The 115343-nt window shown below is 38.5% G+C and carries 118 protein-coding genes, 1 tRNA gene, 1 other RNA gene and 1 pseudogene (2 of these 121 cut by a window edge); 61 read left to right on the top strand and 60 right to left on the bottom strand.

The features are described from left to right. Nucleotides 1-521, bottom strand: partial view of an excinuclease ABC subunit UvrA gene (gene uvrA / locus QMN06_RS11235; RefSeq protein ID WP_281970207.1) — the 5' portion only. It extends 2335 nt beyond the left edge of the window; 521 of the gene's 2856 nt are visible here — the first part of the coding sequence; the start codon lies at nucleotides 519-521; its stop codon lies off the left edge, out of view. Between the two features lie 36 nt (nucleotides 522-557). Here uvrA and QMN06_RS11230 point away from each other — a divergent pair, with 36 nt between their 5' ends. Next, nucleotides 558-1757 carry an MFS transporter gene (locus QMN06_RS11230; protein ID WP_281970206.1) on the top strand — a complete coding sequence of 400 codons (1200 nt, stop codon included), beginning with the start codon at nucleotides 558-560 and terminating at the stop codon, nucleotides 1755-1757. Between the two features lie 92 nt (nucleotides 1758-1849). Next, nucleotides 1850-2296, top strand: coding sequence for a single-stranded DNA-binding protein (gene ssb, locus QMN06_RS11225; RefSeq protein WP_281970205.1), 447 nt, complete (start codon nucleotides 1850-1852; stop codon nucleotides 2294-2296). A gap of 28 nt (nucleotides 2297-2324) precedes the next feature. Here ssb and queF read toward each other — a convergent pair whose 3' ends face one another. The 3 genes from queF to ilvA are packed head-to-tail and all read right to left on the bottom strand — an operon-like array spanning nucleotide 2325 to nucleotide 5611. Beyond that, the gene (queF, locus tag QMN06_RS11220; protein WP_281970204.1) at nucleotides 2325-3176 is read right to left on the bottom strand and encodes an NADPH-dependent 7-cyano-7-deazaguanine reductase QueF; all 852 of its coding nucleotides are present in this window, start codon (nucleotides 3174-3176) and stop codon (nucleotides 2325-2327) included. Next, the gene (locus QMN06_RS11215; RefSeq protein WP_281970203.1) at nucleotides 3173-4087 is read right to left on the bottom strand and encodes a 5'-nucleotidase; all 915 of its coding nucleotides are present in this window, start codon (nucleotides 4085-4087) and stop codon (nucleotides 3173-3175) included. Before QMN06_RS11215 ends, queF begins: the two co-directional genes overlap by 4 nt. Nucleotides 4088-4090: 3 nt before the next feature. Beyond that, a complete protein-coding gene (gene ilvA, locus QMN06_RS11210; RefSeq protein WP_281970202.1) occupies nucleotides 4091-5611 on the bottom strand; it encodes a threonine ammonia-lyase, biosynthetic in 1521 nt (506 codons plus the stop codon). A 36-nt stretch (nucleotides 5612-5647) separates the two neighbouring features. Between ilvA and QMN06_RS11205 the strand changes: the two genes are divergently transcribed. From QMN06_RS11205 to rnpB, 13 genes are all read left to right on the top strand, one after another. Next, nucleotides 5648-6142: a YqaA family protein gene (locus tag QMN06_RS11205; RefSeq protein ID WP_281970201.1), complete on the top strand. Its 495-nt coding sequence runs from the start codon at nucleotides 5648-5650 to the stop codon at nucleotides 6140-6142. A gap of 80 nt (nucleotides 6143-6222) precedes the next feature. Beyond that, complete coding sequence (locus QMN06_RS11200) at nucleotides 6223-10062, top strand: FAD/FMN-binding oxidoreductase (protein WP_281970200.1); 3840 nt, start codon at nucleotides 6223-6225, stop codon at nucleotides 10060-10062. Beyond that, nucleotides 10062-10433 (top strand): DUF971 domain-containing protein, encoded by a 372-nt coding sequence (locus QMN06_RS11195; RefSeq protein ID WP_281971779.1) that lies wholly within the window; start codon nucleotides 10062-10064, stop codon nucleotides 10431-10433. Before QMN06_RS11200 ends, QMN06_RS11195 begins: the two co-directional genes overlap by 1 nt. A 15-nt stretch (nucleotides 10434-10448) precedes the next feature. Further along, entirely contained in the window at nucleotides 10449-11180 is a 732-nt protein-coding gene (gene ubiE / locus QMN06_RS11190; RefSeq protein ID WP_281970199.1) for a bifunctional demethylmenaquinone methyltransferase/2-methoxy-6-polyprenyl-1,4-benzoquinol methylase UbiE, read from the top strand. Nucleotides 11181-11182: 2 nt separating this feature from the next. Further along, complete coding sequence (locus tag QMN06_RS11185; protein WP_281970198.1) at nucleotides 11183-11797, top strand: hypothetical protein; 615 nt, start codon at nucleotides 11183-11185, stop codon at nucleotides 11795-11797. Continuing rightward, nucleotides 11797-13386: a ubiquinone biosynthesis regulatory protein kinase UbiB gene (gene ubiB / locus QMN06_RS11180; RefSeq protein WP_281970197.1), complete on the top strand. Its 1590-nt coding sequence runs from the start codon at nucleotides 11797-11799 to the stop codon at nucleotides 13384-13386. The genes QMN06_RS11185 and ubiB overlap by 1 nt, the downstream gene beginning before the upstream one ends. Nucleotides 13387-13390: 4 nt before the next feature. After that, on the top strand, nucleotides 13391-14830 hold the full coding sequence (locus QMN06_RS11175) for a sodium:solute symporter family protein (RefSeq protein WP_281970196.1): 1440 nt from the start codon (nucleotides 13391-13393) through the stop codon (nucleotides 14828-14830). A gap of 54 nt (nucleotides 14831-14884) precedes the next feature. Next, entirely contained in the window at nucleotides 14885-15514 is a 630-nt protein-coding gene (locus QMN06_RS11170; protein WP_281970195.1) for a DUF502 domain-containing protein, read from the top strand. 16 nt (nucleotides 15515-15530) lie between these two features. Further along, nucleotides 15531-17330, top strand: coding sequence for an aspartate--tRNA ligase (aspS, locus tag QMN06_RS11165; RefSeq protein ID WP_281970194.1), 1800 nt, complete (start codon nucleotides 15531-15533; stop codon nucleotides 17328-17330). 58 nt (nucleotides 17331-17388) lie between these two features. Then, nucleotides 17389-19215, top strand: coding sequence for an ABC transporter ATP-binding protein/permease (locus tag QMN06_RS11160; protein WP_281970193.1), 1827 nt, complete (start codon nucleotides 17389-17391; stop codon nucleotides 19213-19215). A gap of 30 nt (nucleotides 19216-19245) precedes the next feature. Beyond that, entirely contained in the window at nucleotides 19246-20580 is a 1335-nt protein-coding gene (locus tag QMN06_RS11155; RefSeq protein WP_281970192.1) for a glycerate kinase, read from the top strand. Further along, nucleotides 20573-21622 (top strand): dihydroorotase, encoded by a 1050-nt coding sequence (pyrC, locus tag QMN06_RS11150; RefSeq protein WP_281970191.1) that lies wholly within the window; start codon nucleotides 20573-20575, stop codon nucleotides 21620-21622. Before QMN06_RS11155 ends, pyrC begins: the two co-directional genes overlap by 8 nt. 11 nt (nucleotides 21623-21633) lie before the next feature. Beyond that, an RNA gene (gene rnpB / locus QMN06_RS11145) (RNase P RNA component class A) lies at nucleotides 21634-21937 on the top strand. Between the two features lie 3 nt (nucleotides 21938-21940). Here rnpB and QMN06_RS11140 read toward each other — a convergent pair. Next, entirely contained in the window at nucleotides 21941-22363 is a 423-nt protein-coding gene (locus QMN06_RS11140; protein ID WP_281970190.1) for an OsmC family protein, read from the bottom strand. Nucleotides 22364-22674: 311 nt separating this feature from the next. Between QMN06_RS11140 and rplM the strand changes: the two genes are divergently transcribed. The 4 genes from rplM to erpA all read left to right on the top strand — a co-directional run bounded on the left by rplM (nucleotide 22675) and on the right by erpA (nucleotide 25121). Continuing rightward, nucleotides 22675-23103 (top strand): 50S ribosomal protein L13, encoded by a 429-nt coding sequence (gene rplM / locus QMN06_RS11135; protein ID WP_281970189.1) that lies wholly within the window; start codon nucleotides 22675-22677, stop codon nucleotides 23101-23103. A gap of 9 nt (nucleotides 23104-23112) precedes the next feature. After that, nucleotides 23113-23505, top strand: coding sequence for a 30S ribosomal protein S9 (gene rpsI / locus QMN06_RS11130; RefSeq protein ID WP_281970188.1), 393 nt, complete (start codon nucleotides 23113-23115; stop codon nucleotides 23503-23505). 118 nt (nucleotides 23506-23623) lie between these two features. After that, complete coding sequence (gene argC / locus QMN06_RS11125) at nucleotides 23624-24682, top strand: N-acetyl-gamma-glutamyl-phosphate reductase (protein WP_281970187.1); 1059 nt, start codon at nucleotides 23624-23626, stop codon at nucleotides 24680-24682. Between the two features lie 67 nt (nucleotides 24683-24749). After that, nucleotides 24750-25121, top strand: coding sequence for an iron-sulfur cluster insertion protein ErpA (erpA, locus tag QMN06_RS11120; RefSeq protein WP_281970186.1), 372 nt, complete (start codon nucleotides 24750-24752; stop codon nucleotides 25119-25121). Nucleotides 25122-25123: 2 nt separating this feature from the next. Here erpA and QMN06_RS11115 read toward each other — a convergent pair whose 3' ends face one another. Next, on the bottom strand, nucleotides 25124-26272 hold the full coding sequence (locus QMN06_RS11115; protein ID WP_281970185.1) for an anhydro-N-acetylmuramic acid kinase: 1149 nt from the start codon (nucleotides 26270-26272) through the stop codon (nucleotides 25124-25126). A 107-nt stretch (nucleotides 26273-26379) separates the two neighbouring features. Between QMN06_RS11115 and tyrS the strand changes: the two genes are divergently transcribed. Next, on the top strand, nucleotides 26380-27618 hold the full coding sequence (gene tyrS / locus QMN06_RS11110; protein ID WP_281970184.1) for a tyrosine--tRNA ligase: 1239 nt from the start codon (nucleotides 26380-26382) through the stop codon (nucleotides 27616-27618). 4 nt (nucleotides 27619-27622) lie between these two features. Beyond that, nucleotides 27623-28288, top strand: coding sequence for a histidine phosphatase family protein (locus tag QMN06_RS11105; RefSeq protein WP_281970183.1), 666 nt, complete (start codon nucleotides 27623-27625; stop codon nucleotides 28286-28288). On the opposite strand, the gene ruvB is transcribed toward QMN06_RS11105, so the two are convergent. The 10 genes from ruvB to QMN06_RS11055 all read right to left on the bottom strand — a co-directional run bounded on the left by ruvB (nucleotide 28285) and on the right by QMN06_RS11055 (nucleotide 37739). Next, nucleotides 28285-29295, bottom strand: coding sequence for a Holliday junction branch migration DNA helicase RuvB (ruvB, locus tag QMN06_RS11100; RefSeq protein ID WP_281971778.1), 1011 nt, complete (start codon nucleotides 29293-29295; stop codon nucleotides 28285-28287). The genes QMN06_RS11105 and ruvB overlap by 4 nt on opposite strands. An 83-nt stretch (nucleotides 29296-29378) precedes the next feature. Continuing rightward, the gene (gene ruvA / locus QMN06_RS11095; RefSeq protein WP_281970182.1) at nucleotides 29379-29960 is read right to left on the bottom strand and encodes a Holliday junction branch migration protein RuvA; all 582 of its coding nucleotides are present in this window, start codon (nucleotides 29958-29960) and stop codon (nucleotides 29379-29381) included. Beyond that, nucleotides 29957-30475: a crossover junction endodeoxyribonuclease RuvC gene (gene ruvC, locus QMN06_RS11090; RefSeq protein WP_281970181.1), complete on the bottom strand. Its 519-nt coding sequence runs from the start codon at nucleotides 30473-30475 to the stop codon at nucleotides 29957-29959. The genes ruvA and ruvC overlap by 4 nt, the downstream gene beginning before the upstream one ends. A gap of 3 nt (nucleotides 30476-30478) precedes the next feature. Next, on the bottom strand, nucleotides 30479-32062 hold the full coding sequence (gene purH / locus QMN06_RS11085; protein WP_281970180.1) for a bifunctional phosphoribosylaminoimidazolecarboxamide formyltransferase/IMP cyclohydrolase: 1584 nt from the start codon (nucleotides 32060-32062) through the stop codon (nucleotides 30479-30481). 28 nt (nucleotides 32063-32090) lie between these two features. Further along, on the bottom strand, nucleotides 32091-32342 hold the full coding sequence (locus tag QMN06_RS11080) for a helix-turn-helix domain-containing protein (protein ID WP_281970178.1): 252 nt from the start codon (nucleotides 32340-32342) through the stop codon (nucleotides 32091-32093). Between the two features lie 3 nt (nucleotides 32343-32345). Beyond that, on the bottom strand, nucleotides 32346-33365 hold the full coding sequence (gene dusB / locus QMN06_RS11075) for a tRNA dihydrouridine synthase DusB (RefSeq protein ID WP_281971777.1): 1020 nt from the start codon (nucleotides 33363-33365) through the stop codon (nucleotides 32346-32348). Between the two features lie 74 nt (nucleotides 33366-33439). Then, complete coding sequence (locus tag QMN06_RS11070) at nucleotides 33440-34606, bottom strand: FAD-dependent monooxygenase (protein ID WP_281970177.1); 1167 nt, start codon at nucleotides 34604-34606, stop codon at nucleotides 33440-33442. Next, nucleotides 34603-35961 carry an aminopeptidase P N-terminal domain-containing protein gene (locus QMN06_RS11065; protein WP_281970176.1) on the bottom strand — a complete coding sequence of 453 codons (1359 nt, stop codon included), beginning with the start codon at nucleotides 35959-35961 and terminating at the stop codon, nucleotides 34603-34605. The genes QMN06_RS11070 and QMN06_RS11065 overlap by 4 nt, the downstream gene beginning before the upstream one ends. 9 nt (nucleotides 35962-35970) lie before the next feature. Next, nucleotides 35971-36711: an N-acetylmuramate alpha-1-phosphate uridylyltransferase MurU gene (gene murU / locus QMN06_RS11060; protein ID WP_281970174.1), complete on the bottom strand. Its 741-nt coding sequence runs from the start codon at nucleotides 36709-36711 to the stop codon at nucleotides 35971-35973. An 8-nt stretch (nucleotides 36712-36719) separates the two neighbouring features. Continuing rightward, nucleotides 36720-37739: a phosphotransferase gene (locus QMN06_RS11055; protein WP_281970173.1), complete on the bottom strand. Its 1020-nt coding sequence runs from the start codon at nucleotides 37737-37739 to the stop codon at nucleotides 36720-36722. A gap of 34 nt (nucleotides 37740-37773) precedes the next feature. On the opposite strand from QMN06_RS11055, the gene QMN06_RS11050 reads away from it, so the two are divergent. The 4 genes from QMN06_RS11050 to rsmA are packed head-to-tail and all read left to right on the top strand — an operon-like array spanning nucleotide 37774 to nucleotide 43436. Then, nucleotides 37774-40140 (top strand): LPS-assembly protein LptD, encoded by a 2367-nt coding sequence (locus QMN06_RS11050; protein ID WP_281970172.1) that lies wholly within the window; start codon nucleotides 37774-37776, stop codon nucleotides 40138-40140. Further along, nucleotides 40133-41653 (top strand): peptidylprolyl isomerase, encoded by a 1521-nt coding sequence (locus tag QMN06_RS11045; RefSeq protein ID WP_281970171.1) that lies wholly within the window; start codon nucleotides 40133-40135, stop codon nucleotides 41651-41653. The genes QMN06_RS11050 and QMN06_RS11045 overlap by 8 nt, the downstream gene beginning before the upstream one ends. Nucleotides 41654-41656: 3 nt before the next feature. Next, a complete protein-coding gene (pdxA, locus tag QMN06_RS11040) occupies nucleotides 41657-42646 on the top strand; it encodes a 4-hydroxythreonine-4-phosphate dehydrogenase PdxA (RefSeq protein WP_281970170.1) in 990 nt (329 codons plus the stop codon). Next, entirely contained in the window at nucleotides 42627-43436 is an 810-nt protein-coding gene (gene rsmA / locus QMN06_RS11035) for a 16S rRNA (adenine(1518)-N(6)/adenine(1519)-N(6))-dimethyltransferase RsmA (protein ID WP_281970169.1), read from the top strand. Before pdxA ends, rsmA begins: the two co-directional genes overlap by 20 nt. On the opposite strand, the gene QMN06_RS11030 is transcribed toward rsmA, so the two are convergent. From QMN06_RS11030 to QMN06_RS10990, 9 genes are all read right to left on the bottom strand, one after another. Then, nucleotides 43427-44161, bottom strand: coding sequence for a lysophospholipid acyltransferase family protein (locus tag QMN06_RS11030; RefSeq protein ID WP_281970168.1), 735 nt, complete (start codon nucleotides 44159-44161; stop codon nucleotides 43427-43429). The genes rsmA and QMN06_RS11030 overlap by 10 nt on opposite strands. Continuing rightward, complete coding sequence (gmhB, locus tag QMN06_RS11025; RefSeq protein WP_281970167.1) at nucleotides 44158-44721, bottom strand: D-glycero-beta-D-manno-heptose 1,7-bisphosphate 7-phosphatase; 564 nt, start codon at nucleotides 44719-44721, stop codon at nucleotides 44158-44160. Before gmhB ends, QMN06_RS11030 begins: the two co-directional genes overlap by 4 nt. Next, the gene (gene glyS / locus QMN06_RS11020) at nucleotides 44718-46868 is read right to left on the bottom strand and encodes a glycine--tRNA ligase subunit beta (protein ID WP_281970166.1); all 2151 of its coding nucleotides are present in this window, start codon (nucleotides 46866-46868) and stop codon (nucleotides 44718-44720) included. The genes gmhB and glyS overlap by 4 nt, the downstream gene beginning before the upstream one ends. Continuing rightward, the gene (gene glyQ / locus QMN06_RS11015; protein ID WP_281970165.1) at nucleotides 46865-47764 is read right to left on the bottom strand and encodes a glycine--tRNA ligase subunit alpha; all 900 of its coding nucleotides are present in this window, start codon (nucleotides 47762-47764) and stop codon (nucleotides 46865-46867) included. Before glyQ ends, glyS begins: the two co-directional genes overlap by 4 nt. Before the next feature lie 9 nt (nucleotides 47765-47773). Continuing rightward, nucleotides 47774-49297: an apolipoprotein N-acyltransferase gene (gene lnt / locus QMN06_RS11010; protein ID WP_281970164.1), complete on the bottom strand. Its 1524-nt coding sequence runs from the start codon at nucleotides 49295-49297 to the stop codon at nucleotides 47774-47776. Nucleotide 49298: 1 nt separating this feature from the next. Beyond that, nucleotides 49299-50141 (bottom strand): transporter associated domain-containing protein, encoded by an 843-nt coding sequence (locus QMN06_RS11005; RefSeq protein WP_348649139.1) that lies wholly within the window; start codon nucleotides 50139-50141, stop codon nucleotides 49299-49301. A gap of 27 nt (nucleotides 50142-50168) precedes the next feature. After that, nucleotides 50169-50651, bottom strand: a complete 483-nt coding sequence (gene ybeY, locus QMN06_RS11000) for an rRNA maturation RNase YbeY (RefSeq protein WP_281970163.1) — start codon at nucleotides 50649-50651, stop codon at nucleotides 50169-50171. Beyond that, the gene (gene miaB, locus QMN06_RS10995; RefSeq protein WP_281970162.1) at nucleotides 50635-51996 is read right to left on the bottom strand and encodes a tRNA (N6-isopentenyl adenosine(37)-C2)-methylthiotransferase MiaB; all 1362 of its coding nucleotides are present in this window, start codon (nucleotides 51994-51996) and stop codon (nucleotides 50635-50637) included. The genes ybeY and miaB overlap by 17 nt, the downstream gene beginning before the upstream one ends. 75 nt (nucleotides 51997-52071) lie before the next feature. After that, nucleotides 52072-53334, bottom strand: a complete 1263-nt coding sequence (locus QMN06_RS10990; RefSeq protein ID WP_281970161.1) for a putative Na+/H+ antiporter — start codon at nucleotides 53332-53334, stop codon at nucleotides 52072-52074. A 108-nt stretch (nucleotides 53335-53442) separates the two neighbouring features. Here QMN06_RS10990 and QMN06_RS10985 point away from each other — a divergent pair, with 108 nt between their 5' ends. Together QMN06_RS10985 and QMN06_RS10980 are read left to right on the top strand one after the other, a co-directional pair. Further along, nucleotides 53443-54876: a glycosyltransferase family 39 protein gene (locus tag QMN06_RS10985; protein WP_281970160.1), complete on the top strand. Its 1434-nt coding sequence runs from the start codon at nucleotides 53443-53445 to the stop codon at nucleotides 54874-54876. 22 nt (nucleotides 54877-54898) lie between these two features. Beyond that, on the top strand, nucleotides 54899-55384 hold the full coding sequence (locus QMN06_RS10980) for an MgtC/SapB family protein (protein WP_281970159.1): 486 nt from the start codon (nucleotides 54899-54901) through the stop codon (nucleotides 55382-55384). A 10-nt stretch (nucleotides 55385-55394) separates the two neighbouring features. Here QMN06_RS10980 and QMN06_RS10975 read toward each other — a convergent pair whose 3' ends face one another. Beyond that, the gene (locus QMN06_RS10975) at nucleotides 55395-55925 is read right to left on the bottom strand and encodes a superoxide dismutase family protein (RefSeq protein WP_281970158.1); all 531 of its coding nucleotides are present in this window, start codon (nucleotides 55923-55925) and stop codon (nucleotides 55395-55397) included. 352 nt (nucleotides 55926-56277) lie between these two features. On the opposite strand from QMN06_RS10975, the gene QMN06_RS10970 reads away from it, so the two are divergent. Further along, the gene (locus QMN06_RS10970) at nucleotides 56278-57591 is read left to right on the top strand and encodes a hypothetical protein (protein ID WP_281970157.1); all 1314 of its coding nucleotides are present in this window, start codon (nucleotides 56278-56280) and stop codon (nucleotides 57589-57591) included. 90 nt (nucleotides 57592-57681) lie between these two features. Then, nucleotides 57682-58104 (top strand): hypothetical protein, encoded by a 423-nt coding sequence (locus QMN06_RS10965; RefSeq protein ID WP_281970156.1) that lies wholly within the window; start codon nucleotides 57682-57684, stop codon nucleotides 58102-58104. A gap of 2 nt (nucleotides 58105-58106) precedes the next feature. Here QMN06_RS10965 and QMN06_RS10960 read toward each other — a convergent pair whose 3' ends face one another. Next, nucleotides 58107-58724, bottom strand: coding sequence for a hypothetical protein (locus tag QMN06_RS10960; protein WP_281970155.1), 618 nt, complete (start codon nucleotides 58722-58724; stop codon nucleotides 58107-58109). A 785-nt stretch (nucleotides 58725-59509) separates the two neighbouring features. Here QMN06_RS10960 and QMN06_RS10955 point away from each other — a divergent pair. The 3 genes from QMN06_RS10955 (at nucleotide 59510) to QMN06_RS10945 (ending at nucleotide 60905) form a co-directional block, all read left to right on the top strand. Then, nucleotides 59510-60190, top strand: coding sequence for a hypothetical protein (locus QMN06_RS10955; RefSeq protein ID WP_281970154.1), 681 nt, complete (start codon nucleotides 59510-59512; stop codon nucleotides 60188-60190). A 350-nt stretch (nucleotides 60191-60540) separates the two neighbouring features. Next, complete coding sequence (locus QMN06_RS10950) at nucleotides 60541-60744, top strand: hypothetical protein (RefSeq protein WP_281970153.1); 204 nt, start codon at nucleotides 60541-60543, stop codon at nucleotides 60742-60744. Continuing rightward, a complete protein-coding gene (locus tag QMN06_RS10945) occupies nucleotides 60741-60905 on the top strand; it encodes a hypothetical protein (RefSeq protein WP_281970152.1) in 165 nt (54 codons plus the stop codon). Before QMN06_RS10950 ends, QMN06_RS10945 begins: the two co-directional genes overlap by 4 nt. On the opposite strand, the gene QMN06_RS10940 is transcribed toward QMN06_RS10945, so the two are convergent. The 3 genes from QMN06_RS10940 to QMN06_RS10930 all read right to left on the bottom strand — a co-directional run bounded on the left by QMN06_RS10940 (nucleotide 60902) and on the right by QMN06_RS10930 (nucleotide 62945). Then, nucleotides 60902-61384, bottom strand: a complete 483-nt coding sequence (locus QMN06_RS10940; protein ID WP_281970151.1) for a hypothetical protein — start codon at nucleotides 61382-61384, stop codon at nucleotides 60902-60904. The genes QMN06_RS10945 and QMN06_RS10940 overlap by 4 nt on opposite strands. 559 nt (nucleotides 61385-61943) lie before the next feature. Further along, nucleotides 61944-62342: a hypothetical protein gene (locus tag QMN06_RS10935; protein WP_281970150.1), complete on the bottom strand. Its 399-nt coding sequence runs from the start codon at nucleotides 62340-62342 to the stop codon at nucleotides 61944-61946. Nucleotides 62343-62345: 3 nt separating this feature from the next. Next, nucleotides 62346-62945 (bottom strand): recombinase family protein, encoded by a 600-nt coding sequence (locus QMN06_RS10930; RefSeq protein ID WP_281970149.1) that lies wholly within the window; start codon nucleotides 62943-62945, stop codon nucleotides 62346-62348. Between the two features lie 103 nt (nucleotides 62946-63048). Here QMN06_RS10930 and QMN06_RS10925 point away from each other — a divergent pair, with 103 nt between their 5' ends. Beyond that, nucleotides 63049-63462 (top strand): hypothetical protein, encoded by a 414-nt coding sequence (locus tag QMN06_RS10925; RefSeq protein WP_281970148.1) that lies wholly within the window; start codon nucleotides 63049-63051, stop codon nucleotides 63460-63462. Between the two features lie 19 nt (nucleotides 63463-63481). Here QMN06_RS10925 and QMN06_RS10920 read toward each other — a convergent pair whose 3' ends face one another. The 7 genes from QMN06_RS10920 to QMN06_RS10890 all read right to left on the bottom strand — a co-directional run bounded on the left by QMN06_RS10920 (nucleotide 63482) and on the right by QMN06_RS10890 (nucleotide 67096). Continuing rightward, nucleotides 63482-63733 carry a hypothetical protein gene (locus QMN06_RS10920; RefSeq protein ID WP_281970147.1) on the bottom strand — a complete coding sequence of 84 codons (252 nt, stop codon included), beginning with the start codon at nucleotides 63731-63733 and terminating at the stop codon, nucleotides 63482-63484. Between the two features lie 44 nt (nucleotides 63734-63777). Then, on the bottom strand, nucleotides 63778-64224 hold the full coding sequence (locus tag QMN06_RS10915; protein WP_281970146.1) for a hypothetical protein: 447 nt from the start codon (nucleotides 64222-64224) through the stop codon (nucleotides 63778-63780). Then, entirely contained in the window at nucleotides 64221-64436 is a 216-nt protein-coding gene (locus QMN06_RS10910; RefSeq protein ID WP_281970145.1) for a hypothetical protein, read from the bottom strand. Before QMN06_RS10910 ends, QMN06_RS10915 begins: the two co-directional genes overlap by 4 nt. Continuing rightward, complete coding sequence (locus QMN06_RS10905) at nucleotides 64433-64750, bottom strand: hypothetical protein (RefSeq protein ID WP_281970144.1); 318 nt, start codon at nucleotides 64748-64750, stop codon at nucleotides 64433-64435. Before QMN06_RS10905 ends, QMN06_RS10910 begins: the two co-directional genes overlap by 4 nt. A 237-nt stretch (nucleotides 64751-64987) precedes the next feature. After that, nucleotides 64988-65064, bottom strand: a tRNA-Met gene (locus QMN06_RS10900). A 119-nt stretch (nucleotides 65065-65183) separates the two neighbouring features. Beyond that, nucleotides 65184-66152 (bottom strand): sodium-dependent bicarbonate transport family permease, encoded by a 969-nt coding sequence (locus QMN06_RS10895; protein ID WP_281970143.1) that lies wholly within the window; start codon nucleotides 66150-66152, stop codon nucleotides 65184-65186. 65 nt (nucleotides 66153-66217) lie between these two features. Further along, complete coding sequence (locus QMN06_RS10890; protein ID WP_281970142.1) at nucleotides 66218-67096, bottom strand: LysR family transcriptional regulator; 879 nt, start codon at nucleotides 67094-67096, stop codon at nucleotides 66218-66220. Nucleotides 67097-67221: 125 nt separating this feature from the next. Between QMN06_RS10890 and QMN06_RS10885 the strand changes: the two are divergent. From QMN06_RS10885 to QMN06_RS10870, 4 genes and pseudogenes are all read left to right on the top strand, one after another. Then, nucleotides 67222-67875: pseudogene (locus tag QMN06_RS10885) on the top strand (TerC family protein); the annotation flags it as partial. A 105-nt stretch (nucleotides 67876-67980) separates the two neighbouring features. Then, nucleotides 67981-68490, top strand: coding sequence for a universal stress protein (locus QMN06_RS10880; RefSeq protein WP_281971776.1), 510 nt, complete (start codon nucleotides 67981-67983; stop codon nucleotides 68488-68490). Nucleotides 68491-68837: 347 nt separating this feature from the next. Next, nucleotides 68838-70574, top strand: a complete 1737-nt coding sequence (gene ggt, locus QMN06_RS10875; protein ID WP_281970141.1) for a gamma-glutamyltransferase — start codon at nucleotides 68838-68840, stop codon at nucleotides 70572-70574. 475 nt (nucleotides 70575-71049) lie between these two features. Continuing rightward, entirely contained in the window at nucleotides 71050-71661 is a 612-nt protein-coding gene (locus QMN06_RS10870; protein WP_281970140.1) for a DUF1080 domain-containing protein, read from the top strand. 82 nt (nucleotides 71662-71743) lie between these two features. On the opposite strand, the gene QMN06_RS10865 is transcribed toward QMN06_RS10870, so the two are convergent. Next, nucleotides 71744-72349: a hypothetical protein gene (locus QMN06_RS10865; RefSeq protein ID WP_281970139.1), complete on the bottom strand. Its 606-nt coding sequence runs from the start codon at nucleotides 72347-72349 to the stop codon at nucleotides 71744-71746. 12 nt (nucleotides 72350-72361) lie between these two features. After that, nucleotides 72362-73462 carry an HD domain-containing phosphohydrolase gene (locus QMN06_RS10860; protein ID WP_281970138.1) on the bottom strand — a complete coding sequence of 367 codons (1101 nt, stop codon included), beginning with the start codon at nucleotides 73460-73462 and terminating at the stop codon, nucleotides 72362-72364. Between the two features lie 128 nt (nucleotides 73463-73590). Here QMN06_RS10860 and QMN06_RS10855 point away from each other — a divergent pair, with 128 nt between their 5' ends. Beyond that, nucleotides 73591-74574: an NADPH:quinone reductase gene (locus QMN06_RS10855; RefSeq protein WP_281970137.1), complete on the top strand. Its 984-nt coding sequence runs from the start codon at nucleotides 73591-73593 to the stop codon at nucleotides 74572-74574. On the opposite strand, the gene QMN06_RS10850 is transcribed toward QMN06_RS10855, so the two are convergent. The 4 genes from QMN06_RS10850 to QMN06_RS10835 all read right to left on the bottom strand — a co-directional run bounded on the left by QMN06_RS10850 (nucleotide 74571) and on the right by QMN06_RS10835 (nucleotide 78319). Then, the gene (locus tag QMN06_RS10850; protein WP_281970136.1) at nucleotides 74571-75167 is read right to left on the bottom strand and encodes a hypothetical protein; all 597 of its coding nucleotides are present in this window, start codon (nucleotides 75165-75167) and stop codon (nucleotides 74571-74573) included. The genes QMN06_RS10855 and QMN06_RS10850 overlap by 4 nt on opposite strands. 321 nt (nucleotides 75168-75488) lie before the next feature. Further along, a complete protein-coding gene (locus QMN06_RS10845) occupies nucleotides 75489-76037 on the bottom strand; it encodes a hypothetical protein (protein WP_281970135.1) in 549 nt (182 codons plus the stop codon). 83 nt (nucleotides 76038-76120) lie between these two features. Continuing rightward, the gene (locus tag QMN06_RS10840) at nucleotides 76121-76303 is read right to left on the bottom strand and encodes a hypothetical protein (protein ID WP_281970134.1); all 183 of its coding nucleotides are present in this window, start codon (nucleotides 76301-76303) and stop codon (nucleotides 76121-76123) included. Between the two features lie 54 nt (nucleotides 76304-76357). Continuing rightward, entirely contained in the window at nucleotides 76358-78319 is a 1962-nt protein-coding gene (locus QMN06_RS10835) for an ATP-binding cassette domain-containing protein (RefSeq protein ID WP_281970133.1), read from the bottom strand. Between the two features lie 211 nt (nucleotides 78320-78530). Here QMN06_RS10835 and QMN06_RS10830 point away from each other — a divergent pair, with 211 nt between their 5' ends. The 3 genes from QMN06_RS10830 (at nucleotide 78531) to QMN06_RS10820 (ending at nucleotide 81353) form a co-directional block, all read left to right on the top strand. Then, complete coding sequence (locus QMN06_RS10830; RefSeq protein WP_281970132.1) at nucleotides 78531-79151, top strand: MOSC domain-containing protein; 621 nt, start codon at nucleotides 78531-78533, stop codon at nucleotides 79149-79151. A gap of 68 nt (nucleotides 79152-79219) precedes the next feature. Beyond that, the gene (locus tag QMN06_RS10825; protein WP_281970131.1) at nucleotides 79220-79468 is read left to right on the top strand and encodes a FeoA family protein; all 249 of its coding nucleotides are present in this window, start codon (nucleotides 79220-79222) and stop codon (nucleotides 79466-79468) included. Continuing rightward, nucleotides 79461-81353, top strand: coding sequence for a ferrous iron transporter B (locus QMN06_RS10820; RefSeq protein WP_281970130.1), 1893 nt, complete (start codon nucleotides 79461-79463; stop codon nucleotides 81351-81353). The genes QMN06_RS10825 and QMN06_RS10820 overlap by 8 nt, the downstream gene beginning before the upstream one ends. A gap of 4 nt (nucleotides 81354-81357) precedes the next feature. Here QMN06_RS10820 and QMN06_RS10815 read toward each other — a convergent pair whose 3' ends face one another. Beyond that, entirely contained in the window at nucleotides 81358-82212 is an 855-nt protein-coding gene (locus QMN06_RS10815; RefSeq protein ID WP_281970129.1) for a sulfurtransferase, read from the bottom strand. A gap of 83 nt (nucleotides 82213-82295) precedes the next feature. On the opposite strand from QMN06_RS10815, the gene QMN06_RS10810 reads away from it, so the two are divergent. Beyond that, nucleotides 82296-82913, top strand: a complete 618-nt coding sequence (locus tag QMN06_RS10810) for a heme-binding protein (RefSeq protein ID WP_281970128.1) — start codon at nucleotides 82296-82298, stop codon at nucleotides 82911-82913. 2 nt (nucleotides 82914-82915) lie between these two features. Here QMN06_RS10810 and QMN06_RS10805 read toward each other — a convergent pair whose 3' ends face one another. Further along, complete coding sequence (locus tag QMN06_RS10805) at nucleotides 82916-83806, bottom strand: oxygenase MpaB family protein (RefSeq protein WP_281970127.1); 891 nt, start codon at nucleotides 83804-83806, stop codon at nucleotides 82916-82918. A gap of 104 nt (nucleotides 83807-83910) precedes the next feature. Next, nucleotides 83911-85593, bottom strand: coding sequence for an MFS transporter (locus tag QMN06_RS10800; RefSeq protein WP_281970126.1), 1683 nt, complete (start codon nucleotides 85591-85593; stop codon nucleotides 83911-83913). A gap of 440 nt (nucleotides 85594-86033) precedes the next feature. Between QMN06_RS10800 and recA the strand changes: the two genes are divergently transcribed. The 8 genes from recA to QMN06_RS10760 all read left to right on the top strand — a co-directional run bounded on the left by recA (nucleotide 86034) and on the right by QMN06_RS10760 (nucleotide 92554). Then, on the top strand, nucleotides 86034-87083 hold the full coding sequence (gene recA, locus QMN06_RS10795; RefSeq protein ID WP_281971775.1) for a recombinase RecA: 1050 nt from the start codon (nucleotides 86034-86036) through the stop codon (nucleotides 87081-87083). Next, nucleotides 87055-87573, top strand: coding sequence for a recombination regulator RecX (gene recX, locus QMN06_RS10790; protein WP_281970125.1), 519 nt, complete (start codon nucleotides 87055-87057; stop codon nucleotides 87571-87573). The genes recA and recX overlap by 29 nt, the downstream gene beginning before the upstream one ends. A gap of 17 nt (nucleotides 87574-87590) precedes the next feature. Continuing rightward, nucleotides 87591-88196: a DUF2889 domain-containing protein gene (locus QMN06_RS10785; RefSeq protein WP_281970124.1), complete on the top strand. Its 606-nt coding sequence runs from the start codon at nucleotides 87591-87593 to the stop codon at nucleotides 88194-88196. 74 nt (nucleotides 88197-88270) lie between these two features. Beyond that, nucleotides 88271-89431, top strand: a complete 1161-nt coding sequence (sucC, locus tag QMN06_RS10780; protein ID WP_281970123.1) for an ADP-forming succinate--CoA ligase subunit beta — start codon at nucleotides 88271-88273, stop codon at nucleotides 89429-89431. 16 nt (nucleotides 89432-89447) lie between these two features. Then, nucleotides 89448-90341 carry a succinate--CoA ligase subunit alpha gene (gene sucD, locus QMN06_RS10775; RefSeq protein ID WP_281970122.1) on the top strand — a complete coding sequence of 298 codons (894 nt, stop codon included), beginning with the start codon at nucleotides 89448-89450 and terminating at the stop codon, nucleotides 90339-90341. A 109-nt stretch (nucleotides 90342-90450) separates the two neighbouring features. After that, entirely contained in the window at nucleotides 90451-91155 is a 705-nt protein-coding gene (locus QMN06_RS10770) for a TerC family protein (RefSeq protein WP_281970121.1), read from the top strand. A 19-nt stretch (nucleotides 91156-91174) separates the two neighbouring features. Then, the gene (locus tag QMN06_RS10765) at nucleotides 91175-91882 is read left to right on the top strand and encodes a hypothetical protein (protein ID WP_281970120.1); all 708 of its coding nucleotides are present in this window, start codon (nucleotides 91175-91177) and stop codon (nucleotides 91880-91882) included. Between the two features lie 42 nt (nucleotides 91883-91924). Further along, on the top strand, nucleotides 91925-92554 hold the full coding sequence (locus QMN06_RS10760) for a YiiX/YebB-like N1pC/P60 family cysteine hydrolase (protein WP_281970119.1): 630 nt from the start codon (nucleotides 91925-91927) through the stop codon (nucleotides 92552-92554). On the opposite strand, the gene QMN06_RS10755 is transcribed toward QMN06_RS10760, so the two are convergent. Genes QMN06_RS10755 through QMN06_RS10745 form a run of 3 tightly spaced genes read right to left on the bottom strand, consistent with a single transcriptional unit; the run spans nucleotide 92516 to nucleotide 95803 of the window. Then, nucleotides 92516-93958, bottom strand: a complete 1443-nt coding sequence (locus tag QMN06_RS10755; protein ID WP_281970118.1) for a hypothetical protein — start codon at nucleotides 93956-93958, stop codon at nucleotides 92516-92518. The two genes, QMN06_RS10760 and QMN06_RS10755, sit on opposite strands and share 39 nt — an antisense overlap. Before the next feature lie 4 nt (nucleotides 93959-93962). Continuing rightward, nucleotides 93963-94325: a hypothetical protein gene (locus tag QMN06_RS10750; protein WP_281970117.1), complete on the bottom strand. Its 363-nt coding sequence runs from the start codon at nucleotides 94323-94325 to the stop codon at nucleotides 93963-93965. After that, complete coding sequence (locus QMN06_RS10745) at nucleotides 94322-95803, bottom strand: hypothetical protein (RefSeq protein ID WP_281970116.1); 1482 nt, start codon at nucleotides 95801-95803, stop codon at nucleotides 94322-94324. Before QMN06_RS10745 ends, QMN06_RS10750 begins: the two co-directional genes overlap by 4 nt. A gap of 100 nt (nucleotides 95804-95903) precedes the next feature. Between QMN06_RS10745 and QMN06_RS10740 the strand changes: the two genes are divergently transcribed. Continuing rightward, nucleotides 95904-96245 (top strand): hypothetical protein, encoded by a 342-nt coding sequence (locus tag QMN06_RS10740; protein WP_281970115.1) that lies wholly within the window; start codon nucleotides 95904-95906, stop codon nucleotides 96243-96245. Nucleotides 96246-96340: 95 nt separating this feature from the next. On the opposite strand, the gene moaC is transcribed toward QMN06_RS10740, so the two are convergent. Beyond that, nucleotides 96341-96808 (bottom strand): cyclic pyranopterin monophosphate synthase MoaC, encoded by a 468-nt coding sequence (gene moaC / locus QMN06_RS10735; protein WP_281970114.1) that lies wholly within the window; start codon nucleotides 96806-96808, stop codon nucleotides 96341-96343. A 33-nt stretch (nucleotides 96809-96841) separates the two neighbouring features. Here moaC and QMN06_RS10730 point away from each other — a divergent pair, with 33 nt between their 5' ends. After that, nucleotides 96842-98464, top strand: a complete 1623-nt coding sequence (locus tag QMN06_RS10730; RefSeq protein WP_281970113.1) for a M48 family metalloprotease — start codon at nucleotides 96842-96844, stop codon at nucleotides 98462-98464. On the opposite strand, the gene QMN06_RS10725 is transcribed toward QMN06_RS10730, so the two are convergent. From QMN06_RS10725 to QMN06_RS10705, 5 genes are read right to left on the bottom strand one after another with little or no spacing between them, the layout of a single operon-like run. Further along, the gene (locus QMN06_RS10725) at nucleotides 98461-99069 is read right to left on the bottom strand and encodes a DUF2946 family protein (protein WP_281970112.1); all 609 of its coding nucleotides are present in this window, start codon (nucleotides 99067-99069) and stop codon (nucleotides 98461-98463) included. The genes QMN06_RS10730 and QMN06_RS10725 overlap by 4 nt on opposite strands. 12 nt (nucleotides 99070-99081) lie before the next feature. Next, complete coding sequence (locus QMN06_RS10720) at nucleotides 99082-99519, bottom strand: nuclear transport factor 2 family protein (RefSeq protein WP_281970111.1); 438 nt, start codon at nucleotides 99517-99519, stop codon at nucleotides 99082-99084. After that, on the bottom strand, nucleotides 99519-100565 hold the full coding sequence (waaF, locus tag QMN06_RS10715; protein WP_281970110.1) for a lipopolysaccharide heptosyltransferase II: 1047 nt from the start codon (nucleotides 100563-100565) through the stop codon (nucleotides 99519-99521). Before waaF ends, QMN06_RS10720 begins: the two co-directional genes overlap by 1 nt. A 5-nt stretch (nucleotides 100566-100570) precedes the next feature. Continuing rightward, on the bottom strand, nucleotides 100571-100759 hold the full coding sequence (locus tag QMN06_RS10710) for a zinc-finger domain-containing protein (RefSeq protein ID WP_281970109.1): 189 nt from the start codon (nucleotides 100757-100759) through the stop codon (nucleotides 100571-100573). Nucleotides 100760-100761: 2 nt separating this feature from the next. Continuing rightward, nucleotides 100762-101685, bottom strand: coding sequence for a branched-chain amino acid transaminase (locus tag QMN06_RS10705; protein WP_281970108.1), 924 nt, complete (start codon nucleotides 101683-101685; stop codon nucleotides 100762-100764). Between the two features lie 167 nt (nucleotides 101686-101852). Between QMN06_RS10705 and QMN06_RS10700 the strand changes: the two genes are divergently transcribed. From QMN06_RS10700 to QMN06_RS10670, 7 genes are read left to right on the top strand one after another with little or no spacing between them, the layout of a single operon-like run. After that, nucleotides 101853-103067 carry a phosphoglycerate kinase gene (locus QMN06_RS10700; protein WP_281970107.1) on the top strand — a complete coding sequence of 405 codons (1215 nt, stop codon included), beginning with the start codon at nucleotides 101853-101855 and terminating at the stop codon, nucleotides 103065-103067. 2 nt (nucleotides 103068-103069) lie between these two features. Continuing rightward, the gene (pyk, locus tag QMN06_RS10695) at nucleotides 103070-104503 is read left to right on the top strand and encodes a pyruvate kinase (protein WP_281971774.1); all 1434 of its coding nucleotides are present in this window, start codon (nucleotides 103070-103072) and stop codon (nucleotides 104501-104503) included. Nucleotides 104504-104519: 16 nt separating this feature from the next. After that, a complete protein-coding gene (fba, locus tag QMN06_RS10690) occupies nucleotides 104520-105584 on the top strand; it encodes a class II fructose-bisphosphate aldolase (protein WP_281970106.1) in 1065 nt (354 codons plus the stop codon). 2 nt (nucleotides 105585-105586) lie between these two features. After that, nucleotides 105587-106483, top strand: a complete 897-nt coding sequence (locus QMN06_RS10685; RefSeq protein ID WP_281970105.1) for a phosphoribosylaminoimidazolesuccinocarboxamide synthase — start codon at nucleotides 105587-105589, stop codon at nucleotides 106481-106483. Nucleotides 106484-106503: 20 nt separating this feature from the next. Further along, nucleotides 106504-107013, top strand: a complete 510-nt coding sequence (purE, locus tag QMN06_RS10680) for a 5-(carboxyamino)imidazole ribonucleotide mutase (RefSeq protein WP_281970104.1) — start codon at nucleotides 106504-106506, stop codon at nucleotides 107011-107013. A 5-nt stretch (nucleotides 107014-107018) separates the two neighbouring features. Continuing rightward, a complete protein-coding gene (locus QMN06_RS10675; RefSeq protein ID WP_281970103.1) occupies nucleotides 107019-108212 on the top strand; it encodes a 5-(carboxyamino)imidazole ribonucleotide synthase in 1194 nt (397 codons plus the stop codon). A gap of 3 nt (nucleotides 108213-108215) precedes the next feature. Next, on the top strand, nucleotides 108216-109262 hold the full coding sequence (locus tag QMN06_RS10670) for an L-threonylcarbamoyladenylate synthase (protein WP_281970102.1): 1047 nt from the start codon (nucleotides 108216-108218) through the stop codon (nucleotides 109260-109262). Here QMN06_RS10670 and dacB read toward each other — a convergent pair. Next, entirely contained in the window at nucleotides 109259-110797 is a 1539-nt protein-coding gene (dacB, locus tag QMN06_RS10665) for a D-alanyl-D-alanine carboxypeptidase/D-alanyl-D-alanine-endopeptidase (RefSeq protein WP_281970101.1), read from the bottom strand. The two genes, QMN06_RS10670 and dacB, sit on opposite strands and share 4 nt — an antisense overlap. 146 nt (nucleotides 110798-110943) lie before the next feature. Here dacB and QMN06_RS10660 point away from each other — a divergent pair, with 146 nt between their 5' ends. Beyond that, complete coding sequence (locus QMN06_RS10660; protein WP_281970100.1) at nucleotides 110944-111231, top strand: HU family DNA-binding protein; 288 nt, start codon at nucleotides 110944-110946, stop codon at nucleotides 111229-111231. A gap of 50 nt (nucleotides 111232-111281) precedes the next feature. Further along, nucleotides 111282-112427 (top strand): alpha-hydroxy acid oxidase, encoded by a 1146-nt coding sequence (locus QMN06_RS10655; RefSeq protein WP_281970099.1) that lies wholly within the window; start codon nucleotides 111282-111284, stop codon nucleotides 112425-112427. On the opposite strand, the gene QMN06_RS10650 is transcribed toward QMN06_RS10655, so the two are convergent. The 4 genes in view from QMN06_RS10650 to QMN06_RS10635 are tightly spaced (at most 34 nt apart) and all read right to left on the bottom strand, a layout consistent with a single transcriptional unit that may run on beyond the window. Next, nucleotides 112424-113170: an SDR family oxidoreductase gene (locus QMN06_RS10650; RefSeq protein ID WP_281970098.1), complete on the bottom strand. Its 747-nt coding sequence runs from the start codon at nucleotides 113168-113170 to the stop codon at nucleotides 112424-112426. The two genes, QMN06_RS10655 and QMN06_RS10650, sit on opposite strands and share 4 nt — an antisense overlap. 34 nt (nucleotides 113171-113204) lie before the next feature. After that, nucleotides 113205-113894, bottom strand: a complete 690-nt coding sequence (locus tag QMN06_RS10645; protein ID WP_281970097.1) for a response regulator — start codon at nucleotides 113892-113894, stop codon at nucleotides 113205-113207. Further along, nucleotides 113887-114906: an ATP-binding protein gene (locus tag QMN06_RS10640; protein ID WP_281970096.1), complete on the bottom strand. Its 1020-nt coding sequence runs from the start codon at nucleotides 114904-114906 to the stop codon at nucleotides 113887-113889. Before QMN06_RS10640 ends, QMN06_RS10645 begins: the two co-directional genes overlap by 8 nt. 12 nt (nucleotides 114907-114918) lie before the next feature. Beyond that, nucleotides 114919-115343, bottom strand: partial view of a response regulator transcription factor gene (locus QMN06_RS10635; RefSeq protein ID WP_281970095.1) — the 3' portion only. 196 nt of this gene lie beyond the right edge of the window; the window shows 425 of its 621 coding nt (coding positions 197-621); its start codon lies beyond the right edge, outside the window — the gene reads right to left on this strand; the stop codon is at nucleotides 114919-114921.

The raw sequence follows: 115343 nt of genomic DNA, 5'->3' as shown, positions 1-115343 counted from the left end.
CCTTGTGATTGTAAATCTTCAAATAAGTCCGCAAACTCCCCTTTGCGATTACTTATAACGGGAGCAAGGATCATTAATTTTGTATCTTCCGGCATCGCTAAAATATGGTCTACCATTTGAGAGATGCTTTGTGCCTCCAAAGCCAAATGATGTTCTGGACAATGAGGTGTTCCAGCTCGTGCAAATAATAATCTTAAATAATCATGTATTTCAGTAACAGTTCCAACTGTGGATCTTGGGTTGTGACTGGTGGCCTTTTGCTCGATAGAAATTGCTGGAGATAAGCCCTCGATGGAATCAACATCAGGCTTGTCCATGAGTTGCAGAAACTGCCTTGCATATGCTGAAAGTGATTCAACATATCGACGCTGACCCTCAGCGTATAGGGTGTCAAACGCTAAAGAACTCTTTCCAGATCCAGATAAACCAGTAATGACAACTAATTGGTTTCTAGGGATGTCTAGATTGATGTTTTTTAAATTGTGGGTGCGAGCACCTCGGATTTGTATAGTATCGTTCATAATTATCAGCTCAACTCATTAATATAGTCTTTTCTTATGAATTCGTCAGAACTACGCGCATCTTTATCTTTATCAGGCATTTTTGCCTTGAGAATGCTGGGTTTATTCTTAATCTTACCGATTTTTAGTTTACACGCCCATGGCCTACCTCACGGGGATAATGCCCTTTTAGTGGGTACAACTATCGGTATTTATGGCATGGTACAAGCATTTTTCCATATTCCCCTGGGTATCCTTTCAGACCGAGTAGGGCGCAGAATTGTAGTTATTGGGGGTTTAGGCTTATTCGTATTGGGCGCAATGATTGCAGCTTCACATGATGATTTATATTGGATTTTGGCTGGACGCGCTATTCAGGGGGCAGGAGCAATTTCTGCTGCAATTACAGCTTGGGTTGCTGATTTAACTAGAGAAGAAATCAGAACTCGTGCGATGGCCCTAATTGGAGGGAGTATTGCAATCAGTTTTGCAATCTCTATCGTAATTGCGGCACCGCTTTACAAGTCTTTGGGGATGCCGGGTATTTTTGGGATGATGGCTCTATTGGGTGTTTTGGCGATTTTGGTGGCCTGGAAAGTAGTACCTAGTGCCCCCATCTCATTTGCACCTCAACCCGCAGGTACAACGTCCAATGTAAGTCGATTTATGAAAGTTCTTAAAGATCCAGAACTTTTTCGATTAAATATTGGAGTTTTAATTTTGCATGCCTCACAAGTTGCGTTATTTTTGGTCATTCCTAGTATGTTAGTAAGTAATGATCTGGCTTCAAGTGACCATTGGAAAGTTTATCTATCCGTTTTAATAGCCTCTATAGTGGTCATGGCACCGATGTTAATGCGCGCGGAAAAACAGAATCGGTTAGCGTATCTTTTAAAAGTTTCCGTTGTATTTATGTTGGTAGCTCAAACTTATTTTGGTGTCATCATTTTCGGAAATTACCAAAATATTTGGACAATTAGTTTTGGATTATTTTTATTTTTTATTGGATTTAACTTATTAGAGTCGCTACAGCCTTCCTTGGTCTCACGATTTGCTGGGGATAATCGTGGCGCTGGGCTCGGTGTTTATAACACCACCATGTCCATTGGATTGTTCTTAGGGGGCATTATAGGTGGCGCTGTTTATGGGGGTTTCGGAAGTTTAGCCATCTTTGAAATGGACGCTGTTTTATTAATTGTGTGGCTTATAATTGCAGCGAAGATGTCAGAGCTTCCTCCCAAAGTGAAAATGAAATAAAAATGGGTATGAAGGGGTCTTTGTTCTATTTCTAGTTCGAGATACAATGTTTTGATTCGTAAGTTCGGTATCAATTAATTCGGGAGAGTGTTATGGCATCAGTAAATAAAGTAATCATCGTAGGAAATATTGGAAGAGATCCAGAAACTCGTGTTTTACCAAGTGGTGATGCGCTGACGAACATATCTGTAGCAACCTCCGACCGTTATAAGGATAAAGCCACAGGTGAAATGAAAGAAACGACCGAGTGGCATCGTATTACCTTTTTTGGAAAACTAGCAGAAATTGCTGGTCAATATTTAAAAAAAGGTTCCCAAGTATATGTAGAGGGTAAGCTTCGCACAAGAAAATACACTGATCAGGCTGGGGTTGAAAAATATTCTACAGAAATTGTGGCAGATTCAATGCAAATGTTAGGTGGAAAAATGGGCGATACTGGTGGAGGCTCTTCTGCACCAAGCTATGCAAAAGAAAGACCTGAAATCTCTAACTCCGCTAGTTCAAGTCTTGGTCAAATGGATGATGATATTCCATTCTGAGAGGCGTAAATATCAAACTAAAGGCTTGCTATTGCCTAGCAAGCCTTTTATTTTTTGGCCAAGAGGTGTTGAAATCTGTTCTAAAAGGATTGATATCTAGACCGCCACGGCGGGTATATCTAGCGTAAACATACAGTCTTGCCGTTTTACATTTTGCTTTGATGTCACAAAATATTTTTTCTACACAATGCTCATGAAATTCTTGATGATTGCGATAAGAAATAATGTAACGTAATAAATTTTCTTGATTGATTGCGGGACCTGCATAGTGAATAATGATACTTGCCCAATCTGGTTGACCGGTTACTGGACAATTGCTTCTTAATAGATGAGAAAAAAGTGTTTCTTCAACTGGCGCTGAGCTTGTCTCAGACGTTAACCATTCTGGGTTTGGCAAATCTTGAGGCTCGATTTGAATGTCAAGTCGGTCTAGCAAAGTTCCTTCAGGTTCGCCAAAGGAGAGCTTAGACCACTCTAAAGGACTCAAAAGAGTAACGGTGACATTACTTTGACTACTTGCAGATAAATCCTTAGAAATTTGTAATTTAACTTCTTCCGCACTTGAAAATCGTTCGTAATTTAGGCTATTTAGATACAGCTTCAGAGATTTAGATTCAACTATGTAAGGTGAATCAAAAGGGATTTCAATTTGAGCTATTGCCACTTCTGGCTTACCTCTGGGACCTAACCAAGATAATTCATAGGCATTCCAAATATCAACCCCCATAAAGGGCAAGGTATTTCCGTATTGTAAAAGCGCGCGATGCGTACTTCGAGATATTGGGAATAGTAGTTCGGGACTATATTTATCAGGATTGGAGCTGGTTTTCCCTAGAGGCGCATCTGACAGATGACCCAAGTGGTTTAATTGATCTGTCATACCTGATTACCTGGCTTATTGGTGATGCCTGAAATAACTTGGCCTGTGGGCGCAACCTCTGCAGCAGCTTCACAATGGCCCGTTTGATCATCAAAGAAAAAATCAGGCGCAAACTCTCTTAAAAAATCAGACTTATTTAAACCACCAAGAAACATGGCTTCATCAATGTCGACTCCCCAACTCATCAGTGTTCGAATTGCTCTTTCATGAGCTGGCGCAGATCTTGCAGTCACAAGGGCTGTTCGTATACGCATAGCTGATTTTGGGCTGGAGTTTTGTAATTGATGAAGAGCCTCTAACAGAGGTTTAAAAGGACCTGGTGGCAGAGGTGTTTGTGCCAAATGGGTTTCATGCTTAACAAACGCGTCTAAACCTTTCGCTTGAAATATTCTTTCTGACTCATCAGAAAATAAAACAGCGTCACCATCGAATGCAATACGTATTTCTTGCGGATTAGATTCTGCAATTTTTACCGATTGTGGATATACCAATGCTGCAGGAAAACCGGCTAGTATTGTTTCTCTTACATCATTTTCATTAGCCGATAAAAATAAATTAGCATGTAGAGATCTTAGGTAATGATACGGTGGCCTGCCCCTTGTAAAAACACCGCGCTCTAATTTAAGACCGGCATACTCAGCAGAGCGGAAAACGCGCAGCCCACTGACAGGGTCATTTCTTGAAAGAATGACTACTTCGACACGAGCCTCATGCTCAGTATTAAATTGCAATAATTTTTGTACTAAAGGAAATGCCACTCCAGCTTTAGCAGGAATGGCTAGGCGTTCTTGTTGAACACGCATGTAAGCGCCATCATTAGTAGCCTCAAAAACTCGGTTTTCTTCCTCAAAGTCGAATAAGGCCCTTGAGGAAATGGCTACGACGAGTTTGCCTGATAGTGAAAAACTCATAAATTATTTTAAAAAGAGTTGATAGGCAGGGTGCTCACTTTCATCCCAATAGCGATAACCAGTCCCCTTAAGAAAATCCTTAAACTCTTTATTATTTTTTTTCGGAACTTGAAGCCCTACCAAAATTTTCCCATAATCGGCCCCATGGTTACGGTAATGAAACAGGCTGATGTTCCAGTGAGGGGACATTGCATTTAAAAAATTCATCAGTGCACCAGGTCGTTCTGGAAATTCAAAGCGGTAGAGTAATTCATCATCTGCTAGTGTAGATCTCCCGCCAACCATATGTCTGAGATGAGACTTGGCTAATTCATCCGTTGTTAGGTCAATCGTGTCAAAACCTGATTTGATAAATTCTTTTGCAATATGGGCACTATCACCTTGTTTTTGAGTAGAGATCCCAATAAAAATATAGGCATGTTTTGCATCAGAAATTCGGTAGTTAAATTCGGTGACATTTCTAGTTCCAATCAAGGAACAAAAACGTTTAAAAGAGCCCCGTTCTTCTGGGATAGTGATTGCAAATACGGCCTCCTTAGATTCGCCAACGTCAGCCCTTTCGGCCACGAATCGTAGACGACTAAAATTCATATTAGCACCACAGGCGATGCTAATAAATGTTTTACCCGTGCATTTGTTTTTTGCCACATAAGCTTTTAAACCTGCAATGGATAATGCTCCAGCTGGCTCTAAGATACTTCGTGTGTCTGTAAATACATCATTAATTGCTGCACAGATGGCATCTGTATCGACGGTGATAATTTCATCTACTACTTCTTGGCAAATTTTAAAAGTTTCTTTACCAACTAATTTCACTGCAGTGCCGTCGGAAAAGAGCCCTACATCTTTCAGGGTAATACGTTTACCCGCTTCAATGGAGCGTTTCATGGCATCGGAATCGACTGTTTGAACACCGATAATTTTTATTTCAGGACGAATCGCTTTGATGTACGAACCAATACCTGCAATGAGACCTCCACCACCGATCGCTACAAAAATGGCTTCAATGGGGCCTTGATATTGACGCAGAATCTCCATGGCGATAGTGCCTTGGCCTGCAATAACATCTGGATCATCAAAGGGGTGAACAAACGTTAGGTTATTTTTTTCTTCTAATTGCAGGGCATGATCATATGCATCATTATAGGATTCACCAAAGAGAACGACCTTTACCCATTTTCCACCACGATCTTTTACCGCATCAATTTTGACCTGCGGAGTGGTAATAGGCATCACAATCGTAGCAAGACACTCAAGTTTAGCGGCTCCCATTGCGACACCTTGAGCGTGATTACCTGCCGATGCGGCAATCACACCTTTTGCAAGTTGATCCTTGCTTAGATGAGCCATTTTGTTATAGGCCCCTCGCAATTTAAATGAAAAGACGGGCTGATTATCTTCTCTCTTTAAAAGAATATTGTTATTCAGGCGTGTAGACAAGTGTTGAGCATGCTCAAGTTCAGTTTCTCGAGCTACATCATAGACCTTGGCATTTAAAATTTTTCGTAAATAGTCGTTTTGCATAGACAGAAGATTATCATAGAGCAACTAGAATAACGTATGGAATCCTCAATTCAAGCCCTTTTACAGGCAGTTTCAGTCCCTTGGGTGGGTTTAACATCCGTTGGAGTAATGTCATTTTTAGCGGCTACTCTGCTACCTTTTAGTTCTGAGGCTGTATTTTTTGCTTATTTAATTCAGTTTCCTGAAAATGTATGGTCTTTGATCGCAGTCGCTAGCTTAGGGAATATCCTTGGAGGAGTAGTTAATTGGCATATTGGTTATTTTGCCAAAAATGCTAAAGATTCCATTCTCCACTCAAAAAATATACCAACTAGCAAATTGAGTGCATATTTACGTCAATTAGGCTCTAAAAGCTTACTTTTTTCATGGTTACCAATCATTGGAGACCCTTTAACCATTTTCGCAGGATGGTCAAAATTACCCTTTTGGCCATGTTGTATTTACATGTTGATTGGTAAAACCCTGAGATATTTAGTTATTGCCTGTATCTATTTATGGAGCAATAACTCTCTAGGGACTTTATTTGCTTAAAAAAGACAAAAATGCTGTATTGAGAAAAATTAGCAAAGAATTTCACCCTCAATTAGAATAGTCTTTTAGGTCAAAACACTATGAACGCTCCCATTTACTTTGAACCGCCCCAGAATTTAAAGAGTCAGCCCGTAAGACTCCGAGAAATTCCCTACAACTACACATCATTTTCTGATCGTGAGATTGTCATTCGTATATTAGGTACGCAGGCATGGGATGCCCTTGACAGCCTGAGAAGTGAGCGTAAAACAGGTCGTTCCGCAAGAATGCTGTATGAAGTTTTAGGCGATATTTGGGTAGTCAACCGTAACCCTTATTTACAAGATGATCTTTTAGATAACCCCAAGCGCCTCAAATCTTTGATTGATGCCCTGAATCATCGACTCAGTGAAGTTGAAAAACGGATTACTCAGCAGTTAGAGGAAAAGGTCTCTTATCTAGTAAGTTCTGCGCGTCAAGCAGTTAAAAATTTTGCAAGTGACTTTGAAAAAGCAAAGCTTTTAAGAATCCAAGCGCGCAAAGTGTTAGGGAAAATCACTGCACAAGACAACATAGGATTTGATGGTTTTGTAAGGGTATCGCATGTTACTGACGCTACAGATTGGCGAGTCGAGTACCCCTTTGTTGTTATCACCCCAGATAGCGAATTAGAAATTCCTGGAATTGTAAAAGCTTGTATTGAGCTTGGTTTAACGATTATTCCTAGAGGGGGTGGAACTGGCTATACGGGCGGTGCAATTCCTTTAACACCCATGTCAGCTGTCATTAATACTGAGAAATTAGAAAAAATGATGCCTGTCGAATTTGGCAAAATTCCTGGAGTGGATAGGGGTGTTGGAACTATATTTACCGAGGCTGGAGTCGTTACCAAAAGGGTTTCTGACGCCGCTGATAAAAGTGGGCTTGTGTTTGCTGTCGATCCGACGTCATTAGAAGCAAGTTGCATAGGTGGAAATATTGCCATGAATGCGGGTGGAAAAAAAGCAGTTTTATGGGGTACCGCACTCGATAATTTGCTTTGGTGGAGAATGGTTGACACCGAGGGTAATTGGTTAGAAATTCTGCGTCTCGATCATAATTTGAGCAAAATTCATGATGCACCTGTCGCTACTTTTGAATTAACTTGGTCTGATGGCAGACAGGCCCCAGGTAAGAGCATTCTGAAAACAGAAATCTTAGCCATTGAAGGTAAGCGTTTCAGAAAAGTAGGCCTAGGTAAAGACGTGACAGATAAATTTTTATCGGGCTTACCAGGTGTTCAAAAAGAAGGTTGTGATGGCTTAATTACGAGTGCTAAATGGGTACTCCACCGGATGCCCAAAGAAATACGGACGGTTTGCCTAGAATTTTTTGGCCAAGCACGGGATGCAATTCCAAGTATTGTTGAAGTCAAAAATTACCTTGATGAGCAAACCAAAAAAGGCGGAGCAGTTCTCGCCGGTCTTGAACATTTAGATGAAAAATACCTAAAGGCTGTTGACTACACAACAAAATCAAAGCGCAATGTATTACCTAAAATGGTTTTAATTGGCGACATTGTTGGGGATGATGCAGATTTAGTCGCAACTGCAGCGAGCGAAGTGATTCGTATTGCAAACAATCGTGTAGGTGAGGGATTTATTGCCATAAGCCCTGAAGCTAGAAAGAAGTTTTGGCTCGATCGATCCAGAACTGCCGCTATCTCACGCCATACAAATGCATTCAAGATTAATGAAGACGTAGTTATTCCTTTGCCAAGAATGGGGGAATACACCGATGGCATCGAAAAAATAAATATTGAATTGTCTATTAAAAACAAACTTTTATTATTAGACGCTCTCGAGGATTATTTTGTCAAAGGCAATCTTGTATTGGGTAAATCGGATGATGCATCGGAGATTCCTTCTGCGGAAATATTGGAAGATCGAGTAACCCAGGCATTAAATATGTTGTGTGAAGTACGCTCTAGATGGGGCGAATATGCTCAACAGCTAGATCATTATTTCGAGAAATTACAAGATCGAAGTATTCGCGTATCTTGGAAGTTAGAGGTGCGTGAACAACTCAAGCAAATATTTATGGGAGTGGCATTTGCTCCAATAGTTGCAGAGTGTCTTGTAATCCATAAAAAAATATTAAGAAAACGAGTCTTTGTTGCGCTGCATATGCATGCTGGTGATGGCAATGTTCATACGAATTTACCCGTGAATTCGGATGACTATGAAATGATGCAAGAGGCTCATGAAGTCGTTGGCAGAATTATGGTGCTAGCAAGATCGCTTGATGGAGTCATTTCCGGAGAGCATGGGATTGGTATCACTAAGCTTGAGTATTTAACTGATGAAGAGTTAAAAGAATTCCGTGCCTACAAATTAAAAATTGACCCTGAAGGACGATTCAATAAAGGTAAGTTAATGCCAGGTGGTGATTTACATAAAGCTTATACACCTAGCTTTGGACTCATGGGGCACGAGTCCTTGATTATGCAACAAAGCGATATTGGGGCGATTTCAGAGAGTATTAAAGACTGCCTACGTTGTGGCAAATGTAAACCTGTTTGCGCAACCCATGTGCCACGCGCCAACTTACATTACAGCCCGCGTAATAAGATTCTTGCAACATCACTTTTAATAGAAGCATTTTTGTACGAAGAGCAGACTCGTCGAGGTATTTCCATTAAACATTGGGATGAGTTCGATGATGTTGCAGCTCATTGTACGGTTTGCCATAAATGTTTAACCCCGTGCCCAGTCAAAATTGATTTTGGTGATGTCACCATGAACATGCGTAATTTATTGCGCAAAATGGGAAAAAAGAAATTTAATATTGGCTCAAGTGCTGCTATGTTCTTTTTAAACGCCTCCAATCCTGAAACCATTAAGTTGGCTAGAACCGTGATGATTGATTGGGGCTACAAAGCCCAGCGTATAGGTCATGATTTATTTAAATCATTAGCAAAAAAACAAACAAGTGCCCCAGCACTCTCTCTTGGCAAGCCTGTGATTCAAGAACAGGTGATTCACTTCATCAACAAGAAAATGCCAGGTAATTTACCGAAAAAGACAGCGCGGGCGCTCTTGGATATCGAGGATTCTGAAATAGTACCTATTATTCGAAATCCAAAAACGACCTCTGTGGATTCTGAAGCTGTCTTTTATTTCCCGGGGTGTGGATCTGAGCGACTTTTTTCTCAAGTGGGCCTAGCTACCCAAGCGATGCTTTGGGAGGCCGGTGTACAAACAGTTTTGCCGCCAGGTTATTTATGCTGTGGATATCCTCAACGTGGTTCCGGAGATTTTGATAAAGCGGAAAAAATGATCACCGATAATCGGGTTTTATTCCATCGTGTGGCTAATACCTTAAATTATTTAGACATTAAAACCGTAGTGGTTTCATGTGGGACTTGCTACGATCAATTAGCTGGTTATGAGTTTGACAAGATTTTCCCTGGATGCAGAATCATTGATATTCACGAATTTTTGCTTGAGAAAAACATCAAATTGACTGGTGTTCAGGGAACTAGGTATATGTATCATGATCCTTGTCATTCACCAATGAAGCTGCAAGATCCTTTAAAAACAGTTAATCAAATTATTCAAACGGAAGATCAGAATTTAATTAAAAAAAATGATCGCTGTTGTGGAGAGTCAGGAACCTTAGCGTTAACTAGACCAGACATTTCTACGCAAATTCGTTTCAGAAAAGAAGAAGAGATGGTTAAAGGCGCTGAAGCTCTTCATGATGATGGCTTTACTGGCAATGTGAAAGTTCTTACGAGTTGCCCGTCATGTTTACAAGGACTGTCTCGTTTTAATGATGATTCAGGAACGACTGCTGACTATATTGTGGTTGAAATGGCTCGCCATTTGTTAGGCGAAAATTGGATGGCTGATTATGTTAATAGTGCCAATTCCGGCGGTATTGAAAGAGTGCTTGTTTGATGAAACCATTAGTCCCACAGTCGATTGTTGTTCATCAACAGTCAAAAGTTCTTGAACTTGGTTATGAAGATGGTAATAACTATCGATTGCCATTTGAGTTTTTAAGAGTTGTGTCTCCATCAGCAGAAGTCAGAGGTCATGGACCGGGTCAAGAGACACTTCAAACCGGCAAGCGCAATGTCAGTATTTTAAGCGTTGAACCAGTAGGCCATTACGCTATCAAACCTACCTTTACCGATGGTCATGACTCAGGACTATTCTCATGGGATTATTTGCATGAGCTTTGTCTGAATCATGATCAAATTTGGCAAGAGCATTTGGATAAGTTGGCTGCGGCTGGCTTAGACCGTGATGCGCCAATGAAAAAATAAATTTTAGGAATATAGATGGCACAGACCCATTTTGGATTTGAAAAAGTTGATGAGTCAAAAAAAGCAGAAAAAGTAGCTGGGGTCTTTCATTCTGTAGCGAGTAATTACGACTTAATGAACGACTTAATGTCGATGGGACTGCATCGGATTTGGAAAATGTTTACTATAGCTAGTGCAAATGTTTTACCTGGTCAAAAGGTTTTAGATATTGCAGGTGGTACTGGAGATTTAGCCTTAGCTTTTTCAAAAAAAGCTGGAAAAACTGGAGAGGTGTGGCTTAGTGATATCAACTCTTCAATGCTAAAAGTTGGTAGAGATCGACTGGTTGACCTTGGCGCAATTATTCCGTGCGTTCAATTGGACGCTGAAAAAATACCATTTTCTAAAAATCATTTTGATTTAGTTACTGTTTCCTTTGGCTTACGCAACATGACACATAAGGAAATTGCTCTGAAAGAAATGTGTCGAGTGACTAAACCTGGTGGCAAAACTATGGTGTTAGAGTTTTCTCAGCCAATTGATCTGATCAAACCCATCTATGATTTATATTCCTTCAAGGTATTACCTTGGCTTGGTGAAAAAATAGCAGGTGATGCTCAAAGTTATCGTTATTTAGCAGAGTCTATTCGCATGCACCCTGATCAAGAAACTTTGAAGGGAATGATGTTAGAGGCTGGTTTTGATCAAGTGGAAGTTCATCCACTATCCGGTGGCATTGTTGCCTTACATATTGGCTATAAGTATTAATCATGGCTAATTTGCCAGTTCCTTCTGTCGCATTAAGAGCCCTCAATCATTTGATTGAACAAGAACGTTGGGCTCATGATTTACTTCTTCCTAGGACGGGACAGTCGATCTCGATTACTTTACCAATTGGGGATTTTCAAATAGCAGTTCAGGAAGGTATGTTTGTTAATGCAACTGACACGCCCAAGACTCCCTCCGTTAGTTTGGCAATTCCACAAGAAGCGATATGGTCTTTTCTGAAAGAAGGCAAATCTGGTGCCATGAAATTTGTCAAAATTTCTGGGGATATCGACTTTGCTGCAGATTTAAATCGTTTAGCAGCAGATCTTAAATGGGAAGTTGAAGAGGACTTATCTCAATTTTTAGGTGATGCACCGGCTAGAAGAATTGTTTTAGAATCTCAAAAAATGTTTCATCAAACCCAACTTGCAATGAGTGACTTAAAAGGCGGAATCAGAGATTACTTGGTACATGAAAAAAATATTCTGGTTGATAGTCAGCAAATGAATGACTTTAAATCCGAATTGCGCCTATTACGGGATCAGTTAGACCGAGCTGAAAAAAAAGTCAATCAACTTGAGCAAGCCATTAACAGCAAACAAACACATTCAACATAATGCAAAAAGTCAAACGTATCTCCCGAATTTTTTATATTCTTTGGCGATATGATCTTTTTGGGCTTTTAAGAACTGTATTAAAGCCGGGAATTTTTAGTGTTCTTACACTCCCCTTATCTTTGTTTTCACCTTCAAGAGATTTAGCTCGAGGACAAAGAATACGACTTGCTTTAGAGTCTTTAGGGCCAGTATTTATCAAATTTGGTCAAGTGCTTTCAACAAGAAGAGATTTACTCCCAGAGGATATTGCTGATGAATTAGCCAAACTCCAAGATGACGTTCCACCATTTTCGAATGAGTTATCTCGTGAAATTATTGAAAAAGCACTACAGTTACCGATTGATGAGGTATTTAAATCATTTGATGCTACGCCGATAGCCAGTGCATCGATTGCTCAGGTGCATTTTGCAGTTCTCAAAGGTAATAGCAAATATCCCGAGTGGGAAGACAAACATGTGGCCATTAAAGTATTGCGCCCTAATATTTTAGGAGTGATTGAGAGTGATTTGGCGTTGATGCATAGCCTTGCAGGTTTGATAGAAAAATTCTCCTATGATGGTAAGCGCTTAAAGCCAAAAGAAGTTGTATCCGGATTTGATACAACCATTCATGATGAATTAGATTTACTCAGAGAAGCTGCAAACTGTAGCCAATTAAGAAGAAACTTTGAAGGCTCCAACAAAATCATGATTCCAGAAGTGTATTGGGATTTGTGCCATATTAACGTCATGGTGATGGAGCGTATGTATGGTATATCTATTGCCCGATTGGATGACTTAAAGGCTGCCGGAGTGGATTTAAAATTGCTGGCGGTAGATGGTGTTGAGGTATTTTTTACGCAGGCATTTGCGCATGGATTTTTTCATGCCGATATGCATCCCGGCAATATCATGGTCAGTCTAGACCCAAAAACATTTGGTCGTTTAATTTCTTTAGATTTTGGTATTGTGGGCACGTTATCTGAATTAGATAAAAACTATTTAGTACAAAATTTTTTAGCATTCTTTAATCGTGATTATCATCGTGTAGCTGCTCTTCACATTGAGTCAGGATGGGTTCCCCCTGAAACCAAGGTTGAAGAATTAGAAGGCGCTGTAAGAGCTGTTTGTGAGCCTTATTTTGATCGTCCCTTAAAAGATATCTCTTTAGGGATTGTTTTGATGCGACTCTTTCAGACGTCAAGAAGATTTAAAGTTGAAATTCAACCACAGTTAACCCTATTACAAAAAACCTTATTAAATGTAGAAGGACTTGGTCGTCAATTAGATCCTGATTTAGATTTGTGGCAAACCGTAAAACCGATTATGCAGACTTGGATGAATCAACAAGTTGGTTTTAAAGGATTTTGGGAAAAATTAAAGTCTGAGGCACCTCACTGGGCGCAAAAATTACCGACTATTCCAAGACTTATTTCGACCTATCTAGAACTAGAGGTTCATGCTAAAAAACAGAACCAATTACAAGAAATAATAAATTTAATAGAAAAACAAAAAAGATTTAACTTTCACACAAACATTGTTAGCATTTTTGGTATTGGCGCCCTTTTAGGTGGGGCGTTTACATATCTTTTACTAACACTGTCTAGGTAATCTCATGTTACTTTGGTTCGTTCTTCTCTACTGGGTCATTTCAGTAGCAATTGGTTTATTAGCCTCCTTAAAAGTAAAAAACGCTACTGACTTTGCTGCTGCGGGTCATGCATTGCCCATGTACGTAGTCACTGCGACAGTATTTGCAACTTGGTTTGGAGCAGAGGCTGTATTGGGCGCACCAGCAACTTTCTTGCAGGAGGGTTTAGCCGGTGTAGTTGCTGACCCCTTTGGTTCTTCCATGTGTCTAGTTTTAGTTGGTTTATTTTTTGCGAAGCCACTGTATCAAGCTAAATACCTCACAATTGGTGATTTTTATCGGGATCGATATGGTCGTACCGTTGAGGTCTTGATTACATTATGTATTGCCGCGTCCTACTTAGGATGGGTGTCAGCGCAAATCATGGCTCTTGGCTTAGTCTTTAATGTGGTATCTGGCGGAGAAATTTCTCGCGATGTTGGCATGTTAATTGGATCAGGTAGCGTGTTAATTTATACCCTTTTCGGTGGTATGTGGGCAGTTGCTGTAACTGATTTTTTGCAGATGATTATTATTGTTCTTGGCCTATTATTTATTGGTCATGAAGTAACTGGTATGGCTGGTGGGGTGGTAAACGTCGTAGAGCACGCCAATAACGCTGGCTTATTTAACTTTTTCCCAAAAGCTAATTTTGCGGAAATTATGGGTTTTATAGCCGCCTTATGTACGATGATGCTTGGATCGATTCCGCAACAAGACGTTTTTCAGCGAGTTACTTCATCAAAAACGGTACAAATTGCCCAACGTGCGGCGATTTTGGGCGGTGTACTGTATTTCTGTTTTGCTTTTATTCCAATGATCTTAGCTTATTCGGCGAATATGCTTGACCCAGAAATGGTCAAAGAAGGCTTAAAAAATGATTCACAATTAATTTTGCCGCAATTGATTTTGAGTCAGACACCTATGTTTGCTCAGGTGATTTTCTTTGGAGCTTTACTATCAGCCATTAAAAGTTGTGCTAGTGCGACCCTTTTGGCTCCTTCCGTATCATTTTCTGAAAACATCGTTAAGGGATTTTTTAAAGAATTGACTGCAGAGCAATATCTTTTGATTATGCGAGTAACTACTTTAGTGTTCAGTGTACTAGTGACTATCATTGCCATGAATTCAGAGTTATCCATTTTTAAAATGGTAGAGAGTGCTTATAAAGTTACGTTGGTATCAGCTTTTGTGCCCCTTTTATGTGGCGTCTATTGGTCCAAAGCAACGCCATTGGGCGGCCTATTAGCTGTTGCCCTCGGCCTAGTCTCTTGGATTATGATGGAGGCAATCATGCCTCATGAGGTAATTCCACCGCAAATGGTTGGATTGGCATTCAGCTCTTTGGGAATGTTTGTAGGTTCTGTACTGATTCCCTCTGAACTCGTTAAAGAGCGTAGTCAGATATCAGAAACTATGTTCTAGAAATGCTTTTACATAAAAAAGATGGATAATGTTCCTTTATAGGCGTAAGGGAATATGAAAAAGTACTTTTTAGCGGGCATTTTAGTTTGGGCACCTTTGGCAATTACCATTTGGGTAATTACTTGGGCTATGGGTATTTTGGATGGTGTGTTTGGTTCTGTGATGCATGTATTAATCACCGTTCTACCATCGAATCTAACGCAAAGCCTGATTCACTTTAGAGAAACACCCTTTATTGGTGTTTTAATTGTGATTGCTGCAATCACTTTGACGGGAATGTTTGCAATTACTATTGCAGGTCGATGGCTTTTCCGCATATGGGAAAAGATCTTACACCGTATACCGATTGTCAGATCAATTTACTCAAGCGTTAAACAAGTTTCAGATACCTTGTTATCTAGTAGTGGAGATGCTTTTAAAAAGGCTGTTTTAATTAGATACCCTCATCAAAATTCATGGACCATTGCTTTTCAAACAGGATCGCCAATGCAAGAAGTTGCTGAAAAATTAGGTACCCCCCATATCCATGTATTTGTCCCAACAACACCTAATCCAACATCTGGATTTTTTATGATAGTACCCAAGGATAGTGTGATTGAATTATCCATATCTGTTGAAGATGCGCTCAAGCACATCGTTTCAATGGGTACTGTTCCACCAGTTGGTCAAGAACCAAAAAATTAATTAAAGAGGTTTAAGTATGTCATTGCGTAGTCATTTTGCAGGTTTAGTTACAGAAGAGTTGATTGGCCAAGAAGTCAGCATTGCTGGTTGGGTTAATCGTCGCCGTGATCATGGCGGAGTTATTTTTATTGATTTACGTGATAGTCATGGATTTGTCCAAATTGTTTGCGATCCAGACCATAAAGAAGTTTTTGGTGTTGCAGAAAATATTCGTAATGAGTATTGCATTCAAGTCAAAGGCACTGTGAGAGCGAGACCTGCAGGGACTGAGAATAATGACTTAACCACGGGGAAGATTGAGATATTGTGTAAAGAGCTCAATGTTCTGAATGCATCAGTAACGCCACCGTTTCAGTTAGATGATGACAATTTATCTGAGACCACACGCTTAACACACCGTGTGCTAGATTTGCGCCGTCCACAAATGCAAAAAAATCTTCGATTACGTTATAGCGTGGCTATGGAGTCACGCCGCTATTTAGATCAAGCAGGTTTTATTGATATTGAAACACCAATGCTCACAAAAAGTACACCTGAGGGTGCACGTGATTATCTCGTTCCATCAAGAGTCCATGACGGCCAATTTTTTGCTCTCCCACAATCACCCCAATTATTTAAACAGTTATTAATGGTTGCAGGTTTTGATCGCTATTATCAAATTGTAAAATGTTTTCGCGATGAAGATTTAAGAGCAGATCGTCAACCTGAGTTCACTCAAATCGATTGCGAGACATCATTCTTAGATGAAATGGAAATCCGCGATTTATTTGAAAATATGATTTCTCATGTTTTCAAAACAGTCATTGATGTTCAATTACCTGATCCATTTCCCGTCCTTAGTTACCAAGATGCAATGCGTCGCTTTGGCTCCGATAAGCCAGACTTAAGAGTTGATTTAGAGTTCACAGAGTTAACTGATGTGATGACGGATGTAGACTTCAAAGTATTTTCTGGCCCAGCAAATTCTGAAAATGGCAGAGTTGTTGCCCTAAGAGTTCCTGGTGGTGCCGAAATCTCAAGAAGTGAAATTGATGAATATACACAATTCGTAAGTATTTACGGAGCAAAAGGCTTAGCCTGGATTAAAGTCAATAAGATTAGTGATGGTCGTAATGGACTTCAATCACCGATTGTCAAAAATCTCCATGATCAAGCGGTAGAAGCCATCATTCAACGCACGGGTGCTCAAGATGGCGACATTCTTTTCTTTGGGGCAGATAAGTCCAAGGTGGTGAATGATGCGATTGGTGCATTACGAATCAAAATTGGGCATTCTGATTGGAGTAAAGAAAAAGGTATTTTCAAAGAAGGTTGGAAACCATTATGGGTAGTTGATTTCCCCATGTTTGATTATGATGAAGAAGCTGCTAGATGGGTTGCTTGCCATCATCCATTTACAAGTCCTAAAGATGAACATTTAGCAATTCTTGATAAAGATCCTGGAAAGTGTCTTGCGAAGGCATATGACATGGTTCTTAATGGTTCAGAAATTGGCGGAGGCTCAGTACGTATTCATCAAGAGTCAGTTCAAAGCGAAGTGTTCCGAGCACTCAAGATTGGACCTGAAGAAGCTCAAGCTAAGTTTGGTTTCTTGTTAGATGCTTTGAAGTATGGCGCGCCTCCACATGGTGGTATTGCATTTGGGCTTGATCGTATTGTGACGATGATGACTGGTGCAGATTCAATTCGCGATGTGATTGCCTTTCCGAAAACTCAGCGTGCTCAATGCTTATTAACCCAAGCACCTAGTCCTGTAGATGAAAAGCAGTTACGCGAGTTACATATCCGCTTACGAACAGTTCAACCTACCAATTGATGAATAAGACATTGGATGATAGTTCAGCGCGCCAATGTCAACTTAATTCATCACACTAATGCGCCCATCAGCAGCTGACCACTCTCCTAGATCTTCAAAACCAAGAGGTCTTGGAGATTGGGGCACTATTAAAACTTTAATACCCTATTTAACCAAATATCCTTGGAGAGTATTTTTTGCAATTTCCTGCTTAGTTTTAGCAAAAGTTGCCAACATTGGGATACCTGTCGTATTAAAGCATCTTATAGATGATTTATCCATTGCGGTAGATGATCCAAGGCGATTTCTTGTATTCCCATTGGCATTTGTTATTGCTTATGGTCTGCTTAGACTGTCAGCCTCATTATTTACTGAATTAAGAGAATTTTTATTTGCTAAAGTGACGCAAAATGCGATTCGTCAGGTAGCTATTGAAGTCTTCAACCATTTACACTCATTGTCTTTGCGCTTTCATTTAGGGCGTCAAACTGGTGGAGTTTCGAGAGACATTGATCGTGGCTCAAGAGGAATTCAATCCCTCATTTCATACTCTTTGTATAGTATTTTGCCAACACTCATTGAATTTACGATTGTGTTGATATACCTTGCCATCAATTACGATTGGCTTTATGCGGCAATTACTTTTTGTGCATTGGTCATTTATATTATTTTTACCGTCATGGTTACAGAATGGCGTTCTAAGTATCGACGTAAGATGAATGAAATGGATACTAGTGCTAATCAAAAAGCGATCGATTCTTTATTAAATTTTGAAACCGTAAAATATTTTAGTAATGAAAAATTTGAGGCACATCGTTACGATAGTTTCTTACAAAGCTATCAAAAAGCAGCCGTCAAATCACAACAATCTCTAGCTGTTTTAAATATTGGTCAACAATCAATTATTGTGATTGGCTTAATCGCTATATTATGGCGAGCCACATTAGGGGTTCAAAGCGGTGAGTTGACTTTGGGCGACATTGTTTTAATAAATACCTTAATGATTCAAATGTACATCCCATTAAATTTTTTAGGGGTCATTTATCGAGAAATCAAACAATCCATTTTAGATATGGATAATATGTTTAGTTTGTTAAATAAAGATCAAGAAATCAAAGATGCGCCAGGGGCGCCTGCTTTAAAACTCAATCACCCCAATTTAGGGCCACGTGTAGTGTTTGATCAAGTTAATTTTTCTTACGAAGCAAATCGCGCCATACTTAAAAATGTTAGTTTCGTCATTGAACCCGGCACAACGACTGCGGTAGTCGGGAGTAGTGGGGCTGGTAAAAGTACTTTATCTAGACTGCTATTCCGATTTTATGATGTCCAATCGGGGGCAATCTATTTTGATGAACAAAATATCTCTGCTGTCCAGCAACTAAGTTTAAGAAAAATAGTAGGTATTGTTCCGCAAGATACCGTTTTGTTTAATGATTCCATAGGCTACAACATAGCCTATGGAAACCCACAAGCCACTCAAGAAGAAATCATACAAGCAGCTCAAGCCGCGCAAATCCACCAATTTGTGATGGGATTACCAGAGGCTTATAAAACCTCTGTAGGTGAACGAGGTTTGAAACTCTCAGGAGGTGAAAAACAACGTGTAGCAATCGCACGAACTTTATTAAAAAATCCAGCGCTGATTATTTTTGATGAGGCAACATCTGCACTAGACTCTCAAACAGAAAAAGCTATTCAAGAAGAAATCAACAAATTAACTACCAATAGAACTGCTTTGATTATTGCCCATCGTTTATCAACGATTGTGCATGCACAGCAGATATTGGTCATGCAAGATGGTGAAATTGTGGAACGTGGAACGCATGAAGAACTCATGTCATTACAATCGAAATATGCAACGATGTGGAATTTGCAAAAAAATCAAAGCGAAGTCTCCGTCTAAGAGTTTATCTCCAACATCCTAGAATCCATTATGTTGACAGCCAATCAAATCTTGCACGAAGCTTTTCAAAGAGTGCTTTTTGTGGCAGATCCTCAAAAATCGATGCCAATATTATTGGCAGAAATATTTCCAAACGGTATTAGAGGGAATTGTTTAGTTGTTGGAGCAGGCAAGGCAAGTGCTTCTATGGCAGATGCTTTTGAACAATATGCGCAGCAGAATTGGCCACAAGCCAAGATTTATGGACATGTAGTTACCCGCTATGGGCATGATGTCTTTACCCCCATACCCAATAGAAAAATAAGCATCTCTGAGGCATCACACCCATTTCCAGATGAGGCAGGTTTAAAGGCGAGTATCGCTATCATGCAACTTGTCGGGAATTTACAAGAAAATGATTTCTGTATCGCCCTTATATCCGGAGGGGGATCAAGTCTATTACCCCTCACTGCAAATCATATTCCAATGGACGCTTTACAAAAATTAACGCAAGAGTTACTTCGTTGTGGTGCACCTATTGAAGAAATTAACGTGATTCGTAAACATGTTTCTGCGATCCAAGGAGGACGGTTAGCCCAATTAGCGACTCGTCGTGGTGCCCAAATGATCGCATTGATTATTTCTGATGTAGTGGGCGATCAGGCTAGCGATATTGCAAGTGGCCCTTGTGCTCCTGATCCATCTACATACGATGATGCAATCCATATTTTAGAAAAATATCAGTTACATACACATTTGGGTTTAACAAGTATTTATCAGCATCTGTTGCAGGGGCAACAGGGACTTCACCGTGAAACATTAAAAGTTGAAGACGAGATATGTGAACAAATCAACAATATTGTGTTTGCGACCGCGCAAAAAGGCCTTGAAGCTGCTGCAGAATTTTGTCGAACCCTAGGTTATGAAGTACATGTATTGGGCGACGGTGTTTCTGGGGAGTCTCAAGAAGTTGCTAAAAATCATGCGGCTTTGATACGAGAATGTTTAACCAACTCGAATGCCAAGAAGATTGCATGGATATCTGGTGGTGAAACCACAGTGACGATTCCACTGGGCGTGGTTGGAAGAGGTGGTCGTTGTTCAGAATATCTGTTAGCTTTGATGCAAGAAACTTTAGATATTAAAGGAATGAGTGCTTTGGCTGCTGATACAGATGGGATTGACGGTAGTGAAAATAATGCTGGAGCCTATTTTGATGCAGGTGTCCGAAATAGGTATCTTGCTAAGGGCCTCAATATCGAGCATTATTTACAAAATCACCAGGCTTATGATTTTTTTGAGCAGCTGGATGCACTTGTAATGACTGGTCCCACCTTAACCAATGTAAATGACTTTAGAATAATACTGATAGATCGATATGAATAAATTAACTTTTACAAGGCCTGATGATTGGCATCTACATTTACGTGATGGGGATGTGTTGCCAGATCTTGTAGCCCATACAGCGCGTCAATTTAGCAGAGCTCTTGTGATGCCCAATCTAAGACCACCGGTTACTCAAGTTGCACAAGCCCTCAGTTATCAATCACGGATTCAAGAAGCGGCAAGCAGTGCTGGATATCCGGAGTTTCAAGCATTAATGACTTTGTATCTCACCGATATGACCTTGCCGAGTGAAATTGAAAAAGCTAAAGAAGCTGGCATCATCGGCGTGAAGTTATATCCTGCGGGTGCAACAACAAATAGCGATGCAGGGGTAACTGATTTAAATAAATGTGATGCCACGATTGCGAAGATGGCTGAGTTAGATATACCCCTTTTAGTGCATGGCGAAGTAACGCATACGGCAATTGATATCTTTGATCGTGAAGCTGCATTTATTGAGCAAGTTTTAGAGCCCCTAAGAAAAAAGCACCCCAAATTACGTGTTGTGTTTGAACACATTACGACGAAACATGCGGCGGATTATGTCAGTCAGGCAAACACGCAGGATTATGGTGAGATTGCCGCAACCATTACCGCACATCATTTGCTGTATAACCGTAATGCTATTTTCTTGGGGGGTATACGCCCCCATTATTACTGCTTGCCTGTATTAAAAAGAGAAGAGCATCGTCAGGCACTCCTTGCGGCAGCTACAAGTGATTCAACTCGGTTTTTTTTAGGGACCGATAGTGCGCCTCATGCACAACACTTAAAAGAGCATGCTTGTGGATGTGCAGGCTGTTTTACAGCTCCTCAAGCTATCGAGTTATATGCTCAGGCATTTGATTCTGTTGGAAAATTGCAACAGTTAGAAAAGTTTGCATCATTGAATGGCCCCGGTTTTTATGGACTTCCTCGAAATCAGTCGACGATAACCATTGAGAAAATCCCTCAAAAAATTCCTTTAAGTTATCCCATGGGACAGGATCTTATCGTCCCTTTAAATGCGGGCGAGTCCCTAGAGTGGTCAATTCTCGGTTAGACTACCGTTGCAGAGTTGATTGGGCAATCGCCGCTTCATAGAAGGGGAGGAAAGTCCGGACTCCATAGGGTAGGGTGGTGGCTAACAGCCATCCATGGCAACATGAGGAATAGGGCCACAGAGACGAGCGTATTTAGTTACGGTGAAACGCGGTAACCTCCACCCGGAGCAATCTCAAATAGGCAGGCGTTGAGGCGACCCGCTAAGCCTGCGGGTAGAGAGCTCGAGTCCACTGGTAACAGTGGACCTAGATGAATGGTTGCCCCAAAGTGAAAACTTTGGCGACAGAATCCGGCTTATCGATCAACTCTGCACTTCTTAGCCTTCAACAATTTCAATCGAATGAGTAATTGTTGCCGTCTTGCCCAACATAATTGTGGCTGAGCAATATTTTTCATGAGATAAGTGGACTGCTTGGCTGACTCTATTCGGATCTAATTGTTTGCCAGTCACTATAAATTTCATATTGATGTGAGTGAACACTTTCGGATCTGACTCTGCTCTGACTGCTTCTAATTGAACTTTGCAACCAGTAATATGTTGACGAGCCTTCTTTAGAATCATCACAACATCAAAGGCTGTGCATCCGCCAGCACCTGCCAGCAGTAATTCCATTGGGCGTGGTGCCAAATTACGCCCGCCAGCCTCTGGAGCCCCGTCCATATTTATAAGATGTCCGCTTCCGACCTCTGCAGAAAAGCTCATGCCATCTAACCCAAGCCAATTAACTGTACATTCCATTGTTGCACCCCAACAAAAATTTTAAAAAAAGACTTTACCTAGTGATAACCCTAATATATAATAACTATATTGCGTAATTTCTTGTTTTAGATTTTACTGCTACCAGTGTCTCCTCCACCCAAACAAAGGTGGAATTCATAGCCCAGAGTTTACCTCTGGGCTTTTTTTTGCTACAATCATTGATTCTCTGACTTAGGTCCCAGGGAATCGTATTACAGATTTAAGAATCAAATGAGAGCGTGCAAACATAAGCAAGGCCGAATGAGAGATTAAAACTGTTTAAATGGACCCACAATTTAATGAAAGTAGTCATGAAAACATTTTCCGCAAAATCCCATGAGGTGAAGCGTGAATGGTTCGTGATTGACGCAACAGACAAAGTTCTCGGTCGTGTCGCCAGTGAAGTGGCACACCGTCTGCGCGGCAAGCATAAACCTGAATTCACTCCTCACGTTGACACTGGCGATTATATCGTCGTTATTAACGCATCTAAACTCCGTGTAACGGGTAACAAAGGCTTGCAAAAAACTTATTACCGTCACAGTGGATACCCAGGTGGTATCTATGAAACAACGTTTGACAAAATGCAAGCGAAGTTTCCAGGACGCGTTCTTGAAAAAGCAGTTAAGGGTATGTTACCTAAAGGTCCCCTCGGCTATGCAATGATCAAGAAGTTAAAAGTTTACGGTGATGAAACTCATCCACACGCGGCTCAACAGCCTAGCGTTTTAGAACTTTAAGGAGCTGTCATGATTGGAAATTGGAATTATGGAACCGGTCGTCGCAAAAGCTCTGTAGCTAGGGTTTTTATCAAATCGGGTAAGGGTGATATTCTCGTCAACGGTAAACCGATTGATCAATATTTTTCACGCGAAACATCACGTATGATTGCGCGTCAACCCTTGATTTTGACAAATCATGCTGCTACTTTTGACATTAAAGTCAATGTAAGCGGTGGTGGTGAAACAGGTCAAGCGGGCGCTGTTCGTCATGGTGTAACTCGCGCTCTGATTGATTATGACAACACGTTAAAACCAACATTATCAAAAGCTGGTTTTGTTACTCGTGATGCTCGTGAAGTTGAACGTAAAAAAGTTGGTTTACGTGGCGCACGCCGTCGTAAGCAATTTAGTAAGCGTTAATACTTTACGCCTAGAGGCAAAAAACCGTATAGGCAATACGCTTATACGGTTTTTTCATTGCGGTTTCATACAATAAGAAGATACTCAGATAAATTGATTTAGATATTTAGGAGAGAATATGATTAAAGTTGGTATTGTTGGTGGAACGGGATATACCGGTGTAGAGTTACTTAGAATGTTGGCTCAGCACCCAGAGGTTCAGTTAACAGCTATCACTTCCCGTAAAGAGGCGGGTATGCCAGTGTCAGATATGTTTTCTTCGCTCCGCGGTAGAGTGGATATCGCATTTAGTACACCTGAAGATGCTAAGTTAAATGAATGTGATGCAGTGTTTTTTGCAACGCCTCACGGAGTTGCGATGGCACAAGCAAAAGAGCTCTTAGCTGCTAATGTGCGCATCCTAGATTTGGCAGCTGACTTTAGATTAAAAGATACTCAGGTATTTGAACAGTGGTACGGAATGCCACATCAGTGCCCAGAAATTTTAGAAGAGGCCGTTTACGGCCTTGCAGAAATCAATCGTGAGGCAATTAAAAAAGCTCGTGTTGTGGGATTAGCTGGTTGCTACCCAACCTCTGTACAGCTTGGTTTTGCGCCGCTCTTATCACCAAAATCTACTCAAGGTAAAAAATTAGTAGATACGCAATATTTAATATCTGATTCAAAATCAGGTGTTTCAGGGGCGGGCAGAAAAGCAGAAGTGAGTACATTGCTTGCTGAAGCAAGTGATAATTTCAAAGCTTACGGGGTAAAAGGACATCGCCATCTCCCTGAAATTGAGCAGGGATTAAAAGCCATTGCAGGACACGATGATGTTAAATTGACTTTTGTGCCACATTTGGTGCCAATGATTCGTGGTATTCACTCCACTCTTTATGCAAAAATCTTACCGGAAGCTCAGGGCATAGATTTTCAGGCATTGTATGAAGATTTTTATCGTGGTGAACCATTCGTTGATGTAATGCCTGCTGGAAGTCATCCAGAAACTCGATCTGTAAGAGGTAGCAATCAATTGAGAATTGCGATACATCGCCCAAGCGGTGGAGATACTTTAGTTATTTTAGTTGTTGAAGATAACCTTGTAAAAGGTGCTTCAGGCCAAGGTATTCAATGTTTAAATTTAATGTTTGGCTTCCCAGAAAATATGGGACTGCATCAAATCGCTCTATTACCCTAATCCCATTCGTGCAGTAAGGGTAAAAGAAGCCTAGAATAGAGTTATACAGTAATTTAAAGGAGTTTATATGTCTGCTACACAAGAAGTTACAACGTCTTTTGAAGAGCCACCAGTTCCGATTATTTTTACGGACAATGCTGCTACAAAAGTTGCTGACTTGATTGCTGAGGAAGGTAATAACGCGTTGAAATTACGTGTTTTTGTTCAAGGCGGCGGATGTTCAGGTTTTCAATATGGATTCACATTTGATGAAGACATTAATGAAGACGATACACAGTTTGAAAAAAATGGTGTTACGTTGTTGGTAGATTCAATGAGTTATCAATATTTGGTTGGCGCAGAAATTGATTACAAAGAAGATATCAATGGTTCACAATTTGTCATTAAAAATCCAAATGCCACAACCACTTGTGGATGTGGATCCTCGTTCTCAGCTTAGTTCTATTTACGGTGCAGGGAGCCTAAGATTCTTGGGCCCTTTGCACCAGTTACTTCTGGAATATTTGATGCTGTATTGCTGGTAAAGCACCAAGCCAACCAAGCAAAAGCCATCCCTTCAATGGTTTGAGAGTCTAGTCCTAGTTCTTCAGCAGTCATTAACGTAAAAGAAGATGTATGTTCTTTACACATACGCGCAATACTCTCCAATAAAAAGAGATTTTTGGTTCCCCCACCGCAGACGATCAGTTCTTGACAGTCAGGCAAATAAGTAAATAGTGATGAGACGACTGTCTTTGCAGTAAGAGCAACTAAAGTTGCTTGAATATCCTCAGCAGAAGGTTTTGAACTGCATAAACTCATTGTATTGAGAAGCCAATTTAGATTGAATAAATCACGCCCAGTACTTTTCGGTATTGGAGAAGAAAAGTAGGGCTCATTCATCAGAATCTGGAGAATTTCAGTGTCTACTTGACCAGAGCGGCCCCAATTGCCCTGATGATCATAGTTCAGATGCTTATTTTTATAAATCCATGCATCTAATAACAAATTTCCAGGTCCAGTATCGAAACCTAGAATGGGTTGATTAGGCTTTAATAGTGTGAGGTTGGCAATCCCACCAAGATTAAGAATCGCCTTTGAATAATCAGAGTTACCGAATTGTGAATGATGAAAAGCGGGCACTAAAGGGGCACCATGACCCTGAGCCGCGATGTCTCGATTTCGAAAGTCGTTAATCACATCAATACCGGTAAGCTCAGCAAGTAATGCGCCATTCAGGCACTGTAATGAATAACCAACCCCATTCGGTAAGATGGGTTGATGACGAATAGTTTGGCCATGGGCACCGATGGCAACGATATGTTTTGGTGTTAAAGAAGCTAATTCTAAGATTCGGTGGACAATCAATGCGTACTCTTGAGCTAACTGGTTTGCAGCTAAAGCCTCTTTATGTAATTCATTATGGGTTGGGGCTTGGAGTTCATGAAGAACAGTTTTGAGATCAGAAGAGAAAGCTGCACTCGTATGAACCAATACTTCGGCTTGACCATTTGGATTGATTGAACATAAAACCCCATCAATTCCATCCATGCTTGTACCTGACATGATGCCAATATAAAGTTGAGAATTTTGGTCTTTGTGACTAGTCATTTGTATAGACAGGTAAAATATCAGTAATACAAAAATATAGTTTAATTGAATTTCAACATCATGACTTCTATGAAGTATGTTTCACTAATCAAAGTTTTATATCAAAAATGACTTCTCATCATACACCTAACAACTACCCAATCACAGACGAAGTTCTCAATGCTCTTGAGCAAACCAAAAGAGGCTGCGAAGAACTCATTGTCGAATCTGATTGGGTAAAAAAATTAGCTAGAAGCATTGCTACTAAAACTCCTTTAAGAGTTAAATTAGGACTAGATCCAACAGCGCCCGATATTCATTTAGGGCATACCGTTGTATTAAATAAATTACGACAACTACAAAATTTAGGACATACGGTTATCTTTTTGATTGGTGATTTCACCAGCATGATTGGCGATCCCTCTGGCAGAAATAACACTAGACCTCCTTTGACGAAAGAAGAGATTGCCAAAAATGCGCAAACATATTACCAACAGGCAAGTTTGGTATTAGATCCAGATCGTACAGAAGTGCGTTATAACTCCGAATGGTGTGAACCGCTTGGTGCTTCAGGAATGATTCAACTCGCAGCAAAATATACCGTTGCGCGCATGTTAGAGCGCGATGACTTCACGAAACGCTATAAAGGCGGAATCCCCATCTCAGTCCATGAATTTTTGTATCCACTGATGCAAGGATATGATTCAGTCGCTTTAAAAAGCGATTTAGAGCTTGGTGGAACAGATCAAAAGTTTAATCTTCTTGTAGGACGTGAGCTACAAAAAGAATATGGACAAGAGCCACAGTGCATTTTAACGATGCCATTATTGGTGGGTTTAGATGGCGTAGAAAAGATGAGTAAGTCCAAGGGTAACTACATTGGTATTACTGAGCCAGCTAATCAAATGTTCGCAAAGATTTTAAGTGTGTCAGATGATTTAATGTGGATGTATTACAACCTGTTGTCATTTCAATCTATCCAAGAGATCGAAGTTTTGAAGAGTGAAATAGCGCAGGGAAAAAATCCTAAAGATGCCAAAGTGGCACTTGCAAAAGAAATCGTGAGTCGCTTTCATAGTTCTGAGGCCGCAGAAAAAGCCTATGAAGATTTTCAATTACGGGCGAAGGGCGGTATCCCAGACGATATACCTGAGGTAAGTTTAAGTGGCGCTCCAGTTGGTATAGCACAGCTTTTAAAAATGACTCAGCTAGCACCTTCGACATCAGAAGCGAATCGTAATATTGAACAAGGCGGTGTAAAAATTGATGGCACCGTTATATCTGACAAGTCACTACAAATCAATGAAGGCACTTTTGTATTGCAAGTTGGAAAACGTAAATTTGTAAAAGTAAATCTAAAGAAATAAATTCATGACACACATACTTTTAGTACGCCATGGCGAAACCGACTGGAATAAAGAACAACGTTTACAGGGTCATCTTGATATTGGCCTCAATGAACAAGGAGTTATTCAAGCGCAACTGCTAGGTCAAGCCTTAGCTAAAGAAAAAATTGATGTAGCTTACTCTAGTGATTTATCTAGGGCATTAGATACCGCCAACACTATCACAGCGCATCACAACGTACCTACATTTATTGATACGCAATTAAGAGAGCGTTGTTATGGTGAGATACAAGGTATGACTTACCTTGAGATTGAAGAGAAATTACCGGAAAATCATCGTGCATGGAATAGCAGAGAGCCAGACTTTGAGCCACAAGGTGGAGAGTCTTTAAGACAGTTTTATTCAAGGATTACCAGCAGCTTTGAGCGCATAGCAAAGAACCATGAAGGACAAGTCATATTAATTGTTGCCCATGGTGGAGTATTAGATTGTATGTACCGCCATGCCACACAAATGGACATTTCGGAAAAAAGAAAAGTAGAACTTCTCAATACGAGTTTAAATCGTCTACGTTTTACCGGATCCGAATTTACAGTCGAGTCATGGGGTGATGTTTCTCATTTGCAAAATCTAAAGTCTCTTGATGAGGTAGATTCCGGAAAACCTTCTGTTCCTTGGTTGTTGCCTTAAGAGAGATCTAAATTCCCTGAATCACCGGGATGCACCAATTGAAAATGCTCGTAGGTGAGTTTGGTAGCAATTCTCCCGCGGGGAGTTCTTTGCAGATATCCTTGTTGGATTAAATAAGGTTCAATCACATCTTCAATCGTATCTCTCTCTTCCCCAATCGCTGATGCAAGATTATCAACCCCAACTGGACCACCAGAGAACTTATACAAAATAGCTTCTAAAAGTTTTCGATCCATGACATCAAAACCAACAGGATCAACATCTAGCATCTTTAGTGCTGCATCTGCGACTGTACTAGAAATCGTGCCATCACTTTTGACTTGAGCATAATCACGTACTCTTCGCAGAAGACGATTCGCAATCCGAGGTGTTCCTCTAGCACGTTTGGCGATTTCAATGGCACCATCATTTGTAATTGGCGCATTGAGAAGATTCGCTGATCGTTGAATAATTTTTTCAAGTTCATGATGGGTATAAAACTCTAGCCTTGAAACAATCCCAAAACGATCTCTAAGAGGATTTGTGAGCATACCAGCTCTTGTAGTGGCACCAACAAGCGTAAATGGTTTCAAATCGAGCTTCACACTGCGAGCAGCTGCTCCCTCACCAATCATAATGTCAATACTGTAGTCTTCTAACGCTGGATAAAGTATTTCTTCAACAACAGGAGATAGGCGATGAATCTCATCAATGAATAAAACGTCATTTTCTTCTAAGTTGGTTAATAAAGCAGCTAAGTCACCTGGACGATCAAGTACTGGACCACTCGTTTGACGAAGATTGACGCCAAGTTCTTTAGCAATAATATGAGCTAATGTGGTTTTCCCTAAACCTGGAGGACCAAATAATAAAACATGATCTAGAGCTTCGCTGCGACTTTTGGCAGCACTGATAAAAATTTCAAGTTGTTCTCTTACTTTACTTTGACCGATATATTCATCTAACTGTTTGGGGCGAAGAGCTCGCTCAATGACCTGATCTTCTCCTAGAGAACTAGGGTCTATCATGCGAGGTCCATCTGAGGGTTCAGGAAGTGTGTCGAGTTGATCGGTATGTATTGCCATACGTTTAGTTTAATCCTAAATAAAGGCTATGCTTTTGAGAGTGTTTTTAAGGCTAAACGGATACCATCTGAAACATTGGCATCACTTGGAACCTGCTTGAGAGCTAAAACAGCTTCTTTATCAGAATAGCCCAAAGCAATTAAAGCTTGTAGGATTTCTGAGGAAGCAGGGGCAGTCAGATTTGAATCTGACAAATGGGGCAAATCTGCCCCAAATTTTCCTTTAAGCTCTAAAAGAAGTCTTTCAGCAGTTTTTTTACCGATACCTGGCACCGTCATAAGTCTTGAGGAGTCTTGCAGTGTCACAGCCTGTGCAATATCAGCAACACTCATTCCTGAAAGAATCGTGAGTGCGGTACGCGCACCTACCCCACTAATTTTGATTAAGGTCCGAAAAGCTTCTCTTTCAGATTCAGTTGCAAATCCATAGAGTTGTTGCGCATCTTCCCTCACCAAATGATGGGTCAGCAAAGTAACAATGGAACCATTTTCTGGAAGTTGATACAGCGTGCTCATAGGCACATCAATATCGTAACCAACCCCCTGACAATCGACCAAGATTCGAGGAGGACTTTTCTGCACTAGTACACCTTTAATTCTGCCTATCATGTTTTAATCTTTACCTTCAGATGTGCTGCTTCTAATTGATGTTTCATACTGAACTGATGGGCGCCACAAATCGCAACTGCTAAAGCATCAGAGGCATCAGTTCCTGGAGCCACTTTTAAAGATAATAACCGTTTCACCATTTCTTGAACTTGTGATTTTGCGGCACGACCATGACCAACCACATTTTTTTTCACTTCAAGAGCACTGAATTCAACAACTTCGATATCTTGACATACGATAGCTGAAATAGAAGCACCCCTAGCTTGACCTAGTAGTAAGGTCGATTTTGGATTTACATTCAAAAAAACTTGTTCCACCGCCGCATATTCAGGAAGATAGGTTTGAATAACCTCAGTAACTCCCTTGAATAAAACACCCAATCTTTCAGGTGTAGACTGTGTTGAACTATCCGTTGAGATAGTACCCGAGGCAACATATTTCAAACGTTGTTGTGTATAGTCGATGACTCCAAAACCAGTCGTGCGAAGTCCTGGATCAATTCCTAAGACACGCATTAATTAGTGCCTAAAGTGGCGAGTGCCAGTGTAAACCATGACAATGCCGTGCTCATCAGCTGCTTGCACAACTTCATCATCACGAACGCTACCACCTGGCTGAATAACACAAGTTGCCCCAGCAGCTACCACCACATCTAAACCATCCCTAAATGGGAAGAAGGCATCACTAGCAACAACTGAGCCAACTAATGAAAGGCCAGCATTAGAAGCTTTAATCCCAGCAATTTTGGCAGAGTCTATACGGCTCATTTGACCAGCGCCTACTCCAAGCGTCATACCATTAGCGCAAAAAACGATTGCATTCGATTTAACATATTTAGCCACTTTCCAAGCAAATAACATTTCTTCTAGTTCATGTGGTGAAGGTTGTTTTTTTGTGACCACTCGCAATTGATCAAGCGTCACATTTTTTGCATCGGGAGTTTGTACAAGAATTCCGCCACCAACACGCTTTAAATCCAATGGATTTTGTGCCCCAGATAATGGAATTTGTAAAACACGAACATTTTGTTTATTACTCAGAATGGTAAGTGCTTCTGCGGTAAATGATGGTGCAATGAGTACTTCGACAAACTGTTTTGAAACAGCTTGAGCCGTTAAGCCATCACATTCACGATTAAAAGCAATAATTCCGCCGAAGGCAGAAGTCGGATCCGTTTTGAATGCTTTCTCATAAGCATCCAAGGTAGAGTGTGCCACAGCAACACCACAAGGATTTGCATGCTTCACAATCACGCAGGCGGGTTGACCTACTTCCATCGTGTTGCCAAAACTCTTCACACACTCCCAAGCCGCATCTGCATCTGCAATATTATTGTAAGAAAGTTCTTTACCCTGTAATTGTTGGTAGCTCGCCAAGCCGCCAGCAACAGGTTTGATATCTTTATAAAAGGCAGCTAACTGATGTGGGTTTTCGCCATAGCGTAATTCTTGAACACGATCAAAGCCTAAATTGAGTGATTCAGGGAATAAGGATCTTTCTTGATGAGCTTGATTATTTGGTAGTGAGCTTAAATAATTAGCAATAGCACCATCATATTGAGCCGTATGGGTAAACACCTTCTTCGCTAAGCGAAGATTGGTAGCAAAAGAAACTTGACCTTGATTGGCCTTCATTTCATCCAATACCACTTCATAGTCTTCTGGTGAAATTAATACCGTCACATCTTGATGATTTTTTGCGGCGGCACGTAACATGGCTGGACCGCCAATATCAATATTTTCAATCGCTTCTTCAAAACTACAGTGTTCTTGTGCAATTGTTTTTTCAAAGGGATATAAATTGATAACCAACATATCAATCGTGCCAATACCGTGCTCCTTGAGCGCTTGCATATGTTGCTCATTGTCGCGGATGGCTAAAAGACCACCATGAACCATCGGATGCAAGGTCTTTACTCGACCATCAAGCATCTCAGGAAATTGGGTCAAGGTAGATACCTCAATCACTGGTAAGTTATTTTCTGCAAGTAATTTGGCGGTTCCGCCAGTCGAAATTAGACGAATACCAAGTTGATGAAGGGACGTTGCAAAAGGAATGATTCCAGATTTATCGGAAACTGAAATAAGGGCTGTTTTGATCATAAGATAGGTTTAAGGTAAATAAAAAATGTTAGGATTTGTTTTCTAATAAGCCATGTTCTAGCAATTTTTTTCTCAGGGTATTGCGATTCAGACCGAGATATTGTGCTGCCAAAGATTGATTGTGTTCAGCATGTTGCATGACCAGTTGTAACATCGGCTTTTCGATAGAGGCAATAACCATGTCGTAAACATTAGAAGGCGGAATATCGCCTAAATCATCTAAATAACGTTGAAGATGGGTCTCCAGTACTTCAGTAACAGGATGTTTTTTTGCTTCCATGTTTTACGCCGCTTCTAAATATTCAATACGTTCAGAGAATTGAGCAAGTTCATCAAAGTATTCACGAACTGCATTGAGTTGTTCCTGACAAGATTCAATCGTGTTCATACGAGCACGAAATACATGAGAGTTTCGTAAGCCTTTGCAATACCAGCCGATATGTTTTCGTGCAGAACGTAAGCCGATGTACTCTCCATAAAAAGCATAATGTTCAAGTAAATGATCATGCATGATGTGCGCTATTTCTGAAATTGAGGGTGGTGGTAAATGCGTACCAGTTTGTAAATAGTGGTCAATTTCACGAAATATCCAAGGACGACCTTGAGCGGCTCGACCGATCATGATTGCATCAGCATTTGTTTGTTCTAAAACCCATTTTGCTTTTTCTGGGGTGTTGATGTCACCATTGGCAACGATTGGAATTTTTACAGACGCTTTTACTTCTGCGATGGTGTCATATTCAGCTTGACCGAGATAGAGATCCGCTTTTGTACGACCATGAATCGTTAACATAGATATCCCACAATCCTGAGCGATTTGCGCAATTCGCAAAGCATTTTTATGCCCTCGATCCCATCCAGTTCGTATTTTTAAAGTAATCGGGACTAGAGGATGGTACTTTTGTGTGGCCCCAACAATCTCACTTAATATTTTTTCTACTAGAGGTTCATTTTGCAATAAGGCTGAACCAGAGGCAACGTTACAAACTTTTTTTGCTGGACAGCCCATATTGATATCGATAATTTGAGCCCCTCTGTCAATATTCAACAGAGCTGCTTGAGCCATCATGACAGGACCTGCACCAGCAATTTGAACAGAAATAGGATTAGTTTCACCATCATGATTGGCTCGACGCAAAGTTTTTTCACTATTCCATAACATGGCGTTGGAAGCAATCATTTCGGATACAGCATAGCCGGCACCTAAGCGCTTACATAATTGCCGAAATGGACGATCTGTTACTCCAGCCATAGGAGCAACAAATAGTTGATTTGATAAATAATGTTGACCGAGAAACACAATTAACCATGTTAAATGGGAAGAAGGAGAACTTTAGCACAATTTTTAATATTTGCCTAAAATTTAGGCAAATGAATTTACCGTTGTCCAAACATCATTTGTCTAGCTAATAGACTCTTAATAGGCGGGAGCCACTGCAAAGCAGAAAGCGCTATGCCACGACCTATGACAATTGGGAACAAAGTAGACGTAAACACACTCGCCATTAAATCAGTCACCTGAATGGTGGTTTGACGATCCCGAGACCTTTGTTTTTGATACTCTTTGAGTGTGCTTTGCACATCATGGATTGAGTCAATAGATGATTTTGCGTAAATGGAATTTAATAAACGCGCCAAAGTAAAGGCATCTCGTAGACCTAAATTAAGTCCTTGACCAGCCACGGGATGTAAAGTTTGAGCAGCATTACCAATCCAAACTTCATTGCCTTTGATAATTTCTTTTTTTATATTGAGACCCAAAGGATAAGACCTTCTTTGATTCACACTTAAAAAATGCCCAATAGGTAATTGGACAGCATTTTTTAATTGTGTTAAAAATTCTTGATCAGGGAGATGAGTAAGTTGATCAATTTTTTCTTTAGGCGCACACCATACGAAGTTTTTCGTGTTTTGTCCCTGATGGTGAGGAAGAATGGCAATTGGACCATCTTCTGTAAAACGCTCCCAAGCCATATTGGGTTTAACATCTTTAACGTCTAACCACCCAACTAATGCTGATTGACCATAATCTTTATGAATATCCTTCGCCGATTGTTCATGAAACAGTCCTCCGTCAGCATGAATTAAACATGTATTAGAAGAAATACTCGGCATAGAAAATGTCGCATCAATATCTTTGAGCCAAATAAAAGAATTTGATTTAGATTCTAAATACCGCAATTGATTGCGCAGTGATAAAAGAATATCTCGGTAACGAACAATATGACCTAAAGCATGTTGAGCAATTTCTGTACAATCCATCACGGTTCTACCAAAATGACCTTTTTGTGATACATGGACTTGATGAATCGCTGGTGCATAATCTACCCAGGCATCCATATTTTGAAGTAACTGTTTTGACCCTTCTGATATTGCAATACCACGGGTATCTGCATTTTCTAAGAAATCGTCTGATGCGGGATTTTTATCAATCAGGATTAATTTGAGATCTGGGTTGTTTTGTAAAAGTAAAATACTGCATGCAAGACCAACAGGACCTGCTCCTTCAATCACAACCTGAGCCGATTGAAATTTATCGATCATATTTGCATAGATCCGTTTGCCATCCAATATTCAATTTCAGAAACTTTGACGGGAACATCACGGGATAAAATTTCATAATTGGAGGCTCCTATCACGACATCATCTTCGATACGAATGCCTATGTTCCAAAATATTTCAGGAACTTCAGGAGATGGTCGGAAATATAAACCAGGCTCGATAGTTAGAACCATGCCAGGTCGCAGAATACGCGATCCTAAATGAGGGTCATTGGGCTCTCGATAGGAGCCTACATCATGGACATCCATCCCCAACCAATGACTCGTTCGGTGCATGTAATAGGGTTTATAGGCATCTGACTTGATAGCATCTTCTACACTTCCATGTTGATTGTAGTTCAGAACCTTCATATCAAATAAACCTTGAGTAAGCACTTTTAGCGCAGCTTCATGGGGCTGTTGAAAGTTATTGCCAGAAAAACACATTTCAAGAGCGCTTTCTTGTGCCGCTAAAACGATTTCATAAACTTGTTGTTGTGGTGCTGAAAATTTTCCATTCACAGGGAATGTTCTTGTAATATCAGAGGCATAACTGTCGAGTTCACAACCAGCATCAATTAAACAAAGATCACCATCTTTTAAGAAAGAGTTCCCTGCTCGATAATGCAAAATACAGGCATTTTCTCCAGCAGCAACGATACTGTTATAGGCAACTGATTGCGCGCCATGTTTTCTAAATTGATATAGAAGAGATGCTTCTAGATGAAATTCTTGCAGTCCAGGCTTACAAGTTTGCATTGCCATAAGATGCCCTTGAGCCGCAATCTTTGCTGACTTGCGCATAATAGAAATTTCAGAGTCATCTTTAAACAAGCGTTGCTCATGAATTAATTTTTCAATGTTATGAAATTCAGTTGGAGTTTGTATCCCTTGACGTGATTTATTTGCCAGTTGCCCTACCCAGCCGCGCATCTGATCATCCAGTTGTGATGAGGACGCAGTTCGGTAGTAAATATGCATGAAATTCGTCATGAGTTCCGGCATAACGACATTGATTTCATCTATCGAATATCCAAAGTTGACTCCAAGAGCCTTAGGCGCAGCCTCTGGACCTAAACGAATACCATCCCAAATTTCACGCTCGATATTTTTCGGGCGACAAAATAGATGACTTATCACGTTGTCCGGATTGACTTGCAAGACCACATAAGCCTGCGGTTCATCGAAGCCTGTTAAGTAATAGAAATCACTATCGTGACGATACGGAAAATCACTATCCCTATTTCTAGAAAGCTCCGGAGAAGTATTTAAGATGACAATACCGCTTCCTGATATTTGGCGTACCATGCGTGCTAAGGCATCGCGACGGGCAGTGAAGAGGTTAAAAGAGTTCGTCATATGGTTTGCTTAATTGGTTTGATTCAATGCTAAAAGTCTATCAGGTGTTCCAACATCGTGCCATGCACAGGACAACAATTCCCCCTCAACTAATAAATTTCCCATAGCCTTTTTTAAAAGAGGTGCTAGGGGTGCCTTTTGCTTTACTTCAAGATCTGCAAACAAACTTTTATGATAAATACCTGCCCCAGAAAAAGTGGATTTTGATTGTCTAAGGGGATTATTTTTTAGTTGATCGTCGGAAAATATTTTTGGTGGTAACAAATAAAAATCACCCTGCGGATGGTGCGGTGGATTTTTTACTAAAAATAAATAGGCAAGTAAAGCTTGAGACCCCTCAGAGTGATCAATTCTGATTTGTTCAACAATATCCTGAATACGATCAAAAGGAAAGTGAGGAATAAAAGTATCGCCATTGATCACAAAAAAATAATCACTTGGATTTAATAAAGGTAGAGCTTGAGCAATACCGCCAGCAGTTTCTAGGGCAGTCTCCTCTTTGGAGTATTGAATATTTAAGCCCATCGATTGCCCATTGCCAAAAGCATCTTCTATCTTATTTCCTAGCCAGGCATGATTAATCACAACATGTTCAAATCCATACCTCTTTAATCCTTCTAGATGATATTGAAGCAGGCTTTTTCCGTGTATCTCCAGCATAGGTTTGGGTAAGTGATCTGTTAAGGGACGCATACGTTCACCGCGGCCTGCAGCAAGAATCATCACTGGAAAATCTGAAAAAAAAGTCATCTTCATCATTAAAAAGTTAGTCCATCAGGTCGTTGACGTTTTTGGGCATTATCTAAAATCCTTACTAGCGGCCTAAACATAGAGTAACGCTGCGCAACTTTTTCTGTATAACTAAGTACCAAAGGTAAATCTTTCAGATAACCATCTTTTCCATCTCGATGAAAGAGTCGAGCAAAAATCCCTAATACTTTGAGATGACGTTGCAGACCCATCCATTCAAAATCTTTATAAAATTCTCCAAAATCAGGGTTAACTGGTAAATTTTCATTTTTTGCTGCTTCCCAATACCTCACTACCCAATCGACCTGTTGTTCTTCAGTCCAGCCAAGATAGGCATCTCGGAAAATGGAAACTAAATCATAGGTAATTGGACCCATTACAGCATCTTGAAAGTCAAGCACACCGATCTCGTTATCGGGAGTAATCATCAGATTGCGTGAGTGAAAGTCGCGATGCACAAATACGTTTGGCTGTTGCAAGATATTTTCTATAAGACTATCAAATAGATGATTTAAGTCTTGAACTTCTTTTTCTGTCATTAGGTAATTGAGATGCTTGGAGAGATACCAGTCAGGAAACAGTTGAAGTTCTCGCCTTAAAAGGACATCATCGTATAAAGGTAATTGATGTGTTTGGGTATTTTTTTGAAGCTTTATCAGTGATTGTGTTACTTTTTTATAAAAAAGTGGGGCATTTTCAGGGGTAATTTCAGAAAACAGGGTCTTTGTACCAAGGTCACCAAGCAATAAAAAACCATCGGTCAAATTGACTTCATGCAATTTTGGAACCTCAATTTTTGCTTCAAGCAATAATTGAGCAACATGGACAAAAGGCTGTGAATCTTCTTTATCCGTTGGGGCGTCCATCACAATTAAGCTTGAGGATCCAGGATTAGAGGTAAGAACACGAAAATATCGACGGAAGCTGGCGTCACTGGAGGCTGGTGTAATAGAGTTAATATCAATTCCATGCTCAATTGGCAGGGATTTTAACCAAAGTTTCAGGGATTCAAAACGAGTATCTTGCATAATGATTCGTATAATAAATGGGTTAGAGAATTAAATGTCAAAATCATACTCATCCCACCTTCATCAGTTCATCCATTTTCAAGTGCGTGGGTGGGCATACGCTTTGCCAATTGCATTATTTTGCATGCAAATGCCAGTTTACGGTGCAAGTGAGCAAAATTCACGTTTTTTGAAAAAACCCCTTGCTTTGAAGTTGGATGACGAGATTCATGAACAAGTAAAAATTCCAGACGATCAGGCAGTGACCTTCACTAAAAGTCAAGAAATCGAAGGGGTGAATGATCGAAACATGATCCTCAAAAAAGATGCTGAGATTCGTCGGAATGGCACTGTGATTAAAGGGAACGAATTAGATTACAACCTTGATACGGATATTGCTAAGGGCGAGGGTAATGTAAAAATTAATAAACCTACAGCTTCTTTTGCTGGCCCTAAGGGGCAAATACAAATGGACTCTAAACAGGGGTGGATGGAAAAGCCAGAGTATGAACTTAAGCAGACTCGAGGCAGTGGCTATGCAGATCGGGCAGATTTCTTGGATGAAGATCGTACGTATTTGACGAAGCCAACATACTCAACCTGCAATCCAGGAAACTATGATTGGTATTTCTCTTCAAAAGATATGTTGATTGATCAGTCGACGAATGATGCGACTGGTGAAGATGGCGTATTACATTTTTTTAATACTCCAGTATTTTATATGCCTTATTTCTCGATACCGATTAGTGATAATCGCCGTTCTGGCTTTTTAGCCCCAACGATTGGTGTTAACACAAATACGGGACTTGACATGACTGCGCCGTATTACCTTAATATTGCACCGAATCGAGATTTAACACTCTATCCACGATATATGTCTAAAAGAGGGGTTCAACTTGGTGGCGAGTTTCGTTATTTAGAACCAACTTATTCTGGTGTACTTAAGGGCGAGTATTTACCTAATGACAGCTCTTATGGAGCTAGTCGCTGGGCGTACACTTGGCAACATCAACAACTGATTGCATCTGGTGTTACAGCATATGCCAATATCAGCCGTGTATCTGATGATAATTATGCCGATGATTTAGGAAGAACGATTGGCCAAGCAGTTACGAGGCAGTTTACTCAAGAGGCTGGGGTTAACTACAATGTCTCCGGTTGGAGCTTTTTGACCCGAGTACAAAAATATCAAACCCTACAACCCGATCCCAACAATATTGTTGTAGCTCCTTATGATCGTGAGCCAGAATTAAATGCTTTATATCGTAATTTAGATTGGAATGGCTCCATTTTTACCTTTCAAGGTAACTTGACTCGATTTAGTTATTCCGGACCTCTTGATGCTCCTGGATTGGCAATCCCAAATCGTGGCTATGCTGCTGCTGATCGCGGATTTATTAATACCAGCATTAGTATGCCATTTACAACGCCTGGCTACTACGTAACCCCAAAGATAAGTGTGCGAGCTAACACCTACAATATGATTGGTAATGAAAACTATCCTGGACTCAATCAAAGTTTTGCATTACCCATTATGAGTCTCGATTCTGGAGTTTTCTTTGAGCGAGATGCTCCAGAATTAAAGTCTATTTTTGGTAGGGATATGATAGTTACTCTAGAGCCAAGAGCTTTTTACGTCTATTCTCCCTATGTGAATCAAACCCAAATTCCACTCTTTGATACCGCTTCTGCAGGATTTGGATTTGCACAAATTTTCTCTGAAAATACCTTTGTAGGTAATGATCGAATTGCAGACAATAACAAATTGACGGTTGGAGTATCTTCCAAAATTTTGGATGCAGATACAGGTGTCGAAAGAATACGAGGTACTGTGGCTCAACGCTTCGACTTTAAAGGACAGCGCGTTGGTTTGTATGGTGACCAAGTCAATCCCCCAGGCTATTCTGACCTGTTATTTGGCTTATCTACTCGCTTGAGTGGCAATATCAACTTAGATTTTGCTAACCAATTTAGTCAAGACTTAAATAGAACAGTCCAATCTTCAACAACTGCGAGCTGGCGCCCTGCACCACGCAAGATGTTAAATGCAAGTTATCGATATAATTACGACACAAATGCCATGACAACTTCGATTTATCAATATGAACTTTCTGGACAATGGCCTTTAACAAATTCTTTATATGCCATTGGACGATGGAACTTTGATAAAGTCACTCAACAAACCCTGAATACACTGGCTGGTTTTGAGTATGATCAAGACTGTTGGGCATTTAGGGTTGCTTTAAATCGATTTGTTAATACATCTCAGACCTCTACAACCCAGATTTTTTTCCAATTAGAATTTAAGGGGTTAACGGGAGTGGGTAATAATCCAATCGATATTATGCGATTGAATATCCCAGGCTATGTACCTGTGAGTCAAAAACCGTTACCATTGACTAGATTTGAAACTTATGAGTAAAAGAGAGAACCACTTGTTTTATTTACAAACGCAACAACAATTCGTGAAATATGTAATTACCTTTTGTATATTTGCTTGTCTTGGCGCCAGTGCGTTTTCACAAACAAAAGATAAAAAAAGTGCAAAATCAAATACACCGGCAGTAACCTCAACTACAGCCGCGGCAACAAATACAAATCAAATCATTGTAAATAAGGATGTAAATAATAAAGCTAATCCTAATGATATTGATCGTGTGATTGCAGTTGTTAATCGTGAAGTGATAACAGAACATGAGTTAAAAAATCGAGTCGAGTTAATAACCAAGCAGTTTACCGAGGCAAAAAAACCTTTACCAAGCAAAGATGTTGTCCAAAAAGAAGTCTTAGAAAGACTCATTGACGAAAGTATTATGTATCAAGAAGCAACTATTTTGGGTGTGAGAGTCTTAGAGCAAGAACTGGAAAATATTCTTACTAATATTGCCACCCAAAATAAATTAACCCTAGAGCAATTCAAAATTGCAACTGAGAAAAGTGGTACTAGCTGGGATAAATATAAACAAAGTATTCGTCGAGAAGTAGTTATTTCTAGATATAGAGAAAGATCTGTTGACAGCAAAATAAAAATATCTGATGCTGAAATTGATGCCTTTATTAATACTCAAATTAAAAGACCACAATCTAATGAAGCTTCAGGAACTGTAGAGCCTGAAATGATTGATATTGCTCAAATACTGATTCCAATTCCTACGGGGTCTAGTAATGCTGAAATCCTAGCACTTCAAGCCAAAGCACAGACGATTTACGATCAAACGTCTAAAGAAGCTGAATTCATGAAATTTGCAAATCAATTAGCGACTTCAGATAAAACTATTCGTGTACAAGATTTAGGTTATCGTACAAACGATCGTCTTCCACAAGTATTTGTAGAAGCAACTAATGGATTAAGTGCTGGAGGTTTAGCGCCCAAAGTCATCAAGACAGCTGCAGGATTTCATATTTTAAAAGTGTTGGATCGAAAATCAAGTGCTTCGACAACCGCATCTCAGAATAACAAATCAGAATCTATTTTTATTACGCAAAGTGAAGCGAACCAAATGATGTTGACGGTTAAACAGGGCGCTAATGAAGAAGAGGTTATTCGCAGATTAAAAACATTCAGAGATCAAATTAAAGCGAAGACAGTCAACTTTACTGACATTGCCAAAAAATATTCTGAGGACCCTAATGTGGTCAAAAATCAAGGTTATCTTGGCTGGATCTCTCCCGGACAAGTTCCACCTGAGGTAGATGTTGCTCTAAGTCGCTTAAATCCAGGGGAGTTAAGTGACCCATTTCAAACTGAATTTGGTTGGCATATTGTGCAATTGATTAATCGCCGTCAGTCTGAAGTGACGGCGGCTCAACAAAAAGAGTATGCGAGTGCTGCCTTAAGACAATCTAAGTTAGTCCAGGCGAATGAAGATTGGATCAGAGAGCTAAGAGATAATGCCACCATTGAATTAAGACCACCATATACTATGACTAAATAGGATATGAAAAATGATCTTATTCGATTAGTTATCACATCTGGAGAGCCAGCAGGCATAGGCCCTCAAATTAGTTTCCAAGCAGCTCAACAGTTCATTAAAGATAAAGAAGATGTCTCCATAGAGATTCTTGGTGATCAGCAATTATTTAACCCCTATATTTCAGAAAAAACATCTTCAAGATTAACTATTGACCATATTCCCTTAATTGATGCCAATCGCTTGGGGCGTTTAAATGTTAAAAATGCTTCTTATGTTATTCAGTTACTAGATAAAGCTTATGAGGGATGTCAGTCGCATCAGTATGATGCAATGGTTACAGCGCCTTTACAAAAAAGTATTATTAATGACTTCGGCATGGACTTCACTGGCCATACCGAATACCTTGCTAGCAAGGCGGGAGTTTCTAAAGTTGTCATGATGTTGTGTGGCGAGATTGATTTACCAAAAGAACACACGAATTGCCTCATGCGCGTGGCTTTAGCGACAACTCATATTGCTTTAAAAGACATTGCGCAATCAATCAATACAGAAGATATCTTAGAAACAATTCAAATTATTGATCAAAGTTGTAAGCATTACTTCGGCTTACCTCAGCCTAGTATTGCAGTAGCAGGATTAAATCCGCATGCTGGTGAAGGAGGGTATTTAGGTAGAGAAGAAATTGAAATAATTACCCCTGCAATTCAAAAAGCCAAAGCTCTGGGTATAGATGTTTCTGGACCATTTCCAGGAGATACATTATTTAGATATAAAAATATCGAGCAAGTGGATGTATTTTTGGCTATGTATCACGATCAAGGATTGATCCCACTTAAGATGGCTACTTTTGGACGAGGTGTAAATGTAACATTAGGTTTGCCGATCATTCGAACTTCTGTTGATCATGGAACTGCACTTGATATCTCCGCAAATGGCAATGCAGATATTGGGAGTATGTATCAAGCCTTGCAGCTAGCTTATCAAATGGTAAAAAATGGCTCATCAGGCACGTAAGCGATTCGGCCAACACTTTTTGACGGATGCATCCATCATTGATGCCATCATCGCTCGTATTCATCCAGGTTCTGGAGATCGTATTATTGAAATTGGACCGGGTTTAGGTGCAATGACACTCCCATTATTAGAGCAAGGTATATCTCTCGAAGTTGTTGAGATTGATCGAGATTTGATTGAATTTTGGCAGAAAAAAAATATAGCTCAATTAACAATCTATCAAGCAGATGCATTGGATTATGATTTTGCAAACTGGGCGAGTATGGCGCTTGAGCAAATCCGACAATCGTCATCGAATGGCCGATTAAAAATTGTTGGAAATTTACCCTACAACATTTCTACGCCACTACTGTTTCATTTGATAGATGCGATTGAACATGTTGATGAGCAAATATTTATGTTGCAAAAAGAGGTGATCGATAGAATGGTCGCCAAGCCTGGAGATTCAGAATATGGCCGACTTTCAGTGATGTTACAAATTCGATATCATCTGGAATTATGTTTTGAAGTGCCACCAACCGCGTTTGAACCCCCACCAAAAGTTAATTCAGCGATTGTTGCCATGTATCCCAAAAAAAATATTGATATGAGTCAACTGCAATGGAATGCATTAGAGAAAATTGTTGCTAAAGCTTTTTCGCAACGCAGGAAAGTCTTAGCCAACAACTTATCAGAATATAAAGATCTATTGGAGCTAGATCAACATATTCTGCGATCTCGCGCTCAAGATATCGATGGACCTACTTATTTATCTTGGGCCAATAAATTAGTGCAAGCAAATCAACAATAGGAAGTTGAATCAATTTGACGCATTTCGTGTTCTATCCAGCTTTCAATTTCTCGAATAACGACCGATGGATTTTTATCTATAGTTGACATCGCTGGGCCAATCGAAATAGTAATACTACCTGGATATTTTAAGAAACTATTTTTGGGCCAACATTTACCAGCATTGTGAGCAATCGGTATGACGTTTGCACCAGTATCAACGGCCAGTCTTGCACCTCCCTTGCGATAGGGAATTTGTTGCCCAACTGGTGCTCTGGTACCTTCCGGGTAGATAATAATCCAACAGCCCTCGGAGAGACGTTGTTTGCCTTGAATGGCGACGGCAATTGAAGCCTTATCGCGTTGTGATCGATCAATATGAATCATTCTGAGCATGGCCATTGCCCATCCAAAAAATGGAATCATCAATAATTCTTTTTTAAATACGTAACAAAGTTGTTTTGGAAATAGAGAGATGTAAGCAATAGTTTCCCAAGCAGACTGATGTTTTGACATCAAGATGACAGGCTCATTGAGCATGGCAGTCATATGCTCCATACCGATGATTTTGTAACGAATCCCACAAATCCACTGTAAGGCTTTGATTACTCCGAACGACCAGCCTCGAACATAGTTATATCTGGCTGATATTGATAAAAATGGATTAACAATAAAACAACTTAATGCATACAAAATAGTAAAACAAATCAAAAATAAGAAAAATATTGCTGATCTGATATAAATCATTTCGCGACATTCAGGAAGTGATGTACAAATGCAGCCAAATTGGTATGGACGGCTGTATAAGGTGGTAAACCACCTTTTTCACGAGTTTTCGTACCTTTTCCAGTGAGTACAAGGTGAGGTTCTGCACCAAGAGTGACAGGCCCAATTAAATCTCTGAGTGAGTCTCCTACAACGGGAACGCCTAAAAGGGATTTATCTAAATTAAATCGTTTCGCAATCTCTTCAAACATGCCAGTTTTTGGCTTTCTGCAATTACATTCATCTTCATCCGTATGTGGGCAGAAAAAAATTGCGTTAATCTCACCACCAAATCGAGCAAGTAGTGCATGCATTTTTTCATGCATAGCATTTAAAGTGTCTGTATCAAACAGTCCCCTACTGATTCCTGATTGATTCGTACAAACAACCACTTGATAGCCTGCTTGGGTTAATTTAGCAATTGCTTCTAGACTTCCTTCAATTGGTATCCACTCATCCGGAGATTTAATATAACTATCACTGTCTTGGTTAATAACCCCATCACGGTCAAGTATGACAAGTGGTTGATGAGCGTTTTTCATTGTGCAAGTTGACTTAAGTCAGCCACCTGATTCATTTGTTGGTAAAGTTTACTAAGTAGTGCAAGACGATTTCTTCGTTTACTCTCATCCGGATCCATGACCATCACATCAGCAAAAAATTCTTCAATGGGCAAACTTACTTTTGTTAATAACTGAAGTGATAATTGAAAATCTTGAGCATGAAAAGCCTTAGTTAAGAGTGGCTCAATGTCCTCTAAAGTCGAGAATAATTTTTTTTCTGCTGGTTGATCGAAAAGTTGTGGTTGAATAGTGCCAGTATTTTCGACTGCATTTTTTTTCAAAATATTGTTCAGGCGCTTATTGGCATTTGCCAAAATAGAGGCCTCTGGAAGTTGTTGGAAAGCATGAACTGCTAATAATTTTTTTGGAACCTCATTTAATTGTCCGTCGATATTAGCTAGAACGGATTCAATCTCTTCGGTGCTAAAAATAATTCCCTGCGAATCTTTTACATAAGACTTGAGACGCTCTTTAATAAAATGCAGAATTTCAGGAATCAGTGCATTTTTTTGAACCTCAGCAGACTCAAACTGTTTCAAGGTGAAACGCAGTAAGTCCTGAAAATTTAATGGAAGATTATTTTCCACTACGAGTCTACAAACACCTAAGGCATGTCTTCTTAGAGCATAAGGATCTTTTTCACCGGTGGGGGCTAACCCAATACCCCAAATACCAACAATCGTTTCGAGCTTATCTGCGAGAGCTAAAATGAGCCCAACCCTTGAACTTGGCAATTGATCTCCAGCAAAGCGAGGTAAATAATGTTCTGCACAGGCGGCAGCAACTTCATTATTTTCTTGGTCATGAACTGCATAGTAACGCCCCATAATGCCTTGCAACTCTGGAAACTCACCTACCATATCGGTAAGTAAGTCAGCTTTCATGAGCATTGCTGCGCGAGAGCAATGCGATTGATAGTCATGCCTCACCGAATCAGAATCAGCAAAATGAATCGAAAGTTGCTCAGATATGTATTGAGCAATCGCAGAAATCCGCAGAATACGTTCTTTTTGATTACCTAACTTGTTGTGATACACAACTTTAGAGAGCTCATCAAAGCGATTGATGAGAGGGGTTTTGCGATCTTGCCGATAGAAAAATTGAGCATCAGATAATCTAGGCCTAACAACCCGCTCGTTACCAGTAATAATTGAATCAGGGGTAGTGGTTTCAATATTAGAAACAATTAAAAATCGATTAACTAATTTACCTTCAGTATTGGTCAGTGCAAAATATTTTTGGTTTGTTTGCATCGTGAGAATCAAGCACTCTTGAGGGACATCCAAGAACTCTTTCTCAAATTCACAGGCATATACAGTTGGCCATTCAACGAGAGATGCAACTTCTTCTAAAAGAGATGCAGGCATCAAAACTGAGTATTGCCCAGCTTGCGAGATAAGTTGGGACTTGATAGATTCTAAGCGGTCTTGATAATTAGCAAGCACTTTTCCTTGGGATAGAAGTTCAGACTCATAATGGTTTGCATGAGAAATCTCAAGAGGGCCACTAGATAAAAAACGATGCCCAAAAGTCGTTCTTCCAGACTGAAGTCCAAGTGCGGTAACTGGAACTATATTCGGACCATGGAGAGCGATTAAGCGATGCGCAGGCCTGACAAATTGAACAGCGACTTCATGGGGAGTTCCTGGATGGATTTGGTAATGCATTGTTTTTGCAATAGGTAATTGACTAATAGAAAAATCAATTGCTTCTTGGAGTCCAGTAGCTAAAGTAACGCCAGCTTTATTAAGTTCAATATAGAAGGCTTCATTTTTACCCTCTCCCTGCCTCTCTAAATCATTGAGAACAACCTCGTTTATACCCAAATTGGCAAGTTTTTTGATTAATGGTGGTGAGGCTTGACCATTTTCTAGTAGCGCAATAGAGACAGGTAAGAGTTTTTCTTTAACAGCAACATCAGGTGCCTTGTCGAGTACCTCATCGATTAAAACCGCAAGTCTTCTAGGCGTGGCAAATGACTTATAAGACACTTGATTAGAAACTAAACCGAGTAATGTTAATCTTTTGATGATGTTTGAAGAAAATGATTCTCCAAGACGCTTAAGGGACTTTGGAGGTAATTCTTCTGTAAAAATTTCAACGAGAAGAGGGGCTAACTGACTCATACGCCTAGGTCTTTCTGAATCGTTTTATTCAACATAGGAAAGTTGAGTTGTTCTCTAGATGTGAAGTAGGCCTGCGCAACCGCTTTTGATAAGTTTCTGATTCGAGCGATATAAGTCGCTCGCTCAGTGACTGATATCGAACCTCTGGCATCCAGGAGATTAAACGTATGTGCAGCCTTGAGGACCATTTCATAGGCAGGTAAAGCTAAAGGAATACCAATCAGTCGAGTCGCTTGAGCCTCATAATTTTGAAATTGTTCAAAAAGCCATTTGCTATCTGAGTATTCAAAATTATAGGTCGACTGTTCGACTTCATTTTGATGATAGACATCTCCATAAGTCATATGATCAGTCCACATCAGGTCATAAACATTCTCGCAAGATTGGAGATACATCGCAAGTCGTTCAATACCATAGGTAATTTCACCCAATACTGGCTTGCAATCTAATCCACCCACTTGTTGAAAATAGGTAAATTGAGTTACTTCCATTCCGTTTAGCCATACTTCCCAACCAAGCCCCCAAGCCCCTAGGGTAGGATTTTCCCAATCATCCTCGACGAATCGAATATCATTTTGCTGCAGATCAAGTCCAAGGGCACTTAAAGACCCTAAATAAAGATCCAAAATATTATCTGGAGATGGTTTAAGAACTACTTGAAATTGATAGTAATGTTGCAGGCGATTTGGATTTTCACCATATCGCCCATCTTTTGGACGGCGGGATGGTTGAACATAAGCAGCCTTCCATGGCTCGGGCCCAATTGCTCTTAAAAAAGTCGCCGTATGGGAAGTACCAGCACCCACTTCTAAATCGACGGGTTGCAAAATGGCACAACCTTGATTGTTCCAGTAATTTTGTAAAGTAAGAATAATTTCTTGAAAAGTCTTTTTCATAACAAGATTTTAACCTTTCAAGGCACCATACTTTGAGTCTATTGTTTGGGGACGTCTTTTTTGGTTCCAAGCGAGTGTTAAACACAATACTGAAAATAATAATATGGGGGCATCACCAAGTCGAACATAGGGTGTTTGACCGGTTCTAGGCTGTACCGAACCAATTAAATGATCTTGCACAAAAATGGGAAGTTGAGACTGGACAACACCGTGTTCATTAATGATGGCGGTTAAACCTGTATTGGTGGCGCGAACCGTTGGTAAGCCAGTCTCTAAGGATCTTAATTGAGCTAATCGAAGCTGTTGTGATGGGGCTGAGGTTTTGCCAAACCATGCCAAATTTGTCATATTGATAAGAAAGTTGGGAGCTTGTTGTGCACGGCGAACCCTTGAGGCAATTTCACTACCAAATACATCTTCATAGCAAATCATGACCGCACCGTAAACATCTGGTTGATTGCCCCGAGAAACTTTAAAAGAATCTTGAGAGAAAGTTCCTTTCTTAAATTGACTGAGAGGTGCTTGGATGGCTCTTACAAACCACTCAAAACCAGGCGGTACATATTCACCAAAGGGAACAAGATGAGCTTTTGTATAGTAATAAGGATTCCCATCGGGGGAAAAACCTTTTGCTTGATTGGCATATTGTTGGTTTTCATAGCCAATAATGCCGGTTAAAACATGGGTTTGAGTTTCCTTGACAAATTTTTCTAAATCTTTACTCCAGTTGGGGGGGAGTTCATTTTCAGGGATTGTAATGGCGGTTTCTGGAGCGACAATTAAATTCGTTGGTCTTTCCATCAGACGATTCAAATAGTAGCTATTTTGATTACGAAGGGCAGATTCATCATAATTCAATGTTTGTTGGAAATTACCCTGAAGTAATTTCACCTCGAGCATATTGCCCAAAGGTTTTGTATAACTTGAGTTTTCAAAAAAAGAGACAATAATAATTAGAAAACCGAGGGAGAACAAGGGTAGGAATAATCTACCTGGGGCGCTTCCAATCTTATACGCCCCCCATAAAACTGCAAAAGTTGCCCCAAGAACTCCGAAGATTGGAATAAGTCCCATGAAAGGACCATTGACTTGCGTGTCACCAAATCCAATCCATGGAAAACCAGTCAAAATATTGCCCCTAAGCCACTCAAGCAAGGTCCAAGAAGCAGCCCACGCTAGACCAGAATATGATTGCGCATAAAAGCGACCAGCTAATAAACTAGCAAGACTTGGGAATAGGGCTAAAAAGCCGGATAAAAGGATAACACCACCACACGCCATCCAGTTTGGCATGCCTCCAACATCGTGCAGGCTGACATAAATCCACCATAACCCATGACAAAAATAGGCAAAACCAAAAAACCACCCTAATTTTGCTTGAAACAAAGGGCCATGAAAATAATGCTTGTGGCTAAGGCGCCAAAAAAATGCAAGTAGCAACATTTGCCACCAACCAGCAGATTGCGATGCACTTACAAACGAAGTTAGTAAGCCCAAAATGCCAGCGTAAAAAAAACTCGACGAAAAAAACATTTTAAGGCTCCAATAATGGAGTTTTTTGGATAATCAGTATATGGATTTGCCGGGGATCAGCACGCTGAATTTCGCACTTGAGGCCTTGCAGCTGAATAATTTCACCCCTTTTCGGAACCCTTCCAATTTGATGAATAACTAACCCTGCGATGGTGTCGATATCTTCATCAAAAAAATCAGTAGTAAAGACCTCATTGATTTGTTCAAGCTCAGTCATACCTCGAACGCGATATCTTCCTTCAGAGATAAGGACGATGTTGTCAGCTTCATCATCGATATCATGTTCATCTTCGATATCACCAACGATTTGTTCCAATACATCCTCAATCGTCACAATTCCAGCGACACCACCGTATTCATCAACAACAATTGCTAGGTGATTACGATTACTCCGAAAATCTTTTAATAGAACACTTAATCTTTTCGATTCAGGAATAAAAACTGCTGGCCTTAACCATTCTCGGATATCAAAGTCTTTTTCAGTTGAGTGACGTAATAAGTCCTTGGCAAGAAGAATCCCAATCACATTATCTCGGTTATTTTCAAATACAGGAAAGCGAGAATGAGCGGCAGAAATCACTTCTGAAATAATTTTTTCAATTGGATCAGCAATATCAACCCAATCAATTTGAGCCCTTGGTAAAAGGATATCTTTGACAGCTAATTCACTTACCTGAAACACACCCTCGATCATTGAAAGTGCGTCAGAATCTAGAAGGCCTTCCAATTTCGCTTGTTGAAGCGTTTCAAGCAATGCGATTCTTTTTTCCTCAGGAGTATCTTTTCTTGAAGTAATAAATCCAAGAAGAGTATTGAGAAAGTTTTTCGGCTCAGATTCTGTCATATTATTAGAGAATAACTTAATCTTGTTTCAGATATAAGGATTTTGTATTTTAAGGCGCTTTAAGATAGCGATTTCTAAAGATTCCATAGCTAAAGCATCTATTTCATCCTCATGATCAAATCCCTGTGCATGCAGAACACCATGAACGATTAAATGCGCGAAATGATTTTCAATAGTTTTACCTTGCTTTTTTGCTTCTTTTTCAATAATCGGCATACAAAGAACTAAATCAGCCGTTAGTTTTGAAGAAGGAATATCTTCCGTAAGAGTAAAAGTCAGAATATTGGTTGAGTGGTCTTGTTCCCGATATTGATGGTTTAAACGTTTACTTTCTGCTAAGCCAACAAGTCGAATGAGAATCAAAGAATCTTGTTGTAGAGCAGCCTTCACCCACGGACGAATTTTTTTTACAGAAAAAATTTCCGCCCATTTTGACTCCAACGCATCTGAGGCGAACTGCAGTTCAAGCCCCAATTGAAAAGAAACTTTACGTTTAATTTGAGAAGTCATCACTATTTTTTAAAATAAGTTCACCTTTTAAGGAGTGAGCTAATGCATCGGTAAAGTGTACCGATAACATTTTTCCAATCAGTCTTTGGGCTTGATGATTTTTAGGTAAATCAATATTTACAACACGATTATTTTCGGTTCGACCTTGCAACTTTAGACCATCTCGAGCCATACCTTCAATCATCACCAATTCAGTATTGCCAATCATACTTTTGCTGATTGCCAAAATATGCTCATCAATGAGTGAGGTAAGCATTTGTAGACGCTTCACACTAACCTCTCTTGAAACCGTTTCTTTTAAATTTGCTGCGGGAGTTCCAGGCCTAGGACTGAAAATGAAACAATAACTGTTGTCGAATTTGATTTCATCAACCAATGAAAGTAATTCATTAAAGTCCTCATCTGTTTCCCCTGGAAATCCAACAATAAAATCACTTGATACTGGAATGTTTGGTTTTACTTTTCGCATTTTACGAATAATGCTCTTGTACTCCAACACCGTATAACCCCTCTTCATCGCCATTAAAATTCGGTCAGAGCCATGCTGAACAGGCAAATGAAGATGGTTCACTAATTTGGGTAGCCGAGCATGAGCCTCGATTAAACGTTGCGTAAATTCTTTAGGATGACTCGTTGTATAACGAATTCGCTGAACTCCCGGAATTTCAGAAATGTACTCTAATAATAAAGCGAAGTCTGCCAATTCATCACTTCCCTCGATCTTTCCTAAATAGGCATTCACATTCTGTCCCAAAAGTGTAATTTCACAAACTCCTTGTTGAGCTAATGTAGAAACCTCAACAAGAACGTCTTCAAGAGGCCTTGAAACTTCTTCGCCACGCGTATAGGGAACAACACAGTAAGTACAGTATTTTGAACAACCTTCCATAATAGAAACAAAGGCTGCACCACCGCTTTTCTTGGCTAGCGGAAGATGATCAAATTTTTCTATTTCAGGGAAACTGATATCCACCTGAGAGCGCCCTGAGCGATGACGCTCTTTAAGCATTGCAGGTAATCGATGTAAGGTTTGGGGACCAAAGACTAAATCAACATAAGGCGCACGACTAACAATTTGTTGACCTTCCTGACTCGCAACACAACCACCAACCCCAATCAGCAGACCAGGTTTTTCAGCTTTCATGTCCCGCAAGCGCCCTAAGTCAGAAAACACCTTATCTTGTGCTTTTTCTCGAATAGAGCACGTGTTAAGAAGAATTAAATCCGCTTCCTCAATGATGTTGGTTTCGGTGTAATGATCAGCCGCTTCAAGGACATCGGCCATCTTTTCCGAGTCATACTCGTTCATTTGACAACCAAAGGTTTTAATAAATACTTTTTTCATAGGATGAGCCGTTCTCAGTAGTTAAGACTGGGGGCAAATCGCTATTTTAGCAGGCGAGCAAGCCTTTATGCAGATTTAGATGAACCGAAAGGCAATAATAGCGATGAGTGTTGGAATAATAGCCGCCGCAAGTAAATAGCTTGGATTGACCACGCGATTAGTAAAGTGCTCTCGCAAAATAGATAGACCCGCTGGATTTGGCGCGTTTGCTATGACTGTAAGACCGCCTCCTGTAACTGCTCCAGCAACTAAAGCAATCCTAAACTCCGTAGAAGTACCATCCACAAGAGAGCCCAAATAGGTAATTGCAGCATTATCTGTTAGGGCTGTAAGTCCAACGGTTCCGTAAAAAGCCACTACAGGAGTCATACTCTGTAAAACGGGTTGTAACCACCATTTTTGTAAACTGCCAAGCACAACTAAGCCCGCCAAAAAGAATGCCACTAACAACGCTTCACGAAGAATCAGTGGGTTTTGATATCTCGAGTAAGCTGTTGTAAATCCAAGGAAAAATAAGAAAAGCCATAAAAAGACAGCAGGATAATGAGCAAATACAACCACTCCAGCCAAAAATAGTAAATGCACCAAAATGACCGTGTAGGGCATTTTTTCTTGGGGTGGTTCAATAAACTCTTTGGGTAGTTGTTTATGAAATATAACGGTAATTAAGAGTGCATTGATAAAGACTGCAAGGGCTGCTCGGTCCCCAAATGTAGTAAACATAAATGGGGTCGTCCATTCCCAAGCACTTGCAACCATGAGGACTGGAGGAGCAGCAAAATTGGTGAGGGTTCCACCAATAGAGATATTGACAAATAGGACGCCAATGATGGCATATTGTAATTTTATTGGTAGACCTGTTTTATAGAAACGGTCTCTCAATAAGATAGCAGCGATGGTCATCGCTGCAGGTTCAGTAATCAGCGAACCCAATAAAGGAACAAAGGATAAGCTAACAAAAAATATGACTGTATTTTTCGATACAGGTGTTATTCGCGAAACAAAATCGGATAAAAGGTTTATTGCTAAATTAGCTAAATGTAGTATTGGCTTAGATGCTGCAACAACCATGACAGCAAAAACAAATAGGGGCTCAACATAATTTTGCTCATTAACGAAATGCACAGCCTCCTTTGTGTTGTCTAATATTGAAATTATCATCACAAGAACTAATGCCCAAAATCCAAAAACTACCTCAACTTCGGCAAGAAGGTGAAAAAGTCCCGCATGCTTTGGATATGAGTGGGAAAGTTTTTCAAAGGAAGAAACCATAAACGTATGCAAAATTGCGATTGCAAATAAAGCTGAAGCAATGATTTCAATATGAGTGGGGTTCATTAAAAGTTCTCGTAAGTTGAAAAATGATTATGACATCTTCTTAATTATCAGAAGTACAATGATTCATTATTAATATTAATTCTTATTCTAGAAGTTTCTTATTACACCATGCCTAAAAATCTTCTTAGATTCACTATTGGCTTGATGGTCTTTCAGTTGTTCTTTTGGACTTTGGTGCCGATGCTGGCGCACCATGCCCCACCACTAGATGCTACAGAAATGTATAGTTGGAGTCTTAGTTTTCAATGGGGATTTTACAAACACCCCCCTATGCCTGCCTGGATTGTAAGTATCGTACAGATGCTTATTGGTAAAAATATGCTTTCTTTATTTTTGTGCGCAAGCATGGCTATTAGCGCTAGTTACTATTGTGTTGCTTGGTTAGCTAGTCGTTTTTTATCTGAAAAAGAAGCGATTGTGGCAGTGTTTTTATATTCCTTAACCATCTATTGCAACCTTTGGTCTACAGACTTTAATCATAATCAAATACAAATGCCCTTTTGGGCATTAAGCCTTGTCTGTTTGGTCATTTGCCTAGATACAGGAAGTAAAAAATGGGCCCTAATTCTAGGGGTTGTAATGGGCTTAAATGCTTTATCAAAGTATACGGCGGCCTTTATCATGCCAAGTGCTATTTTGTTACTGATGCTTTCCTCGCATTGGCGAAAGCATTTTAATTTGACGCAATTATGGATTGCTAGCATTGCTTTTTTAGTCATTTTTTCACCTCATGTGTACTGGCTTACACAAAATGATTTCATGCCATTTCATTATGTCAATGAGCGCTTTGATGAGATGAAAAACACCAATCACTTTTTGGATTTAGCTGAATATATCGGCAATATTTTATTAGCGCATTTGTGTTTGATCATAGTAAGTTTGTTTCTTATTCGAAAAAAATCACATGAAAGTAGTACGACAAAAAATGATCAAATTTGCATTTGGATCTTGGGGATTGGACCAGCTTTAACAACCATTGTTTTGGGTTTATTTGTACCCCTATATCATCGTTGGGTAATACCGATGCTCCCAATGATAACAATCGTTTTTGCCATGCTGTTAAAAGGGCGTTTTGTTTATCTTTATAACAAAAAAGCATTTACACTATTTGTTGCATTACAAATCCTGTTAGGTTCAGCATATATTTATAAAGATAAAATCAATCCTAATCAATCTGCTCGCGGAAATTACCCCGCACCAGAATTAGCTCAAGCCATTTATGACAAATGGCATGCACTTTATCCAGATCAAGCATTTAAGATTGTTTCTGGAGGGGAGTGGGAGGCAGGAGTTGTTAGTCTTTTCTCCCCGGATAAGACGTATGTTTATACCCAGGCTGACTCTGTGATAACTCCTTGGATATCTGAAAAAAATGCAAATGATTGTGGTATGGTGATGTTAAACCCATCGGCATTTGATCTTGCGCGTTTTCCACTAGCAAAAACACAATCACCAATTGAAGTTAAAAGTTCAATTACCAAGGCTGTAGTAACCATCAACTATGCCATTAACCCGCCGCAGGGTAAATGTTTATTGAAATAAAAACCTAAAGGATGAGGTTTACATGGAAACTCAATTTTTGATACAAGATATTCTTATTAGATTAGGTTTAGCAATGCTTGCGGGGATGATATTGGGTTTGAATCGATGGATGCATCATAAATCTGCTGGAATTCGTACCCATACCCTAGTTAGCTTAGGTGGTGCATTGGGCATGATGTTAATGGCATCCATGACAGGTGGGGATGCTCAGGCTCAAAGTCATGTATTACAAGGTACTATTTCTGGGATTGGTTTTTTAGGCGCTGGCGTCATTGTCCATCAAGGGGCAACTGGTAATGTGAAGGGGTTAACTACTGCAGCTAGTATTTGGGCCGTTGCAATATTAGGCTGTTGTTTTGGCGCAGGGCAAATTATCGTTGGAGCCCTTGGCTTAACAGCGGTTTTATTGACCTTAATCATTGGACGTTCTTTAGAAAACGGCCTTGCAAAAGTACTGGGTATTGTAAGAGGCTCTGAACTTGATGATGACGATCAAAGTAAACAGTAGATTACTAAGCTTAACGAATTAAGCCACAACCAATTCTTGGCCCAGAGTTTCCGGCTGGTTGAGTTTTGTAGTCATCAGGGTCGCGATGAACAACGACAGATCGTCCAATGATAGTTTGATCACCAACAAGTGAAAAATCTGTAAGCGTTGCACGGTAATTAGCGTTACCGCTAGCATCACTCATAATGTTTGGCATATCACCAGCATGATGAACAGTATTTTGCACGTTGCCATGCTGAGCATTTGTTGGATTGTAATGACCAAGAGCACTCATCGCATCAGAAGCTGAGCAGTCGCCTTTTTCATGAATATGAATCCCATGTTCAGAATTAGGTTTTAGGCCAGAAAAAGTTCCTGTGACAATAACTTGTTTCCCAGACTGAGAGAAGTTAACAGAGCCGTTTAAATTTGAGCCTGATTTAGATTGAATGACTGAAGTAGCTGAAGGGGTTTCTTGAAATACTTGGCAAGCCGAAAGAGATAAAAATAATGACGCACAAATAGTAATTTGCGTACTAAACTTAATTGGCATTTTTTTCATAAATATTCCTAATTTGTTATACATCTAGTCTAATACAAATCTATGAATATTGGGAAAAACTAACAGACGCTTTGAGAGTTTCAATCATTATTAATTAATTCGATAATTAGCCACTTTATAAGAATGCTTGGGAGATATAAAGAAAAAGGGTTAGGCAAATTGCGCTAACCCTTTGTTTTTGGTGGCGAATCAGGGACTCGAACCCCGGACCTGCGGATTATGATTACGATTTATCTCTAAAAAATTTAGAATTTTATCATATAATTCAATAGTTTACAAGGGCGCCCCACCAAAAGTATCTAACTGAGTATCTAACTCTTTGACCCAAAAATCGTGTATAAATATAACTATTATGAGTCGAACAACTCCCATTTCATCTACGATAGAAACCATTTCAGGTTATCCCAAAAAACTTGTCGTGTATCTAACTCCATCGAGTAAATACTATTGGGTCAGAGTTTTCTACAACGGAAAATACTTCACGAAATCCACCAAAACCACCAATCTCTCAGAATCCAAGAAGTTCGGAATCAAATTCTACGAATCTGTTCTCTTAAATAGTGTCGTTTCCAATACCTCAGATACCAACAAATCGTTCACCGTTGTAGGAAGAAAATATCTTGACTCGATTAAAAAATCATCAAAATCAACAGTCTACCGTAACGATGAGTCTCGTTTTAAAAACGAATTATCACCATTTTTCAACGAACAAGATATCTCAACAATTACGAACTCTCAAATCAGTCGACTCTTAAACAAGTTAAACGAGAAAGAAATTTCACTTTCCACCATCAAACACTACATGGTGGTTCTACGAAAAATATTGAAGTTTGGTTTGTCAAATGACTTAATCGATAAGTTACCCGTTTTCCCCAAAATAACAGGAAAACTGAAAACAACTCAAAAAAGAGATTATTTGACCGATGAAGAATATGATTTACTCGTCAGAACAACCGAACAACTATCAAACGACAAAGTAGTCGTACGAGGTGTCACCATCACACTTGAGATGAAATACCTGATTCAGTTCATGATTAACTCGTTTATTCGACCATCTGATTTACGAGTTATTAAACATAAACATATCAAAATCAGAAAAGAAGGTAAAGAAACATGGATCGAACTCAATCACCCTGGAACAAAAACGAATTCACATCCTGTTCAATGTATGACTTTTAGTGTCGGTATCTATAACAAACTGAATGAACTGAGATTACAAACACAAAAAACAATTCAACCTGACGATTATGTGTTTTTTCCTGAGTATAAAAATCGTGACACGATGATGAGTGTAGTCGGTCGACTCTTTCGAAAAATAGTTGAGAAAACAGGAATTCAAGAACAAACAGATAAGAATCTGACACTGTATTCATTACGACACACTTCCATCATGATGAGATTAATCAAAGGAAATGTAAACACACTTCATCTCTCAAGAAACTGTCGAACATCACAACAAATGATAGATTCGTTCTACGGTCAACATCTAACCACTGATGATGTTCGTGTTCATCTACAACGATTTGAAAGTGTTGAAAAGAAAAAAGAAGAACAACTCAAGAAACGATTAGAACGAGAAAGATTAAAAAAACAACAAGAGAAAAAGAAAACTATACAAGTTAAGAAAACAACGAGAATTAAACAATCTGAAATAGTCAATGAATAGAGTTAATATTTCAAGGAATAAACTCTAAAGGTGTTCGAAAATAGAGTTAAGATAGTCTGTAATTAATTTGAAAAACTTGATGGAAAATCTATGAAGGTAAATAATCTTTTTAGAATCGTTTTAGGGATTCTGATTTCAACAAATGTTTATAGTCAAACACAATCTTTTAGATGTATTTTTAACAATGGTATCGTAACTAATTGGGATACAGGTAAACCAATTTCAAAAAATAATAATTCAATGCCAGAAATTATTTTTGACCAAATTGATATACAGAAAGGAAAAGGTCGGTTTATTGGTAATTTAGGTTCCGAGGATGTTCAAGTTTTAAAAGGTGAACAATCATTTCATATTTTTGAGAGAACCCCATCTGGGAATTTGAACATCACAACTATATTTTATCCGACACAAAAATTCTCTGATATGTTTCCTGTTGTTCATAGTCGCCATATAAATCTCGTGAGTGGTCCATTTCCTTCACAATATGTTGGTTTGTGTAAGAAACTTAATTAAGACTAATACTTACCTGGAAATTCTCCATTAAGTACGTTCAATTGAATCTTTTTTCCCCATTGAATCCATCGTCTTATATTTCTATTTACTCTTTGACTTTCTTTTCTTGTATCTGAACCTAATATCAAAGTAGATGGAATTGAAGTTCTGACTTTGAAATTTGTTCTATAAAAATAGTAAATTATTTCACGAAATTTTTTACCTTTTTTATCATTACTATTTTTCAAATCCGTATACAACCTATACACATTCAAAACATCTTTTAATACACTCAGTTTTGGTTCAGAACCTTCAGTTAACGAAAATTGAGTTGTTGTAATCGATTTATTTTTCTTACGATTATTTTTTAATTTATGTTCACGAGTAAGAACAGTTCTAATATTTTTCATCAAATCACTTACTGATTGATTTACAGGTACTTGAAGAATAATGTGATTATCAAACTCAATCAAATCGTCTTTGTTCATAACACGAATAGACTCTTCTTCAAATAGATAATCATGTTTCTTCCACCAATCATCAAAATGAGTGTTCTTCACATCACCCCATTTGTAGTAATAAGTTGTTAAAGAATGATTAAGTTTTTTGAGTATGACTGGATCAGTTGAGTTTAGTGACATCTTGTAGAACTCAAACCATAATCTATAGAACTCTTTTCTTAATACGATTGTTTTATTTATAGAACCCATCACAAATCTCACATGAAAAAAACAGACATAACTTCACTATAAAACATATGTCCGTTATTAGAGTTTTGCTTACGTAAAATACTGATTTATATGGTTATTTACTGTATAGTAATTATTGTAGTCAAATGTTTTTCGTATTAAAAAATATTGATTACATATTTTTTAGTGAAAGAAAAGTATGAAAAAAATTGAAATTATTCCGTCAAATAATAAAACTCTGTTTTTAAGAAATTTAGAAGTTATTCTTGTTAGTCATCAGATAATTAATAAATCAATGATGAAAGATTTCAGAAATGGTACCTGTTATGAAATTCTTGACCTTCTCACTGAATTTTTATTAGATGACGACAACAAAAATAATTATTGTCAAAAAAATCATTACATTAATGACTCATTATTCTCAAGATACAGGAAAAATTATAATTTTTAAAATTTAGTATTGATTGATATAAAAAAATTAATTCCTCCACGAAACTGATTATTTCCAATAATTTTTTTCTAGTGGAATCTTGAATATTTGAAATTTTTTCCTGACGGAAAAACTATTTCCTGAGTGATTTCAAGTCAAAACAATTGAAATCATAAATAGAACTGTATTAGATAACATTTCAAGTGGAATTCATACGAGATAGTTATCAAAACTTTAACAATTAATTTACTCTACAGATTGTTCCTAGTCAGTTCAATTTGTAGACTCCTACCCGAAAGGTTTCCATATGACTACTGAATTACTTAGAAACATCTCTATGAGTAACAGAGACATCTTTAAAGAGATCCATTCCAATACTCTTATAGAACCAGATATCAATCTAGAACGATTTAAGTGGAAAGAATACATCACCAGTGAGTTCCAAAGGTACCCTAGTTCACATAAGACCAATCAAGAACGACTTTTCTTGACCGAATACTTCCATAAACAGATGTATCACGAAAACCGTATCTTGTTCCATATGACCATTACATATCGACCATACCGAGACAGAATCTATAGACCTAAAGATGTTAATACGTTCTTTATTAACTTTTATACCAAATATTTACTAGTGAACTTATTAGGTACAAGAAAAATTAATAAACCTCATTTAAGACTTATCCAACCTATTACCTTTACTTTTATAGATGAACATTCACAAGATAAGTTTAAAAAAATAAATCAAGATGGTGAATATGAGTACCCTGACCGACTCCATCACCATTCCATTATTTCCGTACATGAGTCTAATACTAGTTTCTTTAGACGTTTAAGAGAAAAAAATCCATTCCATCCAACTCACCAATACACCAAGAAGATATTAACTTCCCATATACGTGAATGTGAACCTATGACGTTCTTATATGTGTCAAAAACGATGGAAAAGTATCCTGATTACTTATGTTTTCCTGATAGATTCCATTAAGTTTGGTATCCACTATCAATCATGTAGTTCCAATTTATATAAATACTCCATGAGAACCAAATGAATACTAACTTATCGTTTATCTAGTCGTTATAGATGACCACTAGTGAGTTTTAGTTTGAGTATCCAATTTAACCAAAAAGGAAACCAATGACCACAATTCAAATTGAATCAACTCCACAAGTTCAATTTCCATTAAGAATGAATTATGAACTTCATAAGAGATTCTCCAATATCTCATCTAAGACCAAGATACCTATGTCAACTTTAGGTCGATTAAGTATTACTAAATTTCTAGATGAAATCGAATCAAAAGGAATAACAACTGTATTAGAAGAATTGGAGACAAGATGAACAACACCAAAATTAAAACATTCAAACGATTCATCAAAGAAGAAAAAGAACAATGGTATTCGTTAGATTTGTATCAGAACATGACCAAAGAAGAAGTCACTTTTTACGTGAATCAACTTTTACAACTCACTTTCAAGATGTTAAAGAATTCTGATGTAGTTCTTACACTTGAACCTGTTCTTGATGATGAGGAAGTATGATGGATAGAGATTTGGAACGACTGAAAAAAGAATCTTTAATTTTTCTTGAAGTAAATAAAGACACAAAGACAAATGTCACTCAACAACAATTAATAAAACTGATGAGTGACATTAAACGATTAAGTCAAAGGAAAAACTTGGTGGTGATGGTGGTGGGTTAGAACTTTTTCTTAGTAGTATCAATTTTTTCACAATTTCCTTTAGCATTAGTGGTTTCTATGAAGTTATTTATCATGTAATTTCTTTTTAAAAAGAATTGTCCAGTGTTCCTATCAACTCTAATTGATAGTTCGGATATTGAATTAACGTCTTCATTACTAGTCTTATTAGTTATAGTTTTATTAAAAATTTCCCACTTGTTTTTATCACTTTCATCAATAACTTCATGAAATTTTTTGTTATCGGATTTGAATACAGTTGAAATTGATATATTATTCAAGTCATCAATATCAGATTTAATAAAAATAAATTTAATTTTTCCTAAATCAGTTATTTCAATAATTGAATCTCCACTAAAATTTTGAACCTTTCCCGATACATTTAAACGTGAGGATTCTGAAGAACAATTAAGTTTTATTTCTATAGCGTTACCATATGAAGATAACATTAACAGAATAGTTAAGATTAAAAGTTTTTTCATTGTTCGAAAACCATCTAAAATTTACTCAGAAAATTTCTTGTGTTTACATGGTTATTTTGTGTCAATAACCTTGTTCAGATATTACTATAACTGTGTTCGTAAAGGATTAGGTTGTTAGAACTTTATCAATTTTTTTATATGTTGTGATAATCTAATAATTAAAAAAATACCATCATTTCACTACTTTTGGATTACTGACTTCTACTAGTGTTTTTAGTGGGGAATTAGAATTACCAGTAAAAAAAGGTCGAAGTTAGTTATTTGTCATATTACTGGAAGTCGTTATTATGGACATACAAAAATTTGAAATCATAAAAGAGATTAGATGAGTGTTTGAAGTCTAGTGGACGTTTACCGAGGAAATTACTATGAATCTTTTTGAATATTTTGTTGTATCTCTTTTAATTCTTATTTATATTGAACTCACCATCTTTCTTTATTTAATTGATGGTTCATTAAGAGAAATTAAAAATCACCTTAATCGAAGAGATTGAATGGGTCTTAAATGATCTGAAAGGATATAAAACGTAATGATAATTTTTCATATCAATATGAATATTTAGAATTTTTTTCCTATAACTTTTTCACATTTACCATTAAAAGTTTCTGTGGTATTAAATTCTGATATTCGATATGGAGATTTAATGTTTAGAGTGTAATTAGAACTAATCATTCCACTGATTCTATCAATATTGATAGTTTCTGTTTTTGAGGTATGATCAACTCCCAAGTCAACATACATAGAACATAATATTTTTTCGTTTGTCCAAGTATGACAGTCATATCCATCTAATTTTTTTCCTTTGAAATTTAGAGTTCTTGTTTGAGATTTAGATTCTTTAAGAATATTACTCGCGATTTCTTCAGTACCTGAACATACCAAAGAAAATGTATCTTCGTTTATTTTGGAACATCCGATCAATACGAAGGTAACTAGAAAAGAAGTAATTAATTTCATATTTCACCCAATCGGTTCAATTCCATGTTCTTTGACTATCTTCATTGTTGTTCCAACTCCAATAGAACAAGTCTTAGAGATATCCCGTATAGAGACACCTTTCTCTCTTAATAGTCTAACAGATGAAATTAACGATGAGTTTACTTTTGTCGGTCTACCACAATGTTTACCCTGTGATTTAACCCTCTGTATTCCTTGATTAATTCGTTCAATCATGACTTGTCGTTCTAATTGATAAAGACTACCCAATACAGTAAGAAAGAATGAACCTGTGTGTGTCTTCGTATCAATCTGTTCTCTTTGAAAGATGATTTGAACACCATGTTGATTAAGGGTTTCTACTACTTCGATTAAATCTTTTACAGAACGAGATAATCGGTCAATTGAGATGACGTAGAGAGTCGTGAATTTACCCTTTTTACCATCTTCTATCATTCTGTTGAGATTCTCTCTATCTCTCTTGGTACCTGATTGACCGAAGTCAGAGTATTCGTGACTGATGGTGTGACCGTTACGAGTAGATAATTCTTGAAGAACTAATCTTTGGTTATCAAGATTCTGGTCTGTTGTAGATACTCTGAGATATTGAACACACTTTGACATATAAACTTCCCATATAAGAAATGGAAGGAAGGTAACAGGTCTAGAGGAAATTACAACCAGTTAGATACTATTATTTGAGAAGATTTAGAGGTGTAGTAAAAGGATGAAAAAATATATTAGTCAATTAATAATATTCTTTAGTTTTATATCTGTTTATGGGTATTCTGAAGAAATTACTACTAACTTAGTTTGTTCTGGTACGTACGATAACTTTACTAAAAATATTCGTAATGTGAACGTAAATGGTACGATGATTTCCATAAACAAATCAACAGTAAAAGTGGAATTAGTTGGATTTTCATCTTATAGTTCAGGAAACCAATTTAATTACAAGGTATTATCAACCTCTGACTCCAAAATAACGTTTAGATATTCAGATGACGAAAAAATAATATTTTCTGGTCTGGTAAATCGTTTTTCAGGTGAAATTAACTTAACACAGATTGATTCTTCTAATCCAAATCAAATAGAACAGTTATTCATTGGAAAGTGTGTGGTTTCTAAGAAATTGTTTTAACTTAACAATTATTTCACTTTCACAATTTTTCACACTTTCCGTAAGAGACACCACCACGACCATTGTTCTCGACAAAGTTCATATCAGGGAATAGTTGAACATCAAACTGACCTTTGAAGAAATAGAACTTTTTAATACCGACAAATTTATCAACTTCTACTCTATCAACTGAGTATCTATCACAAGTCACTTTACATTCATAAGAAGATGAAAAAACATTTGTTGAAATCACAAATGATAAAAAGATAGTCAGTATTAGAGATTTTTTCATAATTACTTTTAAGATGTTTTCATATCTGTAAATCCTATGATAAATCACTCTATAACCCTCTCTTTTTTCTTACATAAACCACCAACCGATAAAGTATCCATACCTAATTCGTTAGTATCACTTTCACCCAATCCAAATTCACCAGTAACTTTATTAATTACAAATGTATGTAGTATTTTGTGTCTAGTAACTGGGTGTTCAAAAGTATTAGAAAATTCTAATTTCACCTCATTATCAATATCTTTATGTAATCTATTAAATTCAATTCTGGAAGTACAGGGTTCGTGATCCACTGAAATATTAGAATTATTAATAATCAAAGTAAATTTAATTTCTTGATTTCTACATATTGGGTTTTCTTTATTTAATAAAACTACTCCAGAACAAATAAAACTTTGAGATTTGGTTCTTTTGTCATTGAATTTTTCACAAGAAGTCAAAGAAAACGTAAGACAAATCATTAAAGAGACTAAAGATATAAGTCTTTTCATCTTCTTGGTTCCTTAGTTCCTTGTTTTCCTGTGTAGGGATTAAAATTAGGTTTACTAGACCAATTGTCTCGTTGAGTTCTATTTGGATTTGTTTGTCGGTGTGACTTTACATAAGTTCCATTTTTCTTGATGTAACCTTTGACTGAGTGATGACCAACAGAATAGACCGGTAAGGATATAGAAACAAGAAGTAGTGTGATGATTATCTTCATTTACACACCATAGTGATTTGACGAGGTGGTTCGTTGAAAGTGATTTCTTTAATGATGGGATCAAAACGAATAGTTGTATTACCAACCTCACAAGTTTCTTTAATATATTTTAGAACATTACCTTCTTTATTACAAAAGATTAATTCATCTTTATTGATGGTCATGATTTTTGGTGGATTATCCATATTCAATGAATTTGAAAAGGTAAGTGAATTATTATTATTTTCACCACAAACAAACGAAACAAACTCATCTTTTTTTGAACAACTAATTAGAATGTACATCGTAAGTAAAAGAAGTAACAGTTTTTTCATATCTCTTAACTCTATCACCTATTAATCGTGACGGAATAACTTTAGAGTGTCAAAAAGTACGAAAGACTGACTAGATTAGAGAAGAGTAGAGGTCTAGAAAAGAAAAAACCCACAAGTTTTTTAGTCTTGTGGGTATTGTAATTACTTCAATTAAAAAGTATCTAACTCCATACTTAGATACTTTTATATTTTTTTAAAATCAAAAATTTACTTATGTATATGATTTTTAAGAGTTTTTGGTGGCGAATCAGGGACTCGAACCCCGGACCTGCGGATTATGATTCCGTCGCTCTAACCAACTGAGCTAATTCGCCGAACTTAATATTATAGACTATGTAGAGGGGTGATGTCTATTGTCGTCAATGCTATAAAAATACTCTCTTTTTTAACTAGACCACAGTAAATTGTTCCTTCATCAGGCATGGCAAGTATGTCAAAAAAAATATTTCGCCATTACGCTATAAATAGGAATACCAAAAATGATATTTAATGGAAAAGTGATGCCCAAAGACATTCCCATATATAAGGCTGGATTGACTTCAGGCATCGCATGACGTAAAACTGCAGGTACAGCAATATAAGAAGCACTAGAGGCAAGTACCATAAGTAAGATTGTATTTCCTAGCGGTAAACCAATTAACTTGCATAGTGCTAAAGCCAAGAGAGCATGCAATATTGGTGAACCGAATGCATATATAAGAGTAATTTTAGGTTTGCCTTTGAGGCCTGAAAAATTTCGAGAAGCCATGAGGCCCATATCTAATAAGAAAAAAGCTAGCATGCCTTTGAAAAGATCAATTGAAAACGGCGCCATTAACTTTTGCCCGGCGTCGCCACTTAACAAGCCTACGACCATTGCTCCAAGAAGTAAAAGTTGAGCGCCATCGGTAAAAGATTCGTGCAATATTTTAGAGAGGCTAGTTTGCGTATGTTTGGTTGTTGAATCCAATGACAGAGAGGCCCGCGCTTTATTTGCTAGAACAATTGCTAAAATAATCGCAGGTGATTCCATAAGTGCCATCGCTGCAGACATATAGCCACCATATTCAATGTTAGATTGATCTAAATATTGAGTGGCAGTGATAAAGGTAACGGCACTCACTGATCCATAGGTGGCAGCAATAGCTGCGGCATCAAAAGCATTTAAGCCTTTTCTTAATATCCAGTAACCAATGATAGGAATAATGATGGCAAGGAAAACTGCTAAACCAAGAGAGAAGCCAATTTCGTTGGTAAAACCAGATTTATTAAGTGCAAAACCACCCTTTAACCCTAAAGCCATTAATAAATAGAGAGATAAAAATCTTGAGATTTGTGGAGGAATTTCTAGATTAGATTTAACACTACCCGCAAATACTCCAAATATAAAAAATAAAATGGCGGGATCAAGAAAATTAGTCATTGATTGATTCTATTGGATATCGATCATTTTGTCCTATCCTAAAACTTATAAGAACAACAGTAAAACTATTGTTCAATAATAGCTTGAACCAATGGGTGTTGAATCTTCTTCTCTGATCGAATGGCATAAAAGTACTCATAGATGTCATTACAATGACCTATTAATTCAATTCCGTAAGTTTCTTTAAGATCTTTCTCAATGAGTTTTCCAGCTGGAAACACTCCCATGCCACTAGCGGCAAAGGTTTTAAGAAGAGCACTATCCTGAAATTCTCCAATAATATTTGGTGTGATATCGAGCTTACTAAACCACTGATCCATTAATAAGCGAACGATGGAATGTGATGTCGGAAGCAGAATGGGAAGCTCACGAAGACAGTCAGGAAAATCGTTTTGAGCCATTTTTAAAAATTGCTTTGGGCTATACCAAGCAATGGAAGTTTTGGCTAGTTCTTCGCTATAAACGTTGATATTCTTGTTGTTGGAAGCAGGGCGGTCTGCCAAAATAATATCTATACGATGAAGTACCAAGTCCGCTAATAACTTATCAAACTCCCCCTCATGCGCAATCAGTTGGACATCTTTGTGTTTTAAAACCGGATCTAATAACTGTCTTGCAACAAACTTGGGTAAGCTATCAGAAATACCAACAATAATTTTTGTTTTCGGAGATTTTGAAGCATCCCTCAAAGCCTCAGGTAATTTCTCACCAATCGAGAAAATTTGATCTGCAATTTCTAGGGCTAGCAAACCAGAATCTGTGAGGATAATACCCCGCCCTGCAGGTTTAAATAATAAGTATCCAAGGGATTTTTCTAACTCATGAACTTGAGTGCTAATGGTTTGCGTGGCGATATTGAGGCGCTCCGCCGCTTTAGACATGCCGCCTTCTTTAGCCACAACCCAAAAATAGTATAGGTGACGATAGTTGTAGGAATTATTCATTGTCAGTTTTTAACGAAATAATAATCAATATATACCTGCTTTAAGTTAAGAACAAGTACGTTTAAATTAACCCAATAATTAACAAAGATATTTGTAAGTTCATTATTTCAATAAAGGTAATTAAATTGGAACTATTTACACCTGAGTTTTTTTCTGCTTTGCTGGCCATTATTGTGATTGATCTAGTTTTGGCTGGTGATAACGCTATCGTCATAGCAATGACAGCCAGGAAATTGCCTCTAAATTTGCAAAAAAGAGCAATTATTTGGGGTGCAGTAGGTGCGATTGCAGTAAGAAGCGCAATGACACTTATGGTCGTATACCTATTAAAGATTCCAGGTTTAATGCTAATTGGCGGATTGCTACTGGTATGGATTGCTTACAAATTATTAAACCAAGCCAAAGATGACGATGGAGAGCACGGCCATGCATCAACAAGTTTTTGGGGTGCTATGAAGACGATTGTCATTGCCGATGCAGTGATGGGCTTGGATAACGTTTTAGCTGTTGCGGGTGCTTCACATGGTAGTTATATTTTAGTGGTGCTGGGTCTATTAATTAGTATTCCCATCGTGGTATGGGGCTCAACCCAAATTTTGAAGTTACTAGAACGCTATCCTTCAATTATTTACATAGGGGCAGGCGTTTTGGCTTGGACCGCAGCAAAGATGATAACTTCAGAACCAATGGTTAAAGAGTTGGAGTTATTTCAAAACCCTCTTATTGAGTATGCATTACAGGCGTTGGTAATTTTAGGAGTTTTACTGGTGGGATTTATCAAAAACAGGCTAGCGCTTAAAGCAGTCATTACACCAGTAGAAGATATTCCAGTTTTACCTGAAGTGTCGTATGAAAAACAATTAAATTTTAAAGGAGGTGAAGTAATGAATAGAGTATTCATTCCAGTTGATGATTCAAGCAATACCCTTATGGCTTTGAAGCATGCTGTTCAAGCTTATGGTAAAGAACCTCAAACTTATTTTCATATCTGTAATGTACAACCAAAGCTATACAGACACATCAGTAAGTTTTTAAGTAAACAAACGATTCTTGAATGGCAGGCCGAACTTGCTAAATCAGCATCAAAGTCATCTATCCAGTTTCTTGAAAAGGCAGGCGTTAACTTTTCCTTTAGCTTTGTAAGTGGTGAAAAAGGTGTTGCTTTGTACGATGAAGCAAGGCGTTTGAATTGTAGTCGTATTGTGGTCGGGACTGCAAAGAAAAACTCACTTAGTCGATTATTTGAGAATTCCACGACGGCTAAATTATTAGAAATTTGCGACATGCCAGTTGAAGTAGTTACTGGTAAGTCCCTCCCTGTGTTGGAGCGATGGGGTATTCCAGCTCTATGGGCGAGTGCCGTTACTGCTGTAATGGCGACCGTTATTGATTAACTTTATTTTCCTCAGATGCACCTTGACCCTCCATGTGAGGGTTTTTTTTATCATTCTATTATTGTTGTCCCATATCAATTTAACAAATAATAAAATGTTTTAATTTTATAAACAGTCACAGGAGAGTACCAAATTCATTACGTTTTAGCTTCACCCAATTTTTGGAACTCATTCCAAGACATGACTAAAAATTCTAATATTTTGAATCTGTTAATTTAAAAAGATTCTCATAATACAACTAAAGCTAATTTTCAATAAACCAGGAACAAGGAAGGCATAATTATTTATATTAATATAGGGGGTGAGAATTAAATATTAATCAAAAATGAACGAGGAGTTAGATTTTTGTGAATAAAGGTTTCCAATTATTTACGCTCATCGGCTTAACTTTGTATTATTTAAATCCATTGGCACAGTCAATTACAGAGTTGTCCCCAGAGCCAAGTTCGCAATTCACAAATAAAAGAATGGTCTTTGCACGACAACAGATGGTTGTTAGCGCAAACCCCTACATTAGCGAAGCTGGCAATATGATTTTGGAGCAAGGTGGGAATGCCGTAGATGCAGCTATCGCAACTGCATTAATGGTAACTCTTGTAGAGCCTCAATCTGGAGGTATTGGCGGGGGCGGTTTTATTCTTTACTTTAATCCTAAAGAAAGCATCTTAACTTCCATTGATGCGAGAGAAACATCCTCAAATACGACTAAAGAAAATCAATTTTTAGACAATAACGATAAGCCACTAAATTATGGCCAAGCAGTCTTTTTAGGCACATCCGTAGGAGTACCTAGTCTTTTAAAAGGCCTTGAACAGTTACATAAAAAGTATGGAAATTTAGAATGGAAGAAATTATTTCTTCCGGCTATTCAGCTTGCAAAAGAAGGTTTTATTATCTCACCACGATTACACACTTTAATTGTTAAAGATCCTTTTTTGCTAAAAAATACAAATGCGAGTAGATATTTTTTCGATAAAGATCTGAATCCACTACCTATTGGGTATCTTTTAAAAAATCCTGAATTAGCCAAAGTGTTGGAAGAAGTATCAATCTATGGAGTTGAAAAATTCTATGAGGGTGAAATTGCTAGAGATACTATTCAGGCTGTAAAAAATCATCCAACTCCTGGGGGGTTAAATGAAGATGATTTAAAACAATATCAAGCTGTTGAGAGAAAAGTGGTTTGTGGACCCTATAGAACTTGGAAGATTTGTGGCATGGGACCACCTTCATCTGGAGGCACTACCTTAATTTCGATGTTAGGTATATTACAAAATTTTCCATTGAGTGAATTAAAGGAGGTTGATTACTTACATTATCTTTCTGAGGCGGGAAGATTGGCATATGCTGATCGAGATACGTATATTGCTGATCCTGATTTTATTGATATACCCATTGATTCTTTGATTGATTCAAAATATACCAAAGAACGAAGTCATCTAATCAGTATAAAAAAAAGTATGACAAAGGCAAAACCAGGAAATTTTAATCAGTCACTACTGCAATTAGGCAGTGATTCAAATTCAGAACTACCTGCAACAAGCCACATTAGTATTGTGGATAAAAACGGACAGGCCGTAACTATGACTATTAGTGTGGCTTCTGCCTTTGGTTCAAGAATTATGACCAACGGATTTTTCTTAAATAATGAAATGACGGATTTTTCTTTTATGGCAAAAGACAATCAGCAATTGATAGCAAATCGTTTGGCGCCAACTAAAAGACCTAGAAGTTCAATGTCTCCCACATTTGTTTTTGATGAACAACAACGATTGGTCATGGCAATTGGTTCAGCGGGTGGACCATCCATCATTAATTATGTGGCAAAAACTATTACCGGAGTTCTTGATCGCAATCTCAACATCCAAGAAGCGATTGATTATTCTAATATTGGAAGTCGAAATCAAGAGACGGAGTTAGAGAAAGACAGCGCCGTTGAAAAGTTTGCTCAAGAACTTCAATTGCGAGGGCACCCAATATTGATTCGTGAGATGAATAGTGGCACTCAGGGGATATTTATTAATCGTGATGGTTTGTGGGGCGGGGTAGATGGGCGACGTGAAGGTGTAGCTAAAGGATATTGATTTAAATATATCTAGTTAATTTGTTATAGATTAAAAGAAGATTAGGATTTTACTCACCTAAAGGGCAAATGATGGATAGCCCATTACTCATATTTAACATTATGGATTCTGCTGCCCGGCACCATGCAAAGATGGAGATTGTCTCAAAGAGAGTAGAGGGTGATGTTCATAGGTATACCGTTCCTGAACTTCAAATTAGATCAAAAAACTTGCACGGGCACTTAAGCAGCTTGGGTTAAAAATAGGGACTTGTATCGGCACCGTCTCTTGAAATTTACTATGGCGTATCTGGTAGTGGATTAGTTTGCCATACGATTAATCCTAGATTATTACTTGCGGTTTTTACTGATATGAAATATAAATTCAAATCATTTGCAAATTTCATTCGATAGAAATTTCGTTGTTTAATCGGACTATATTAATCAGACTATTTATGTTAATGTGAAAGAATAAATTAAGAAAACAGGGGATATCAATGAAAATTATTTCTAAAATTTCATCTTTGGTTTTTTCTACACTTTTACTTGTTTCTTGCTCAAGTCTATCGGGACCGAGTGGCAATCAATGGACTAAGTTATTTGATCGATCTACTAATTTGAACCAATGGACACAGGTTGGAAGTGCCAATTGGAGAATTCAGCATGGGTCATTACAGGCAGATTTTTTAAATAGTAAAGAAGCCAGCTTTTTAGTTAATAAAACGAAATATAAAGACTTTGAAATTTATTCAGAATTTTGGGCTGATTCACAAACAAATAGCGGGATATTTTTCAGATGTTCTAATCCTGAAAAAATTACAGCTGTTGATTGTTATGAAGTCAATATCTGGGATACAAGACCAGACCCAGTATATGGTACAGGTGCTATTGTCGATGTAGCTAAGGTTAATGCTCCTTATCCAAAGGCAGGGGGTAAATGGAATGTATTAGAAGTCATCGCAAAAGGTAATCAGCTCATTGTTAAACTGAATGGTGAAGTCACGGTGAACACATCTGATAATCGCTTAAAAGATGGGTATTTAGCCTTGCAATATGGGTCAGGAATTATCAAGTTTAGAAAAGTATTGATAACCAAGTTAAGTGACTAAAATTTTAGTTGAATACAAAAATTATGAAACGTAGCCTTAATAAGTTCATTCTTTAATAAAGACCACCTTTTTTGAAGATTACTTACGCTTTACTATTTAAAAAATTGCCTGAAACACCCGAGCCAATAATGAGTTTTTCAATATGACTCAAAAGACTAACGATTGAACTGTCGTCAGTAGGCATTCCTAGATCCGTTAGCATTTTTTCCCCGGCTAATTCGAGATCATTGATGGGATTTTTCGATTTAATTTTTGATTTATGCATTGCATAAATATCATCAATTAAGTCAAGCAACTCATCCTCTAAGAGAGTTTGAGCTTCTGGATGATGAAATTGAGCATAGTCTGTTTGAACTTGATCCTGTCCAAATGGGAAAGTAGTATTAACTGATGATTTTTGATGCTCAAAATTTAAAGCCTCCATTAATGTTAGTAAGAAAACTTTGATGGACTGGGAGGAGTCTAATGAGGTAGAGTTCAAATAGGAAGCAGAATAACTTCCATGTGGCCCACTTAGCTGAGCTAAGCTAATCATTAAAGCTTGAGCAATTTTTGTATCTGTTCCAGCAATTCCGGTAATACTCGGGTTAATGGTCAATCCTGGAATATTTACGGCCTTAACTTGTAATGTTCCCGTGAGACTTTGTAAACTAGACCTGAGGTCAGGATGAATAGGGGCTATTGACACTGGATAACTAGACTAAGATTCGCCAAAAATTTTGATAAAACAATCTAGCATTTTGGGACAAAAATACATATTTCTGTGCCTTATTAACATGTTAAGTGCATGTTCATGCCCATTGTTGTAATCTAAAACACCAAATTTATACTCTTCATACGCTTCTACAATCGCTAAAATTCTGGCGCCTTGAGATATTTCATCGCCTTTTAGCCCTCGTGGAAAACCACTACCATCCATATGTTCATGGTGCGAGTGAATCATATTAAGAACATCTTCTAAACTTTCTAAGATTTGTAATCCATCTTTTCCTAATTTAGGATGTTTTTGGTAAGTTGTTAAATCTGTTTCAGTTAAAGAAACTGGCTTAGTCTGTAGAATTTTATCGTTTAGCCCTAGCTTACCAACATCATGAAGAAGACCTGCAATTAATATATTTTGGACTTCATCTTCATTTAATCCTGCAATTTGAGCAGTGCGCATTGCATAATGCCCTACTCTCTTTGAGTGTTTATGCAATGGGATATTCTTGATTTCAAGGAAGCCAAGAAACGTTTTTATCACATTTACATAGGAAGATTGGACTTTTCGATTCGCTGCCGTTAATAAGACAGTATTTTCCTGAACTTGGGTTTCTAGAGAGTCTACTAAAGCTGATAACTTTTGATTATTCTTTTTCGCGTCCTCTAAAATAAGCGCATCTTCTTTGCGCGTGATAGTCAGTTCTACCGCTGACATCACAAAATTCATAAGATCATCTTCATTTGAAGGCTTTGGTATAAGACGATAAATGCCACCTTTATTAATCGCGGCGGATGTTTCTAATGGTTCAGAAGCGGAACTGGTTAACATTCTGATGGTGTCAGGCGATTTGTTTTTAAACTGCTCCAGAACTTCAATGCCCGACATATCAGACAATTTCAAATCACACAAAATAATGTCATATGTGTTTTGACCTAATTCAATCAAGGCATCTTGACCATTTTTACGCAAGGTCGTGTTGTAAGCCCTAAATTTAAAAACACGCTCCAATACCTCTAAAGATGCCTCATCACTATCTACACATAATATTTTGATATTCTCAGGACGAATTCTTGGAGGAGCACTAACCGGATTTGTCATATTTTTGTAATAGTTGAATCAATTAAGCGATATGATGTTTATTAATATTGATGAATTTATATTAATACATTTATAAGTTTTTTAAAATAAGTAATCATCCTATTTAATACGAATGCTGAAGGGGTAATATGCTGGCAAGTTTTTATTCTAAATTTGGAAGTGCTAGAGAAGTCTTGCAGGTTGAGGAAATACAGACCCCGCAACTTACTAAAGGTCAGGTTCTAGTAAGGTTGTTCAACTCGGGTGTTAATCCCTCGGATTACAAGATGAGATTGGGGTCCAGAGCCCTAATAGGCCCTTTTCAAGTTCCTGGAAGTGATGGTGCGGGGATAATTGAGCAGGTGGGAGAAGGGGTTTCTAAAGAACGTATTGGTCAACGAGTTTGGGTGTTTAACGCAGCATATCATCGTCAATATGGAACTTCAGCCCAGTTCACCATAGTTGAAGATTGGATGGCTCAAGTGCTTCCAGAGAAACTGAGCTATGCTCAGGGCGCTTGTTTGGGTATTCCGGTGATGACAGCATATCGTTGTTTATTTTCTGATGGCCCTATTCAAGGTAAAACCATCTATATTGTTGGTGGTGCTGGAGTTGTTGCGCATTACGCCATTCAACTCGCAAAATGGGGCGGTGCTAAAGTAATTACTAGCGTTAGTTCCGAAGAAAAGGCAATTGCTGCGAAGGCTGCAGGTGCTGACGAGATTATTCATTACCGACAACAAAATGTTGTTGATCAAATACTTCGAATTACCAATCAAGTTGGAGTTGATCGAATGATTGACGTTGATTTTGGGGCAAATCTAAAGACTTGCCACCAAATCTTAAAGGCCGGTGGTATCAATGTAATGTACGCCTTCGTTAATCAGCCTGATTTACCTATTCCGATCATGAGCCTAATGACGAAAAATATTACGCTTAAATTTACCTTGGTTTACAGTATTTCTGATCAAGAGAGAGAAGAAGTGCTTCAGGGGATTCAACAATGGTTAAATCAGACTAAGCCAATATTTAATATTGCCCAACAATTTGCTTTAACCGATATCGTTCAAGCTCATGAATTAGTTGAGTCAGGAAAAAAAATTGGCCATGTTTTATTAGATATCACTCATTAAGCTTTTATATCAACAAGGTGACCAACGTTACTTAATTGAGTATTTAATAATTTGCTCATACCAATTAAAATTTCTGACGCACTATTTTTTGAGGTTGGTAATCCATAAGATTGAAGGAGCTGATTGGCACTATTTTTTAAATCTGAAAAAACTGAATCATCAATGATCATTGAATCTGCAACAGTTAATAAAGACTCTTGCAGAAAGTTGTGTGCAGAAGGGTGATTAAATGATTGATAGTAACTAGATGTATCCGTAAAAAAAGCCCCATTAACCTTTAAATAATTAACATCTTGTAAAGCAAAGTCGGTTATTTCTTGAAGGTGAATAAGAAATTGTTCAGTTGCTTCTTCCGAGGTAATTGAAGTGGAGTTTAAAAAAGAAGCATCGTAGGCACGTGAACTCAACTTACGGTTGATGAAATTATTTAACGATTGAGTCAAATGATTAACCTTGAACTCACTTGGATCACTTTGGAGATAATTTGTGTTGAGTATGTGTAGGTTTGAGGTTGCTTGTAAAGTGCTAGGGTGAACGGCAAAGCCAGTCAAACCTGCCTTGAAAGCACGTATGTAAGGATTTGATGTAATCAATTTCTTCTCCACTTGTAAGACAAACACTGTAATAAGTGTAAGTATTACAGGAGATATTCTTAAATGCAATAATAATTGCGCAAATTAAGAAAAATAATTACATATATTTTCTATTAAATATGTAAGATAAAGTATATTTAAATATAATTAATTAAATATTAATTATTTATTTCATAAGTAATTTTAAAAAACTTAATTACAAATATTTACAGGCAAAGAATTTTTTTGGGGGGGAATTATGAAAGTTAGATTAATTACTACATATAACATTATTTATTACGGCTACATAACTGAAAACTTTAGGGTTTATAAAAAATATATTTAAAAATTATTTTTTCTACCAGGGCAGAACCTATTAAAAACTAAGTTCCATGCAGCTTGTGTACGTTCTAAGTCTCTTGGCTTACTAGACTCCAACATAGGAATGCCATTTGCAATGACATGAAGAAAATAATTATTAGGACCCCAATATGTTCCAGCATGTTGGACATATCCAACTTTTACAGTGCTTGGCGTCCAAGTATTTAATTTGATTTCCCGAAAATTAGGGTCTAAGACAAATTCAGTCTTATATGTTTTTATATTATTGGAGTTTGCCGGTTCATCACTATTATCTTTTGACGGAACTTCAACTTTCATTTCAACATAAGATGCTTTGCGATAAACACACTCCTTTGCATTATGGGGGTACCAAAATGTAGAGTCTGAGCCTGACTCATCCAGTCCTTCGGTGTAATTAAGAATTTTGGAGACAGTATCGTTGGCGGCTTTATTTCGGTAAAAGTCAATATCATCATCTAAATCTGCCGCTTGCGAAGAGCAAATAAAAAAACTTACCAATAAAAGGGAAAAAGAAAATTTATTCATCATGAATAAATTATATAAATGATTCTAAATATTAAAACAATAATAAAGAAGAGAAATACACTGTACTTTAAAGCTTCGCTAAATAATTAGGCTTTAATGTTAATAATAGTGCCAACTTTGCCCATTTGCTTAACGGGTGGACTTGGAGGTGCCTTTTTAACATCTTGAACACCGTCACCATTTTGCCCCATAGCTGGGCTGTTATTAGAGATTATTTGAACGGGTTTTGGGCGACTAGCCGCATAAGCATTAACTTTACTCATTGACATGATGTTTATCTCCAAACTTTAATAATGAATCATAACAAAGAACTCTATAAAACATCAATGATTGTTAGACTTAAGATCAAATTCCTCACTTAATGATACCCATTGCTCTTCATTAGTTTGAAGAGATTTTTGAATAATGGCAAGTTCAACCCCAAGTTGAGTAATTAAAGTCATATCATTGGATTCAGAAATTTTTCTCTCTAATTCAGTAATCAAATGATTTTCATTACTGATTTGGTTCTCTAAAACTTCAAGTCGCTTTTTTAACTTTTTCTGTTCAGAGGATAAAAAAGGTTTTTTAGATGGAGCTGAAGTGATAGACGGATCAGGAGTAGATGCAGAAATAGTGGTAGTTTGTGAGGATAGCTTTTTAGCTTCGTCCCGTTGACGTTTAGCTTCGTCGAGTAAAAATTGTTGATAATCCTCTAAGTCACCTTCAAACGGATAAACCTTACCACGAGAAACCATCCAAAATTCATCACATACTGCTCGTAATAAAGCACGATCGTGACTGACTAACATGACCGTACCCTCATATTCATTTAAAGCCATCGATAAGGCCTCACGAGTAGCCAGGTCAAGATGGTTCGTCGGTTCATCAAGCAACAGTAGATTTGGTTTTTGCCAGACAATCATACACAAAACAAGACGAGCTTTTTCTCCTCCGCTCATACTGCCCACTTTTTGAAAAATCATATCGCCACTGAAATTAAACATACCCAAAAAGGAACGTAAATCTTGTTCTCTTGTACCTTGTCCAGAGAGAGTTCGCTCTAAAGTTGCTTTTTTTACCAAACTAATCATATGTTCAAGGGGGTTATCATTCTCTTGCAAAATATCTAACTCTTGTTGGGCAAAGTATCCAATTTGTAGACCTCTACCTTCAGTTATCTCGCCAGTTAATGCCGGAATGGTTCTCGCAATTGTTTTAACCAAGGTTGACTTGCCTTGACCATTGGCGCCTAAAATACCAACACGCTGACCGGCAAGAACTGATTTATTGACATCACGAACAATCACAATAGAGTTATCAGGATTTTCGGTATTCACATAGCCAAGTTCAACATTCTGTAAAACAAGCATTGGATTAGGTAAGTTAACCGGCTCCTTAAATTCAAAAGTAAAATCAGCCTCTGATAATAGGGGAGCAATTTTTTCCATTCGATCGAGCGCTTTAACGCGACTTTGGGCTTGCTTTGCCTTGCTAGCCTTTGCTTTAAATCGAGCAATAAATTTTTGAAGATGGGCAATTTTTTCTTGTTGTTTTGAAAAAGCACTTTGTTGTAAAGCTATTTGCTCGGAACGCTGATCTTCAAAAGAACTGTAATTACCGCCATATCGATTGAGGTTACAGTTCTCAATATGAACAGTAACTTGGGTCACGCTATCTAAAAATTCACGATCATGGCTGATGACTAAAAGTGTTCCTTGATATTTTCTAAGCCAGGCCTCTAACCAAACTAGGGCATCAAGATCTAAGTGGTTAGTTGGTTCATCAAGAAGTAATAAATCAGATGGGCACATTAAGGCTCTAGCAAGTTGCAACCTCATCCGCCAACCACCAGAGAAACTGTTTACGGGATTGTTGAGTTCACTTAATTTGAACCCAAGACCAAGAATGAGAGACTGGGCTCTCGATTGAGCATCATTGGCGCCACTATCAAATAGGTGCATATAAGCGTTTGCAATAGCATCGCCATCCCCTGAAAGTTCTGCAGCTTCTACAGCTTCTTTCGCGTTTAAGAGTAATACATCTCCATCAATAACAAAATCAGTTGCATTTTGATCTGTTTCAGGCATGTTTTGAGCAACTTGCGCCATACTCCATTGTTTTGGAATAGAGTATTCACCTTGGTCCTCATGTAAAGATCCATTGAGTAGCGCAAATAAAGATGATTTTCCTGCTCCATTACGACCAACTAAGCCTACTTTTTCGCCTGGATTAATGGTTAAAGAGGCTTGTTGAAGGACCGCTTTTGCCCCTCGACGTAAAACAATGTTTTTTAGTTGAATCATGAATAAAAATAAAAGTTATAAAGGCCTCAAATATCATATTCAAGGCAATGAATCATAACTTATATTCAAGAAAATATTTATAAATAAGAATAGTGAAGAACGTGAGGCCAAGATCTTAATAGTCATATGGCATTTAAAAAAACAATTATTAAGAGGCTTTAGATATACTCAGCATCATGGCTATGAATTGATTAATTTTTAGGATTAAAAAATGACTCAAATATGTTCAATTTCAGTTGGTAAAGTGCAATCATTAACCCAGCCAATAGGTGATGGAACACCTATTATTTATTCTGCTATTCGTAAATTACCAATTAGCACTCTGCATAATGTGACTGAAATAATGATAGGTCAACTTGGAGTAGCTGGCGATGAGCAATCGAACCTTCAAGTACATGGCGGGATTGAAAAAGCCATTTATGCCTATGCGTTTGAACATTACGCATTTTGGAAAGATTGTTTAGTGAGGCAAAATCATTTTGATCCTCAACATGAGCTTGCTCATGGATTCTTTGGTGAAAACCTTACCGTCAGTGGTTTGTTGGAAAAAGATGTTTTTATTGGTGATAACTGGCATGTAGGTCAAACCATACTTCAGGTGACACAGTTTAGAGAGCCTTGCTTTAAATTAAATATCAAAATGAACTTTAAAGCAGCCGCTAAAACGATGGTCCAATCTGGCTTTTCGGGTTGGTATTTAAGGGTTTTAAAAACAGGGACTATGCAAGCCGGAGATGCAATCACGGTTGAGCCGGGCTCACGACAAATTTCCATCGCGGATCAAAACCAAACTTTCTATCGTTTAAAAGGTCAAACTGACTTAGAGTTTTAGACGACCCACAATGCAAATGATAACGATTCTCGTTTATAATCGAATTATGTTTAAAAAACGATAAAGCGATGAGACTAAATCAACTTCCAATTAACGTTACTCAGAGGGTGAAAAAGGTAAATCCCTTTACTTTGATGCCTGAGATAGAGCATCAATTGGCAGAAATAGGTTTTATTCCTGGCGAAAAGGTAACTGTACTCAGAAAAAACTTCTTTGGCGGAGATCCTATGATGATTCGTATTGGGTTATCTACATTTGCTCTTCGAAAGCAAGAAGCGGCGTTAATCGAGGTAGAAGACCTCAAAGATAATGACTGAAACTAGAATCCATTTTTTCCCCAAAGAACCATTAGTTGCTTTAGTTGGAAATCCTAATAGCGGTAAAACTTCTCTATTTAATTTGTTAACCGGTGGTAAGCAAAAGGTTGCAAATTATGCGGGTGTAACCGTTGAACGTAAAGAAGGAAAGCTTGATTTAGGTAATCAATCCTTACGTATTTTGGATTTACCAGGTGTTTATAGTTTGTATCCACGATCCTTAGATGAAGAAATCACATGTAATGTGCTTTTGGGTCGAGCAACTGGAGAGAAAAAACCTGATTTAGTTTTATGTGTTTTAGATGCAACGAACTTACGCAGAAATTTAAGGCTTGTACTCGCAGTAAAAAGAATGGGATTACCCTGTATTGTGGTGATCAACATGATGGATATAGCAAAAAAACGAGGGATTGATATTGATCTTTCTAAGTTAGAGCAAGAATTACAACTACCCATCGTTGAGTCGATTGGCATCCAAACGAAAGGTGATAAGGCCGTTCGAGACAAGTTGGCGACTTATGACTTTAAAACGCATGTAAGTACTTTCAACTCAACAAAAGTAGTTTCTGATCAACAGCCGATTGAGGCAGACAACATTGTTGTTCAGGGAATATTGAAAAGAATGGGATTAGACCAACTGATTGCTGACCCCATTAGTGATCGGTTTGATCGAATATTGTTGCATCCGATTTTGGGTCCAATTATTTTATTTATCGTTTTATTTTTTATATTTCAGGCAGTATTTTCTTGGGCAGAGTATCCAAAAGAAATCATTGAGGCTGGTACTGATTGGGTCAGTCAGTTGATTTCAAACTTGATACCCGAGGGATGGTTACAGAGTCTACTCGTTCATGGCATTATTGCTGGGCTTGGTGGAGTTTTAGTTTTTTTACCGCAAATTCTCATCCTTTTTTTCTTTATTCTTCTTTTAGAGGAGAGCGGTTATCTTCCTAGAGCTGCATATTTACTTGATAGATTAATGGGATCAGTGGGTTTGTCAGGTAGATCATTTATACCCTTGTTATCAAGCTTTGCATGCGCTATTCCCGGTATTATGGCAACCCGAACCATTAGTAATGCAAGAGACAGATTGGTGACTATTTTAATTGCGCCTTTAATGACCTGTTCAGCAAGGCTACCTGTGTATGCACTTTTAATTGGCGCGTTTATTCCCGCAAGAAAAATTGCCTTTGGAATTGAATTACAAGGGTTCGTATTGTTTGGTTTGTATGCTGCAGGTATTTTAGGCGCCATGGTTGTTGCCTGGATACTAAAAACATTTTTAAGTTCTCAAAAAGCATTTCATCCACTAATGATGGAATTGCCAAATTATCATATGCCTAGTTTTAAAAATATTGCTATCGGTTTGTGGCAACGAACGATTATTTTTTTAAAACGTGTGGGTGGCACCATTCTAGTGTTAACCATAGCCTTATGGTTTTTAGCAAGTTATCCAAATCCTCCCTTGGGAGCAATTGGACCTGCTATTGAATATAGTTATGCGGGGATATTAGGCAAAGCTTTAGCCTTAGTATTTGCACCAATTGGTTTTAACTGGGAGATTAGTATTGCATTGGTTCCTGGCTTAGCGGCAAGAGAGGTTGTCGTGAGTTCCCTGGCAACCGTTTATGCAATTGCAGGGCAGGCTACAAGCGCTGAAGAAGCATTAACACCGATCTTGCAGCAAGGCTGGTCCCTTGCAACTGCATTGTCATTACTGGTTTGGTTTGTATTTGCACCGCAATGTTTATCAACCATTGCGGTAGTAAAGCGTGAGACGGGGGGATACAAAATCCCGTTGATTATGTTGACGTATTTGTTTGCTCTAGCTTATCTAGCCTCTTTCATCACTTATCAAATTGCTCTAAGTTTTGGCCTGGGTTGATATTTTAAGTTCCGATAGCAATTGGATTTTGAGGGTGATTACACCACTCACTCCAACTACCAGCATATAACAGAGAGCCTTTGAGCCCAGCAAGCTCCATGGCAAGAAGGTTGTGACATGCTGTAACTCCAGACCCACATGAATGAACTACTTGATCTGGTGGATGGCCAATAGTTGAAAATTCAGTAACCAACTCTGCTTCAGTCTTAAATAAATTATTTTCATTCAGATTGTTTTTATAAGGTCTATTTATAGCACCAGGAATATGACCTGCTACCGGGTCAAGGGGTTCTGTTTCACCTCTAAAGCGCTCCTTTGCTCTGGCATCCATGATTTGGAAGCAGGGATTTTTAATATTATGTTGCACATCAGACATATGAATCAGGCCTTTATATTCGACAATAGGTAGGTTTAGTAGCGAGTTAGGATTACCACTTGGACCACTTTCAACTGTTCCCCCAAGTTTTGTCCACTCTTTAAAACCCCCATCAAGAATATGGATGGCTTGATGGCCAATAGCTTTAAGCATCCACCACATCCTAGCAGAATAGGTGTTTTCTTGAAAATCATAAAGAATCACTTTTGTGTTTTCAGAAACGCCTAATCGTGCTCTAGTATGAGCCCAGTCTTTAGAACTTGGTAGTGGGTGCCTCCCCTGTAAAGGGTTTTTGGGTCCAGAAAGATCTTTTTCAAGATCCACATAAATTGCACCAGGAATATGTGCATCTAGGTATTGCTGATAGCCTAAATGCGTTTGACTTAAATCGAATCTACAGTCAAATATAACGGTATCATCCAGTTGATTTTGTAGGGAAGTTTGTAATTCGTGAGTCGAAATGAGGATGGAATTTAAAGTCATCGAGTTAATTTCATTTAAAGTGTGAATAATAGTTAAACTATAGAGGATTTGAAACGTAATGCAATCCCAAAAAGGTAGAAGAAATGCTCAAGTGCTTAATAACCTTTACTTTATTCTTCATCTCCACTTTATCTATGGCTATTGAAGAGCCCAAATATATCTCCAGCGAGATGGAGGCGCCATTCGAGATACGGCAATATGAGTCTGTTTTGATTGCTGAAGTCATGGTGGAGGGAACTCGGGATGAGGCATCTAATAAAGGATTTCGTTTGATTGCGGATTTTATATTTGGGAATAATGAAGGATCACAAAAAGAATCACAAAAAATTGCGATGACAGCCCCAGTTACTATTGAGCCAAGAAAAATAGCAATGACTGTTCCTGTAACAGTAGATCAATCGGATGAAAAAAATTGGCGAGTACAGTTTGTAATGCCCAAAGAATATTCGATGGAAACCTTGCCTAAGCCAAAAAATAATTTAGTCAAGATTAAAGAAATACCAAGTAAGCGATATGCTGTGATGGTGTTTTCTGGATTAAATAATCCCGAAAAAATCGAAAATAATACAAAACAGTTGCGCGCGTGGATGAGTGATAAACAGTTAAATGCGATTGGCACACCACAGCTTGCGAGATACAACCCACCTTGGACTTTGCCACCGTGGCGAAGAAATGAAATTCTGATTGAGATTGCGCCGTAATTTCAGTCAAAAATACCCATCCGCCTTTTTGCATGTGTATGAACACCGTTGGTCATTGCCCAGCGAACCGGTTTGGCAATCAAGTGGATGGATTGATTGACCAGTTGCCTTTCAATCTTTGTGGGGATGGGGCGATTCATCATTGGGTATGCCCAATCAGGCAGGTTATAAAATCCTGCCTTAATAATTAGACGATTAAGCACATAGGTTTTTGGATCTGCAGGTAAGTTTTCTAATAAATCAACTACCCACTTTGATCGATCTGAATATTCTAATTCTGGAAAGTAAGATTCAATTGCATGATTGACACTAGATATTGTTCTAGCAAATTGATCATTCCCATATTGATCCATGATGATGCAGCCTAAGCCTTCGGATATCTTGCTCATTTCGGCAAAGTATTGATTCTGGTCAGACTCTGAGATGGTTTGATTGACATAGATGCGATGCGCATTCAAAAAACTATATGCCTCAGTTAAATGAACCCAGTAAAGTAACCGAGGGTCGCTAACTCGGTATGACCTTCCATCAGGATGAAATCCACCAAGTGAGTCATGAATTTTCTTTACACGCGTAATCGCACGAGTAGCCATTTCGGTATTCCCATAGGTAGTTGCGGCGATAAAAAAGGCAGTTCTCCCAAGACGGCCCTTTAAATCTTCCCTAAAAGAGGAGTGGTCCCATACGCCTGAAAGAGCTAGCGGGTGAAGGGCTTGAAGTATTAAGGAGCTGATACCACCAATCATCATCGACATAAAATCTCCATGAACTTTCCAAACAACAGAGTCAGGCCCAAATAATCCAGGATCTCCAGGTGGGTATAGAAACTCCGTCGGTGACTTCCCACTGTTAACAATTGAACGAACTTGCTGAATGATCAGTTGCTTAATCAACGTATTTCTCCCATGAATATTTCCATATTAAAGCTTAATCGAGATATTTTTATAGGCAAAAAAAACCCGACCAGTTGGTCGGGCTTTAATCGAAGCATTAATTATTAATCGTTTGCATAAATATCTACGTCTTTAGTTTCTTTTAAGAACAAGGAACCGATGACGAGAGTAACTGCTGCAATTGTGATTGGATACCACAAGCCGTAGTAAATGTTACCGTTTTGCGCAACAAGTGCAAATGAGATCGTTGGTAATAAGCCACCAAACCAACCATTACCGATGTGATATGGTAAAGACATTGAAGTGTAGCGAATTCTGGTTGGGAACATCTCAACGAGATAAGCTGCAATCGGACCATATACCATCGTCACGTAGATTACCAAAATAGTTAACAGGGCAATAATCATCGGAATATTCATTGCTGCTTTGTCAGCTGCTTTAGGATAACCAGCAGCATCTAGAGCTTCACGAATTTCTTTTTTGAATGCGCCATCTTTAGCTTTAGCTTCGTCAGCACTTAAACCTTTTGAAGTGTAGCCTTGGATGTCCTTATCACCAATTTTAATCATTGCGACACTTCCAGGTGCAGCGCTCACAGTTGAATAACTTGCAGAGTTACTTGCCATCACCTGCTTTGCAATATCGCAAGAGCTTGTGAATTTAGCTTTACCAGTTGGATCGAACTGGAATGAACATTCAGCAGGATCAACTGTTACCGTAGCAGGTGAAGACTCCATTGCTTTTTCTAAAGCAGGATTGGCGTAATGAGTCAGACTGTTAAAAATAGACACGGGTGTATTCGGAATAAATGTAATGATTGCTAATAACAAACCTAGCATGATCACTAATTTACGCCCAATTTTATCTGACAAAGAGCCGAAGAAAATGAAGAACGGTGTACCAATTAAAAGGGATGCAGCAATCATTAGATTTGCGGTTTTCGCATCAACTTTTAATACTTGTGTCAGGAAGAAGAGGGCATAGAACTGACCGGTATACCAAACAACTGCTTGACCAGCAACTAAACCAACTAAAGCCAAAATAACGATTTTTAAGTTTTTCCATTGGCCGAAAGACTCCCCTAAAGGCGACTTAGATAACTTACCTTCAGACTTCATTTTTTGGAAAGCTGGGGATTCAGCCATTTGAAGACGAATGTATAAAGAAATACCCAGTAAAAGAACAGAAACAAGGAAAGGAATTCTCCATCCCCAAACTTCGAAGTCTTTTCCTGTCAATTCTCTACAAGCTAAAATTACCAATAAAGAAAGGAACAGACCCATTGTTGCGGTTGTTTGAATCCATGCAGTAAAGTAACCACGACGATTTCTTGGGGCATGTTCAGCAACATAAGTAGCCGCGCCACCATACTCACCACCCAGAGCCAAACCTTGCAAAATACGAAGGATAATCAAGCAGACTGGAGCAGCTACACCAATAGATGCGTAATTAGGCAAAATACCAACTAAGAAAGTAGATGCACCCATGAGCACAATAGTAACTAAGAAGGTGTACTTTCTTCCGATCAAGTCACCTAGTCTACCGAAAACTAATGCTCCAAAGGGGCGCACAATAAAGCCAGCAGCAAATGCCAATAAAGCGAAAATAAACGCTGAGCCTGGATCTAATTTTGAGAAAAATTGAGCGGCGATAATCGCAGCTAATGAACCGTAAAGATAAAAGTCATACCATTCAAATACAGTACCCAGTGAAGATGCAAGAATAACTTTGCGTTCTTCAGCTGTCATTGGGGTAGATTTTTCAACTGCCTGATCTAATGTAGCCATAGTTAGTAAACTCCTTTTTTAATTTCAACAAATAATCCAAAATGAATTATCCACATATAAATTAATCTGGAGGACGTAATTAGGGGTATTTACTGACATAAAACATTGTTTTTAATAAAATCACTAAAAATACAAATAATTATTAGAAATTACAACATGAAATATCGTTTTTCTCTGACAAGAATTCTAGCGAATTGTGAGAAAGGAAAATATATATTTATATTGGTATGTATTGGAGGATTAACGTATATAAGCAACATAAATGTATCAGAATTAAAAAAATAGTTGTCAAATATACTGTTTTTCTATACAGTATATTAATGTTCTTAAATTAACTTGATAAAGAAGAGAAGATGATCGGAAAAAAGATGGACGATAAAAAGTCAAAGGCTAGCGCTAATACAATACCCACCAGCTCAGCAAACTCTGAGTTCTCGGGTATGAATGGCGAAAAACAAAAGGCCTTGACTGCAGCACTGGCCCAAATTGAAAAACAATTTGGTAAGGGTTCAATCATGCGTCTTGGCGATGCTGAAATTGCTCAGGATATCCAAGTTGTATCTACCGGGTCGTTGGGACTTGATATAGCACTTGGAGTGGGTGGACTTGCCAGAGGACGCGTAATCGAGATTTACGGACCAGAATCATCAGGCAAAACTACGTTGACTTTGCATGCTGTAGCTGAAATGCAAAAACTTGGCGGTACTTGCGCATTTATTGATGCTGAGCATGCCTTAGATGTTCAGTATGCTGCCAAATTGGGCGTTGATGTTAATAATCTTTTAATCTCCCAACCCGATACCGGTGAACAAGCCCTAGAAATTGCTGATGCGTTAGTGCGCTCTGGCTCCATTGACTTAATTGTGATTGACTCAGTGGCTGCATTGGTTCCAAAAGCCGAAATAGAGGGTGAAATGGGAGACTCGCTCCCTGGCTTACAGGCTCGCCTCATGAGTCAAGCATTACGTAAATTAACTGGCACCATTAAACGTACGAATTCGATGATCATTTTTATTAATCAGATACGTATGAAGATTGGTGTTATGTTTGGTTCTCCTGAGACAACCACAGGGGGTAATGCTTTAAAGTTCTACGCTTCCATGCGCCTTGATATTCGTCGTATTGGAAGTATCAAAAAAGGTGATGACAATATTGGAAATGAGACTAGAGTTAAAGTGGTTAAAAACAAAGTCTCTCCACCCTTTAGAGAAGCTATATTTGACATTATGTACGGCTCAGGGATTTCTCGAGAAGGAGAGATTGTCGATATGGGTGTAGAAGCAGATATCGTTGAGAAGTCAGGTGCGTGGTATAGCTACAAAGGTGAAAAAATTGGACAAGGCAAAGACAATGCGCGCGATTTTCTAAAGGCGAATCCTGAATTAGCAAAAGAAATTGAAGCTCTAATTCGCGCAAAATTAGGTGTTAAAGGAAATAAAGCAGTTATATCTGGTAAGGAAGATGACGAAGTCGAACCTCCAGAAGCTTGAGGAACAAATCGAGCAAATAGAGTCTGATACTCGTCCCAAAAGCAAAATTAGTCTTCTGGGACGAGGTATTCGATATCTCTCAATGAGAGAGCATAGCGAAGCAGAAATTCGCAAGAAGTTACATCCTTATGCAGAGAACGAGGAAGAGCTTAATAACGTAATCCACCGTTTAAAAATCAAGAATTTTTTATCGAATGAAAGATTCTCTGAGAGTCTTATTCATAAAAAGGCTAAAACTTTTGGAAATCATCGCTTGGCTCAAGAGTTGAGGAAGCATGATTTAGAGCCTGAAATTATTTCTAAGCACCTCTTAGATTTGAAAAAAACTGAGTCAAAGCGAGCTTATGAAGTATGGTTGAAGAAGTTTGGAACTCTAGCAAAAGAGCCTAAAGACCTAGCAAAACAAATTCGTTTTATGGTTAGTCGCGGCTTTGACCAAGAAATCGTTTACCGCATTGTTCGAGGGAAAACCCTAGAGGATTCAATTTGAAATGCTAGACTATAGGGATGTCCATAGATTCTCAAGAATTATCTCCTTCTCGTAGGCTCGTTCATGAGCGAAAAATCGATTTAAAAGTATATCGAAGGGATGATCAGTTATGGGATATCGAAGCTGAAATCCTTGATTGCAAAGGTCAGGATTTACAGTTGGCGGCAGTCTATCGTAAGGCTGGAGAGCCCATTCACCAGATGCTGTTAACGGTTACTATTAACCAAAGTATGGATGTTGTTGATGCATTTGCTAAGTCTTTTCAAGTTCCTTATGAAGGAACTTGTGAGTTAATCGGACCAGATTATGGCAAATTAATAGGATTAAACTTATTGAAAGGCTTTCGCGAGGGAGTTAAGAGTAGGTTAGGCGGTATATTAGGTTGTACTCATATTTCCGAATTAACAAAATTATTGCCAACTGCAGCAACACAAGCATTTGTTGGTGAAGTTTTCTATATTCAAGCCGATCAGGCTCAAAAGATCCGACCTGATGAACAATTGCCCTTTCAATTCAATGGTTGCCATGCTTTAAGAACGGATGGAGCCGTAGTAAAACAGTATCATCCAGTTTGGTTTGGTTACCCCTTAGAGCCTGGAAAATTCACAATTTCTAAGGAGTAAGAAACTTTGACTTCAATCAATCATTTTTCACCGTTATTATCAATAAATAAATGTTCAACTAAAGGGAAGCAATTATGAAAATCCATGAATACCAAGGAAAAGAACTCCTTCGTCAATTTAATATTCCAGTACCAAATGGTATTCCGGCATTTAGTGTTGATGAAGCTATGGCGGCAGCTGAAAAACTCGGTGGCCCAGTTTGGGTGGTTAAAGCTCAGATTCATGCCGGCGGACGTGGCAAAGGTGGTGGAGTTAAGGTAGCAAAAAGTCTTGAAGAAGTAAGAACTTATGCAACGAATATTCTTGGGATGCAATTAAAAACGCATCAAACTGGACCTGAGGGGCAGTTAGTCCGTAGATTACTGATAGAAGACGGTGCAGATATTAAAAAAGAATATTATGTCGGACTTCTAACTGATCGTGAAACACAATCGGTAGTGATTATGGCTTCAAGTGAAGGTGGAATGGATATTGAAGAAGTTGCTGCTCATACGCCTGAGAAAATTATTAAAGAATTTATCAATCCATTGCATGGTGTAAGCGATGCTCAAGCAACTAACTTAGTTAAAGGTATTGGTGTGCCTGAGGCATCTCAAGCACAGGCTAAAGAGGTGTTAGTTAACTTATATAAGACTTATATGGCAACAGATGCCTCATTAGTTGAAATTAACCCATTGATCCTAGAAGGTAATGGCAACATTAAAGCCTTAGATGCAAAGTTTAATTTTGACCCTAATGCGATGTTTAGACATCCTGAGATAGTTGCTTATCGTGATGAAGCAGAAGAAGATCCTGCTGAAATCGAAGCCTCTAAATTTGACTTAGCTTATATCTCCCTTGACGGCAATATTGGTTGTTTAGTAAACGGTGCTGGATTAGCAATGGCGACTATGGATACGATTAAATTGTTTGGCGGATCACCTGCCAACTTCCTTGATGTTGGTGGTGGAGCGACAGCCGAGAAGGTTACTGAAGCATTCAAAATCATGTTAAAAAATAAATCAGTAAAAGCAATACTAGTTAACATTTTTGGCGGAATTATGCGCTGTGATGTGATTGCAGACGGTGTGATTCAGGCATGTAAAGCAGTAAATCTTTCTGTTCCTTTAGTCGTGCGCATGAAGGGCACTAATGAAGATTTAGGAAAGAAGATGTTGGCTGAATCTGGATTGCCGATCATCAGTGCTGACACGATGGCAGAAGCTGCAACTAAAGTTGTTGCATCCGTTAAATAATTAAAGAGGAATACAAATGTCTATATTGATCAATAAAAATACGCGTGTGATCACACAAGGTATTACAGGAAAAACGGGCCAATTTCATACTGAAAAATGTCAAGAGTATGCAAATGGTAAAGAATGTTTTGTGGCAGGTGTGAACCCTAAAAAGGCTGGTGAGTCAATTTTCGGTATTCCAATTTTTGGTAGTGTAAAAGATGCAGCTAAAGAAACTGGGGCAACTGTATCAGTTATTTATGTACCACCAGCAGGAGCAGCAGCAGCTATTTGGGAAGCTGTTGAAGCTGACTTGGATTTGGCTATTTGTATTACAGAAGGTATTCCAGTCCGCGATATGCTTGAAGTGCGCAATCGTATGAAAGAAAAAGAAGCAAAAGGCGGCAAGAAAACTTTATTACTTGGACCTAATTGCCCTGGTTTAATTACACCAGAAGAAATTAAAATCGGAATTATGCCAGGCCACATTACCCGTAAAGGCCGTATTGGAGTTGTGAGCCGCTCTGGAACTTTGACTTATGAAGCTGTTGCTCAGCTAACAGAAATTGGACTAGGTCAATCTTCCGCAGTTGGAATTGGTGGAGACCCAATTAACGGACTCAAGCATATCGATATCATGAAAGCATTTAATGATGATCCAGATACCGATGCCGTCATCATGATTGGTGAAATTGGTGGGCCAGATGAAGCAGATGCTGCTCGTTGGTGCCGTGATAACATGAAAAAACCAATTGTTGGTTTTATCGCTGGTGTAACAGCCCCTCCTGGAAAAAGAATGGGCCATGCTGGCGCACTGATTTCTGGTGGAGCAGATACTGCAGATGCAAAACTAGCGATTATGGAAGAATGCGGTTTTAAAATAACGCGTAATCCATCTGAGATGGCAAAGTTATTAAAAGCGATGATTTAAATTGTTATCAAAAATTAAAGGGGCTTAGGCCCCTTTTTTATTGGAATATTAAATAATCTACTAAAATAATAAAAATTTATTATTCAATTAAAACAACAAGGACAACAGCATGGATTTTACATCGAGCGCAGTTTGGGTAGCTCTAGGTTACATTATGTTCACTAATATTTTGCTGTCCGGCGACAATGCCGTCGTAATAGCAATGGCTTCTCGAAACTTGCCGCCCGAGCAGCAGAAAAAAGCAATTTTTTGGGGTAGTGCCGCTGCAATTGTAATGAGAGTGATTCTCACATTGGTTGCCATACAGTTGCTTGCGTTGCCTTATTTAAAAATCATTGGCGCGATACTTCTAATATACATTGGCGTCCAGCTAATGGCTGATAGTGATGATGAAGAAAATATCAATTCTGCTCCTTCGATGTTCACAGCCATTAGAACGATCTTAATTGCAGACCTTGTCATGAGTTTAGATAATGTGGTCGCTGTTGCTGCTGCTGCAGATCGAGCTCCCGAAGAAATGCGTATGCCACTCATTTTGATTGGTCTTGGCTTGAGTATTCCATTGATTATTTTTGGCAGTACTATTCTTCTGAAAATCATGGATAGATACCCGGTCATTATTACGCTTGGCGCTGCTTTGTTAGGTTTTTTAGCTGGCGAGATGTTTGCGACTGACCCAGCAATCCATCATACGTTGGTTGAAGCTCTTGGTGCGGAAAATGCTGATGCGCCATTCCAGATTTTAGGAATTGCGTTAGTAGTGATCATTGGTTTATGGTTAAAAAAGAAATCAAATCATCAAGAAAAAGCATAAACATTGAGGGATGAATAAAATGACTACTTTTAAAAGACTTATTGTTTTATGCTTTATCTGCACTTTAGTGGCTTGTGGAGATTCACCATCTTCACGATGGATGAAGTACTGTAAAGGTACGCAATCTGAATGTAAGTGTATGGCAGATTCTTTAACAAAAAAAATCGAGAAGAAAGATTTTATTGCTCTTCTTGACCAGCTCGAACAACTTGATAAAAATGGTAAAAATATTGGTGATGCGATTTTTAAAGAAGGACTTGTAAATAAAGATGTCTCCATGGCATTTTTACAAACTGCAAAAGCTTGTAAAGAAATGGATAAGTCAGAATCAAAAGAGAAGCGTAAAGAAGAGCCTATCATAGCGTCACCACCAGTTGCAGCTCAAGCTCCAGTTGAAGCCCCAGTTGCTCCAGCGCAAGCGGCACCAGTACTTAACGCAGCTGATCAAGAGTTGAATTCCATTAACGGCATTTGGTACAGCTCCCAATGGAAATATGGGTATGAATTAAAAAATGGTGTAGGTGTGGCAACAAGTTCCAATAGTCCTAAATTTGCGCCTGGAGATATTATTCTTCGCCTAAGACCGGTCATGTTTGGACAGTTTGAGGGAGAGCAAATGTATAAGGATGGAAAGTTTTATAAAGTGAATGTGTCTTTGACTGCAGATGGCCGCCTATATTTTGAGGGTGATAAAAACGTTAAATGGTACATGGATAAAGTAAAGTAAAGTAAAATTTTAAGTATTATGCGATGGATTTTATTCGCCATCTTGAGCCTAGCTATTGCTGGGCTTTATTTTTTTCAAATATCTCATCATGTACCTGAAAAAAATAAATATGCTTTATATGATCAGTTAAGTCAAAAAAAAATTAAAGAAGGTCAGCTGATTTTTATCGCCAAGCCAGGATTTTGGGGTGATATTGCTCAAGCATTTTCTGAAAAAGATAAGCGTTTTGCCCATGTTGGATTAATTGCTAAAACAATTAATGGTGAAATTACTGTAATAAATGCAGATGGAAACCCAATTGATCCAAAAGGAAGTGTGCGTGAAGAGCCATTGAAGAATTTTATGGCCTCAGCAACAAGTATCAGCATATATGATTTAAAGCTTGAAAATAAAACAATCAATCAAATTATTGACCGAGCAAGATATTATGTTGACCAAAGATATGAGTTTAATAGTCAATTTATACTTGGACAATCTAATTCATTGTATTGCACTGAACTCCTTTGGGTATCGATTAAGGACGTTACACAACGAGATATAGTTCCCAATAAACGCACTCATTGGGGATATGAGTACATTGGAATTGATGATTTAACTACTAACCCATTAACGCAAGAAGTGATCCAACTCAATTTAAGCCGAATTAGTCATGGGTTCAGCGATGATGATTAAACTCATCATCGTTAATATAATCATCGTAATAGTCATGGGCATACTTAAGTAAAAGACTTCTTTTTTCGAGGATGTCTTTTGCAAAATAATCAGGTGGCAAATCAAAATTGCCAAAATATGACCGATTACAATTGAGCCCACGGCTAAATACCAAGTAAAGCTGGCATCAATTAAAGCAATATTGGGACGAAAGTTTTTCGTATGAAATAAGTCCCAGCCAAGATTAAATGGGTCTGAAATTAAAAAAATAATGTTTTGGACTTGAATCATAAAACTAGAAAAATTATGTGCAATCAAATAGGCAATAGCAATTGGAATGAGGCCAGGGGCTAGATCATTTGCCAAATATTTCACATTGACAGTAGGACACATTTTTTTACTGAGGTAACACGTCATTTGATAAATCAAATAAAATATACACCAGGTCAACATTAGGCCAACTGTACCTATCCAGTAGCCATTAATATCCATCGATTTTGGAATCAATTGTTCAAAGGCCTTTTCAAAGAGGACCCACATTTGGTTACCATGTAGGCCATCAAAAAGTACCGTAGTCAGCATAGCGATAATAAATCCCGCTTGACCAGATGGCGATTGTTCTGAATTCGACTTGATCAGACCCATGCCCCAAGGCCTCAAAAGTAAAGCTTTTTGTGATTGGCTATATGTAAAAAGACTAAATTTTCCTAAGTAATTAAAGTAGATAGAGAAAAAATCAATGTGTTGTAGCCATCGATTTTTACCAATCAGAAATATACCTAAAAAGGAAATACAACTCCAAATCAAAATTAAATAACCAATACGATAGGGCACAAATGCAACTGGATAAACAACCTCTAACCAACTCCAAACGAAGAGAAAAAGAGTAGCCAAAAACAAGCTATTCCATAAAAAGATTGGGGCAGGTATAGGGATTACTTTGGGCTGAGGCGTTGAAATAAGTTGTTGGATGAATAGATAAATATTGAGCCAAGGATTTAGGAGTGGCCAAACATTACCGAAGATAGAGATAAATAACGATAAACCTAACCACCAAGTCATCCAAATAAAATTGGGAGCTAAGTTTTGTAGGGGGTTTGTATCCCCAAAAAAACACGCACCTAAAACAACAAAGAAAAGAAGTGCAGATAAGATTTGTAATATAAATTTACTGATATTAAGTAGGTGAGGATTGTTGATATTGCGCCATAGAACAATTGGAAATCTTGTTTGAATAGTGGGCTTTGTAAAGATAAGCAGTACACCAATAAATGAGATGAGTACAACTAGCGCACTTCCAAAAACAAAAAAATTTAAGGGCAAAGGTAAATCATAACGCTCATCAATACTATGAGCATAGGAGTATTGGCTGAAAATTAAGCCAAAAAAAATGAAGAGCTTTGGCAATCGAAGTTGAAAAATCACGTGACTAAGGAAAAACTTCAAGTCTTGCTAAAGGTTCGTGTCGATGCGCTGGGGCTGAAGTGGCATTTGCAGCAGGGTGCCATTCAAACTGAAATCGTCCAGTTGCATAGGCCTTGAATTTTAAGGTTTGAGCTTCTTTCGGAGTAAGCTTTAAATCAAGTTGATAAGCATGTAAATGAAATTCACCAGGCTCATCACTTGTTACTTGGATTTGAATCACATCATCTTTTTTTGCTTTTATCAGTTGCTGTGATTTCGGCACAACCCCCTTGATTAAATCAAGAGAGGTTGTGATTTCTTTTGCATAACTATGCAAAGATGTAAAGCACAGGGCAATAATGCAAGATCTACCCAACAACTCAATCATTTTTCAGCAGCTTTCCAATTAGCAATTTCACGAGCTGAGCCAGTCAAAGAAAGAATATGCATTCCAGTATTTGCGCGATCGACAATATAAATATAGCCGCGTTCGTCTACTTCCACATTATTTGTCTGAATGGCTTTACGATCAGATGCTGCAGTAAAAGGTAACTTTCCACGTTGACTCGCTGGAGTCGCTAAAACCACCGTATTTTTATTCATCGCAGGAACAAAGTAGCCGATTTCTTTGGGTGCAAAAGGGTCTCTCATATCTACAGCACGAACTCCTGCATTGAAATAAGCAAAAAACATAATTTTTCTGTAGTAAACATCGGTCATGTTTTCATTCGAGGAGTGAGTGCCGAAGCGCCCACCTTTAGCGCAGTAGTTACCACTTTTTTCTGGGATTCCCCAGTTAGCAACACCGAAGGCACGTTTTTCATTAGTCGCATCAACAATCCAAACCATTTGACGACCTTCAAGACACTCTTTTTGAATCGCCTCATTGGTAACCACAATAAAGTCACGAGTTGCACCTAGTAAGTTTTTAGAAAATTCAGGCACTTTCACACCCATCATTGGGAAGGTAGTATGTGCACCATGCATCGTCGGCATATCTACACGTGTCACTTGTGGATAAAGAAGATTTTCTGGGGTAGGATCTTTAGCGCCGTTCAATAATTTTTCACGGTCAATAATTTGAATGATGCCATCGGTGTTGGTTCCATAGCCAAAATAAACACGATTTCCTTTAGGGCCAGTAGACATTACGCCATGTAATTGAACTGGAACATCACCTGAGGCACCTGGTTGTTGACCAACAAGGCCAAAATCTCTAATAAAGACAGGTTTTGCTGGATCCGATAAATCATATACCTGAGTCATACGGCTGGTTCGCCATTGAGGGTTGCCTGATACAAGGTAGGCGATGCCGGTATCACACTCCCAAAAGTTTTTGTGAGTACCTTTGAGACCTTTTGTAATAGTTGTGAGTAAAGTTGGGTTTTCGGGAGTAGTTACATCCCAGATCTCATGAGCTTGATTACCAAACACTCTCAACATATAAAATTTGCTTTTATCTGCTTTGGGTAATGTTGCGCCACTACAAACGCGAACCATTTGACTTCCGCCCTGTTCAGCAAGACCCTCTTCACCAGGGATGTGATACAAATACTTTGGTTTTTTAACATCAGTAACATCAATAATGGATGTTCCGTTATCTTCCATTTTGCCGTTCAGAGGATTGACCTTATTGTCGCCATGATGACCGATATAGGCAATCCAGCGATTACCTTGTTTTTGAATCGTAGGTTGATAAGCAGTTCTTCCTTGTAGGTCACTATAGCCTTCAAGTTTCATATTTTTAGCACTATCTATCCCTTGAGCAATCACATGCCCAGAAAATATGCTTAGAGCTAAAGCGCAAAAACTAGCTTTTAAGATAGAAGAAAAATTTTTTAAAAAAAGATTCATTGATTGATTCATTACTGTCCCCTTTGAGCCTCATTTAGATGAAGTTTGTTATATTTAGTTTAACTATACACAAATTTTAATGGGTATAGTCAATATTTTAGAGGAGAAAAAATTGAAATTAATCATGAAAAACATGTTGGCCTTGGTAATAGGTTTAGTTTGTGCAAACACATACGCGCAATCAACAGGCCCAATTAGAGCAAATTATGTCAACGCTTTTATACCCAGTTGTGTCGAAAATCAAAAAACTTTGCCGGAAAATAAAGGCATTACTCTTCAAACGATTAATTCGTATTGCAAATGTACTGCTCAAAGATCAGCCAATGGACTAACTAATCAACAAATTGAAATGTTAGATAAGTTAAATATTAAAGAGATACAGCAAAACGTATTTTTGCAATCCGCCATGAAAAAAGCCACTGAGTATTGCCAAGTTAACTATAGTAAATATTAATTTAAGCAACGTAAATTTGATTTAATTATTATGCCCATTATTGGCTGAGCTAAGAATAGGTTTTATAGCCTAATAAACATATCAAGTTTGATACATTAGGCTTTCCATTCCCCTGATTTGCCGCCACTTTTCTCTAGTAGTTTCACATCAGATATCACCATGCCGCGGTCTACTGCTTTGCACATATCATAAATTGTGAGTAGGGCGACTTGGACTGCCGTTAGAGCCTCCATCTCCACACCTGTTTGACCAATTGTTTTTGTAAGAGCAGTACAAATTACTTCATTTTTCTCAGAAATAACCTCAAAGTCTACGCTGACATGAGTTAAACCGATTGGATGACATAACGGAATTAGATCACTAGTCTTTTTTGCCCCCTGAATTCCAGCGATTCGAGCAATACCAAGTACGTCTCCCTTTTTGTGATTACCCGCAATGATTAATTCAAGAGTAGTCGGTAACATGATAATTTTACCTATGGCTTTTGCAATTCGTTGCGTAGAGTTCTTATCTCCAACATCTACCATGTGTGCTGCACCGGCTTGATTAAAATGAGTTAGCATGTTTAGATTCACTTATCTGAATAAAGGTGTTCATTGAAAAAAAGCATTATTTACTACATTCTTGTTTCTATCGTATGGCTTGATCTATTGTATCCTTTGCCATTGATCGCTCAGGATAAAGTAACTATCCAAAATTCAATCAATGCATCCAAAGAGGAGCCACCTCTTGGGGGACGTGCACCAATTATTTTGCCTGACTTAGGTGATGTCTCTGCTGGTGATATGAGTGCCCTAGACGAAAATAAATTAGGTGAGCGCATTATGCGAGAGATCCGTAAGGATCCAGACTATGTTACCAACTGGTTGATGTATGACTACATCAACCAGTTAGGAAATGAGCTAGTAGCTGGGGCAAGAAGTCAAAAAATATCAGGGTCAGAAAATTCGGGACCTTTTGCGCCAAAATTTGAGTTTTTTAATGTACGTGATCCGAGTATCAACGCATTCGCTTTGCCGGGGGGATATATTGGAATGCATACTGGATTGATGGTTCTTGCGGATAACGAAGCACAACTTTCTTCAGTCCTTGGCCATGAAATAGGTCACGTTACCCAAAAGCATATTGCGCGAGGCTCAGGCGTTGGGGCTAATAGTGGAGTAGTTATTCTGGCCTCCCTATTGTTGGCACTTGTTGCCGCAAGAAGTAATCCAAGCGCTGCCCAAGGCTTAGCAATTGGAGGACAAGCATTAGCGATACAAAATCAACTTTCGTATTCTAGAGATGCAGAAAGAGAAGCTGATCGTATTGGATATCAAATATTGAATGCAACAGGATTTGATGTTAATGGGATGCCTGAATTTTTTCAAAAATTACAAAAATCTGCGGGAATTACAGATTCAACCGTTCCAGCATATGTAAGAACGCATCCATTAACAAGCGATCGAATTGCCGATATGCAAGATCGTTCACGTAATGATCAAAATAAAAATAGACCAACAAAAAATTCTATTGATTTTTATTTAAATCAAACGATGGCTAAAATAGAGCAACAAAGTCAGGGTAGTGATTTACTGCAGACAAAAGATTTTTTTAAAGGTCAAACGTACAGTAAATCAAATGTAAGAATGATGCAAGGTCATTTTGGCTTGGCATTAGTTGCTCTTCAAGAGGTCAACATTGAGAAAGCAGAAAAACAACTTCTAAAAAGTAAAGAACTTGCATCTCAGCTTAGTTCCAATGAAATCCTTCCCAAAAATACATATGTTTTTGATATAACGAATGCTCAAATAGCAATGGCAAAGAAAAATTTTACGTTAGCGCAAAATATATCTGCGCAAGTTATCAAGTCATATCCAAGATCAAAAGCTGCTGGTGTTTTATTAGTTCAAGCATATTATGCTGGCGGTAAGAATTCTGAAGGGATTGCGTGGTTAGTGCAAAAAACAAAAGTTCAAAAAGATGACATTACTTGGTGGAATCTATTAGCCAAGGGCTATGCAGAACAAAACAACCAAGCAAAATATCATGCAGCTATTGCAGAGAAATATGTTTGTGAAGGAGCATTGCCTGCCGCGATTCAACAGTTAAACATTGCGAAACAGTCCAGTACTGGGGATTTTTATTCTTTATCTGAAATTGAAGCACGGAAGAATCAATTAGAGTTTTTATATCGTGAGGAATTGAAAGACAACGGGAAATTACCAAAAACTAATTAAGGCTTTGGATTTTTAATGAATTGAAAAAGTCGAGGTAAGTCTTTACTGTTGATGGGTTCTATGGACATTTTTTGGTGCCACAAAAACTCGCCTAAACTTCCACAGCTATTTTGAAATATTTTTGCAAATGCTGAAAAGATTTCTAAATCATGATCATGTAACAGGCCAATTGATTTTATTTGTTGCGGGGCATATTGCCCATTATCACCTTGTTGTAATACCTCAAACACTGCCTCAAAACTAATTTGATCTTGCTCATCCAAAAAACATCCGGTTGGGTGAATGGCTTGACCGAATGTGGTTTTTAACTCCCAATGTCCATCAGGAAGAGGGTAAAACCGAACCACCCAGGGACAATAAGCAAAAGAAATAAAAACACGTTGAGGACCATTTTGAAAAAAATGATTACCGTAGTGATCTTTCCCTAAGTGTGACTCGATATATTGTTTAAAACCAGGGTGAGTTATCTTTTCTCCAGATAATTGGTTTTTTTGAGCATATTCATTTTGAATCCGCCATTCACCACGTCGATCAAAATTGAGCCAGCCATAGCAATTGGGTACTTGGGGCCATTTTTGTAAAGCTTGGATAGTCACATGATCCATGCTTAAACAAAATTAATGGAAGCCATGATCACCAGCAATAGATGGTGAATGTATGAGATCTTTTGATACTTGACTGGTATGTAAATGAGCAATTCGCCAGCCCATTGTTCCTTGCACAAGGATGATTGTCATGTGGATAAAAAACGACGGTTCATGAACATCTTTTTGGAACCGAACAGCTTCCGTACTATCGACAAACGTAGTTCCCATATAGGTATGACTGGTTGCGGTCAGCGTATCGAAAATCACTGAGTTTTTCATCAAGTCTTTCAGGCCTAAACGTAATTGTTTATGACCCGTCAGGCGAACACCATCCGGCAAAATGCAAGTAACGGTATCTTCTTCAAACCATAAACTCAACGCATTTTCTAAATCGCATTTGATCAGGCTTGTATACCAACCCTCAATTACTTCATCGACATCGTGAAATAAACGTGCTGAGCGTGACATTAATTGATATTCCTTAAAGTAATACAACGATTTAATTCATCAAATGCGGACTGTGGGGTAATTAATTTTAAGCAGTTTAAATGTCCAAGAGGACATTTTCTTTGGTGACAAGGACTACAGTCAAGTCCTAAAAACATAATTCCTGCAAAAGGAGATAGTGGTGGCGTATGTTTGGGGTCACTTGAACCATAAAAAGCAATTTGTGGGATACCAAAAGCTGCGGCAATGTGCATTAATCCAGAATCATTACTCGCCAAACCTTTCGCTAGAGGAATCAAAGCGATAGATTGATCAAGGCTAGCTAATCCACAAAGATTGAGGATATTTAAATGTAATTTTATGTCTATTTTTTGAAAGATTTCGTCACAAATGACACGATCTTTTGAGCTACCTAACAGCACAATACTGCTAAAAGGATCATTTTGTAATATTTGAGTAGCTAGCGCAGCAAAGTGTTCCACTGGCCATTGCTTAGCTGGCCCAAATTCTGCTCCAGGTGCAAGAATATAAAATTTTTCAGGGTGTGGCAGTGACCGCAAAACATCTTTTGCTTGATTTTGATTAAAAGCGTCAACGTACAGTTGCGGCCTATTCTCTTTTTGAGAATTTGTTTGAAGATTGATTAATTCTGCCAAATCGAGATAGTGATGGACCATCGGGGGACGATTTTTTTTTGATGGATTAGGCAGGTATTTCGCAAGAAAAGCAGATCGAAGCTCCCCTTGATAGCCGTAAATTTTAGGAATCTTAGCCATTACAGGAATCAGAATCGATTTCCAACTATTAGGTAAAACAAACGCTTGATCGAATCGTCTGTCTTTGATCAGGTTTGCCATATGCTTGCGCTTGGCAAGCTCGATTTTGCCATGGGAAAAATTCCCCTCAATCACATCAGGCTTTGTGGGCATTGCTCGGTATACAGGGGCAACCCAAGGCGTCGCCAAAATAGTAATTCGACCCAAGTCCTCGTTCAAACAGCGAATCAAAGGCTCTGACATCACGGCATCGCCTATCCAATTAGGGGCGATGACGAGCGTTTGAGGCATTTTAATTAGTGCCCGACCTTAGCGCCAGCTTTTAAATGATACTCAGCACCACAATAAGGACATTTTGCGTGCCCGGTGTGTGCAATATCTAAAAATACACGGGGGTGTAAATCCCAGTTTTTCTCCGCGCCTGTTGGGCAATGGAGAGGTAAATCTTGAGTATCAATTTCAATAGGTGTCGGTGCAGTAGTCATGATTATTTAACGTAAGTAAGCCAAGAGCGGTACTTATCATTTTTACCTGTTACTGTGTCAAAAAATACATTTTGTATTTTTTCAGTCACAGGACCTCTTCCACCGTTACCAATGATGCGGTCATCAAGCTCCCGAATCGGCGTCACTTCTGCGGCTGTTCCCGTAAAAAACGCTTCATCACTACAGTACATTTCATCACGAGTAATGCGTTTTTCTCGTACTTCAAATCCAAGATCATGGGCAATTTGGATGATTGATTCGCGGGTAATACCTGCCAGGCAAGAAGCTAAGTCTGGTGTATAAATAACCCCATCACGAACGATAAATACATTTTCTCCAGAGCCTTCTGAGACATAACCATCGGTATCTAGAAGGAGAGCTTCATCGTAACCATGTGCCGTCACTTCTTGGTTGGCAAGAATGGAGTTGATGTAATAACCGGAAGCTTTGGCACGAACTAAAGAAACATTGACATGATGACGGCTGAATGAGGATGTTTTAACGCGAATACCCTTATTTAAACCATCTTCCCCCAAATAGGCTCCCCATTGCCAAGCTGCGATAGAGACTAAGATTTGATTACCTTTAGGAGAAATTCCTAACTTTTCAGAGCCAATCCAGGCGATTGGACGAAGATAACAGGACTCTAGATGATTCGCCTTAACAACCTCTAATTGAGCTTGCATCAGTTCCTCTTGAGAGTAGGGCATTTCCATTTGGAAAATCTTGGCAGAGTTGAACCAACGCTTGGTATGCTCATCAAGACGAAAAATAGCTGGTCCTTGGTCTGTTTTGTAGGCCCTAACACCCTCAAATACAGCCATACCATAATGCAGACTATGGGTCAGGACATGAATGTTGGCATCACGCCAATCAATTAATTTGCCATTAAACCAAATAAAACCATCACGATCAGACATTGACATTTATAATTTCCTTAGCGGACATAAGAAGAATACTTATTGTAAAACAGGCAAAGAAATTGCAGTCAATTTGCCTTAATAAATTGTTTTTTATGAATCTAGCGCTTTAATCATCCTGTATGATGATTTGTTGAACCAATTTGCTGGATTTAATTGATTAATAACTACCCATGATTCATTCCACTACCCTCAAAGTCAATCGATTATCTGATTTAGCGTCACAAAACCGCCTTTCTGGAAAAAGAGTTTTTATTCGCGCTGACTTAAATGTTCCACAAGACGCTTCAGGAAAAATTACTGAAGATACCCGAATAACCGCTTCGATTCCAGCAATTCAGATGTCTTTAGATGCGGGCGCAGCAGTCATGGTCACATCACATTTAGGCAGACCTACTGAGGGTAATCTGCAGCCTGCCGATTCTTTAGCTCCAGTGGCAGACCGATTAGCTGAGCTATTGGGTAGAAAAGTTGCTTTAATTTCAGATTGGGTATCGGGAGATTTTCAAGTTAAACCAGGCGAAGTAGTCCTTTTAGAAAACTGCCGTGGCAATGTTGGTGAAAAAAAAGATGATGTAGAGTTGTCAAAAAAAATGGCACAACTTTGCGATATATACGTAAATGATGCTTTCGGCACGGCTCATCGTGCTGAGGCTACTACCCATGGAATGGCAAGATTTGCACCAATCTCTTGTGCTGGTCCACTCATGGAAGCTGAAATTGATGCCTTATCTTTTGCTTTAAATGACCCCAAAAGGCCACTTGTGGCGATAGTTGCTGGTTCAAAGGTTTCTACGAAGTTATCGATTCTAAAAACGCTTGCAGTGAAGGTGGATCAATTAATTGTTGGTGGGGGAATTGCCAACACCTTTATGCTTGCTGCCGGCTTACCGATTGGGTTGTCTTTAGCAGAGCCTGATTTAGTTGATCAGGCTAAAGAAATCATGAACATCATGCATCAACGAGGAGCCTCAGTTCCTATTCCGGAGGATGTGATTGTAGCCAATGAGCTTTCTCCTTTAGCTCGGGCTAATACCGTTGCCTCTCATGATGTGGCTAGCGATGACATGATTTTAGATATCGGCCCTAAAACAGCCGCGCGTTTATCGCAGATGATTGCGCATGCCGGTACGATTTTATGGAATGGTCCGGTTGGTGTTTTCGAGATTGATCAATTTGGTGGTGGTACCAAGATGTTGGCAGCTGCAATTGCGCATAGTCCAGGATTTTCTGTAGCAGGTGGTGGAGATACTCTAGCGGCGATTGCTAAATACGGAATTGAAAAGCAAGTCGGATATATTTCTACTGGCGGAGGTGCATTTTTAGAGTTTTTAGAGGGCAAAGTTTTGCCTGCCATTGCAATACTTCAAGAAAGAGCTGCTGAATGAGTTTGTCTCGTGCCACCAAAATTGTTGCCACTTTAGGCCCTGCTACTACAAATCTAGATGTTTTAAAGAAGATTATTTTGGCTGGCGTGGATGTAGTGAGGTTGAATTTCTCGCACGGAGTTGCTCAAGACCATAGAGATCGTGCTCAATTGGTTCGAGATATTTCTCGAGAGGTTGGTAAAGAAATTGCCATAATGGCTGATTTACAAGGGCCCAAAATTAGGGTGGGTAAATTTGAGAATGGCAAAGTCCAATTAGAGGTTGGCCAAAAATTTCTATTAGATGCCAATTGCACAATCGGCAACTCAGGGCAAGTTGGTTTGGATTATAAAAACTTACCTAGAGATGTTGTTGCAGGGGATCAGTTACTACTCAACGACGGCTTAATTGTTCTTCGCGTAGAACAAATTGTTGGAGATTGTATTCATACAGAAGTAGAAATGGGTGGTGAACTATCCAACAATAAGGGAATTAATCGTGCTGGAGGAGGTTTAACGGCACCAGCGTTAACTGAAAAAGATATAGAGGATTTAGCAACAGCAATTGATATGCGAGTGGATTTTATCGCGATTAGCTTTCCTAAAAATGCACAAGATATGCAATTGGCTAGAGAGCTTGCCCAGGCACATTGCGTTGCAAAAAATCATGAAGTTCGATTAATTGCAAAAATTGAGAGAGCTGAAGCTATTGAACCAGGAGTGTTAGAAGAAATTATTATGGCTTCTGATGGCATCATGGTTGCTAGAGGAGATTTGGCGGTTGAGGTTGGCAATGCTGCGGTACCTGCTTTGCAAAAAAGAATGATTCGCTTAGCTACCGAAGCTGATAAATTCGTGATTACTGCTACGCAAATGATGGAATCGATGATTACTAGCCCAATTCCAACAAGGGCTGAGGTTAGCGACGTTGCAAACGCTGTTTTGGATGGAACAGATGCAGTGATGTTATCTGCTGAAACGGCAACAGGACAGTTTCCGGTAAAAGTTGTCGAACAAATGGCGGCGATTTGTCTTGCTGCTGAAAAGTCTGAGGCTGTAACATTAGACGCTGATTTTTTAGATCAGACATTTACACGCATCGACCAATCGATTGCTTTAGGCGCGCTATTCACAGCTTATCATTTAAAAGTAAAAGCGATTGCCGCATTAACAGAATCAGGTTCTACAGCACTTTGGATGAGTCGGCATAAAATTCATATACCTATTTTCGCTCTTACTAAAAGAGTTGAAACACAACGGGCAATGGCGATGTATCGTAATGTAACCCCATTACAAATAGATGTAAGTGCTGACAGAGATACGGCACTTCAAGAAGTTGAACAATTGTTATTAAGTAAGGGAGTAGTAAAACCTGGCGACATGGTGGCTTTAACTGTTGGAGAACCAATGGGACAAGCTGGCGGTACAAATACCCTTAAAATTATTAAAGTTAAATAAATCTTTTGGAGAAATCATGCCTTTAGTCTCAATGCGACAACTATTAGATCATGCAGCAGAAAATGGATATGGTATTCCTGCCTTTAATGTTAATAATTTAGAACAAGTGCAAGCCATTATGTCCGCCGCTCAAGAAGTCGGAGCGCCTGTCATTATGCAAGCATCCGCTGGCGCCAGAAAATATGCCGGGGAAGCTTTTTTAAGACATTTAATTGAAGCTGCAATTGAATCCTATCCAGATATTCCAGTGGTTATGCATCAAGATCATGGACAGAGTCCTGCAGTTTGTATGGCTGCTATTAAAAGTGGCTTTACAAGCGTCATGATGGATGGTTCATTGATGGGCGATGGAAAAACAGTTGCAAGTTATGAGTACAACGTTCAGGTATCTCAAGAAGTTGTGAAGTTTTCACATTCCATTGGCGTCACGGTTGAAGCCGAGTTAGGTGTTTTGGGCTCATTAGAGACAATGAAGGGTGATAAAGAAGATGGTCACGGTGCAGAAGGTACGATGACTAGAGAGCAGTTGTTAACTGATGTCGAACAAGCGGCTGACTTTGTTAAACAGACACAATGTGACGCTTTAGCAATTGCGATTGGTACTAGTCACGGCGCTTATAAGTTTAGTAAAAAGCCTACAGGGGATACATTAGCAATCGATCGTATTCGTGAAATTCATCAACGTATTCCTAATACACACTTAGTGATGCATGGTTCCTCATCAGTCCCCCAAGAACTTTTAGAAGTGATTCGTGAGTTTGGTGGTGATATGAAAGAAACCTATGGTGTTCCCGTAGAAGAAATTCAAGAAGGTATTAAAAATGGAGTTCGTAAAGTAAATATTGATACGGATATTCGATTAGCGATGACCGCGGCAATTCGTCAATATTTACATCAAAATCCCTCTAAATTCGATCCCCGTGATTACTTAAAGCCAGCACGAGAAGCTGCCAAACTGATTTGTAAGGCACGATTCTTATCTTTTGGATGTGAAGGACAGGCTTCAAAAATTAAGCCAATTAGTCTGGATAAAATGGTTGAAAAATATAATTCAGGTGAGCTTGCTCAACTGGTTAGATAAAGATGCAAGCCCTTTTAGAAACTTCAATTCAATCCTTGCCTTTAATTTCTAAAGGCAAGGTGAGGGACATCTATGCAATAAATGATCAGCACCTATTGATGGTTACAACTGATCGATTATCAGCATTTGATGTAGTGATGCAAGAGCCGATTCCTGGAAAAGGGATTGTATTAAATCAAATGGCCAATTTTTGGTTTGAACGTTTAAAACATATCGTACCCAACCATTTAACGGGTATAGATCCTGAGACTGTTGTCCTACCGAATGAAATTGACCAAGTGCGAGGTAGAGCGATTGTTGTAAAACGACTCAAACCAATTCTTGTTGAGGCTGTTGTTCGAGGTTATTTATCTGGTAGTGGTTGGAAAGACTATCAATCTAACGGATCGGTCTGTGGCGTAACATTACCAATTGGTTTACAAAATGCTGAACAATTAGCCGAACCAATTTTTACCCCTGCAGCAAAAGCTGATGTAGGTGATCATGATGAGAATATTGATTTTGATGAAGTGATTCGCCGGATTGGCCCAGCACTTGCGCAGCAAATGAAAGATATCAGCATTCAACTATATAAAGAGGCATCTAAGTTTGCGGCTAGCAAGGGTATCTTGATTGCTGATACTAAATTTGAATTTGGCTTGAATGACCATGGTCAAATGATTTTGATGGATGAAATACTTACGGCAGATTCTTCACGTTTTTGGCCTGCTAGTTCTTATATTGTTGGGCAAAATCCGCCATCATTTGATAAACAATTTGTGCGGGACTGGTTGGAGTCTGTAATGATTGACGGTCAACCTTGGAATAAAAAAGCGCCGGCACCGCATTTGCCAAGTAGTGTAATTGAACAAACTGCTGCAAAGTATCAAGAGGCATTGGCTATACTTACCCAAGCATGATATCCATTGTAGGAGAACATATGAATGAACCAGTAAAGAGTCAAATAGAATCACCCATTGTTGGTGTTGTGATGGGGTCAAACTCTGATTGGGATGTAATGTCTTATGCGGCTCAAATTTTGGCTGAGTTTGAGATTCCTCATGAAAGACAGGTTTTATCAGCGCATCGTATGCCAGATGAAATGTATACCTATGCAGAAAATGCCCATAGCCGAGGATTAAAAGCGATTATTGCTGGAGCTGGTGGTGCCGCCCACTTACCTGGCATGTTGGCAGCTAAAACAATTGTTCCAGTGTATGGAGTACCTGTGCCATCAAAATATTTAAAGGGTGAAGACTCTTTGTTATCGATTGTGCAAATGCCAAAAGGAATCCCCGTGGCTACATTTGCCATTGGCGAGGCTGGTGCTGCCAATGCGGCTTTACACGTAATTGCTAATCTAGCGCTTTATTCTGAAACTTTGCATCACAAATTACTAGCATTTCGTGAATCGCAAACGAATAAAGCTAAGCAAATGACCTTGCCTTAAAGTTGATGAGAAATATAGTTTGGCCCTTATATCCGCCTGCCTTTTTGGGCATCTTAGGTGGTGGGCAACTGGGAAGATACTTTGTACAAGCCGCACAAGATTTAGGTTATCAAGTATGCGTATTGGACCCAGATCCAAACAGCCCCGCTGGGCAGATTGCTCAAGAGCATTTACTTGCACAATACGATGATGAAGATGCTCTTCATCATATGGCTCAACTATGTGATGCGATTAGTACTGAATTTGAAAATGTACCTGCAGATACGATTGATTATTTAATTAAGCAAGGTGTTTTTGTTGCACCAAAGAGTTTTGCAGTATCGATTGCGCAACATCGTATTAAGGAAAAAGAATTTTTAAAAACTTGTCAATCCGTTATGGGTATTGGACCTGTGGATTATGCGGCGATAGAAAATGACGATCAACTTGAAACCGTTCAAGAATCACTTTTTCCTGGAATACTCAAAACAGCGCAACTTGGATATGACGGAAAAGGTCAACAACGGGTTCAACATCCAACGGAGTTGAAAGAAGCATGGAATACTCTCGGAAAAGTTCCATGTGTATTAGAGAAAAAGCTAGATTTAGCATTTGAATTATCTGCAATCATTGCGAGAGGCGCTAATGATGAAACTCATTTGTTGCCAATTGCGCAAAATATACATGAGAACGGTATTTTGCATCTCAGCATGGTTCCTGCACCGAATTTAACTCAAGAATTACAAGAAAAAATTCATGTGGCTGCACATACGATTATTCGTCAATTGGAATATGTTGGAGTGCTTTGTATTGAATTTTTTGTATTAAAAGATGGCTCAATTGTGGTGAATGAAATCGCTCCACGACCACATAATTCAGGGCATCATTCTTTGGACTCGTGCTTAACCAATCAATTTGAACAACAAGTCAGAAGTTTAGCTAAGTTACCACTCGGCGATTCACGCTTGCTTTGTCCAGTAGTCATGCTCAATATACTGGGGGATATTTGGTTTGATAAAAACACGAACATGATTAGATCTCCTGATTGGGAAAAAATATTAGCCATGCCTTGCGCAAAGCTACACTTATATGGCAAGTCAGAGCCAAAAATTGGGCGCAAGATGGGGCATATTAACTTCATTGCAGATTCTGTTGATCAAGCCCTTATTGATGCAAAACAGGCAATGGAAATTTTAGGTATTCCATCCTCGAGACAATAATCAGTGAGTGCTCGTATTTTTTCAGCTAACGAAATATCAACCCAACACATTGTTGAACATCTTCAGCAGAGTCATTTGGTCGCTATACCAACGGAAACTGTTTATGGACTTGCCGCAAATGCAAGTGATGAGATAGCTATAAAAAAAGTTTTTGAGTTAAAGAATCGCCCAAAAAATCATCCCTTGATTGTGCACATAACCTCACCAACAGCAGGGATGTCATCAGAAATTTTTTGGGAGGCCAAGTTATCAGAATGGTCTCATGATGTACCTCCAGAAGCGATCCTTTTAGCCCAAAAATATTGGCCGGGTCCTTTAACCATAGTATTGAAGAAGGCAAAGCACGTTTCTAGTTTGATTACTGGGGGTCAAGAAACCGTTGCAATACGTGCCCCAAATCACCCTTGGACAATTGATATTTTGCGCGCCTTCAACGGCGCTCTCGTAGCACCCTCAGCTAATCGATATGGGCGTATTTCCCCAACGACAGCACAACATGTGTTGGATGAATTTAAAAATAGTGATGCCGATAATGAATTAATGATTTTGGACGGCGGGAGTTGTGATGTAGGTATTGAATCTACCATTTTGGATTTATCGCGATTAGAACAAATGGGACCAATTATATTGAGACCAGGGATGATTTTAGAGAGCGACATTTGTAAAACCTTAGGGCTTACCAACTTAGGTCAAAAAGATCATGCGATTCGCCATTCGGGTGGAACATTAGGGCACTATGCGCCACATACTCAATTGGTATCAATGGATGTTGATCAATTAAAAGTTGAAGATATTAGCAATCAAAAAGTCGTCGTAGTTACATTTTTAGATATTGAGGTATTAAAAAATAAATGGGCCACAAGCCCCGTTGTTTGGATTCAAATACCTATAGATCCCCAAGCTTTTGCAAAACAGCTTTATCAATTATTAAGAGACCTTGATCAAAGGGGGTATCAAAAAATTATTGTTGATGCATTACCGAATAATAGCGAATGGAGTGGCATTCAGGATCGACTCACCAGAGCTGTGTACGGCTCAGGAGCTCATTAATCTGAAGCGCAGTCATCTAATACCCAGTGAAGTAATGCATCATTGACTATAGTGCCACCAAAACCTGCATTTTGATGATTGACCATGGATGAGACCGCGTACACCTTACCGGTTTTACTTACCACATACCCACTGACTGCTCGAACAGTTTGTAGAGTACCTGTTTTCATATAGGCACCAGTTTTTTGTAGACTATTGGGTAGGCTAAGGTCTGGAGTGAACTTGTTATCAGGAGTGCCCACAGACCAAAGTTTTTTTAGACGATCAAGTAAGCGATTTTTCATGGTGCCATCGACGCCAGCAATTGGCAGAGAGTTAATAAATATCTCATTATTTTTTGTACTAACTGCGAAATTGAGAAGACTTGTCATACTTTGAGGAGAGATTCTTTCAATATTCGATAAGCCAGAGCCATTTTCAACGACTAGTTCTGGGAAGTTTAGTTTAGACTTTCTTAGCCAATCTTTCACAATACGAATACTATCTGTTGTGGATGTTGGTCGATTACCTTTTTCTAGACCAATCGTAAGAAGAACTTGTCGTGCCATGACATTATTTGAATATTTATTGATGTCTTTTACGGCGTCCTCTAAAGAGGTTCCCGAATAAGAAAGTATGAGTTTGGCGTTACTAGGAACTTCAGATTCAATGATTTGAGGATGAGTTTTCCAAACTATGCCTGAGTCTTCAAACGAAGCTAATATTCCTTGCTTAAAGAAATTATTTGCATCTATTGAAACTGAATTCCATGCAATGTCTGGACAGTTCATTGACAATTTCCCGACAAACAAGGCGTTCCATTCTTCATCACTTATTTTTCTAATTTCAATTTTTAAATTTTTTGTCCAGTCCCCACAAGGCCCCTTTGTTGCTTGTATTTGATTAATAATTCGAAGACCTGATAAACGAGGAGTATAGGTAACATCAAATTGCCCATTGTTATTGACAATCCTAAAAGATAGCGTCTGAAACGCATACAACAATGGGTCAGGAACAACGTTATAGGTTCTTGAGGACTCCCCATCTAGAGGCGCTGATTGACGAATAGAGCTTGCATAAACCGAGCGATCTAAAATGAGATTGCCTTGCACCTCTTGCAAACCAGCTTGCCTTAGATTCTGAGAGATGACTGATAACTGTTCAGGCACCAACTTGGGGTCACCAAATCCCTGAACAATAAGATTACTATTTAAAACCCCTTGCTCAATTAAACCATTGCTATAAAAATTGGTTTTCCAACGATACTGAGGACCAAGAATATCTAAGGCAGCAACAGTTGTTAAGAGCTTCATAGTAGAAGCTGGGTTCATTGGGGACTGTGCATTCCAACTGTATTGATTAGGTTGAGGATGGAGTTTCCCAATCGAGACAATATGAAATCCCAAGGCAGATTCTGGAATCTTTGAATTTTGTAATGCTTTTTTTACTCCAATAGGCAAAAGCTCATTGGCAAATACAGAAATGGGCAATAAACAGTGACATAAAACCACCAACAGACTCATTGTGTGTGTTGTAGGAAATTTTAATAAGTTCATTGGCTTAGAGGAGATATTTGTCAGGCACCTAGTTTAAGATACTTTTCTGAAGTTATTTGGTGTTAAATTTTGAAAAAACATAAAAAGTTCTTTGTAACTCCCGCAAAAGTTTGATAGCATGAAAATAACAATGATCAAAGGGTTAGATGATGAATAAAAAAGACCTTGCGGAGGCAATTGCATTAGGTGCGGATATTTCTCAAACCAAAGGCGAAGAAGTTTTAAAGATTTTGCTAGAAATCATAGAAAAACAGTTGATAAGTCACGAGTCAGTGCAATTATCAGGCTTTGGGACATTTGCAGTTAAGACAAGATCAGCTAGAGTCGGAAGAAATCCCAAAACGGGTGACCCTATTGAAATAGGTTCATCTATTGCAATCCGTTTTATTCCCGGAAAGGCATTCAAAGAACAAGTGAATCAGCCAATCAATTAAAATTCCAAAGATTAAGCTTCTCAATATGGAGCAGTCAAAAAGGAGCTATTTTGTCAATCATTACCAATATTGAAGATTTGAGAGTCTTGCACGAAAAACGTGCCCCTAGAATGTTTTACGACTACGCCGATTCTGGGTCGTGGACTGAGGGAACATATCGCTCAAATGAAACTGAATTCTCAAAAATAAAATTTAGACAACGCGTCGCTATCAATATTGATGATCGAAGTATTACTTCAACCATGTTAGATTTGCCAGTTTCTATGCCTGTCGCCTTAGCACCTGTAGGTATGACGGGTATGCAACATGCAGATGGGGAAATCTTGGCGGCTAAAGCTGCGAAAGATTTTGGTGTGCCATATTGCTTGTCCACGATGAGCATTTGCTCCATGGAAGAAATTGCTAAACATACGAAGCATCCGTTTTGGTTCCAGTTATATGTAATGCGTGATAAAAAATTTGTAAGTAGTTTGATAGAAAGGGCTAAGGCGGCGCATTGTTCAGCATTAGTTGTTACTTTAGATTTACAAATCTTAGGTCAAAGACATAAAGATTTAAAAAATGGCTTATCAGCACCTCCGAAACCAACCATCGGTAATATGATTAATCTATTAACAAAGCCCAGATGGTGCCTTGGTATGCTTCAAACCAAGAATAGACAGTTCGGAAATATTATTGGCCATGTAGAGGGTGTAGATGATATGAGTTCACTTGGTGCTTGGACAGCAAGTCAATTTGATCCTAGCCTTGATTGGAATGAAGTAGCTCAAATAAAAAAACAGTGGGGTGGTAAATTAATTCTGAAGGGAATTTTAGACCCCGAGGATGCAAAGTTGGCTGTAGCGGTTGGTGCAGATGCAATTATTGTCTCTAATCATGGTGGTCGACAGTTAGACGGCGCACCATCAACCATAGAAGCTTTACCTGCAATTGTGGATGCGGTAGGTTCGCAAGTAGAAATTTGGTTAGATAGTGGCATACGGTCAGGACAAGATGTAATTAAAGCACTTGCTTTGGGAGCTCATGGGACATTAATTGGCCGCTCGTACATTTATGGCTTAGGCGCTATGGGTCAGGCCGGCGTAACGAAGTCCCTTGAAATTATTGCCAAAGAGTTAGACTTAACAATGGCATTTTGTGGCTTAAAGGATGTTCGACAAGTTAATCGAAGCATCCTTTATCCTGGAAGTTATTAACGGCCCCCAGAGACATCAATTAGGGCGCCATGAACATAGCTTGATGCGTCTGAGCATAACCAGATAACTGTTTGTGCAACCTCTTCAGGTAAGCCAACTCTACCCAATGGAACACCTGCAGCCCATTTTTGAATCACTTCCATGCCTCCATGAAGATCATGGATTGAGGTGCCGATTAAACCAGGTCTGACCGCATTGACACGAATGCCAACGTTACCGACTTCTTTAGCTAGTCCTAAACAAAAACCATCGACCGCCGCCTTTGAGGAAGCATAGTGGATTTCTTGGGCAATGCCACCTGTTCTTGCAGCAACTGAGGACATTAAAACAATTTTTCCTCCTTGTCCACCAAGATCAGTGGACATTCTTTTTACTGCTTCACGTACGCAAATAATTAAGCCAATAACATTAATGTCAAATAACTCTTTTAATTGCTTTTCTGTTGTTTGAGAAATAGGGTTTTGACCACCAATAATTCCAGCATTGGCAATCAAACAATCAATCGTTCCAATTTGATCAAGCTCTTTAAAAAGACGTTCAATTTCAGACTCCTTAGAGCAATCTGCTTGAATTGCCACGGCTGAGCCACCTTGGTTATGGATGGTGGTAACGAGGGCATTTGCAGTATCTTTACTATGCGTATAGTTAACGACTACATGATAATTTTCAATGGCTGCAAGCTTTGCAATTTCTGCGCCGATTCCCCTACTACCCCCAGTAATTAGCATTATTTTTTTTGACATGTTGTCTCCTTGTGGATAAATTTATTATGCATCATTAAATCATATCTGAATGATTTTCCTCCAGATATTCCTGTATTTGATAATTAAGACGAATTAATTCTTGATATAAAGAGTGTATAAGTGCCTGTTGAATATTTTCTTCTGAGCGTTCAATTTTCTGACAATGAAGTATTAAGTACTTTGCATTGATTAATTTTGCACCTCCTAAAACTTTATGACAAAGAGGCTTTAGTGATGCTAAATTTACTTGATTTAAATGCAATTGAATTTCTTTGGTGAGTTCTTTTTGAGTAATGAGTACTGATTCTAAAAGCGCATATGAAGCCATTAAATTTTGATTCGTAAACTCAAGGAGATGGTTGAAGTCCCAGTGCAAATCATGTTGAAGAAAAATGATTTTTAATGCTTCAAATAACTCCTTGAGTTCAACTGGTTTAATCATAAAAGTACTTATTAAAGCAATTTCTTCGCCACTTAACTTTGTTATAAATTGAGAATCTCCGGTCAAAATCATAATCTTTATTTTGGGATGGTATTTACTGATCATGGATGCAAATTGTCGACCATTCATGTTCGGCATAAACTCATCTGTAACGACTAGATCAATGTGATGATTTTCTAATGCCAAAAGACCATCATGCGCTTGATCAGCTTGTATGCAATTAAAGCCCAAATAATTTAATTGCTGACTAATAACTTCCCTACAGGCTGGGTAGTCATCCACAATAAGAGCGGATTTTCCTAAAAAATGATTTTTGTATTCGTGAATATGAAATCTTTTTGAGGCGTAATCGAAATGAAGCGGAAGTACCTAAATTAGGTTTACTCTCCAAATGAAGGTTGCTCTGCATTGATCGAAGAAGAGATGATGTAATTGAAAGACCTAAACCGGTGCCAGGAATTTCATGAACATGATTAATTTGAGATCTTTCATAAGGATGAAAAATACGATCAATATCATATTCTGGAATACCACAACCAGTATCTATGACTTGAAACTGTATCAGTTGTTCTGCATGGGTATCATTCATGACATTGACCGAAAGAAAAATAGTTCCATGATTAGTAAATTTAATGGCATTTGACATTAAATTACCAAGTACCTGTTTAAGGCTTGTGCTATTGATTAGAAGGCTAGGGGCAATCATCTGATCTAGATGAACTTTAAGCGTGTTGGAGCTTTTATCACATAGGCCTTGAAAGGATTGTATTAAATCATTTAATAGATCTATTAAACAAGTAGGTTCTTGTGTAAGCTCAATTTTCCCAGACTCAATTTTACTTAAGTCTAATACTTGGTTCAGCATGTTCAACAAAGACTTAGAGGTGTTGTAAGCCCCTTTTATGAGAACTTTACTTTCATAGCTAATATTCTCATCCTTTATTAATAATTCGTGTGTTCCTATAATTGCTTGGAGAGGATTTCGGATTTCATGACTAATTGTGGCAATAAAATCTGATTTTTTGGAACTTATCTTATTAGAATAATGATGCATTTCAAGAGCTGAAAACAATTGATTTTTGGTGTTTGGCAATAATTGAGGTTTCTTTAAAAATTGAATGCTAAAAAAAATAAAAATAGTTAATAGTAAAGAAAAAAGACCAAAGAATAATGAAACCCACAAAGGCGGTTTCAGTAAATAAAACCTATTTTCAGGGATGATATAAACAAGTAGTCCACCCAAAAAAATGGTAAATAATAGAAGAAAGGAATTAAGCCTGGTTTGATTAATCAACGATATGATTCCTTAATCACATACTTTATTTTGTTTACAAAAGCTGATTAAATCAGCAATATTATTGACTGCTAGTTTGACGTAAAGGCGGCTTTTGTATGTGGCAACAGTTTTATTACTAATATGTAACTGCTCAGAAATTTCGGAATTACTAAACCCTTTACCTAATAGCTTAAGTACCTGAAATTCTCTATCAGAGATTCGCTCTAACCTGTCATGATCACTATCGTGATTAATGCAACTTGTATTGGCTGTATAAAACATATAACCTTGAGAGACTGCAATAGCCGCCGTAATAATAATTTTTCCTGAAGCCGATTTGTTAACGAAACCTTGCGCCCCCAGAGATCGAACGCGATTTCCATATACCTTTTCTTCATGACTAGACAATATGAGGATCTTTATTAAAGGATTCATCTTCTTTAATTTGCATATCA

Source organism: Polynucleobacter sp. SHI8, from assembly GCF_027944005.1.
Classification (GTDB): domain Bacteria; phylum Pseudomonadota; class Gammaproteobacteria; order Burkholderiales; family Burkholderiaceae; genus Polynucleobacter.
This window is presented reverse-complemented; position numbering and strand designations above follow the sequence as displayed.

Bases quoted from the DNA above. Each gene is read 5' to 3' on its own strand.
- QMN06_RS11030 (WP_281970168.1), bottom strand. From the start codon at position 44,161: ATGATTTATATCAGATCAGCAATATTTTTCTTATTTTTGATTTGTTTT.
- ruvB (WP_281971778.1), bottom strand. From the start codon at position 29,295: ATGATAGACCCTAGTTCTCTAGGAGAAGATCAGGTCATTGAGCGAGCT.
- rsmA (WP_281970169.1), top strand. From the start codon at position 42,627: ATGGCTCATCAGGCACGTAAGCGATTCGGCCAACACTTTTTGACGGAT.
- QMN06_RS10845 (WP_281970135.1), bottom strand. From the start codon at position 76,037: ATGATGAATAAATTTTCTTTTTCCCTTTTATTGGTAAGTTTTTTTATT.
- QMN06_RS10985 (WP_281970160.1), top strand. From the start codon at position 53,443: ATGCCTAAAAATCTTCTTAGATTCACTATTGGCTTGATGGTCTTTCAG.
- QMN06_RS11195 (WP_281971779.1), top strand. From the start codon at position 10,062: ATGAAACCATTAGTCCCACAGTCGATTGTTGTTCATCAACAGTCAAAA.
- QMN06_RS10855 (WP_281970137.1), top strand. From the start codon at position 73,591: ATGCTGGCAAGTTTTTATTCTAAATTTGGAAGTGCTAGAGAAGTCTTG.
- QMN06_RS11045 (WP_281970171.1), top strand. From the start codon at position 40,133: ATGAGTAAAAGAGAGAACCACTTGTTTTATTTACAAACGCAACAACAA.
- QMN06_RS10890 (WP_281970142.1), bottom strand. From the start codon at position 67,096: ATGAATAATTCCTACAACTATCGTCACCTATACTATTTTTGGGTTGTG.
- ilvA (WP_281970202.1), bottom strand. From the start codon at position 5,611: ATGCAAAACGACTATTTACGAAAAATTTTAAATGCCAAGGTCTATGAT.
- recA (WP_281971775.1), top strand. From the start codon at position 86,034: ATGAATGGCGAAAAACAAAAGGCCTTGACTGCAGCACTGGCCCAAATT.
- QMN06_RS10945 (WP_281970152.1), top strand. From the start codon at position 60,741: ATGATGGATAGAGATTTGGAACGACTGAAAAAAGAATCTTTAATTTTT.
- QMN06_RS10660 (WP_281970100.1), top strand. From the start codon at position 110,944: ATGATGAATAAAAAAGACCTTGCGGAGGCAATTGCATTAGGTGCGGAT.
- waaF (WP_281970110.1), bottom strand. From the start codon at position 100,565: ATGCCTCAAACGCTCGTCATCGCCCCTAATTGGATAGGCGATGCCGTG.
- QMN06_RS10770 (WP_281970121.1), top strand. From the start codon at position 90,451: ATGGATTTTACATCGAGCGCAGTTTGGGTAGCTCTAGGTTACATTATG.
- QMN06_RS10820 (WP_281970130.1), top strand. From the start codon at position 79,461: ATGACTGAAACTAGAATCCATTTTTTCCCCAAAGAACCATTAGTTGCT.
- glyS (WP_281970166.1), bottom strand. From the start codon at position 46,868: ATGAGTCAGTTAGCCCCTCTTCTCGTTGAAATTTTTACAGAAGAATTA.
- erpA (WP_281970186.1), top strand. From the start codon at position 24,750: ATGTCTGCTACACAAGAAGTTACAACGTCTTTTGAAGAGCCACCAGTT.
- QMN06_RS10930 (WP_281970149.1), bottom strand. From the start codon at position 62,945: ATGTCAAAGTGTGTTCAATATCTCAGAGTATCTACAACAGACCAGAAT.
- QMN06_RS10765 (WP_281970120.1), top strand. From the start codon at position 91,175: ATGACTACTTTTAAAAGACTTATTGTTTTATGCTTTATCTGCACTTTA.
- QMN06_RS10955 (WP_281970154.1), top strand. From the start codon at position 59,510: ATGACTACTGAATTACTTAGAAACATCTCTATGAGTAACAGAGACATC.
- QMN06_RS11080 (WP_281970178.1), bottom strand. From the start codon at position 32,342: ATGGAAGCAAAAAAACATCCTGTTACTGAAGTACTGGAGACCCATCTT.
- recX (WP_281970125.1), top strand. From the start codon at position 87,055: ATGACGAAGTCGAACCTCCAGAAGCTTGAGGAACAAATCGAGCAAATA.
- purE (WP_281970104.1), top strand. From the start codon at position 106,504: ATGAATGAACCAGTAAAGAGTCAAATAGAATCACCCATTGTTGGTGTT.
- QMN06_RS11200 (WP_281970200.1), top strand. From the start codon at position 6,223: ATGAACGCTCCCATTTACTTTGAACCGCCCCAGAATTTAAAGAGTCAG.
- gmhB (WP_281970167.1), bottom strand. From the start codon at position 44,721: ATGAAAAACGCTCATCAACCACTTGTCATACTTGACCGTGATGGGGTT.
- QMN06_RS11140 (WP_281970190.1), bottom strand. From the start codon at position 22,363: ATGGAATGTACAGTTAATTGGCTTGGGTTAGATGGCATGAGCTTTTCT.
- QMN06_RS10840 (WP_281970134.1), bottom strand. From the start codon at position 76,303: ATGTCAATGAGTAAAGTTAATGCTTATGCGGCTAGTCGCCCAAAACCC.
- tyrS (WP_281970184.1), top strand. From the start codon at position 26,380: ATGACTTCTCATCATACACCTAACAACTACCCAATCACAGACGAAGTT.
- dacB (WP_281970101.1), bottom strand. From the start codon at position 110,797: ATGAACTTATTAAAATTTCCTACAACACACACAATGAGTCTGTTGGTG.
- QMN06_RS10830 (WP_281970132.1), top strand. From the start codon at position 78,531: ATGACTCAAATATGTTCAATTTCAGTTGGTAAAGTGCAATCATTAACC.
- QMN06_RS11230 (WP_281970206.1), top strand. From the start codon at position 558: ATGAATTCGTCAGAACTACGCGCATCTTTATCTTTATCAGGCATTTTT.
- QMN06_RS11065 (WP_281970176.1), bottom strand. From the start codon at position 35,961: ATGACGAACTCTTTTAACCTCTTCACTGCCCGTCGCGATGCCTTAGCA.
- QMN06_RS10960 (WP_281970155.1), bottom strand. From the start codon at position 58,724: ATGTCACTAAACTCAACTGATCCAGTCATACTCAAAAAACTTAATCAT.
- QMN06_RS10935 (WP_281970150.1), bottom strand. From the start codon at position 62,342: ATGAAATTAATTACTTCTTTTCTAGTTACCTTCGTATTGATCGGATGT.
- purH (WP_281970180.1), bottom strand. From the start codon at position 32,062: ATGATCAAAACAGCCCTTATTTCAGTTTCCGATAAATCTGGAATCATT.
- QMN06_RS10870 (WP_281970140.1), top strand. From the start codon at position 71,050: ATGAAAATTATTTCTAAAATTTCATCTTTGGTTTTTTCTACACTTTTA.
- lnt (WP_281970164.1), bottom strand. From the start codon at position 49,297: ATGTTTTTTTCGTCGAGTTTTTTTTACGCTGGCATTTTGGGCTTACTA.
- QMN06_RS10800 (WP_281970126.1), bottom strand. From the start codon at position 85,593: ATGGCTACATTAGATCAGGCAGTTGAAAAATCTACCCCAATGACAGCT.
- ruvC (WP_281970181.1), bottom strand. From the start codon at position 30,475: ATGCGTGTCTTAGGAATTGATCCAGGACTTCGCACGACTGGTTTTGGA.
- pyrC (WP_281970191.1), top strand. From the start codon at position 20,573: ATGAATAAATTAACTTTTACAAGGCCTGATGATTGGCATCTACATTTA.
- QMN06_RS10880 (WP_281971776.1), top strand. From the start codon at position 67,981: ATGAATAGAGTATTCATTCCAGTTGATGATTCAAGCAATACCCTTATG.
- QMN06_RS10895 (WP_281970143.1), bottom strand. From the start codon at position 66,152: ATGACTAATTTTCTTGATCCCGCCATTTTATTTTTTATATTTGGAGTA.
- QMN06_RS10675 (WP_281970103.1), top strand. From the start codon at position 107,019: ATGAGAAATATAGTTTGGCCCTTATATCCGCCTGCCTTTTTGGGCATC.
- aspS (WP_281970194.1), top strand. From the start codon at position 15,531: ATGTCATTGCGTAGTCATTTTGCAGGTTTAGTTACAGAAGAGTTGATT.
- QMN06_RS11050 (WP_281970172.1), top strand. From the start codon at position 37,774: ATGTCAAAATCATACTCATCCCACCTTCATCAGTTCATCCATTTTCAA.
- ubiE (WP_281970199.1), top strand. From the start codon at position 10,449: ATGGCACAGACCCATTTTGGATTTGAAAAAGTTGATGAGTCAAAAAAA.
- QMN06_RS11055 (WP_281970173.1), bottom strand. From the start codon at position 37,739: ATGCAAGATACTCGTTTTGAATCCCTGAAACTTTGGTTAAAATCCCTG.
- QMN06_RS10975 (WP_281970158.1), bottom strand. From the start codon at position 55,925: ATGAAAAAAATGCCAATTAAGTTTAGTACGCAAATTACTATTTGTGCG.
- QMN06_RS11105 (WP_281970183.1), top strand. From the start codon at position 27,623: ATGACACACATACTTTTAGTACGCCATGGCGAAACCGACTGGAATAAA.
- QMN06_RS11070 (WP_281970177.1), bottom strand. From the start codon at position 34,606: ATGATCGATAAATTTCAATCGGCTCAGGTTGTGATTGAAGGAGCAGGT.
- QMN06_RS10810 (WP_281970128.1), top strand. From the start codon at position 82,296: ATGCTCAAGTGCTTAATAACCTTTACTTTATTCTTCATCTCCACTTTA.
- QMN06_RS10910 (WP_281970145.1), bottom strand. From the start codon at position 64,436: ATGAAGATAATCATCACACTACTTCTTGTTTCTATATCCTTACCGGTC.
- QMN06_RS10685 (WP_281970105.1), top strand. From the start codon at position 105,587: ATGCAAGCCCTTTTAGAAACTTCAATTCAATCCTTGCCTTTAATTTCT.
- moaC (WP_281970114.1), bottom strand. From the start codon at position 96,808: ATGCTAACTCATTTTAATCAAGCCGGTGCAGCACACATGGTAGATGTT.
- QMN06_RS11160 (WP_281970193.1), top strand. From the start codon at position 17,389: ATGCGCCCATCAGCAGCTGACCACTCTCCTAGATCTTCAAAACCAAGA.
- QMN06_RS11170 (WP_281970195.1), top strand. From the start codon at position 14,885: ATGAAAAAGTACTTTTTAGCGGGCATTTTAGTTTGGGCACCTTTGGCA.
- fba (WP_281970106.1), top strand. From the start codon at position 104,520: ATGCCTTTAGTCTCAATGCGACAACTATTAGATCATGCAGCAGAAAAT.
- QMN06_RS11185 (WP_281970198.1), top strand. From the start codon at position 11,183: ATGGCTAATTTGCCAGTTCCTTCTGTCGCATTAAGAGCCCTCAATCAT.
- miaB (WP_281970162.1), bottom strand. From the start codon at position 51,996: ATGAAAAAAGTATTTATTAAAACCTTTGGTTGTCAAATGAACGAGTAT.
- QMN06_RS10815 (WP_281970129.1), bottom strand. From the start codon at position 82,212: ATGACTTTAAATTCCATCCTCATTTCGACTCACGAATTACAAACTTCC.
- QMN06_RS11215 (WP_281970203.1), bottom strand. From the start codon at position 4,087: ATGAGTTTTTCACTATCAGGCAAACTCGTCGTAGCCATTTCCTCAAGG.
- murU (WP_281970174.1), bottom strand. From the start codon at position 36,711: ATGACTTTTTTTTCAGATTTTCCAGTGATGATTCTTGCTGCAGGCCGC.
- glyQ (WP_281970165.1), bottom strand. From the start codon at position 47,764: ATGAAAAAGACTTTTCAAGAAATTATTCTTACTTTACAAAATTACTGG.
- QMN06_RS10970 (WP_281970157.1), top strand. From the start codon at position 56,278: ATGAGTCGAACAACTCCCATTTCATCTACGATAGAAACCATTTCAGGT.
- QMN06_RS10965 (WP_281970156.1), top strand. From the start codon at position 57,682: ATGAAGGTAAATAATCTTTTTAGAATCGTTTTAGGGATTCTGATTTCA.
- QMN06_RS10905 (WP_281970144.1), bottom strand. From the start codon at position 64,750: ATGAAAAAACTGTTACTTCTTTTACTTACGATGTACATTCTAATTAGT.
- QMN06_RS10925 (WP_281970148.1), top strand. From the start codon at position 63,049: ATGAAAAAATATATTAGTCAATTAATAATATTCTTTAGTTTTATATCT.
- QMN06_RS11155 (WP_281970192.1), top strand. From the start codon at position 19,246: ATGTTGACAGCCAATCAAATCTTGCACGAAGCTTTTCAAAGAGTGCTT.
- QMN06_RS11005 (WP_348649139.1), bottom strand. From the start codon at position 50,141: ATGACAGAATCTGAGCCGAAAAACTTTCTCAATACTCTTCTTGGATTT.
- QMN06_RS10650 (WP_281970098.1), bottom strand. From the start codon at position 113,170: ATGTCAAAAAAAATAATGCTAATTACTGGGGGTAGTAGGGGAATCGGC.
- QMN06_RS11115 (WP_281970185.1), bottom strand. From the start codon at position 26,272: ATGACTAGTCACAAAGACCAAAATTCTCAACTTTATATTGGCATCATG.
- QMN06_RS10785 (WP_281970124.1), top strand. From the start codon at position 87,591: ATGTCCATAGATTCTCAAGAATTATCTCCTTCTCGTAGGCTCGTTCAT.
- QMN06_RS11205 (WP_281970201.1), top strand. From the start codon at position 5,648: ATGGAATCCTCAATTCAAGCCCTTTTACAGGCAGTTTCAGTCCCTTGG.
- rplM (WP_281970189.1), top strand. From the start codon at position 22,675: ATGAAAACATTTTCCGCAAAATCCCATGAGGTGAAGCGTGAATGGTTC.
- QMN06_RS11175 (WP_281970196.1), top strand. From the start codon at position 13,391: ATGTTACTTTGGTTCGTTCTTCTCTACTGGGTCATTTCAGTAGCAATT.
- QMN06_RS10750 (WP_281970117.1), bottom strand. From the start codon at position 94,325: ATGATTGAGTTGTTGGGTAGATCTTGCATTATTGCCCTGTGCTTTACA.
- QMN06_RS10825 (WP_281970131.1), top strand. From the start codon at position 79,220: ATGAGACTAAATCAACTTCCAATTAACGTTACTCAGAGGGTGAAAAAG.
- QMN06_RS10950 (WP_281970153.1), top strand. From the start codon at position 60,541: ATGAACAACACCAAAATTAAAACATTCAAACGATTCATCAAAGAAGAA.
- QMN06_RS10835 (WP_281970133.1), bottom strand. From the start codon at position 78,319: ATGATTCAACTAAAAAACATTGTTTTACGTCGAGGGGCAAAAGCGGTC.
- QMN06_RS10860 (WP_281970138.1), bottom strand. From the start codon at position 73,462: ATGACAAATCCGGTTAGTGCTCCTCCAAGAATTCGTCCTGAGAATATC.
- QMN06_RS10940 (WP_281970151.1), bottom strand. From the start codon at position 61,384: ATGAAAAAACTTTTAATCTTAACTATTCTGTTAATGTTATCTTCATAT.
- QMN06_RS10705 (WP_281970108.1), bottom strand. From the start codon at position 101,685: ATGTCAATGTCTGATCGTGATGGTTTTATTTGGTTTAATGGCAAATTA.
- QMN06_RS10915 (WP_281970146.1), bottom strand. From the start codon at position 64,224: ATGAAAAGACTTATATCTTTAGTCTCTTTAATGATTTGTCTTACGTTT.
- rpsI (WP_281970188.1), top strand. From the start codon at position 23,113: ATGATTGGAAATTGGAATTATGGAACCGGTCGTCGCAAAAGCTCTGTA.
- QMN06_RS10710 (WP_281970109.1), bottom strand. From the start codon at position 100,759: ATGACTACTGCACCGACACCTATTGAAATTGATACTCAAGATTTACCT.
- argC (WP_281970187.1), top strand. From the start codon at position 23,624: ATGATTAAAGTTGGTATTGTTGGTGGAACGGGATATACCGGTGTAGAG.
- queF (WP_281970204.1), bottom strand. From the start codon at position 3,176: ATGACAGATCAATTAAACCACTTGGGTCATCTGTCAGATGCGCCTCTA.
- QMN06_RS10700 (WP_281970107.1), top strand. From the start codon at position 101,853: ATGATTCATTCCACTACCCTCAAAGTCAATCGATTATCTGATTTAGCG.
- sucC (WP_281970123.1), top strand. From the start codon at position 88,271: ATGAAAATCCATGAATACCAAGGAAAAGAACTCCTTCGTCAATTTAAT.
- sucD (WP_281970122.1), top strand. From the start codon at position 89,448: ATGTCTATATTGATCAATAAAAATACGCGTGTGATCACACAAGGTATT.
- ubiB (WP_281970197.1), top strand. From the start codon at position 11,797: ATGCAAAAAGTCAAACGTATCTCCCGAATTTTTTATATTCTTTGGCGA.
- ruvA (WP_281970182.1), bottom strand. From the start codon at position 29,960: ATGATAGGCAGAATTAAAGGTGTACTAGTGCAGAAAAGTCCTCCTCGA.
- QMN06_RS10920 (WP_281970147.1), bottom strand. From the start codon at position 63,733: ATGAAAAAATCTCTAATACTGACTATCTTTTTATCATTTGTGATTTCA.
- ssb (WP_281970205.1), top strand. From the start codon at position 1,850: ATGGCATCAGTAAATAAAGTAATCATCGTAGGAAATATTGGAAGAGAT.
- ybeY (WP_281970163.1), bottom strand. From the start codon at position 50,651: ATGACTTCTCAAATTAAACGTAAAGTTTCTTTTCAATTGGGGCTTGAA.
- QMN06_RS10720 (WP_281970111.1), bottom strand. From the start codon at position 99,519: ATGTCACGCTCAGCACGTTTATTTCACGATGTCGATGAAGTAATTGAG.
- QMN06_RS10990 (WP_281970161.1), bottom strand. From the start codon at position 53,334: ATGAACCCCACTCATATTGAAATCATTGCTTCAGCTTTATTTGCAATC.
- QMN06_RS10725 (WP_281970112.1), bottom strand. From the start codon at position 99,069: ATGGATCATGTGACTATCCAAGCTTTACAAAAATGGCCCCAAGTACCC.
- QMN06_RS10745 (WP_281970116.1), bottom strand. From the start codon at position 95,803: ATGAATCAATCAATGAATCTTTTTTTAAAAAATTTTTCTTCTATCTTA.
- QMN06_RS10980 (WP_281970159.1), top strand. From the start codon at position 54,899: ATGGAAACTCAATTTTTGATACAAGATATTCTTATTAGATTAGGTTTA.
- pdxA (WP_281970170.1), top strand. From the start codon at position 41,657: ATGAAAAATGATCTTATTCGATTAGTTATCACATCTGGAGAGCCAGCA.